This is a genomic window from Actinoplanes sp. NPDC051470 (genome assembly GCF_040682035.1).
GTDB lineage: Bacteria > Actinomycetota > Actinomycetes > Mycobacteriales > Micromonosporaceae > Actinoplanes.
Map to the genome: position 1 here is coordinate 57672 of NZ_JBFBAA010000025.1, position 100929 is coordinate 158600.

The 100929-nt window shown below is 71.7% G+C and carries 102 protein-coding genes and 2 pseudogenes (1 of these 104 cut by a window edge); 53 read left to right on the forward strand and 51 right to left on the reverse strand.

Annotated features, from left to right (window positions below):
• The 4 genes in view from AB0M54_RS34160 to AB0M54_RS34175 are tightly spaced (at most 32 nt apart) and all read left to right on the forward strand, a layout consistent with a single transcriptional unit that may run on beyond the window.
• Positions 1–39, forward strand: partial view of an acyl-CoA dehydrogenase family protein gene (locus tag AB0M54_RS34160; protein WP_364322070.1) — the final stretch only. The gene continues 1107 nt to the left of window position 1, outside the view; only the last 39 of its 1146 coding nucleotides appear in the window; its start codon lies beyond the left edge, outside the window; the stop codon is at positions 37–39.
• Positions 40–71: 32 nt separating this feature from the next.
• Positions 72–518 (forward strand): Lrp/AsnC family transcriptional regulator, encoded by a 447-nt coding sequence (locus AB0M54_RS34165; protein WP_364322068.1) that lies wholly within the window; start codon positions 72–74, stop codon positions 516–518.
• Positions 515–958 carry a MarR family winged helix-turn-helix transcriptional regulator gene (locus AB0M54_RS34170; protein WP_364322066.1) on the forward strand — a complete coding sequence of 148 codons (444 nt, stop codon included), beginning with the start codon at positions 515–517 and terminating at the stop codon, positions 956–958. The genes AB0M54_RS34165 and AB0M54_RS34170 overlap by 4 nt, the downstream gene beginning before the upstream one ends.
• Complete coding sequence (locus tag AB0M54_RS34175) at positions 955–1917, forward strand: zinc-binding dehydrogenase (protein WP_364322065.1); 963 nt, start codon at positions 955–957, stop codon at positions 1915–1917. The genes AB0M54_RS34170 and AB0M54_RS34175 overlap by 4 nt, the downstream gene beginning before the upstream one ends.
• Here the strand turns inward: AB0M54_RS34175 and AB0M54_RS34180 are convergent.
• Genes AB0M54_RS34180 through AB0M54_RS34195 form a run of 4 tightly spaced genes read right to left on the reverse strand, consistent with a single transcriptional unit; the run spans position 1907 to position 4941 of the window.
• A complete protein-coding gene (locus AB0M54_RS34180) occupies positions 1907–2590 on the reverse strand; it encodes a response regulator (protein ID WP_364322063.1) in 684 nt (227 codons plus the stop codon). The genes AB0M54_RS34175 and AB0M54_RS34180 overlap by 11 nt on opposite strands.
• Entirely contained in the window at positions 2583–3629 is a 1047-nt protein-coding gene (locus AB0M54_RS34185) for a DUF4118 domain-containing protein (RefSeq protein WP_364475892.1), read from the reverse strand. Before AB0M54_RS34185 ends, AB0M54_RS34180 begins: the two co-directional genes overlap by 8 nt.
• Before the next feature lie 44 nt (positions 3630–3673).
• Positions 3674–4279 (reverse strand): dihydrofolate reductase family protein, encoded by a 606-nt coding sequence (locus AB0M54_RS34190; RefSeq protein WP_364475894.1) that lies wholly within the window; start codon positions 4277–4279, stop codon positions 3674–3676.
• Positions 4280–4326: 47 nt separating this feature from the next.
• A complete protein-coding gene (locus AB0M54_RS34195) occupies positions 4327–4941 on the reverse strand; it encodes an isochorismatase family protein (protein ID WP_364475896.1) in 615 nt (204 codons plus the stop codon).
• A 348-nt stretch (positions 4942–5289) separates the two neighbouring features.
• On the opposite strand from AB0M54_RS34195, the gene AB0M54_RS34200 reads away from it, so the two are divergent.
• The 4 genes from AB0M54_RS34200 to AB0M54_RS34215 all read left to right on the forward strand — a co-directional run bounded on the left by AB0M54_RS34200 (position 5290) and on the right by AB0M54_RS34215 (position 9501).
• Positions 5290–6513, forward strand: a complete 1224-nt coding sequence (locus tag AB0M54_RS34200; RefSeq protein ID WP_364322057.1) for a peptidoglycan-binding domain-containing protein — start codon at positions 5290–5292, stop codon at positions 6511–6513.
• Positions 6514–6621: 108 nt separating this feature from the next.
• The gene (locus AB0M54_RS34205) at positions 6622–7179 is read left to right on the forward strand and encodes a DUF1697 domain-containing protein (protein ID WP_364475898.1); all 558 of its coding nucleotides are present in this window, start codon (positions 6622–6624) and stop codon (positions 7177–7179) included.
• Between the two features lie 167 nt (positions 7180–7346).
• On the forward strand, positions 7347–8753 hold the full coding sequence (locus AB0M54_RS34210; RefSeq protein ID WP_364475900.1) for an IS1380 family transposase: 1407 nt from the start codon (positions 7347–7349) through the stop codon (positions 8751–8753).
• Positions 8754–8919: 166 nt separating this feature from the next.
• Positions 8920–9501: a GIY-YIG nuclease family protein gene (locus AB0M54_RS34215; RefSeq protein WP_364322053.1), complete on the forward strand. Its 582-nt coding sequence runs from the start codon at positions 8920–8922 to the stop codon at positions 9499–9501.
• Here the strand turns inward: AB0M54_RS34215 and AB0M54_RS34220 are convergent.
• The gene (locus tag AB0M54_RS34220; protein ID WP_364322051.1) at positions 9462–10373 is read right to left on the reverse strand and encodes an alpha/beta fold hydrolase; all 912 of its coding nucleotides are present in this window, start codon (positions 10371–10373) and stop codon (positions 9462–9464) included. The genes AB0M54_RS34215 and AB0M54_RS34220 overlap by 40 nt on opposite strands.
• A 112-nt stretch (positions 10374–10485) precedes the next feature.
• Between AB0M54_RS34220 and AB0M54_RS34225 the strand changes: the two genes are divergently transcribed.
• On the forward strand, positions 10486–11067 hold the full coding sequence (locus AB0M54_RS34225) for a helix-turn-helix domain-containing protein (protein ID WP_364322049.1): 582 nt from the start codon (positions 10486–10488) through the stop codon (positions 11065–11067).
• Between the two features lie 38 nt (positions 11068–11105).
• On the opposite strand, the gene AB0M54_RS34230 is transcribed toward AB0M54_RS34225, so the two are convergent.
• The 3 genes from AB0M54_RS34230 to AB0M54_RS34240 are packed head-to-tail and all read right to left on the reverse strand — an operon-like array spanning position 11106 to position 15526.
• Positions 11106–12071, reverse strand: a complete 966-nt coding sequence (locus AB0M54_RS34230) for a methyltransferase (RefSeq protein WP_364475902.1) — start codon at positions 12069–12071, stop codon at positions 11106–11108.
• Positions 12068–14047 (reverse strand): GDSL-type esterase/lipase family protein, encoded by a 1980-nt coding sequence (locus tag AB0M54_RS34235; RefSeq protein WP_364475904.1) that lies wholly within the window; start codon positions 14045–14047, stop codon positions 12068–12070. Before AB0M54_RS34235 ends, AB0M54_RS34230 begins: the two co-directional genes overlap by 4 nt.
• A gap of 15 nt (positions 14048–14062) precedes the next feature.
• Positions 14063–15526, reverse strand: coding sequence for a GGDEF domain-containing protein (locus AB0M54_RS34240; RefSeq protein WP_364475906.1), 1464 nt, complete (start codon positions 15524–15526; stop codon positions 14063–14065).
• Positions 15527–15605: 79 nt separating this feature from the next.
• Between AB0M54_RS34240 and AB0M54_RS34245 the strand changes: the two genes are divergently transcribed.
• Genes AB0M54_RS34245 through AB0M54_RS34255 form a run of 3 tightly spaced genes read left to right on the forward strand, consistent with a single transcriptional unit; the run spans position 15606 to position 18256 of the window.
• Positions 15606–16499 (forward strand): TrpB-like pyridoxal phosphate-dependent enzyme, encoded by an 894-nt coding sequence (locus AB0M54_RS34245; RefSeq protein WP_364475908.1) that lies wholly within the window; start codon positions 15606–15608, stop codon positions 16497–16499.
• 9 nt (positions 16500–16508) lie between these two features.
• Positions 16509–17192 (forward strand): ThuA domain-containing protein, encoded by a 684-nt coding sequence (locus tag AB0M54_RS34250; RefSeq protein WP_364475910.1) that lies wholly within the window; start codon positions 16509–16511, stop codon positions 17190–17192.
• On the forward strand, positions 17189–18256 hold the full coding sequence (locus tag AB0M54_RS34255; RefSeq protein ID WP_364475912.1) for a Gfo/Idh/MocA family oxidoreductase: 1068 nt from the start codon (positions 17189–17191) through the stop codon (positions 18254–18256). The genes AB0M54_RS34250 and AB0M54_RS34255 overlap by 4 nt, the downstream gene beginning before the upstream one ends.
• A 122-nt stretch (positions 18257–18378) precedes the next feature.
• Here the strand turns inward: AB0M54_RS34255 and AB0M54_RS34260 are convergent, their stop codons facing one another.
• Positions 18379–19086, reverse strand: a complete 708-nt coding sequence (locus tag AB0M54_RS34260; RefSeq protein ID WP_364475914.1) for a DUF998 domain-containing protein — start codon at positions 19084–19086, stop codon at positions 18379–18381.
• Between the two features lie 304 nt (positions 19087–19390).
• Here AB0M54_RS34260 and AB0M54_RS34265 point away from each other — a divergent pair, with 304 nt between their 5' ends.
• Positions 19391–19654: a GlsB/YeaQ/YmgE family stress response membrane protein gene (locus AB0M54_RS34265; RefSeq protein WP_364322023.1), complete on the forward strand. Its 264-nt coding sequence runs from the start codon at positions 19391–19393 to the stop codon at positions 19652–19654.
• A 277-nt stretch (positions 19655–19931) separates the two neighbouring features.
• On the opposite strand, the gene AB0M54_RS34270 is transcribed toward AB0M54_RS34265, so the two are convergent.
• Complete coding sequence (locus AB0M54_RS34270) at positions 19932–21263, reverse strand: hypothetical protein (RefSeq protein ID WP_364475916.1); 1332 nt, start codon at positions 21261–21263, stop codon at positions 19932–19934.
• A 200-nt stretch (positions 21264–21463) separates the two neighbouring features.
• Positions 21464–22317, reverse strand: a pseudogene (locus AB0M54_RS34275) (NAD-dependent epimerase).
• Between AB0M54_RS34275 and AB0M54_RS34280 the strand changes: the two are divergent.
• A complete protein-coding gene (locus AB0M54_RS34280) occupies positions 22289–22870 on the forward strand; it encodes a DUF4240 domain-containing protein (RefSeq protein ID WP_364322011.1) in 582 nt (193 codons plus the stop codon). The pseudogene AB0M54_RS34275 and the gene AB0M54_RS34280 overlap by 29 nt on opposite strands.
• 592 nt (positions 22871–23462) lie before the next feature.
• Here AB0M54_RS34280 and AB0M54_RS34285 read toward each other — a convergent pair.
• Both AB0M54_RS34285 and AB0M54_RS34290 read right to left on the reverse strand, forming a co-directional pair.
• Positions 23463–24272, reverse strand: a complete 810-nt coding sequence (locus AB0M54_RS34285; protein ID WP_364475918.1) for a hypothetical protein — start codon at positions 24270–24272, stop codon at positions 23463–23465.
• On the reverse strand, positions 24272–24760 hold the full coding sequence (locus AB0M54_RS34290; RefSeq protein WP_364322005.1) for a carboxymuconolactone decarboxylase family protein: 489 nt from the start codon (positions 24758–24760) through the stop codon (positions 24272–24274). The genes AB0M54_RS34285 and AB0M54_RS34290 overlap by 1 nt, the downstream gene beginning before the upstream one ends.
• A 94-nt stretch (positions 24761–24854) precedes the next feature.
• Between AB0M54_RS34290 and AB0M54_RS34295 the strand changes: the two genes are divergently transcribed.
• Positions 24855–25760, forward strand: coding sequence for an RNA polymerase sigma-70 factor (locus tag AB0M54_RS34295; RefSeq protein WP_364475920.1), 906 nt, complete (start codon positions 24855–24857; stop codon positions 25758–25760).
• On the opposite strand, the gene AB0M54_RS34300 is transcribed toward AB0M54_RS34295, so the two are convergent.
• Positions 25747–27333 (reverse strand): hypothetical protein, encoded by a 1587-nt coding sequence (locus AB0M54_RS34300; RefSeq protein WP_364475922.1) that lies wholly within the window; start codon positions 27331–27333, stop codon positions 25747–25749. The two genes, AB0M54_RS34295 and AB0M54_RS34300, sit on opposite strands and share 14 nt — an antisense overlap.
• A 119-nt stretch (positions 27334–27452) precedes the next feature.
• Here AB0M54_RS34300 and AB0M54_RS34305 point away from each other — a divergent pair, with 119 nt between their 5' ends.
• The 4 genes from AB0M54_RS34305 (at position 27453) to AB0M54_RS34320 (ending at position 29719) form a co-directional block, all read left to right on the forward strand.
• The gene (locus tag AB0M54_RS34305) at positions 27453–27788 is read left to right on the forward strand and encodes a metalloregulator ArsR/SmtB family transcription factor (RefSeq protein WP_364321997.1); all 336 of its coding nucleotides are present in this window, start codon (positions 27453–27455) and stop codon (positions 27786–27788) included.
• Positions 27785–28252 (forward strand): SRPBCC domain-containing protein, encoded by a 468-nt coding sequence (locus tag AB0M54_RS34310; protein ID WP_364321994.1) that lies wholly within the window; start codon positions 27785–27787, stop codon positions 28250–28252. The genes AB0M54_RS34305 and AB0M54_RS34310 overlap by 4 nt, the downstream gene beginning before the upstream one ends.
• Entirely contained in the window at positions 28239–28820 is a 582-nt protein-coding gene (locus tag AB0M54_RS34315) for a TIGR03086 family metal-binding protein (protein ID WP_364321991.1), read from the forward strand. Before AB0M54_RS34310 ends, AB0M54_RS34315 begins: the two co-directional genes overlap by 14 nt.
• Before the next feature lie 110 nt (positions 28821–28930).
• Entirely contained in the window at positions 28931–29719 is a 789-nt protein-coding gene (locus AB0M54_RS34320) for an AbfB domain-containing protein (protein WP_364321988.1), read from the forward strand.
• Here the strand turns inward: AB0M54_RS34320 and AB0M54_RS34325 are convergent.
• On the reverse strand, positions 29716–30558 hold the full coding sequence (locus tag AB0M54_RS34325) for a helix-turn-helix transcriptional regulator (protein ID WP_364321985.1): 843 nt from the start codon (positions 30556–30558) through the stop codon (positions 29716–29718). The two genes, AB0M54_RS34320 and AB0M54_RS34325, sit on opposite strands and share 4 nt — an antisense overlap.
• A 102-nt stretch (positions 30559–30660) precedes the next feature.
• Between AB0M54_RS34325 and AB0M54_RS34330 the strand changes: the two genes are divergently transcribed.
• On the forward strand, positions 30661–31653 hold the full coding sequence (locus AB0M54_RS34330) for an aldo/keto reductase (protein WP_364475924.1): 993 nt from the start codon (positions 30661–30663) through the stop codon (positions 31651–31653).
• 1 nt (position 31654) lies between these two features.
• Here the strand turns inward: AB0M54_RS34330 and AB0M54_RS34335 are convergent, their stop codons facing one another.
• Both AB0M54_RS34335 and AB0M54_RS34340 read right to left on the reverse strand, forming a co-directional pair.
• A complete protein-coding gene (locus AB0M54_RS34335; protein WP_364321979.1) occupies positions 31655–32596 on the reverse strand; it encodes a hypothetical protein in 942 nt (313 codons plus the stop codon).
• Between the two features lie 101 nt (positions 32597–32697).
• Entirely contained in the window at positions 32698–33570 is an 873-nt protein-coding gene (locus tag AB0M54_RS34340) for an AraC family transcriptional regulator (protein ID WP_364475926.1), read from the reverse strand.
• Between the two features lie 70 nt (positions 33571–33640).
• Between AB0M54_RS34340 and AB0M54_RS34345 the strand changes: the two genes are divergently transcribed.
• Complete coding sequence (locus AB0M54_RS34345; RefSeq protein ID WP_364321973.1) at positions 33641–34270, forward strand: aldo/keto reductase; 630 nt, start codon at positions 33641–33643, stop codon at positions 34268–34270.
• Between the two features lie 21 nt (positions 34271–34291).
• Here AB0M54_RS34345 and AB0M54_RS34350 read toward each other — a convergent pair whose 3' ends face one another.
• Both AB0M54_RS34350 and AB0M54_RS34355 read right to left on the reverse strand, forming a co-directional pair.
• A complete protein-coding gene (locus AB0M54_RS34350; RefSeq protein WP_364321970.1) occupies positions 34292–34720 on the reverse strand; it encodes a TIGR03618 family F420-dependent PPOX class oxidoreductase in 429 nt (142 codons plus the stop codon).
• A 42-nt stretch (positions 34721–34762) separates the two neighbouring features.
• Positions 34763–35062, reverse strand: a complete 300-nt coding sequence (locus AB0M54_RS34355) for a hypothetical protein (protein ID WP_364321967.1) — start codon at positions 35060–35062, stop codon at positions 34763–34765.
• A 94-nt stretch (positions 35063–35156) separates the two neighbouring features.
• On the opposite strand from AB0M54_RS34355, the gene lexA reads away from it, so the two are divergent.
• The 6 genes and pseudogenes from lexA (at position 35157) to AB0M54_RS34385 (ending at position 39599) form a co-directional block, all read left to right on the forward strand.
• Positions 35157–35798, forward strand: a complete 642-nt coding sequence (lexA, locus tag AB0M54_RS34360) for a transcriptional repressor LexA (RefSeq protein WP_364321964.1) — start codon at positions 35157–35159, stop codon at positions 35796–35798.
• Positions 35799–35844: 46 nt separating this feature from the next.
• On the forward strand, positions 35845–37266 hold the full coding sequence (locus AB0M54_RS34365; protein WP_364475928.1) for a serine hydrolase domain-containing protein: 1422 nt from the start codon (positions 35845–35847) through the stop codon (positions 37264–37266).
• Between the two features lie 96 nt (positions 37267–37362).
• A complete protein-coding gene (locus tag AB0M54_RS34370) occupies positions 37363–37971 on the forward strand; it encodes a DUF998 domain-containing protein (RefSeq protein ID WP_364321958.1) in 609 nt (202 codons plus the stop codon).
• Positions 37972–38117: 146 nt separating this feature from the next.
• Complete coding sequence (locus AB0M54_RS34375) at positions 38118–38528, forward strand: MmcQ/YjbR family DNA-binding protein (RefSeq protein ID WP_364475930.1); 411 nt, start codon at positions 38118–38120, stop codon at positions 38526–38528.
• Between the two features lie 24 nt (positions 38529–38552).
• A pseudogene (locus AB0M54_RS34380) lies at positions 38553–38708 on the forward strand (AbfB domain-containing protein); the annotation flags it as partial.
• Between the two features lie 129 nt (positions 38709–38837).
• Complete coding sequence (locus tag AB0M54_RS34385; RefSeq protein ID WP_364476003.1) at positions 38838–39599, forward strand: SigB/SigF/SigG family RNA polymerase sigma factor; 762 nt, start codon at positions 38838–38840, stop codon at positions 39597–39599.
• A gap of 207 nt (positions 39600–39806) precedes the next feature.
• Here AB0M54_RS34385 and AB0M54_RS34390 read toward each other — a convergent pair whose 3' ends face one another.
• The 6 genes from AB0M54_RS34390 to AB0M54_RS34415 all read right to left on the reverse strand — a co-directional run bounded on the left by AB0M54_RS34390 (position 39807) and on the right by AB0M54_RS34415 (position 47562).
• Entirely contained in the window at positions 39807–40967 is a 1161-nt protein-coding gene (locus tag AB0M54_RS34390) for a glycosyltransferase (protein WP_364475932.1), read from the reverse strand.
• 12 nt (positions 40968–40979) lie between these two features.
• Positions 40980–41684 carry a DivIVA domain-containing protein gene (locus tag AB0M54_RS34395; protein WP_364321949.1) on the reverse strand — a complete coding sequence of 235 codons (705 nt, stop codon included), beginning with the start codon at positions 41682–41684 and terminating at the stop codon, positions 40980–40982.
• Between the two features lie 80 nt (positions 41685–41764).
• Entirely contained in the window at positions 41765–42361 is a 597-nt protein-coding gene (locus AB0M54_RS34400; RefSeq protein WP_364321946.1) for a TetR/AcrR family transcriptional regulator, read from the reverse strand.
• Entirely contained in the window at positions 42354–44312 is a 1959-nt protein-coding gene (locus AB0M54_RS34405; RefSeq protein ID WP_364475934.1) for a biotin carboxylase N-terminal domain-containing protein, read from the reverse strand. The genes AB0M54_RS34400 and AB0M54_RS34405 overlap by 8 nt, the downstream gene beginning before the upstream one ends.
• Before the next feature lie 8 nt (positions 44313–44320).
• Positions 44321–45916, reverse strand: a complete 1596-nt coding sequence (locus AB0M54_RS34410) for an acyl-CoA carboxylase subunit beta (protein WP_364475936.1) — start codon at positions 45914–45916, stop codon at positions 44321–44323.
• Positions 45913–47562 carry an acyclic terpene utilization AtuA family protein gene (locus tag AB0M54_RS34415; protein WP_364475938.1) on the reverse strand — a complete coding sequence of 550 codons (1650 nt, stop codon included), beginning with the start codon at positions 47560–47562 and terminating at the stop codon, positions 45913–45915. The genes AB0M54_RS34410 and AB0M54_RS34415 overlap by 4 nt, the downstream gene beginning before the upstream one ends.
• Positions 47563–47638: 76 nt before the next feature.
• Between AB0M54_RS34415 and AB0M54_RS34420 the strand changes: the two genes are divergently transcribed.
• From AB0M54_RS34420 to AB0M54_RS34450, 7 genes are all read left to right on the forward strand, one after another.
• Entirely contained in the window at positions 47639–48784 is a 1146-nt protein-coding gene (locus AB0M54_RS34420; protein WP_364475940.1) for an acyl-CoA dehydrogenase family protein, read from the forward strand.
• Complete coding sequence (locus AB0M54_RS34425; RefSeq protein WP_364475942.1) at positions 48781–49449, forward strand: SDR family NAD(P)-dependent oxidoreductase; 669 nt, start codon at positions 48781–48783, stop codon at positions 49447–49449. Before AB0M54_RS34420 ends, AB0M54_RS34425 begins: the two co-directional genes overlap by 4 nt.
• Positions 49450–49524: 75 nt before the next feature.
• Entirely contained in the window at positions 49525–49764 is a 240-nt protein-coding gene (locus AB0M54_RS34430) for a hypothetical protein (protein ID WP_364475944.1), read from the forward strand.
• An 8-nt stretch (positions 49765–49772) separates the two neighbouring features.
• The gene (locus AB0M54_RS34435; protein WP_364475946.1) at positions 49773–50981 is read left to right on the forward strand and encodes a YcaO-like family protein; all 1209 of its coding nucleotides are present in this window, start codon (positions 49773–49775) and stop codon (positions 50979–50981) included.
• On the forward strand, positions 50978–51586 hold the full coding sequence (locus AB0M54_RS34440; RefSeq protein WP_364321928.1) for a TfuA-like protein: 609 nt from the start codon (positions 50978–50980) through the stop codon (positions 51584–51586). Before AB0M54_RS34435 ends, AB0M54_RS34440 begins: the two co-directional genes overlap by 4 nt.
• The gene (locus tag AB0M54_RS34445; protein ID WP_364475948.1) at positions 51583–52800 is read left to right on the forward strand and encodes an MFS transporter; all 1218 of its coding nucleotides are present in this window, start codon (positions 51583–51585) and stop codon (positions 52798–52800) included. The genes AB0M54_RS34440 and AB0M54_RS34445 overlap by 4 nt, the downstream gene beginning before the upstream one ends.
• Positions 52801–52875: 75 nt before the next feature.
• On the forward strand, positions 52876–53046 hold the full coding sequence (locus AB0M54_RS34450; RefSeq protein WP_364321924.1) for a hypothetical protein: 171 nt from the start codon (positions 52876–52878) through the stop codon (positions 53044–53046).
• Positions 53047–53049: 3 nt separating this feature from the next.
• Here the strand turns inward: AB0M54_RS34450 and AB0M54_RS34455 are convergent, their stop codons facing one another.
• Genes AB0M54_RS34455 through pdhA form a run of 3 tightly spaced genes read right to left on the reverse strand, consistent with a single transcriptional unit; the run spans position 53050 to position 56359 of the window.
• Positions 53050–54291 carry a dihydrolipoamide acetyltransferase family protein gene (locus AB0M54_RS34455; RefSeq protein ID WP_364475950.1) on the reverse strand — a complete coding sequence of 414 codons (1242 nt, stop codon included), beginning with the start codon at positions 54289–54291 and terminating at the stop codon, positions 53050–53052.
• The gene (locus AB0M54_RS34460) at positions 54288–55259 is read right to left on the reverse strand and encodes an alpha-ketoacid dehydrogenase subunit beta (protein ID WP_364322122.1); all 972 of its coding nucleotides are present in this window, start codon (positions 55257–55259) and stop codon (positions 54288–54290) included. Before AB0M54_RS34460 ends, AB0M54_RS34455 begins: the two co-directional genes overlap by 4 nt.
• An 11-nt stretch (positions 55260–55270) precedes the next feature.
• Entirely contained in the window at positions 55271–56359 is a 1089-nt protein-coding gene (gene pdhA / locus AB0M54_RS34465) for a pyruvate dehydrogenase (acetyl-transferring) E1 component subunit alpha (protein WP_364475952.1), read from the reverse strand.
• 130 nt (positions 56360–56489) lie between these two features.
• On the opposite strand from pdhA, the gene AB0M54_RS34470 reads away from it, so the two are divergent.
• The 3 genes from AB0M54_RS34470 (at position 56490) to AB0M54_RS34480 (ending at position 59329) form a co-directional block, all read left to right on the forward strand.
• Complete coding sequence (locus AB0M54_RS34470; RefSeq protein ID WP_364321916.1) at positions 56490–56966, forward strand: Lrp/AsnC family transcriptional regulator; 477 nt, start codon at positions 56490–56492, stop codon at positions 56964–56966.
• A 191-nt stretch (positions 56967–57157) separates the two neighbouring features.
• Positions 57158–58885 (forward strand): hypothetical protein, encoded by a 1728-nt coding sequence (locus AB0M54_RS34475; protein WP_364475954.1) that lies wholly within the window; start codon positions 57158–57160, stop codon positions 58883–58885.
• Between the two features lie 33 nt (positions 58886–58918).
• Positions 58919–59329: a YccF domain-containing protein gene (locus AB0M54_RS34480; protein ID WP_364322120.1), complete on the forward strand. Its 411-nt coding sequence runs from the start codon at positions 58919–58921 to the stop codon at positions 59327–59329.
• Here AB0M54_RS34480 and AB0M54_RS34485 read toward each other — a convergent pair.
• Genes AB0M54_RS34485 through AB0M54_RS34500 form a run of 4 tightly spaced genes read right to left on the reverse strand, consistent with a single transcriptional unit; the run spans position 59316 to position 63684 of the window.
• Entirely contained in the window at positions 59316–60293 is a 978-nt protein-coding gene (locus AB0M54_RS34485) for a hypothetical protein (protein WP_364475956.1), read from the reverse strand. The two genes, AB0M54_RS34480 and AB0M54_RS34485, sit on opposite strands and share 14 nt — an antisense overlap.
• Complete coding sequence (locus tag AB0M54_RS34490) at positions 60277–60795, reverse strand: hypothetical protein (RefSeq protein WP_364321907.1); 519 nt, start codon at positions 60793–60795, stop codon at positions 60277–60279. Before AB0M54_RS34490 ends, AB0M54_RS34485 begins: the two co-directional genes overlap by 17 nt.
• Positions 60728–62926 carry a histidine kinase gene (locus AB0M54_RS34495; RefSeq protein ID WP_364475958.1) on the reverse strand — a complete coding sequence of 733 codons (2199 nt, stop codon included), beginning with the start codon at positions 62924–62926 and terminating at the stop codon, positions 60728–60730. The genes AB0M54_RS34490 and AB0M54_RS34495 overlap by 68 nt, the downstream gene beginning before the upstream one ends.
• Positions 62923–63684, reverse strand: a complete 762-nt coding sequence (locus AB0M54_RS34500) for a response regulator transcription factor (protein ID WP_364475960.1) — start codon at positions 63682–63684, stop codon at positions 62923–62925. Before AB0M54_RS34500 ends, AB0M54_RS34495 begins: the two co-directional genes overlap by 4 nt.
• Before the next feature lie 147 nt (positions 63685–63831).
• Here AB0M54_RS34500 and AB0M54_RS34505 point away from each other — a divergent pair, with 147 nt between their 5' ends.
• Positions 63832–64473, forward strand: a complete 642-nt coding sequence (locus AB0M54_RS34505) for a hypothetical protein (RefSeq protein ID WP_364321898.1) — start codon at positions 63832–63834, stop codon at positions 64471–64473.
• A 64-nt stretch (positions 64474–64537) separates the two neighbouring features.
• On the forward strand, positions 64538–65770 hold the full coding sequence (locus AB0M54_RS34510) for a caspase family protein (RefSeq protein WP_364321895.1): 1233 nt from the start codon (positions 64538–64540) through the stop codon (positions 65768–65770).
• 8 nt (positions 65771–65778) lie between these two features.
• Here the strand turns inward: AB0M54_RS34510 and AB0M54_RS34515 are convergent, their stop codons facing one another.
• Both AB0M54_RS34515 and AB0M54_RS34520 read right to left on the reverse strand, forming a co-directional pair.
• Positions 65779–66957: a LuxR C-terminal-related transcriptional regulator gene (locus AB0M54_RS34515; RefSeq protein WP_364475962.1), complete on the reverse strand. Its 1179-nt coding sequence runs from the start codon at positions 66955–66957 to the stop codon at positions 65779–65781.
• 45 nt (positions 66958–67002) lie between these two features.
• Positions 67003–69849 carry a BTAD domain-containing putative transcriptional regulator gene (locus AB0M54_RS34520; protein ID WP_364475964.1) on the reverse strand — a complete coding sequence of 949 codons (2847 nt, stop codon included), beginning with the start codon at positions 69847–69849 and terminating at the stop codon, positions 67003–67005.
• 270 nt (positions 69850–70119) lie between these two features.
• Here AB0M54_RS34520 and AB0M54_RS34525 point away from each other — a divergent pair, with 270 nt between their 5' ends.
• Entirely contained in the window at positions 70120–70860 is a 741-nt protein-coding gene (locus AB0M54_RS34525) for a M14 family zinc carboxypeptidase (RefSeq protein WP_364475966.1), read from the forward strand.
• A complete protein-coding gene (locus tag AB0M54_RS34530) occupies positions 70839–72947 on the forward strand; it encodes a M14 family zinc carboxypeptidase (RefSeq protein WP_364475968.1) in 2109 nt (702 codons plus the stop codon). The genes AB0M54_RS34525 and AB0M54_RS34530 overlap by 22 nt, the downstream gene beginning before the upstream one ends.
• On the opposite strand, the gene AB0M54_RS34535 is transcribed toward AB0M54_RS34530, so the two are convergent.
• Both AB0M54_RS34535 and AB0M54_RS34540 read right to left on the reverse strand, forming a co-directional pair.
• A complete protein-coding gene (locus tag AB0M54_RS34535; protein ID WP_364321883.1) occupies positions 72860–74296 on the reverse strand; it encodes an NAD(P)/FAD-dependent oxidoreductase in 1437 nt (478 codons plus the stop codon). The genes AB0M54_RS34530 and AB0M54_RS34535 overlap by 88 nt on opposite strands.
• A 98-nt stretch (positions 74297–74394) precedes the next feature.
• Entirely contained in the window at positions 74395–75228 is an 834-nt protein-coding gene (locus tag AB0M54_RS34540; RefSeq protein ID WP_364475970.1) for a DUF72 domain-containing protein, read from the reverse strand.
• A 216-nt stretch (positions 75229–75444) separates the two neighbouring features.
• Between AB0M54_RS34540 and AB0M54_RS34545 the strand changes: the two genes are divergently transcribed.
• Complete coding sequence (locus AB0M54_RS34545; protein ID WP_364475972.1) at positions 75445–75915, forward strand: nuclear transport factor 2 family protein; 471 nt, start codon at positions 75445–75447, stop codon at positions 75913–75915.
• A 138-nt stretch (positions 75916–76053) separates the two neighbouring features.
• Here AB0M54_RS34545 and AB0M54_RS34550 read toward each other — a convergent pair whose 3' ends face one another.
• The 5 genes from AB0M54_RS34550 to AB0M54_RS34570 all read right to left on the reverse strand — a co-directional run bounded on the left by AB0M54_RS34550 (position 76054) and on the right by AB0M54_RS34570 (position 80657).
• Positions 76054–76611 (reverse strand): hypothetical protein, encoded by a 558-nt coding sequence (locus tag AB0M54_RS34550; RefSeq protein WP_364321877.1) that lies wholly within the window; start codon positions 76609–76611, stop codon positions 76054–76056.
• Between the two features lie 114 nt (positions 76612–76725).
• Positions 76726–77559 carry an ABC transporter permease subunit gene (locus AB0M54_RS34555; protein ID WP_364475974.1) on the reverse strand — a complete coding sequence of 278 codons (834 nt, stop codon included), beginning with the start codon at positions 77557–77559 and terminating at the stop codon, positions 76726–76728.
• A gap of 4 nt (positions 77560–77563) precedes the next feature.
• Positions 77564–78424 carry a sugar ABC transporter permease gene (locus tag AB0M54_RS34560; protein ID WP_364321871.1) on the reverse strand — a complete coding sequence of 287 codons (861 nt, stop codon included), beginning with the start codon at positions 78422–78424 and terminating at the stop codon, positions 77564–77566.
• A complete protein-coding gene (locus tag AB0M54_RS34565) occupies positions 78421–79446 on the reverse strand; it encodes an ABC transporter ATP-binding protein (RefSeq protein WP_364321868.1) in 1026 nt (341 codons plus the stop codon). The genes AB0M54_RS34560 and AB0M54_RS34565 overlap by 4 nt, the downstream gene beginning before the upstream one ends.
• On the reverse strand, positions 79443–80657 hold the full coding sequence (locus AB0M54_RS34570) for an extracellular solute-binding protein (RefSeq protein WP_364321865.1): 1215 nt from the start codon (positions 80655–80657) through the stop codon (positions 79443–79445). The genes AB0M54_RS34565 and AB0M54_RS34570 overlap by 4 nt, the downstream gene beginning before the upstream one ends.
• 95 nt (positions 80658–80752) lie before the next feature.
• Between AB0M54_RS34570 and speB the strand changes: the two genes are divergently transcribed.
• Positions 80753–81757 carry an agmatinase gene (gene speB, locus AB0M54_RS34575; protein WP_364321862.1) on the forward strand — a complete coding sequence of 335 codons (1005 nt, stop codon included), beginning with the start codon at positions 80753–80755 and terminating at the stop codon, positions 81755–81757.
• Here the strand turns inward: speB and AB0M54_RS34580 are convergent.
• The 3 genes from AB0M54_RS34580 to ribA are packed head-to-tail and all read right to left on the reverse strand — an operon-like array spanning position 81717 to position 83276.
• On the reverse strand, positions 81717–82190 hold the full coding sequence (locus AB0M54_RS34580; RefSeq protein ID WP_364321860.1) for a MarR family transcriptional regulator: 474 nt from the start codon (positions 82188–82190) through the stop codon (positions 81717–81719). The two genes, speB and AB0M54_RS34580, sit on opposite strands and share 41 nt — an antisense overlap.
• Positions 82168–82635: a deaminase gene (locus AB0M54_RS34585; RefSeq protein WP_364321857.1), complete on the reverse strand. Its 468-nt coding sequence runs from the start codon at positions 82633–82635 to the stop codon at positions 82168–82170. Before AB0M54_RS34585 ends, AB0M54_RS34580 begins: the two co-directional genes overlap by 23 nt.
• A gap of 5 nt (positions 82636–82640) precedes the next feature.
• Positions 82641–83276: a GTP cyclohydrolase II gene (ribA, locus tag AB0M54_RS34590; RefSeq protein ID WP_364321854.1), complete on the reverse strand. Its 636-nt coding sequence runs from the start codon at positions 83274–83276 to the stop codon at positions 82641–82643.
• Positions 83277–83402: 126 nt separating this feature from the next.
• Between ribA and AB0M54_RS34595 the strand changes: the two genes are divergently transcribed.
• A complete protein-coding gene (locus AB0M54_RS34595) occupies positions 83403–83738 on the forward strand; it encodes a PadR family transcriptional regulator (RefSeq protein WP_364321851.1) in 336 nt (111 codons plus the stop codon).
• Positions 83735–84814: a hypothetical protein gene (locus tag AB0M54_RS34600; RefSeq protein ID WP_364475976.1), complete on the forward strand. Its 1080-nt coding sequence runs from the start codon at positions 83735–83737 to the stop codon at positions 84812–84814. The genes AB0M54_RS34595 and AB0M54_RS34600 overlap by 4 nt, the downstream gene beginning before the upstream one ends.
• Here the strand turns inward: AB0M54_RS34600 and AB0M54_RS34605 are convergent.
• The 3 genes from AB0M54_RS34605 to AB0M54_RS34615 form a co-directional block, all read right to left on the reverse strand.
• Positions 84809–86044 (reverse strand): PEP/pyruvate-binding domain-containing protein, encoded by a 1236-nt coding sequence (locus AB0M54_RS34605; protein WP_364475978.1) that lies wholly within the window; start codon positions 86042–86044, stop codon positions 84809–84811. The genes AB0M54_RS34600 and AB0M54_RS34605 overlap by 6 nt on opposite strands.
• A complete protein-coding gene (locus tag AB0M54_RS34610) occupies positions 86041–86265 on the reverse strand; it encodes a hypothetical protein (RefSeq protein ID WP_364475980.1) in 225 nt (74 codons plus the stop codon). Before AB0M54_RS34610 ends, AB0M54_RS34605 begins: the two co-directional genes overlap by 4 nt.
• A 365-nt stretch (positions 86266–86630) precedes the next feature.
• A complete protein-coding gene (locus tag AB0M54_RS34615) occupies positions 86631–87851 on the reverse strand; it encodes a helix-turn-helix domain-containing protein (RefSeq protein WP_364475981.1) in 1221 nt (406 codons plus the stop codon).
• A 191-nt stretch (positions 87852–88042) separates the two neighbouring features.
• On the opposite strand from AB0M54_RS34615, the gene AB0M54_RS34620 reads away from it, so the two are divergent.
• From AB0M54_RS34620 to AB0M54_RS34640, 5 genes are all read left to right on the forward strand, one after another.
• Positions 88043–88384, forward strand: coding sequence for a helix-turn-helix domain-containing protein (locus tag AB0M54_RS34620; protein WP_364475983.1), 342 nt, complete (start codon positions 88043–88045; stop codon positions 88382–88384).
• Between the two features lie 259 nt (positions 88385–88643).
• Entirely contained in the window at positions 88644–89840 is a 1197-nt protein-coding gene (locus tag AB0M54_RS34625; protein ID WP_364321833.1) for a homogentisate 1,2-dioxygenase, read from the forward strand.
• Positions 89837–91054: a fumarylacetoacetase gene (gene fahA / locus AB0M54_RS34630; protein ID WP_364475985.1), complete on the forward strand. Its 1218-nt coding sequence runs from the start codon at positions 89837–89839 to the stop codon at positions 91052–91054. The genes AB0M54_RS34625 and fahA overlap by 4 nt, the downstream gene beginning before the upstream one ends.
• A complete protein-coding gene (locus AB0M54_RS34635; protein WP_364321827.1) occupies positions 91051–91710 on the forward strand; it encodes a helix-turn-helix domain-containing protein in 660 nt (219 codons plus the stop codon). Before fahA ends, AB0M54_RS34635 begins: the two co-directional genes overlap by 4 nt.
• 9 nt (positions 91711–91719) lie before the next feature.
• Positions 91720–93321 carry an amidohydrolase family protein gene (locus AB0M54_RS34640; RefSeq protein WP_364475987.1) on the forward strand — a complete coding sequence of 534 codons (1602 nt, stop codon included), beginning with the start codon at positions 91720–91722 and terminating at the stop codon, positions 93319–93321.
• Between the two features lie 70 nt (positions 93322–93391).
• On the opposite strand, the gene AB0M54_RS34645 is transcribed toward AB0M54_RS34640, so the two are convergent.
• A complete protein-coding gene (locus tag AB0M54_RS34645; RefSeq protein ID WP_364475989.1) occupies positions 93392–94429 on the reverse strand; it encodes an FAD-dependent monooxygenase in 1038 nt (345 codons plus the stop codon).
• 279 nt (positions 94430–94708) lie between these two features.
• Here AB0M54_RS34645 and AB0M54_RS34650 point away from each other — a divergent pair, with 279 nt between their 5' ends.
• Positions 94709–95212, forward strand: a complete 504-nt coding sequence (locus AB0M54_RS34650; protein WP_364475991.1) for an SRPBCC family protein — start codon at positions 94709–94711, stop codon at positions 95210–95212.
• Positions 95213–95232: 20 nt separating this feature from the next.
• The gene (locus tag AB0M54_RS34655; RefSeq protein WP_364475993.1) at positions 95233–95889 is read left to right on the forward strand and encodes an SRPBCC family protein; all 657 of its coding nucleotides are present in this window, start codon (positions 95233–95235) and stop codon (positions 95887–95889) included.
• A 62-nt stretch (positions 95890–95951) separates the two neighbouring features.
• On the opposite strand, the gene AB0M54_RS34660 is transcribed toward AB0M54_RS34655, so the two are convergent.
• Positions 95952–98639 (reverse strand): AAA family ATPase, encoded by a 2688-nt coding sequence (locus AB0M54_RS34660; RefSeq protein ID WP_364475995.1) that lies wholly within the window; start codon positions 98637–98639, stop codon positions 95952–95954.
• Positions 98640–98783: 144 nt separating this feature from the next.
• The gene (locus tag AB0M54_RS34665; RefSeq protein ID WP_364476005.1) at positions 98784–99410 is read right to left on the reverse strand and encodes an AAA family ATPase; all 627 of its coding nucleotides are present in this window, start codon (positions 99408–99410) and stop codon (positions 98784–98786) included.
• A 314-nt stretch (positions 99411–99724) separates the two neighbouring features.
• Here AB0M54_RS34665 and AB0M54_RS34670 point away from each other — a divergent pair, with 314 nt between their 5' ends.
• On the forward strand, positions 99725–100054 hold the full coding sequence (locus AB0M54_RS34670) for a hypothetical protein (protein WP_364475997.1): 330 nt from the start codon (positions 99725–99727) through the stop codon (positions 100052–100054).
• 248 nt (positions 100055–100302) lie between these two features.
• On the opposite strand, the gene AB0M54_RS34675 is transcribed toward AB0M54_RS34670, so the two are convergent.
• On the reverse strand, positions 100303–100779 hold the full coding sequence (locus AB0M54_RS34675) for a hypothetical protein (protein WP_364475999.1): 477 nt from the start codon (positions 100777–100779) through the stop codon (positions 100303–100305).
• Between the last annotated feature and the right edge of the window lie 150 nt (positions 100780–100929).

The following is a 100929-nucleotide window of genomic DNA, read 5'->3' on the forward strand; positions in this document are numbered from 1 at the left end:
CTGGTTATCAGCCGCGCGCTGGCCAAGGGCGAACGCTAGGCCGTGCTTGATGACCCGACTAGGGTGTCGCCGTGGAAGAGATCGACCGGGCGATCGTGGGCGCCCTCACCGCCGACGGCCGATTGTCGTACACCGACCTGGCCGAGCGGGTCGGGCTGAGCGTCTCGGCCGTGCACCAGCGGGTCCGCCGCCTCGAGCAGCGGGGCGTGATCAGCGGCTACACGGCCAAGGTGTCGTACGAGGCGCTGGAGCTGCCGCTGACCGCGTTCGTGGCGATCCGGCCGTTCGACCCCTCCCAGCCCGACGACGCCCCCGAGCGGCTGGCCCATCTCTCCGAGATCGACTCCTGCTACTCGGTGGCCGGTGAAGACTTCTACCTGCTGCTGGTGCGGGTGGCCGGTCCGGCCGACCTGGAGCGTCTGCTGCAACAGATCCGCACGGCGGCCAACGTCACGACCCGCACCACGGTGGTGCTGTCCACCCCGTACGAGAACCGGCCGCCTACGATCGCAGAATGATTCCGTGGAATACATCTCGGCTGGCGGCGTTGTTCGATGACGTGGTCAGGGTGGAGATCGAGCTGTGGGACGCGGTCGATCGGCGGCTGAAGGAGCGCTTCGGGCTGCCCGTGGGGCGGTTCCAGGTGATGCGGGTGATCGCCGGCGGCCAGGGTGTCCGGGTGCAGGACATCGCCGGGACGATGGCGGTCACGGTGGGTGGGATCAGCAAGCTGGTCGACCGGATCGAGGCGGCCGGGCACTGCGTGCGGGTCGCCAAGCCGGGCGATCGGCGTTCCTCGCTCATCGAGATCACGCCGGCCGGCCGGGACCTGGTCGCCGCGGCCGAGGAGGCGCTCGGCGAGGAGCTGAACCGGCTGCTCGAGGGCGTACCGCTGGACGATTTCGCCGGCTCGCTGGCCACTCTGCGAAGCGTGCTCATCGAAAGGAACCCGAGATGAACGACACCATGCGGGCCATCGTGCTGGACGCGCCCGGCCCGCCGTCGGCGCTGGTCGAGCGGCGGCTGCCGATCCCCGAGCCGGAACCGGGCGAGGTGCTGATCAAGGTCAGCGCGTTCGGGCTCAACCGGTCCGAGCTCCATCTGCGGCTCGGCCTGGCCGAGAACGCCACGTTCCCGCGCGTGCCGGGGATCGAGGCGACCGGGGTGGTGGCGGCCGCGCCGGGCGGCGAGTTCGCCGAGGGGCAGCCGGTGATGACGATGATGGGCGGGATGGGCCGGGCCTTCGACGGCGGGTACGCGGAGTACACGCTGGTGCCGGCCGGGCAGGTGATCCCGTTCCGCAGCGACCGCGAGCCGGCCGAGCTGGGCGCGATCCCGGAGACGCTGCAGACCGCGTACGGGTCGCTGACCGTCGGGCTGGACGCGCGGCGCGGGCAGTCGGTACTCATCCGGGGCGGCACGTCGTCGGTCGGCATGACCGCGGCCGTGCTCGCGAAACACTGGGGCCTGACCGTGCTGGCCACCACCCGCAACCCGGCCAAGAAGAGCGCGCTGGAGAACGTCGACCACGTGCTGATCGACGACGGGAACGTGGCCGATCAGGTGCGCGAGATCTTCCCGGACGGGGTCGACGGGGCGATCGAACTGGTCGGCACGCCGACCCTGCCGGACACGTTGCGCGCGGTGCGCGTACACGGGACGGTGTGTTTCTCGGGTCTGCTCTCCGACGAGTGGATCGTGCCGGAGTTCTATCCGATCGGATACCTGCCCGCCGGGGTGCGCCTGACCGGCTACGGGGGCGAGGCCGCGAACCTGCCGGCCGCGGCGCTGCAGGAGTTCCTGGACGCCGGGCTGCGGGTGCCGGTGGCCAAGGTCTATCCGATGGACCGGATCGCCGAGGCGCACGACGACATGGAGCACAACCGGGTGGCCGGCAAGCTCGTCGTCACGGTGTGAAGCGGTAGCCGACGCCCGGCTCGGTGATCAGGTAGCGCGGGCGGGACGGCTCCGGCTCGAGTTTGCGGCGAAGGTTCGCCAGGTGTACGCGCAGGTAGTTGGTCTCGTGCTCGTAGCGCGGGCCCCACACCTCGCGGAGCAGGTCCTTCTGGGTGATCAGCTTGTCCGGGTGACGCACCAGCACCTCGAGCATGTGCCACTCGGTCGGCGTGAGCCGGACCTCGTCCTCGCCGGCCCGGGTCAGCCGCTTGGCGCTGAGGTCGATGGTGAAGTCGGGCGTCGTCACGACGGCGGCGCCCGGCTCGGGGGCGGCCCGGCGCATCGCCGCGCGTACCCGAGCCAGAAGTTCGTCCATCCCGAACGGCTTGGTCACGTAGTCGTCGGCGCCCGCGTCGAGGGCGGCCACCTTCACCGCCTGGGCGTCCCGCGCGGAGAGCACGATGATCGGCGTCGTGGTCCAGCCGCGCAGGCCGCGCACCACCTCGACGCCGTCCAGGTCGGGCAGCCCGAGATCCACGATGACCAGGTCGGGCGGCGATGTGGAGGCGGTTTCGAGCGCGGTACGCCCGTCCGCCGCCGTCGCCACCTGATAGCCGCGGGCGTTCAGGTTGATCCGCAACGCCCGCCGCAGTTGGTCGTCGTCGTCGACCACGAGGATCCGGCCGTCAGCCACCGCCGTCCGCCGCCTCTCCGGCCGCTCTTATCTCGGCCCGCGCCGCCCTCAGGCTGATTCTCATGGTCAGGCCGCCGCCTTCGGTCGGGGTCGCGGTCAGGGTGCCGCCCTGCGCCTCGGTGAAGCCGCGGGCGATGGCCAGCCCGAGGCCGAGCCCGCCGCCGGTGTGGTCGTCGAGCCGCTGGAACGGCGCGAACGCCGCCGCCAGCCGCTCCGGGGCGATGCCCGGCCCATGATCCTCCACGGCCAGGTTGACGTTCACCCCGCCCGTCCACCCGCGGATGGTCACCGGCCCGCCCGCGGCCTGCGCGTTGGCCAGCAGATTGACCAGCACGCGCTCCAGCAGGCCGGCGTCGGCGAGGGCCTCCGGCAGATCGTCGGGTACGTCGACCAGCACGTCCCCGCCGACGTGCAGCACGACCTCGGCCACCACCCAGTCCAGGGCGACCGGGCGCAGGTCGACGGCCAGGGCGCCGGCCTGGAGGCGGCTCACGGCCAGCAGGTTGTCGATGACCGCGGTCAGCCGGTCGGCCGACTCCTCGACCGTTGCCAGCAGCTCGGCCCGATCCTCGGCGCTGAACTCGACGTCGGGCTGCCGCAGACTGCTCACCGAGGCCTTGAGGCCGGCCAGCGGCGTACGCAGATCATGACCCACCGCCCCGAGCAGCGCCGACCGCAACCGATCGGTCTCGGCCAGCCGCGCGGCCTCCGCGGCCCGTGCCGCCGTGGCGTCCACGGCCAGCCCCGCGGCCACCGCCACCAGCAGATACACGGCCAGCGCGACCAGGTTGTCGCCGCCCTGCACGGCCAGCGTCCGGTACGGCGGCACGAAGAACCAGTTGACCAGCAGCTCCGCGGCCACCGCGGCGCCCAGCGCCGGCCACAACCCGCCGAACGCCGCCCCGCCCAGCACCGGCACGAGGAACAGCAGCACGACAACCGGCAGCGACACCTGGTCCCGGAACGGCGCCAGCGCCCCGGTGGCCACCCCGAGCCCCGCCACCGCGGCCACCACTCCCGCCGCCCGCGACCGCCTCACCGGCCGATTCTCGCAAACCCGGTGCGGAATCCGACGTAGGACGGTCAGCCGGCCCGGCGGTAGCGGATGTGGGTGGTCAGCGGCGAGTGAAGCACCTCGACCGGTTCGAAGCCGAACGACTCGACCCCGTCGAAGATGCGCTCGCCCGACCCGAGCAGCACCGGCGCGATGTCGAGGGTGAGCTCGTCGATCACGCCCGCGATCAGGGCCTGCCGAACCGTCGAGGCCCCACCGGCGATGTCCACGCCCTTGTCGCCCGCGACCTCGCGCGCCGCGGCGTAGGCCGCGTCGAAGCCCGCGGTGACGAAATGGAAGGTCGTCCCGCCCTCCATCTCGATCGGGTCATGTTCGTAGTGGGTCAACACGAACACCGGGGCGTGATACGGCGGTTCGGCGCCCCACCACCCGGTCCATTCCTCATCCCAGTCCCCGCGGATCGGCCCGTACATGTTCCGGCCCATCACGTAGGCCCCGCGCGGGCGCATGAGCCACTCGGCGGCGATCTTGTCGGCGTCATTGGCCCGCGGGTCGCCGATGTGCCAGCTGTGCACCTCCCGGCCGCGCTTGCCCAGCGGGTTGTCGCGGCTCTGATCCGGCCCGGCGGCGAAGCCGTCCAGCGAGATCGACATGTGGCACGTGGTGTCCGACATCGCAAACCTCCCAAGCGATTGCAACTTGCAAGCGGTCCTGGCGGACGTTAGCAGGTCGGCGTCGCCCCCCGGCGACCCGCACCAGGTGAGGTATCAGGAGCGACGAAGTCGACCGCCGCAGCACGCGCCACGATGTCGATACCGTCGCCGAGTGCCCACTCCGCGACCCGCGACGCGACCGCCGCGGGGACGACGTCACTGATGTCGGGGGCCGCCGGGATGTCGTAGGTCGCATGCGCGTCGTGTGGCAGCACCACACCAAATCCGAGCCGCAGAGCAGCCCGGGCCGTCGCGCTGACACACATCTCTGACATGACCCCACAGATCGCCAGCCTGCGCACGCCACGACGGTGGAGCAGTCCGCCGAGGTCGGTGTCGTCAAAACCGTCATCGCCGGTCTTGCCGATGACCACCTCGTCGGCGCCCTCGTGGACCGGAAGGTACAGCTCCCACCCCGGCGTGCCCGGCTCGTCCACCTCCCCGGCCGGCCCATCGTTCTGCAGGTGAACGACAACCGCCCCGACCGCCCGCGCCTTCGTCACCAACCCCACGATGGCCTCCGTCAGAGGTGCTGCCGCGGGCACGGCGCCAGCCCCGCAGACGAACGCCACCTGGACGTCCACCACGACCAACGCCTCCGCCAGACGAATCTCCGCAACCACGCCCAACATCATCACGCACGTGACCGGCCAGAAAAAGCCCGACCGCCCGCGCCCTCGTCAAGGTGGAAAGGGCTCAATGATCAATGTGTCCTGGAAAATGACAATCCCAGTGATCATGCCATTGTGTCGTTGAGCCCTTGCATACCGATCACCGTAAAGGTTCGCGACACGGGCGGTCCGCAATGCTCTTGCCTCGAGCCCCGTGAGGCCGGCCGGTATATTTGACCGATCGAGTTTCGGCGGCGGCCCGCTTCGACTGCCGATACGGTCGGTCGGGAACGCAAGGTTACCCTCGTTGCTGCCCGAAGAGGCGCTGCCTTCGATAGCGCTGATTGCGAGCATGACACGATGAGCCTGGGGAGGCCGTCCAAGGAGCAGGGTTCGTCGGCCGAACAAGCGCCTTGTGCCCGAGCCGCTCGGCGCTCCGGCTCGGCCGCGCTGGGTATGTGGGCCTTGCAGCGCGCGGCCGGCAACCGGGCAGTCACACAACTCCTGCACGGGGCGACCGTGCAGCGCCATCCCGCCTTGGAGAGCGAGTTGCTGGGTGGCGAGCCCCGCATGGCGAGTGCGCATGACAACGCACCGCCATTGACGGCGGCGGATGCCAGATCAGATGTAGCGATGATGCAGCAGGGGCTCGCCGCGACTGGTTCTCCGCCGACGCACTCGACGGGAGATTTCGACGGGTTCGATGGCGTCTGGGGTCCCGCAACGACCCGTGCGGTGCGCGATTTCCAGCAGAGGAAGGGCATCGCACCCGGCGGATGGGAGGCGGGCGCCCGGACGCTGTCGGCGCTCGACGGCCTCCTTCCGGCCAGACCGAAGCCGGTGGCCGACGATCTGCCCGAACTGCCGTCCAGCCCGGACGTCCGGCGCGGCGACGAGGATAGCGGGTTGTCCGTAGCCGATCCCGGGACAGGGCCCGTGGCGGAGCCCGTGACCATCGACCAGCAACCTGCGCGGCAACCACCGGCGCCAACACCACCGAGCCCGCAACCGCCTGCACCGAAGCCCAGCAACGACGTAGACAAAGCGGTCGTAGAGGCCGCGTCGAAGTCACCGTCGATCGCGGCGGCGATCGCCCGCGTCAAACGAGAGGGATTCACCTATCACGCGGGAAATCCCGGGCAGTCGGTAACCAACATCGCGCTCAGGCAGATTTTCATCGCGAGCGACGTCTCCCAGTCCGACGCGGTCATACGAGTGATCTACGAGACGGCCAACGCGGAGAACGTAGACCTTTTGAGGGAAGCGGCTAAGTCGAGGACAACGGTCAAGGACGGCACGGCCTGGGCACGCAAGGTGATCGAGGCTGAGACGACGACCGTTCTCACCACGGCCCGTCGGGCCGAGGAGGCCGGGCTGGTGTACAACGCTGCCATTCAGAAAACCATCCGTCCGTTTCTGGTCAAAACCCCGGACGGCCTGTCGTTCAAGCCTGGCGGGTTCGACAAGGCCTTCGCGCTCGTCTTCCGGGACCTGTTCGACAAGGCCAGAACCGATAGCGGCGAGCTCGCCCGTGATGCCTACCGCAAGCAGTGGGAGGAATGGAAGAAGCTTCAAGAACGTTGACCCCGCCCGCGCGGACGGGTTTGAAGTTGACGAGTGTGCGGCGTGTAACCGATTCAGTACCGCCGCTCGGTCGCGTAGCGCACTATCGGTAACGGGTATCATGATCGGGTGAAGACTTTCCTCGTTCTCTTTCGCGGCATCAATGTAGGGGGAAAGAACAAGGTTCCGATGGCGAGCCTGAAGAAGTTCCTCGAAGGGCTCGGGTTCGCCGATGTCTCGACCTACATCGCCAGTGGGAACGCCATTCTGGCGTCGGATCAGGATGCTGACGAGATAGCGTCCCGCATCGAAACGGCGCTGCCCGGACACTTTCTTCTTGACAGCGAGATCATCAAGGTTCTGGTGCTCTCGCGACAGCAATTGCGGTCGGTGGTGGACGACCGGCCGGAAGGCTTCGGTGATCAGCCGGACAAGTTCCACAGCGACGCGATCTTCCTGATGGGTGTCGACGTCGCCGAGGTGATGCCGGTGTTCAATCCGCGCGACGGCGTCGACCGGGTGTGGCCGGGTAATGGCGTCGTCTATTCGCAGCGCCTCAGCGCTCAGCGCACCAAGAGCCGGCTCAGCTCGATCATCACCTCACCGCTCTACAGGTCGATGACCATTCGCAGCTGGGCCACGACGAGGAAATTGTCGGAAATGCTGGTCATGAGAGACGCTCAATAGCGTCGCGGCCCCACCGGTGTGCCGGCCGGCCGGGCACGACGCCTAGCCCTGGCCCTTCAGTAAGGGCTGCTGATGGCGGGCCTCGGGAACGCGAAAGTGCCTTCTGATCTGGAACGATGGGACTTGTCTAGGGCCACATCTGTCCATCATCGGAAGGCACTCTCAAGGTGCAGAGTACCGGCACGCGTCCGAAGGTTGTTGTCACCGGTGGTGCTCGCGGGGTGGTCGGTCATGCCGGCGTCCGCCTGCTCACCGATCTGGCTGATAAGACCGGGTTGACCAGCGGTTTCGTTGAAGCGCTCGGGCTGGACCGGGTGCGCCGCTCGGTGCATGAGCCGGGCCGCGTCGCCGTCGATCTGGCGGTGCTGCTGGCTGATGGTGGTGAGGCGATCAGCGATCTCGCGGTGTTGCGGCAGCAGCCGAGCTTGTTCGGGCCGGTGGCTTCGGACCCGACCGCGTGGCGGGTCCTCGACGCGATCGACACTGCGGCACTGGCCCGGTTGCGGGCGGCTCGCGCCGCCGCGCGGGAACTGGCGTGGGCTCAGCTGATCGAGACCCGCCGCGGATTGCCCGCGACAACGATCCTGGGCCGCAGGTTGCCGGGGTTCGTGCTGGACCTCGACGCGACGATCGTCCTCGCTCATTCGGAGAAGGAATCGGCGACACCCACTTGGAAGGCGTCGTTCGGATTCCACCCGCTGTTGTGTTTCCTCGACGCCACCGGCGAAGCCCTGGCCGGGATGCTGCGCCCGGGTAACGCCGGCAGTAACACCGCCGCCGACCACATCACCGTCCTGGACCAGGCCCTGCAGCAGATCCCCGAACCCTGCCGTTACGGCGTTCCGGTCCTTGTCCGGTCCGACTCGGCGGGCAGCAGCCACGAGTTCCTCGCTCACCTGCGCGGCCTGCGTGAGCAGGGTGTGGCGACCGAGTTCTCCGTCGGTGTCGCGATCACCGAAGGAGTCCGGGCCGCGATCACCGCTGCCGACGATTGGGTGGCGGCGATCGACGGCGACGGCAGCCTGCGTGACGGCGCCGAGATCGTCGAACTCACCGGCCTGACCAGCCCTGGCCTGCTGGCGTCGTTCCCGACCGGCACCCGGCTGATCTGCCGCCGCGAACGTCCGCACCCCGGCGCGCAACTCTCGCTGTTCGACCAGGTCAACGGCAAACGGCATCAGGTCTTTGCCACCGACACACCGCACGGCCAAGGTTCAATCCAGTTCCTCGAAGTCCGGCACCGCGCTCATGCCCGCGTCGAAGACCGCATCCGCACCGGCAAAACCACCGGGTTCGGCCGATTCCCGTCCCGCCAGTTCGCAATCAACCAAGCGTGGCTGGAACTCGCTCTGACCGGCATCGACCTGCTCGCCTGGACTCAAGCGCTGCTCCTGGACGGCGCGATGGCCGCCGCCGAGCCGAAGAAGCTGCGTTACCGGCTGCTGCACGTCGCCGCGAAACTCACCCGCACCGCCCGGACCACCACCCTGCGCGTCGCCGCCGGCTGGCCCTGGACCAACGACCTCGTCCAAGCCTTCCAACGCCTCGCAGCCCTACCCGAACCCGTTACCTGACAACAAAATCCGCCGCCGACCCACAACCAGGACCACGGAGCAACCCGGCCTCCGGCCGGGCGACACCCTCTGCCCGCGGCCACATCACCAAGGCCAAACCCACCACGATCAGCAAACCCGACCAACCCGCACGGCTTACTGAAAGACGGAGGCTAGCATGGGCTCGATGACCACTTCCGGAATGCGACACGACGACGTCCCGACCGACCAGGCCAGGGTGGAGGAGGCGCTGCGGCTGCTGTCCGGCCTGCCCCTCGAGCTCGACGTTGCCGTCAAAGGGCTCAGCCGGGGCAGCGGGGTCTACGCGTGGTGGGCCGACTCCTCGGTCCTTGCCGACCTGCCGGGGCCGCCGAACGAGAACGACCCGTCGCTGCGGCTGCTCTACCTCGGAAGGGCCACCAACCTGCGGGGCCGGATTCTGCGCAACCATCTGAGGCGGTCGGGCAACTCGACCCTGCGCCGCACGCTGGTGGGCCTTCTGGTGTCCGAGGGCTATCGGACGATGTGGACCAACCGGGTGGTCCTGGTTCCCGAGGACGAGCAGCGGCTGTCCGCGTGGATGCACGCTCACCTGCGGTTGACCTGGGCCGAGGACGCGGAGCCGGCGGTGGTCGAGGCCGCGCTGGTCCGGCGCCTGCACCCGCCGCTCAACGTTCACGGCGTCGACCCGGAACACCTTCAGGCGGCCGTGGTCGCGGCCAAGGACGCCTACAACGTCTCGGCCGGCCCGGACGACACCGGCCGGTAGTCGATGCGCCCGGCGGGGCCGGGGGACGCCACGATCTTCGGCCAGGCGGTGTTGTCGATGTCGAGCGCCTTGAGCAGGAAGGCCCACGACGCCCGCCGGACCAGGTCGACGCGGTCGGGGCTCTCGTCGGTGGTGTCGGCCGCCCGGTAGCCGTGGATGCCGCCGAGGGAGTGCTCGCCGCCGAAGATCGTCAGCAGGCTCTCGGCGCCGGGGCTGAGGTCGTACACGTCGGTGAACCAGTCGGGGCCCCGGGTGGACAGCTGTGACTGGTCGTGGTCGCCGGCCACCACCAGGGTGGGTGTGGTCAGCTCGGTGAAGTCGGGGCTCATGAAGGAGAAGTGCTCCCGGGCGAACGGCGAGAGGTCGTCGCCGCCGAGGCCGGTCGTGGCCAGGAGGACGCCGGCCTTGACCCGCTTGTCGGTCGCGCTCGGGCCGGGCCGGCCGTCGGCGTCGAGCACGCGGGCGCCCAGCAGCATCCCGGCCGACTGGCCGCCCCAGGAATGGCCGGCCACCGCGAGCCGTTCCTGGTCGACCCGCCCGGCCAGGCCGGGGATCGCGGTGAGGATCGTGTCGAGGTCGTCGATCACCCGGACGAGGTCGGCGACGCGGGTGCGCCAGATCTCCGGGTAGCGCGGGTCGGCGGGGGTGAGGCCGAGCGTGGCCGAGTCGAGGAAGGTGGGCTGGACCACGACCAGGCCGTTGTCGGCCCAGAAGTCGACGAGCGGGTCGTACGAGTCCATGGCCTGCCCGAACCCGTGCGCGAACACGACGACGGGCAGGTCGCGCCCGGTTGCCGGGGCCGAGACGCGGACCTGAAGGTCGTCGCCGCGGTGAGGCGCCGGCAGGACGACCGGTTTGGCTGACAGGAGCATGAGTGGTCCTCTCGCTAGAATCGGAGCAGCGTTCCGGTTCACTATACGGAGCAATGCTCCGTTTCGACAAGGGAAACCGCGAGCGGACCCGAGAGCGTGGGAGGATGCACGGATGTCTGCGACCCCGAAGCGCCGCGCGGACGTGGAACGCAATGAGCGCGCCCTGCTCGACGCGGCCGCCACGGTGTTCGCCACCTCCGGCGTCGACGCGACCGTGCGCGAGGTCGCGGCGGCGGCCGGCGTGGGCATGGGGACGCTGTACCGGCACTTCCCGACCCGGGCCGATCTTGTGGTCGCCGTCTACCGGCACCAGATCGACGCGTGCGCCGACGCCGGCCCGGCCCTGCTGGCCTCAGCGTCGTCGCCGTTCGCCGCCCTGCTCGACTGGATCCACCTGTTCGTCGACTTCCTCGGCACCAAACACGGCCTGGCCTCGGTGATGCAGGGCGACCCGACCGGTTTCTCGGCGCTGCACACGCTCTTCCTCGACCGGCTGATGCCGGTCCTGTCCGACCTGCTGACCGCGGCCCGGGCCGAGGGCGAGGTCGTCGCCGACATCAGCGCCTACGAACTGCTCCGAGCGGTCGGCGACCTGTGCGCCTGGGCCGTGCCGGACTCGGACTACGACGTCCGCCGGATCGTCACCCTGCTGGTCACCGGCCTCCGCCAGGAACAACCCAAGCCGAACGGCTGACCCCGTCGCGTCGTGGATCAGGTGGTCGGGCCAGCCACCTACCGGTGGTACTCGACGATCAGGCGGTTGCCGCCGGGGGTCACCGACGAGAACGTCAGCCCGGCCGCGGCGGCGACCTCGTTCAGCTGGTCGACGGTGCGGTCGCGGCCGCGCACGTAGCAGAGCATCCGCAGGTCGCCCGAGGTGAACCGGTCGTCGCCGATGTTGTCCTCGATGACCAGGACCTTGCCGGTGTCACCGGCCGCCGCCGCGCACCGCCGCAGGATCCGCACGGCCGACTCGTCGTCCCAGTCGTGGATCACCCCGGAGAGCAGGTAGCCCCCGGCCCCGGCCGGCAGCGGGGCGAAGAAGCTGCCCACCTGGGCGTCGGCGCGGGCCGTGAGCCCGGCCGCCGCGATCGCCGTGGTCGCGCGGGCCACCGGGTCGGCCAGGTCGACGACCGTGCCGCGCAGATCGTCGTGGGCTTGCAGGATGGCGATCAGCAGGGTTCCGTTCCCGCCGCCGACGTCGACCAGACGACCAAGATCGCCCCACGGGTACGCCGAGGCGATCTCCCCGGCGTCGCCGCCCAGCCGCCCGCCCATCAGCGCGTCGAAGGTCGCCGAGAGGGCCGGATCACCGCTCACGTCGTCCCAGAACTCCCGCCCGTACTGCTGTGGGTAGGCCGCCTCACCGGTCCGTACCGAGTGCAGCAGGTGGACGAACGACAACTCGGCCCGCCCGACCGCTCCCGCGATGTCGAGCCAGGCCCGCTGCCCGTCCGGGTGGTCGTCGCGCAGCAGCTCGCCGAGGGCGGTGAGCCCGTACGACGGCGTCAGCACACCCGCGGTCACCAGATGGGCCATCAGCCGGTCGAGCGCATCGGGGTCGGCGCCCACCAACGGGGCCAGGGCCGCGGGCGAGGTCACCCCGGCCGCGATGTGATCGGCCAGCCGCAGCGTGGCCGCCACCCGGACCGCCATCGGCGTCACCAGATCGGCCACGGCCCACAGATCGTCGCTCATGGTGAATCCTCCGTAGATCGACGTCGCCAGGTGAAGAAGCCGACCGCGACGAGCCAGGCGCCCAGCACGGTCGCGAAGAACGCGAGCAGGCCCCACCGGGCCAGGAGCAGGTGGCCGATCTGCTTCAGCGTCCAGTCCGTACCCTGCGGCCGGCAGGTGCCCTGGTCGTCGCCGTACCCGAGCTGGCACAGCGGCGCCTCGGCCCGGGCCTCCTGGGCCGCCTGGGTCAGGGTCTTGGAGGATTGGGCGGTCAGCGCGGCCTGCTGCCGGTCGCGCGCGAGGGCGCTGATCGCCACCCGTGGCGGGAGCGGCGACGGCTGCCGGGCCAGCCAGCCCTGGAACGTGCGGGACATCGCCGCGTGGCCGCGTTCGTTCGGGTGCAGGCTGCTGTGCGACCAGTTCCGCGGGTTGTAGCGCTCCTCGGCGCCGCCCCGCACCGACCGCAGCCCGACGAAGTTGAGGCCGGGCCGCCCGTCGTTCCGCGGGTCGCAGAGCTGGAGGTGCTCGGACCCCAGGGCGCGCTGCATGTCGTCGACGACGTGGAAGCCGAACTCGCCGGCCGTCCGGGTGATCACGCCGTTGAGCTGCCCGACGTAGTCGTGCAGGAACTCCTTCTCGCGGCGGGACAGGGCGAGCTGGTTGCAGCCCCGGGTGAGCTGGATCGGGTCGGGATAGGGCACGATCGCGACGGGTACGCCGGGGAAGCTGTCGTCCACGGCCACATAGGTCGCCCGCAGGTTGCGTTCCACCTGGGCCAGCGACGTGGTCCACAGGTCGGCCTTCTCGTCGCAGGAGCCGGGGGCCAGGCACATCTGCCCGATGGTCGAGAAGCCGGCGTCGTTGCCGCCGACGCTCAGCACCACCATGGCCGGCGTGAAGCCCTTCTGCTGCTGGTACTGCTGAAGCTGCGTCTGCGCGGACCGGTCCGGCACGGCCGCGGGCACGCCCTTGCGGGTGAGCGTCACGTCGGCCGGCGGGTCGGCCGGCGGCTGCGGGAGGACGTTCCAGGTGCGGGCGCCGGAGCAGGCCAGGAAGTCCAGCCCGTCGAACGCGGGGCTCCGCGCGGCGAGCACGGCCCAGGCGGTGGGGGAGCGGCGGCACTGGTCGCCGCGATCCGGGTCGGCCTCGTCCGTACCCTCGTAGTAGATCGACGCCCCTTCACCGGACATGAAGGAGTCGCCCAGCGCGACCAGCACCCGCTGCCGGCCCTGCACCTCGAGGTGGCCGGGCTCGCCGGCCGGGCGCGGGGTCACGCCCATCGCCGCGATCAACGACATGATGAGGACGACGTCCGCCTGTGTCGCCGAGGCCATGGCCACGACCAGCACCGCGATCGCCCCCAGCACCCACAGGACCAGGGAGGAGTGGCTGATCCGGACACCGAGATATCCCGTCGCGCCCAGCAGGAGCAGACCCAGAAAGCCGAGGATCAGCGCGTACGGTGTCCGCACGGTGTTGATCGTCTGTTCCGCCCCGATGGTCAGCGCGAGCGGCAGGAAGAGCAGCACACCGAGGGCGAGCACGATGCCGGCCGCGAGCCGCCACGACGTCAGCCACAGCAGGGCCGACCCGGCCACGGTCAGCAGCACCGCGATGACCGTCAGCCCGAGCCCGAGCCGCCGCGGCAGGCCGGGGCGCTGCCGCCAGGCCGCGACCGCGCTGCCGGCCAGCAGGTAGATCAGGAACAGTCCGCCGAGCAGCGTGCCGCTCCAGTGCTTGACGAACCAGAGCGTGATCAGCCCGGCGGCGGCCAGCAGCCCGAGGCCCCACAGCCAGGCCGGGACGACCTCCTGCCGGCCGCCCAGGCTCTGCGCGTACTGACCGGCGATCCACACCGCGGCGATCGCGACGTAGAGGAAGAAGACGCCGACGACCACGAAGGACGGCATGCCGGGGCGGGCCACCGCGAGCAGGGCGGCGAGAGCGAGCACGAAGAAGGCGGTACGCCGGTAGGCGCCACGACGCGCGATGTCCACGCCGACACCCTAGAGCTAACGGCTCGGCGTCCTGTTCTTCTTGGACTCGTACATCGCCATGTCGGCGCGGGCGACCACGTCGTCGGTGGCGAGTTCCTCCGGCTCGGACAGTGCCACGCCGATGCTGGCGCTGGGCTGGACCAGGGTCTCGCCGACGTCGATCGGCTCGGCCATCGCCGCCCGGATCCGCCGGATGACCGCCTGGGCCTGCGCCTCGTCGGTGAGCTCGGGCAGCACGATGGCGAATTCGTCACCACCCAGCCGGGCCACCAGGTCGGAGCCGAGCACACAGCGGCGCAGCAGGTCGCCGAAGCCGACCAGCAACTGGTCGCCGGCCCGGTGGCCGAGCGTGTCGTTGATCTGCTTGAAGCCGTTCATGTCGATGATCAGCACGCCGACCCGGGTGCCGTTGCGGGCCGCCTTGGCCAGGGCGCGCGGCAGTACCTCGTACAGCTGGAAGCGGTTGGCCAGCCCGGTCAGCCCGTCGGTGACGGCCAGCCGCCGGCTCTCCTGCGCGGCGATCATCTGCCGCGCGAAGACCAGCGACGAGACGATGATCGCCCCGGCGATCAGGCCGCCGGCCGGGTACGGCTCCTTGGCGCCGACCTCGAGCAGCAGCAGGGCGTAGCCGGGGATCACGGTCACGTAGGGCCAGCGCGGCGGGCGCGAGGAGGCGCCGCCCTCGGTGGCCCAGCGGATCCGGTCGGGGCGGCGGCAGTACAAGCGCTGCACGTACGGGGCGAGCATGAACAGGAACATGCCGCCGGTCCACAGCGTGGTCTGCAGGGCGGTCGGCATCACCGGCCCGCCGTGGTTGATCACGTACGCCCGGATCATGTCCCCGGTGAGGATCATGACCACCGCGGCGACCAGCACCAGCAGCGGGCGCTGGGCGGCGGCCGCGCCGGGCCCGCGGAGCAGCACCACGCTGATGCAGAAGAGCAGCGCCGCGCCGAAGAGCGGGTGCACGACGCTGGGCACGATCTCCCGCCACGTCGACGTGGCGTCGTCCCGCAGGGCCGGGCTGACCACGAAGAACCACAGCACCATGGCCGTTCCCACGCCGACCAGGGTGGCGTCGAGACGCAGCTTGGCCCGTTCGGCGCTGCTGCCGGGCAGCCGCGCGAAGGCCAGGATGCCGATCAGCGTGGCCACGGCGATGAGCAGCCGGCCGATGTCCGGCGGGCTGGGGAAGCCCTGCCCCGGGTAGACCGCGTACAGCACGATGGTCACCGGCCACAGCACGTAGACCGGCAGCATCATCCGCCACGCCCGCCTCAGATGTCTCGGCAGCTCGCGGCCCAGGCGGGCGGTGCGGATCGCGAAGGCGAGCCCGAGCACGGCGAAGAACAGCTGGGCGAACCCGGCCACGGCGTTGAACAGCGGCCTGGTCGACGAGCCGGACACCTGGATCGCGACGATCGAGAACGCGCCCAGGGCCAGCAGCACCACCAGCCCAGTCGTGTCCCACCTGCGCATGCCGGTCCCCATGCCCCCTCTGATCGACCTGGTCGTGTCGGACCTGAGGAATCCGGGCCGGATCGCCGATGATGCACCCATGACCGCCACGAAGATCCTGCTCGACGAGTCGGAGATGCCGCGCCGCTGGTACAACCTGGTGCCCGACGTGCCGTCGCCGTCCGACCTGACGGCGGCCGGCCGAGCCGTACTCGAGAAGGACCCTGATTCTCCCGGGTCGCTGGGCATCGCGATCAGCGAGGCGGTCGAGGTGGCGGCCCAGCATCCGGACACCAACTACGCCCTGGGCAGCGTGCTCGACCACGTGCTGCTGCACCAGACGATCATCGGCGAGGAGGCGCTGCTCCAGCTGGCCAAGGCCGGCGACACCCCGGACCTGATCGTGGGCTGCACCGGGGGCGGCTCCAACTTCGGCGGGCTGGCCTTCCCGTTCCTGGGGGAGAAGCTGGCCGGAACCATGTCGCCGATCATCCGCGCGGTGGAGCCGGCCGCCTTCCCGTCGCTGACCAAGGGCACCTACGCGTACGACTTCGGCGACACCGCCGGGATGACCCCGCTGATGAAGATGCACACGCTCGGCCACGACTTCATCCCCGACCCGATCCACGCCGGCGGCCTGCGCTACCACGGCATGAGCCCGCTCATCTCGCACGTCTACGAGCTCGGGCTGATCGAGGCGGTGGCCAAGACCCAGAAGGAGTGCTTCGAGGCGGGCATCCGGTTCGCCCGGTCCGAGGGCATCGTGCCGGCGCCCGAGCCCACGCACGCGCTGGCGGCCTGCGTCGAGGAGGCGCTGCGGTGCAAGGAGACCGGCGAGGAGAAGGTGATCCTCACCGCACTCTGCGGGCACGGCCACCTCGACCTGCCCGCCTACAGCCGGTACCTGGCCGGGGAGATGGTCGACCACGAGCTGTCCGGCCCCGCGCTCGAGGCGGCTCTCGCGGGTCTTCCGGAAGTTCCAGCCACCCGTTAAGAATGGGGCATGCGACAAGCCCTGGTAGTCCGCGGCGGCTGGGAGGGGCATCAGCCCGTCGAGGCCACCGAGTTGTTCATCCCCTTCCTCAAGGACAACGATTTCTCCGTACGCGTCTCCGATGATCCTTCCGTCTACGCCGAAGCCTCGTACATGGCGTCGGTCGATCTGATCGTCCAGAGCGTGACCATGTCGACGATCTCTCCGGAGGCGCTGAAGGGGCTCATCGCGGCGGTGTGCGGGGGCGCGGGGTTCGCGGGCTGGCACGGCGGGATCTGCGACTCCTACCGGGCCAGCTCGGACTACCTCCAACTGGTGGGCGGGCAGTTCGCGACGCACGCCTCACGGCTCGCTCCCGATGACCGCACCGGCGACATGTCGGACAATTACGTCAACCACCGCATCGAGATCGTCGCTGATCATCCCATCACCTCCGGGATTTCCGACTTCGAGCTCCACACCGAGCAGTACTGGGTGCTGACCGACGACTACAACGACGTGCTGGCCACGACCACCACCGCGACCCGGCCGTGGGGCGAGTGGTCGCGGCCGATCACCGCCCCGGCCGTCTGGACCCGCCAGTGGGGTCAGGGCAAGGTCTTCGTGTGTACGCCGGGCCACCGGGTCGAGGTGCTCGAGGACGAGAACGTGCGCACGATCGTCGAGCGTGGCCTGCTGTGGGCGGCCCGATGAGGGTCGGCATCGTCGGCGCCGGCAAGATCAGCGCCCAGTACAGCCAGACCCTGTCCCGGTTCCCGTCCCTGCCGGTCACCGCGGTCGCCGACCTCTCGTCCTCTCGGGCCGAGGCCCTGGCCGCACAGCATCCCGGCGCCCGGGTCCTTACCCTCGACGACCTGTGCGCTTCCCCCGACGTCGACGTGGTCCTCAACCTGACCACGCCGGCCGGTCACGCCCCGGTCGCCCTCGCCGCGATCAAGAACGGCAAGCATGTGTACGGCGAGAAGCCGCTCGCCCCGTCCCTTCTCCTCGCGGAATCTCTTCTCGACGCCGCCTCGTCGGAAGGTGTCCGGCTCGCCTGCGCTCCCGACACGATCCTGGGCGCCGGCCTCCAGACCGCGCTGGGCGTGCTCGACTCCGGCGCCATCGGCGTCCCGCACGCCGCGACCGCCTTCATGACCACCCCCGGCCACGAACGCTGGCACCCCGACCCCGAGTTCTACTACCAGCCCGGCGGCGGTCCCGTCCTCGACATGGGCCCGTACTACCTGACCACCCTGGTGCACCTGCTCGGCCCGGTCCGCCAGGTCAGCGGCTTGTCGGTGCGCCCACAGGACACGAGGCTGATCGGCTCGGGCCCGAAGGAGGGCGCGTCGTTCCCGGTCGCGGTCGACACCCACACGACCGGCTACCTCTCGCATGCCGGCGGCGCGGTCACGACGGTCATGTTCAGCTTCGACACCTGGGCCGCCCGCCTCCCGCACATCGAGGTCTACGGCGCCTCCGGCACGCTGTCCGTCCCCGACCCCAACCGCTTCGACGGCGACGTGGAGATCTTCACCCGCGCCGACCCGGCCTGGACCACCGTCCCGTGGAACGCCGGCTACCAGCCCGGCGGGCGCGGCGTGGGCCTGGCCGACCTGGCCGAGGCCATCGAGGCGGACACCCCGCACCGCACCGGCGCCGACGTGGCCCTGCACGTCCTCGAGATCATGCTGGCCCTGGAGTCGGGCCGGCCCACCGACCTGACCACCACGTGCACGGTCCCGGCCCGCATGCCCCGCCTCACGGACGGATAGCCGCGGCGTCGGCCACCCGTTGACGCCAGCCCCGGCGCAGCGCCTCCAGCTCGCGCCGGTGGCTCCGTTCCCAGCGCACGCGGTCGGCGACGCCCCGCTCAGCGCCCCGCTCAGCGCCCCGCTCAGCGGGTCGCTCGGCGGGTCGCTCGGCGGGCCGCTCGGCGGCGGTTCGTGGCGAGGAGGGCAAGCCACAGCCAGCCGACGGACACGGACAGCCGTTGCCACAGTCCCGCGGTGGAGGTCCACGGGTCGGTGCCGGCGAAGCCGATCAGCGCGAAGGCGAACAGCACGGCGAATGCCGTCCCGCTCAGAGCCGAGTACAGGGCGAACCAGCCCGATCGCCGGCGCGCGAATGCGACGGTCGCGGTCAGCATGGCGAGGGTCAGCGCAGCGAAGGCGGGCAGGGAGAAGGCCAGATCGTGCAGCTGGCCGTGCCAGGTGACCGGGCTGGCCGCGGTCGGATAACCGCCGACCGGGTCGGTGACGAAGATTCCCGCGCCGATCAGCCCGATACCCCAGACGGCCACCAGTAGCGGCACGGCCAGCGCGCCCGGGCCGGTGCGCAGGGTGCGGCGCAGGCCGATCGAGAACAGGACCACCAGCAGTCCGCAGACAACGAAGTTCGCGATCTGTTGCCACCCTTGCGGCCCGAGAGCGAGTGAGCTGACCGGATGGCGGAGCGGGGAGTACCCGTCGCCACGGAGAGCGCCTTCCACCAGGTACGCCGCGGTGAAGAGGGGACCGACGACGAGGCCGGCCACGAGCAGCCGACTCGGGTGGGGAGGAGGCCGCTCAGGCATAGTGGCGGCAATGGCTGTCGAGGTCGTCATCCTGTCAACGGTAGTTGACAGAACGGCAAGCCGTCAACCATGGTTGACAGATCGTGCGGTGGTGGTCTCACGGCTGGGAAGCCGGGAGGGCGCCGATCAGCGATCCGGAAAACCTGCTCATCTAAACCTCGACGCGGGTGTTTGCCGGTCACACGTTGAGGAAACACGGTCATCGTCGATCAGGCACGTCGCAACCGACCCAAGCACCAGCATCTTGCGCGGATCCTCACCGGCAAGCCGACGAATCCCCACGGGTACTTCACGGGCATCTGCAGGACATCGGACACTCACCGAAGGGCGCACAATGTCGTTCATCTGGGCCATCATCGCCGGTTTGATCATCGGTCTCATCGCACGAGCGATTCTGCCGGGCCGACAGAACATCCCCATCTGGTTGACCATCATCCTGGGCGTGATCGGCGCCATCATCGGCAACCTCATCGCTTCTGCTCTGGGCGTCAGGGACACCGGGGGCTTCGACTGGATCCGCCACATCCTTCAGATCGCCGCCGCCATCGCCCTGGTCGCCGTCGTCGCTCCCCTGTGGGTCAAGCGCGTACGCCGGTAACACCACAGCACAAGCACGCCATACATCTGAGGGGCAGGGGCAGAACGATCCCGCCTGCCCCTCACCCCAACCCCCCAGCCGGCCTCGTGGTGCAGCGACAGATTCGGCAGCGACGCCGCGCTGTTCGTTCGTTTGGTCGGACGTGCCGCGGCACCTGCTCAACGAGGTAGCTCACCGGTGAGCGAATGCTGGACCGACGCGCGCGGCGGGCGGATCGAGTTGCCCGACGTTGCGCTGGGAGACCGCTATATAGGCAGCGCGTCCTTCGAGCGACTGATCAACTCGGGCCCTTCGCCCGAGCGTCCGGCTCTCGGGTGAGGTCTGCGAGTCCCGCGCGGAGCTGGTGGCCGAGGACACCACCGAGCAGCCCGGTAACGCCGTTTCCGAGGAAGGCCGCCCCGAGCCCGATAAGGGCGATCGAGGGCAGCGGCTGTCCGGCTACGAGCACGATAGTTCCGAATCCGATGCTCGCCGTCCCGCCCCCGGCAAGGGCCGCCCCGTACAGCAGCTTGTCGCCAGTGAGCTTTGCGATTCCGAAGCAGACAGTGGCGATACCGAACACGATCATCGCAACGACCTGCCCGACTGAGCCGACAGCGAGTGAGGCGACTCCCAGCACAGCGATCGCCAGACCGGCACCGAAAATCGCGACGCTGATCGGCGGCCGGCCACCGACCAGCGTCGCGATCCCGAGCCCGCTTACCGCAGCGCCCACCGCGCTTACCGCGATCCCGAAGGAGGAGTTCTCGAAATTCAAGGCGATGCCGAAACAGATGGCCGACAAGCCGCCGACGAGCAATGCGGTGACGCGCAGCCAGCCGCTGCCGGCCACGATTGCTGTGGCGAACGCGACGGCCGAAACACCGACGCCGGCGAACGCGATACCGGCGAACAGATCACCGTCATTACAGGCACCGACACCGAAGCTGAAGCCTGCTACCCCGCCGCCCGCGCACGCGGCACCGCACAACACCCGCAGGGCCTCCTGAACGCTGGATGTCGCCAGAACAGCCACCGCCCCGAAGACCGCCGCCGCGAAGACCAAGTACGCCCCCGGGCCGCGCGGCATGGCAACCGCGGCAACCGCGGCCGCAAAACTCGCCAGCAGCGCTACCCGGATGCTGATCCGGACGATCGGGGCGCGGACCGGCAGCGCCCGAAGCCGAGATGCCACGATCATCATTGCGGCCATGGCCGCCGCTGCCGCGACGCCCCGGTAGCCCACGTCGGTGCTGACCAGATTGACGCTCATCCCGCCAGCACTGCCCAGCAGCAGGGAGACGGCTCGACCACGCCAGTCGAGGCGACGAGGCGCGTCGTCAGCTGACCCGGTCATGCGGTAGACCATGCCAACGATGACCACACCATCACCGAATCGGATGACGACATCGACGCCGAGGTGATCGCCTTCGACCGTGCGGCGCTCGCGGATCCGGGCCCGTCGCCTGCGGCAGGGACGCGAGCGCGGCAGGTATGTCGTCGGTTGGCGCGTTCCAACTGAGACTTCTGGCAGGTCGATGAGGCCGGCAATCGGCTCGACGCGGTCGAGAACGCGATTGTGATCGTTTTGGACCGTATGACCGCGCGTCGCGGGGCCGATGTCGCCCACGTGTCGCCCGGGGCGACCGGCATCACCCAATCGGGGAGGTGGCGTGCTCTGACAAATGAACCGCGCGCACGCCCGCGCTAACGCGGCTGGCCGCGCCGGCGCCCCAACAGACCGATCCTGTTTGGGGGTAACCCGCCGATACGAGCGATGCGCCGGCCGCCGCCGGCACAGGAGCAGCACCATGGTGGCCACCATCGTTGCTATGAGCCGGTCGTGCCGCGGCCTGGAGCGCCCACGCGCTCCGGTGATCCGACCGCCGCCAACGCCTCGTCCAGGTCCGAAGGCATCAGGCCGAACGTGCGCTCGGTCAGCGATGCGTCCAGCACGAAGGGCCGCGCGACTGATAGTAGGTCGCCCGCAGTTCCCGCGTCATCGGCGAGATCAACCCCGCGCCCCACAGCATCGGGTACGGGATCCGGGCCAGCCGTGGCGCCGGGGCGCCGTGCACGCGGGTGAACCGGTCGGCCAGCTCACGCACGGTCATCGGGGCATGCGACGGCACCAGCCACGCGCGGCCCCATGCCTGCTCTTCGATGGCTGCCGTGGTCAGTGTGCGTGCCACGTCCTTGATCGATGTCCAGGTGTGCGGCGCACCGAGCGCGCCTGGCACCAGCGTGCGACGGCCGGCGAGCAGCGGCCTGGCCTCGATGTAGTCGCTGCCACGCACCTCGGTCACCCGGATCCGGCCGGCGTCGTGCAGTGCGAGGGCGGCCCGCCACATGTCCGCGCGGACGCGCAGTTTCGCGTCGGTGGCGGCCAGCGGGGTGTCGGCGGTGATCGGGCTGTCGACCGGCCCGTAGCCGTAAAGGTTGCTTGTCACGGCGAGCGTCGCGCCGGTGCGCTCGGCGGCGGTCAGCAGGGCGGCGGCCAGCGGCGGCCAGTCAGTGAGCCAGCGGTGATAGAGCGGGCTGGCGCAGTTGTAGGGGGCGGCCGCGCCGGCGGTGAGCTCGGTGAGCCGGTCGCCATCGGTGGCGTCGGCGGCGACCCGCTCGATCGCGGGGTGCTCGGGCCCACCGCCGCTGCGGGTGACGACCCGGACCTGTTCGTCGTTCATCGAGCTATCGCACCGAGCCGGGCCCCAGCCCGGTGACCGCGAGGCCTTTCTGGCTCAGAGGCTCAGCCGGATCTCCCGCTCAGATCTGCTCGACTTCGTCCAGCACCTGTCCGGGACTCGGGAACCGGCCAACACGTATCGCCTATGGCGATCCGCCGACATCCTCATGGAGGGCCGCTGCGGCACCGACGGATTCCACTACTTCCAGATGTGGCTCGTCGGGCTCGGCCGCACAGCTCACGAGCGAGCGATCGCCGACCCCGACAGCCTCGCCACGGTACCGGCCGTACAGAGGCTGGCGTCTCTCCCACGACCCTGGCAGGACGACGACCACCCCACGTGGGAGTCCCTGGAATACGTAGCCTGCGAGGTCGGCGACCAGCGGGCGGACATCGACGGGGACATCCGCGATGTCGTTACCGCAGAACGCGCCGTAACGCTACGCACCGATCCCAACCCCCACGACGGCGACTGGGCCCGGCTGAACACCGACATGGTGGCCCTCCGTTACCCGCGCCTATGGGCGCTGTTCGGCGAGCACTGGACCGAATAGACCCCACCCGTCTCCGCACGCCGCCGCAACCCAAAGGCGTGGACGGTCTTGAGTAGCGCAGCGGGCCGCTGAGCAGTCACAGCGCCCTTGCGGCCGGTCGCGCGGATCGCCCTACCCGGCCGTTTGGGACCTCTTCCAAGATCCAGCTCACCGTTTGTTCGGGCGAGTGCTCGACCGGCGGTTCCCAGATGATTGCTGTGCGCCAGTCCGACGGCTGGCAATGCATACTCTTCTGCCGCAGATAGCGGCCCTCCCTGAATGACGATCAACCTCGTGCTACCCAGGGTGACGGGCATCCGACGTCGTCGGAGCACTCCGGGTGCCAACCACCGCCGGACGCCACGGCGCTGCCCAGTGTGTGGGCCACGTCTGAGTGCCAGCTATTGCCCAGAGTGAAAGCACCAGCCCTCTGGGCAACGTCGTTGTCCTCGCCGCCGTCCGCGCTACCTTTTCCACCCACCCAGTGCCCGAGTGGGGAGGCGGCGGCGCGTCGATCAGCGCAACCCACCTCCTCCGAAGGGGACACCGGGCGGGCGGCCGCTGCCCGCGATCGGTGACGGTGACGGACGTGGCCAGGCTGTGGCGGTGCCGTTCAATCCGGTTCGCTCAGACCCACTTTGTCGGGGTGGCGGGCCATCTCGGCGGCCGTCGCCTCGCGCACGCCGACCGTGCCGGTGGGGAAGACGGCGTGCAGCGTGACCACGTAACCGTCCGGCAGGCAGATCTGGGTCACCTCGGCGTCGGTCCGGGTGGGGCAGCCGGGATAGGCGCGGTCGACGCTCACGTCGAGGGCGCGCCGGTCCTTCTCCAGGCGTTCGATCAGCATCGAGCGGCCCGCGTGGGTGCCGGTCAGGCGGTAGCCGGGCACCTCGGGCACGTAGAGCGGCACGCTCATCGCCTCGAACTCCTGGGCGCGCCAGCGTTCCTGGAGGGCCCAGGTGGCGCCGGCGCCGAGCGTGGTCACCAGGACGACGGCCGGGACCGCCCAGCGCCGGCGGCGGGTCGCCACGAGCAGGTGGATCGCCACGGCGACCGCGCTCCACAGGACCGCGGCCTCCAGGCGGTTGCGTTCCAGGCCCAGGGTCAGCGGGGCCAGCACGCCGGGGACCAGGAACAACGGCACGACGGCGTGGGCCTTGGGACGGCTGTGCACCAGCCGGGTCAGGGCCGCGGCGACCGCCCCGAGGAGGATGCCGCCGAAGACGCCGATCACGGGATCCATGTCGGAGTAGTCGTCGACCTGGTATTCATCGAGGAGACCGAGCGGCACGCAGAGGGCCGCGGCCGTGATGCCGCCGCAGACCAGGCCGCCGCGGACCAGGCCGCCGCGGATCAGGCCGCCGCGGATCAGGCCGCCGCGGATCAGGCCGCCGCGGATCAGGCCGCCGGTGACCGGGCGCATCAGGAGGTGTAGCCGTGCCGGTGGATGCGTTCGGCACCGGGAAGGTAGGCGGCGGGGTCGGTCGGTGCCGCGGTGCCGAGGCCGTCGACGTACCGGTTGAACATGCTGAACGCCGCCGCGATCAGGATGGTGTCGTGGATCTCGACGTCGGTGGCGCCCTCGGCCCGGGCTTGCGACACCAGGTCGTCGGTGACGGCGTGGCCGCTGTCGCGGGTGGCCGCGGCCACCCGCAGCAGCGCCTCCAGCTTGGCCGAGACGGCCGGGTGGTGGAGCGACGCCACGGCCGCGTGCGACAACTCGCAGTAGGTGCAGTCGTTGAGCTTCGACACGTGTGCCGCGATCAGCTCGCGCTCGCCGGGGGTGAGGCCGTCGGACGAGCGCAGCAGCGTGTCGGCCAGCTGCATCAGCGCCCGCCCGGTGTCGGGCCGGTAGGCCAGCAGGCCGCGGATGCCCGGCGCGGGGTTGTCACCCAGATCGATGTGAGCCATCCCGCGACCCTGTCACAGGAGCCGGGCGGGCGGTGTCCTGGGTGACATGACCGACCACGCCGACGGTGACATGACTGACCACACCGACAGTGACATGACTGACCGCACCGACAGTGACATGACCGACCACACCGACGCCTTCGTCGCGTACCGGAACCTGCTCTTCACCGTCGCCTACGAGCTGCTCGGCTCGGCCGCCGACGCCGAGGACGTGCTGCAGGACACCTGGCTGCGGTGGGTCCGCGTCGATCTGGACCAGGTCCGTGACCACCGCAACTATCTGGTCCGGATCGCCACCCGGCTGTCGCTCAACCGGCTGCGCACGCTGGCCCGGCGCAAGGAGAACTACGTCGGCCCGTGGCTGCCCGAACCGTTGCTGACCAGCCCGGACGTGGCCGAGGACGCGGTGCTGGCGGAAAGCCTGTCGATGGCCATGATGCTGGTGCTGGAGACGCTGTCGCCGACCGAGCGGGCCGTGTTCGTGCTGCGGGAGGCGTTCGCCGTCGGGTACGACGAGATCGCCGAGGCGGTCGGCAAGAGCGAGGCCAACGTACGCCAGATCGCCCACCGCGCCCGCCGGCATGTCGACGCCCGCCGGCCGCGCGAGACGGTGTCCGCGGCCGACACCCGGGTCGCGCTGGACTCGTTCCGCCGGGCCCTGGAGACCGGCGACCTGCAGGGCCTGCTCGACGTGCTCGCGCCGGACGTGGTCGCGCTGGCCGACGGCGGTGGCGTCGTGCAGGCCGCGCTGAACCCGATCGTCGGCGCCGACCGGGTGGCCCGGTTCCTCATCCGCGGCACCAGCCGGGTCACCGACCCGGTGACCGTGGCGCCGATTGTGATCAACGGCAACCCGGCCCTGATGATGCGCCTGAACGGCGACCTCGACGGGATCATGACGGCCGCGATGGCCGGCGGCCGGATCACCGGGCTCTACTACGTGCGCAACCCCTCGAAGCTGTCCCGCGCGACGGCGCCGACCCCGCTCAGCCGACTCTGAACGTCGTCGTCGTCCAGTTGCCCAGGTTGTCGATCATGATCTGGTACGAGGGCTCGCGGACCTGGAAGCGCGGGAAGTGCCAGCCGTACGGGCCGCTGGTCGCGCCGCGCAGCACGGCGGCCACCTTGCCGGTCGTGGTGACGGTGAGCCGGCGGCCGCTCGGGTGCTTGAAGACCAGCGCCGGCCCGGGCTGCCGCACCCAGTCCGGGTCGAGGTGCCAGTGCTGGCGCCAGCGGTTGACGCCGGTGAACGCGTCGGACACCACCATCCGGCCGATCGTCGAGTTGGTCGTCACGCCCCGGGTGTGCGCCTTGCCGTACACGGTGTCCTTGACGACGAAGACGTGGCGGGTGGGCTCGAACGTACTCGTGATCGCCGACGTGCCGCCCCGAGCCGTCCCACCGGCCGGCACCGCGACGTTCTGCCCGTCCGGCCGAGTTTGATAGAGGGCGTACGGGACGGTGCGGTCGTAGCTGAACCGCCCCGGCCCGACCAGCACCCGGACGCCCAGGGTGGACCAGGTGACGCCGCCGGCCCGGTCCTCGTGTCCGTGCGCGCGGCGCGCCGGGCCGTACCGGATCGTGTAGTGCGGCGCGTTCCGGTCGGTCCAGCCCCAGCGCCCGATCACCCAGCCCGCCTGGTCGTCGCGCACCGCCCGGTTCGCCTTCAGGTCGCGTGGCCGCCCGGCGGTCTCGTCCGAGTCCCCGATCTGCGAGATCTTCCCGTCCAACTCGGTCATGAAGCTGAAGATCAGGTACGCCCGGTTCACGGTCGTCCGGATCCGCTTCTGCGCCTCGGGGTGGGCGCCGAGCTGGCCGGCCGCCCGCTCCCACAGCGTGGCGTTGGTGAGCTGGTACATCGAGGACTGCTCCAGCGAGACGCCCTGCCGGGAGAAGCCCAGCGGCGCCTCGTGGAGCAGCCGGTCCACCGCGATGCGGGTCCAGGCCGGCCGGGGGATGATCTGGCCCGCGCGGATCATCTGCAGGTTGGCCATCAGACCGTGGTTGTGCACCGCGTAGCGCGGCGGCCCGTAGTAGCGGGGGCCGGTGAGCACGCGCACGTCCGCGGTCATGCCCGGGATCAGCGCCGCCGACCGGGTCAGCGTGAAGAGGCAGTTCTCCGCCTCCAACCGGCGCAGGGCGGTGCCCTCGTCCCACCCGTACCCGTTGGAGCCGGGGTCGGGGTTCTGCCGATGGAAGAGCACGACCTGGCGGACGAGCGCGGCCAGCGACTTCTGCTGGCCGTCGAGGGCGGCGCGGCGGGCCAGCGGGCGCACCCACATCAGGCCCTGGAAGGTGAGCCGCCACGTCGGGTCGGTCACCGGCGGGCGCCGCCACATCGCGGCCGGGATCGCCCCCACGGTGAACGCCTTGGCCGGCGGCATCACCACCCGGATCGGCCTCCCGTCGGGCACCGGCGAAGGCGCGGCCGGTCCGCAGCGGGGGTCGTCGGCGCGCCCGCTCACCCGGTCGGGGATCTCCGCCGCGTCCACGGCCACCACGTGTGGTGCCACCGGTGCCGCCGGGACCGGTGTGGCGGCGGCGAGGAGAACGGCGACCAGCGCGGCGATCATCCCACCAGCACACCCCGCCCGGCCCCGCGCGCGCTGGATCTTCCGCCAACCGGTTGACCGGCTCGTGATCGAGGGCTACGTTGCCTTTTAACCGATTAGTTGAAAGGACGAGGTCGTCGATGCCGAGCGACACGCTGTCCCGGGTCTTCGCGGCCCTGGCCGACCCCACCCGGCGTGACATGGTGGCGCGGTTGTCGGCGGCCGACGCGACCGCCAACCAGCTCGCCGAGCCCTATGCGATGAGCCTCCAGGCGGTCTACAAGCACCTGCGCGTGCTCGAGGAGGCGGGCGTGGTGAGCCGGCCGCCGGGGCGTCAGCCGCGCGCGGTGCATCTCGAGATCGGAGCGCTGGACCGGATGGACGACTGGATCGAGCGGTACCGCCGCCGGGCCGAGGAGCGGTACGAGCGCCTCGACCGGGTGCTGGCCGCCATGGACGAGGAGCCCCCGCGATGACCGTGATCGAGGCCGACCCGGCCGTTCCGATCATCCGGGTCAGCCGGGAGTTCCGGGCCACTCCGGCGGCGTTGCTGCGGGCCCACACCGACCCGGACCTGTTCGCGCGCTGGGTCGGCCCCGATTCCCTGCGGACGCACATCGACCACTGGGACGCCCGTACCGGCGGCAGCTACCGCTACCGGTCGGTCGGGGACGGCGGTGAGTGGGCGTTCCACGGCTGCTTCCACGAGATCCAGCCCGGCCGGATCGTGCAGACATTCACCTACGAGGGCAACCCCGACGGGGTCGCCCTGGAGACGTTGTGGTTCGACGACCTCGGCGACGGCCGGTCCCGGCTCCGCTCACAGTCCCTGGTGGACAGCTTCGCGAGCCGGGATGCCTGGCTGACGAGCGGCATGGAGGCCGGCCTGACCGACGGGCACGCGAAACTCGAGAGGATGCTGACCGATGACCTTGTCTGAGCTCACCCCCGCGGAACGCCACCGTCAGATCGGCGGCGTCTTCGCCGACCGGGTGAACGGGGCCGAGAACTGGGACGCCCCGGCGCCGGTGGCCGGGTGGGCGGCCCGCGACGTGGTCCGCCACCTGGTCGAATGGTTCCCGCCGTTCCTGGCCGGCGGCGCCGGCGTCGACCTGCCGCCCGGCCCCGGCGTCGACGACGACCCGGTCGCGGCCTGGCGGTCCCGGTACGACGCGGTGCAGACGCTGCTCGACGACCCGGCGACGGCCGGGCGAACGCTGTCCAACCCGCACATCGGCGACGTCCCGCTCGACCGGGCGATCGACCAGTTCTACACGACCGACGTGTTCATGCACACCTGGGACCTGGCCCGCGCCACCGGCCAGGACGACCGGCTCGACGCCGGCTACTGCGCGCTGCTGGTGGCCGGCATGGAGCCGATGGAGGAGCTGATCCGCAACTCCGGCCAGTACGGCCCCCGGGTGCCCGTCCCGGCCGACGCCGGCCCGCAGACCCGGCTGCTCGGCTTCATCGGCCGCGACCCGTTCTGGACTCCCGCGCTGACGTAGCTCACCGTAATTCATCAATCAGGACGGACAGTCAGGGCTTGCGTGCGGCGCGTCCATATACGACGATTCCTCTGCTCCCATTCGTGATCCTGCGTGATCCGAGGAATTCGTTGACTTCGTATCGTGATTTCATCCGCGGTGATCGGGACTCGCTCACCTTCTGGGGCCTGTTGATCGCGGCGGTGGTGGCGCTGGCCGTGCTGGTGACGCTCACGCTGGCCCCGCGCGAGGGCGCCGGGCCGCTCGAGGCGCGCGCCACCCCGTACGACTTCGGGTCGATGCCGCCGCTCAACCCGGCGCCGCAGGCGACGATCAGCGTGCCGCCGCTGGAGTCGCCGTCGGCGGCGCCGACCGGAGGGCCGACCGCGGAGTACGTGGCCGCGCCCCGCCGGACCTCGGCCCCGCCGTCGCACCGGCCCCGGCCGCCGGCACCGGCCCCGCCGTCGCGAACGGCCCGGCCGCCGGCCTGGGCGGCCTGGCTGAACAAGCCGGTCGCGCTGGAGATCAACGGGCAGTCCGGCCTGCTGCTGCGGCACCGTGACTTCGTGGCCCGGGCCGACCCGATCGGCGGCTCCAGCCGGGCGCTCGACCGGGCCGATGCCACGTTCGTGGTGCGGCCGGGGCTGGCCGACGACGACTGCCTGTCGTTCGAGGCGACCAACCACGACAACTTCTACCTGCGCCACCGCGACTTCGTGCTGCGCCTGAACCGCCACGACGGCTCCGGCCTGTTCCGGGCCGACGCCACGTTCTGCCCCGAGCCCGCGGCCGGGGACGGGCTGACCCTGCGGGCGGTCAACTACCCGGACCGGCGGCTGGCCCTGCAGTGGTCCCGCGTGGCCTTGTCACCGGTGTCAGCGTCCAGGGCGATGCGCGTCCGCCTCCGCCCGCCGCCCTAGGCCCCGACCGGGAACTCCTCGGTGCCCAGCACCCGCAGCAGGGCCAGGCGCTCGCGGGTCTCGGCGTCGGCGGGCGTGAGCACCAGCAGCTTCTGACCCTGGTCGGGGGTCATCAGCGTCTCGCAGTCCATCACCAGCGGACCGACCCGCGGGTGGATCAGGGTCTTGCGGTCGGCCCGGCGGACCGCCACCTCATGTTCCTCCCACAGGTCGCGGAACCGGGTGCTGGCCGTGAGCAGGCGCTCGATCAGGCCGGTGACGACCGGGTCGCTGGGCCGCCGGCCGGCCGTGGCCCGCAGGTCGGCCACCATCTCGCGGGCGTGGCGGTCGCGGTCCTCGGCCGTGTGCATGTCGCGGACCTCCGGTTCGGTGAACCAGCGGTAGGGAAGGTAGCGCCGGTCGCCGGTCAGCGCGGTGTGGTCGCCGGCCACGAGCATGGAAGTGCGGTTCTGGGCCAGGATCTCGCCCAGGTCGGAGATCACCACGGCCGCGGTGCCGTCGAGCAGGTCGAGCAGGCGGACCAGACCGGCGCGGGCCAGGCGGGCGAGGCCGTCGGCCGGGGGCGGCTGGTGGCCGGCCAGGTGGAACAGGTGGTCGCGCTCGTCGTCGGAGAGTCGCAGGGCCCGGGCCAGCGCGCCGAGCAGCTGGGTCGAGGGCTGGCTGCTGCGGGCCTGCTCCAGGCGTACGACGTAGTCGACCGACATGCCCGCCAGCATCGCCACCTCCTCGCGGCGCAGCCCGGTGGTGCGGCGGCGCGGGCCGTCGGCCAGCCCGACCTCGGCCGGCCGGATCGCCTCGCGGCGGCGGCGCAGGAAGTCGGCTAGCTGCTCACGCTGCATGTCCCCATGATGGCCGGATCCGGCGGCGTGCATCCAGGGAGTGGCTCTCCCACGATGAACGCTCCGCTCCCGGCCGGCCCGGGCCCGGCCCAGGGTGGAGGCATGCGGAAACGAAACTTGGGAACGACCGGGCCGGCCGTCTCGGCGCTCGGGCTGGGCGCGATGGGCATGTCGGGTGAGGCGTACGGCGCGTCCGACCGCGCGGAGAGCATCGCCACCGTGCACGCGGCTCTGGACGCGGGCGTCACGCTGATCGACACCGGCGACTTCTACGCCATGGGTCACAACGAGCTGCTGCTCGGCGAGGCGCTTCGTGGCGTCGACCGGGACAGCTACCAGCTCAGCGTCAAGTTCGGGCAGATGCGCGGGCCGGGCGGGGTGTTCGGCCCGGCCGACTGCCGGCCCGAGGCGGTGCGGAACTTCCTGGCGTACACGCTGAATCGGTTGGGGGTTGATCACGTCGACATCTACCGTCCCGCGAGGCTCGACCCGGACGTGCCGATCGAGGACACGGTCGGTGCGGTCAAGGAGATGATCGAGGCGGGGTACGTGCGCCATGTCGGCCTGTCCGAGGTCGGCGCCGAGACGATCCGCCGCGCGCACGCGGTGCACCCGATCGCCGACCTGCAGATCGAGTACTCGCTGATCTCCCGCGGCGTCGAGGACGAGGTGCTGCCCACGCTGCGCGAGCTGGGGATCGGAATGACCGCGTACGGCGTGCTGAGCCGCGGCCTGATCTCCGGGCACTGGTCGGCCGACAAGGCCGGCGACCCGCGCAGCGCGATCATGCCCCGGTTCGCGGGCGAGAACGTGCGGCACAACCTCGGCCTGGTCGACGGGCTGGCCCGGGTGGCCGAGGCGAAGGGCTGCACGGTGGCCCAGCTCGCGATCGCCTGGGTGGCGGCGCGGGGCGACGACATCGTGCCGGTGGTGGGCGCCCGGACCCGCGTACGGCTGAACGAGGCCCTGCCCGCGCTCGACCTGACACTGACCGCCGACGACCTGGCCGAGATCGAGAAGGCGGTCCCGCTGGGCGCGGCCCGGGGCGACCGCTACCCGGCGCCGATGATGGCGTTCCTTGACGTCGGCAACTGAGTCACTTCGGCTTCTCGACGTTGATCGAGCCCAGCCCCACCCGGACGTCCACGTCGACCTTGTCGTCGGCGCGGCGCCAGGCGCCCGGCTCGAAGACGGTGCCGCGGGCGACGCCGCGGACGAGTTTGCCCTCGATCGTGGCGCTGCCCGCGCCGCCGCGCGCTCGAACCCGGACCGGGGCCGCGCCGCCGGCGGACACCTTCAGCCGGTTGATGTCACCGGTGACGCGAACCGGCAGCGTCTCGCTCGGCTGCGGCAGGCGCAGCAGGACGTCCGCGGCGTCCCCGGCCAGGTCGACCCGATCCACCACCGCCTTGGTGACGTCGATGTCGGCGTTGTTGATCGACGCGTCGACCCGCAGCGTCCAGCGCACCGCGGCCGACAGGATCACGTCGACCGCTTCGGGCCCGGGCTTGCCGGTGGCGACCAGGCTCAGGCTCACGGTGTCGCCGTCCAGCCTGGTGTCCGGGCGGACGCTGCCGCCGTCCGGGCTGCTCACCCGGAACAGGTCGGTCTCGGTGTTGCCGGCCCGGATCCGCACCGCCGACGCGTTGCTGGTCACCACGAACACCGCGGTCGTCCGGTCGCCGGTCGGGGCGGAGACCAGCTGCGGTGCGGCGGCCTTCTCCTCGGTCGGGGTCGCGGTCGGCGTAGCGGTCGCGGTCGGGGCGGGGCGCTGGGTGTAGAAGTACGTCCCCGCGGCGGCGAGCACCACCACGGCCAGCGCCGACAGCACCACCGGCCGGCGGCGTGACCTGGGGCGCGGCGACTTCTTCGGGGGCAGCGGGAGGGTGGGCCGGTTGTCAGCCGGAGGCGCGGGCGGGAACGGGACGGTCGGTTCCTCGGTGTAGTAGTCGGCCTCGGCGATCCGATGCGGCAGGTCCGGCCAATAGTCGGAGATGGACGGCGGTGACTCGCGGCCGTCTGTGGCGGTGACGTCCATGTGTGCTCCCGGTGACAGATGTCGATCACCCTGCGATACGGATCCGGCACCGGCCAGGTTCATCCGCCGGGTGTGTCGTGCTTGTTAAAGGTTGACCGCCGTCACGGAAGGCTCGGTTCGAGGGGGCCGGCGGCCGAGCGCAACCGCGCCGCGTCAGCGCCGGGCGGGGCGCCGAAGAGGCGGCGGTACTCGCGGCTGAACTGTGACGGGCTGTCGTAGCCGACCAGGTGGCCCACGCCGGCCACGTCGTCGGGGCGGGCCAGCAGCAGCAGCGAACGGGCCTCCTGGAGGCGGAGCCGTTTCTGGAACTGGAGCGGGCTCATCGCCGTGACGTCGCGGAAGTGGCGGTGGAACGCGGACGCGCTCATGCCGGCCCGGCGGGCCAGGTCGTCGACCCGCATCGGCTCGGCGTAGTTGGCGCGCAGCCAGCCGATGGCCCGGTTGACGTGTGACAGGTTGCTGTCGGCGAGGGCGATCTGCCGCAGCGACTCGCCGTGCGGGCCGGTCAGCACGCGCCACAGGATCTCCCGCTCGTACAGCGGCGCCAGCACCTCGACGTCGCGCGGCTCGTCGAGCAGCCGGACCAGCCGGGTGACCGCGTCCAGCAGGGCCGGGCCGGCCGGGCCGGTGGCCAGCGCCGACCGGGCGGCGGACGGCCGGGCCGGGGGAGCGGACAGCAGCAGCGGCGTGATCGTCTCCGGACGCAGCGTCAGGCCCAGGCCCAGCGCCGGGGTGTCGAAGAAGTGGCCGCTCACCGGCACACCGGTCGTCACGATCAGGCACTCGCCGGCCCGGTACTCGTACATCCGGTCGCCGAGCAGCAGCCGCTTGCCGCCGCGCGCCATCACCACCAGCAACGGGTCGGTCATCGAGAACTCGTGGTCACTGCCGGTCACGCGCGACAGGAACAGGCCCGGTATGCGCGTGCGCATGTCCGGCCGGGCGTGCCGCTCGATGAGGGTTTCCAGCTCCACGGGGAGGATTGTGCAAGACCGCCGGTGCTCCTGACTACCCCCGCGGCGCTCTCGGGAAGAGGCTTGTGACATGCCTCTGGACCATTACGTGACGCTCGGCCGCTCCGGCCTCCGGGTCAGCCCGTTCGCCCTCGGCGCGATGACCTTCGGGGAGGATCCGCCCGGCGCCGGCAGCAGCGTCGAGGAGTCCGAGAAGATCCTCGCCGGTTACCTCGACCGGGGCGGCAACTTCATCGACACCGCCAATTTCTACACCAACGGCCACTCCGAGAAGATCCTCGGCGACTGGTTCGCCCGTCAGCCCGGCCGCCGCGACCGCGTGGTGCTGGCGACGAAGTTCTTCTTCAACATGTTCCCCGGCGACCCGAACGGCGGCGGCGCCGGCCGAGGCTCGATCACCGCTCAGCTCGACGAGTCGTTGCGCCGGCTGCAGACCGACCACGTCGACCTCTACTGGCTGCACAACTGGGACCGCAACACCCCGATCGAGGAGACCATGCGCGCCCTCGACGACCTGGTCCGGGCGGGCAAGATCCGGTACATCGGCTTCTCGAACACGCCGGCCTGGCTGACCGCGCCGTCTACCCGCCCCTGCTCGCCGGCGACGTCAGATACTGACGGTCAAGAGCTTGATGTCGTGGGCCGGTGGGTGGTTCAGACCGTCGCTCCCGCCGAGGGTCGCTCCGCTCCACGTGGGTGAATGGTCACCCTTCCAAGATCGTCAAGACGCGTTGCTGTAGACGCGCGTAGGGGTCACGAAGACGGCTGTGCGGCGCTGTTCGACCATGGTGCGGTCGTAGGCGTCCCAGTCGTCGTGGGTGCCGCCGGCGGCCGTGAAGATCTCGCGCAGCAGCAGGCGCAGGCCCTCGGCGTCAACGCCGTCGCGCGGGTCGTCGGGCCCGATCAGCTCGGCCCGGCCCTCGACGGCCGCCCACTGCCAGCCGTCGCGGAACGTCACGGTCAGCTGCGGCCGCGCACGGAGATTGGCCAGCTTGACCGGCCCGTACGTGACGAACGCCAGGTCTCCCTTGACGATCCCGGTGTTGACCAGCGACGCCTGAATGGTCTGATCGGCCCGCAGTGTCGACACGATCGCCAGGCCCGAGTCGCCCCGGCTGAGTTCCCACGCCGCTTCCAACGTCATCGTCATGCGCCGAACCCTACGCCGCGACCCCGTCGCCGACCGGCGTCCTCAGGGATGGGTGGCGCGCCAGCGTTGCCAGGAAGGGTTGATCATGAAGGCGTGGACGATGCTCGCGATCCACACGCCGAAGGCCAGGCCCATCGCCCAGCGGTACAGCCGGCCGTCCGGATCGGCGTCCCGCAAGGTGTAGACCGCGGTCCAGCCGAGCGCGAGGTAGACGATCCCGGCGATCCACCAGCCGGCCCGCCGGGTCCGCGCGCCGAGATAGATGAACGCCGCCCCGCCCAGGCAGCTGAACCCCAGAATCGGCAGGAGCAGCCACCACCTGTCCCGGAACCTCCCCGTCATGCCGACACGCTACCGTCCGAAGTGATGAGTTCCGAGAGCCCGGTCTCCGGCGTGCCTCGCGACCTGCGTCGTCACCGTGAGGCAGGATCGGGAGGTGCTACCGGATGAGGACCTCGACACGTCGACCCTGAGTGAGCGGCAACGGCAGGTGCTGACCGTCATCCGGGACTGGGCGATCCGGCACGGCCACTCACCGTCCACCCGCGAGATCGGCGACACGCTCGGCCTCGGCGCGTCCTCGGTCGGCCGGCACCTGCGGGCCCTGGAGGAGTACGGCTTCCTGCGCCGCGGCCGCACGGTGAGCCGCCCGGTCGACATCCGCATGTTCCTGCGGCCGCCCCGCCAGCGCCGGGAGCCGGCCACGGTCAGCGTCCCGGTCGTCGGTGACATCGCCGCCGGCGCCCCGATCCTGGCCGAGCAGAGCGCCGACGACGAGGTGCTGGCGCTGCCCCGCGACCTGGTCGGCCGGGGCACGCTGTTCTGCCTGCGGGTCCGCGGCGACTCGATGGTCGACGCGGCCATCTGCGACGGCGACATCGTGGTGGTGCGCCAGCAGTCCGAGGCCTACAACGGCGACATCGTGGCCGCGATGATCGACGAGGAGGCGACGGTCAAGGTCTACCGCCGCCGCTCCGGCCACGTCGTGCTCGAGGCCCGCAATCCCGCGTACGCCGACATCGACGGCGACCGGGCCACCATCCTCGGCAAGGTCGTCTCGGTCCTCCGCCAGACGTAGCGGTTATTCAGTGGGGCCGGACCGGGCGGTTGGTTACCGTGCCGGGGTGCCCAACCTGTTGCCGCGCGCCACGCCGGCCGCCGCCGGGGTGTCGTCCCGGTCGATCGCCGCGCTGCTGGACCGGCTCGACGCCTTGTCCGTCGAGCTTCATTCGATCATGGTCGTGCGGCACGGCCGGGTCGTGGCCGAAGGCTGGTGGGCGCCCTTCTCGGCCGGGCGTCCTCATCTGCTGTACTCGCTGACGAAGTCGTTCACCTCGGTCGCGGTCGGGCTGACGATCGCCGACGGGCTCCTCTCGCTGGACGACCGGGTGGTGGACGTGTTGCCCGACCACGTCCCGGCCGGCATCCCGGAGCAGGGCCGCCGGATCACCGTCCATCATCTGCTGTCGATGACGAGCGGGCACCGGACGGACAGCCTGGCCGAGGCCTGGCGGCTGGAACCGGGCGACCTGGTCAAGGGCTTCCTGCGCGTGCCGTTCCCCGACCCGGAGGGGACCCGGCACGCCTATGACAACGCGACCACGTTCCTCCTGGCCCGGATGGTGGAACGGGTGACCGGCCGCGGTCTGCCCGAGCTGCTCGACGAGCGCCTGTTCGAGCCGATGGGCGTCGATCACGCCGAGTGGGACCGGGTGGCCGGCGGGGCCGCCTTCGGATTCCACGGGCTGCATCTCACGACCGAGGCGGTGGCCGCGTTCGGCGAGTTGTTGCGGCGCGAGGGCCGGTGGGGCGACCGGCAACTCGTTCCGGGCGCCTGGGTGCGGCTCGCGACCAGCCGGCACGTCGAAACCCTGCCCCCGGAGACGGGTGCGGCCGGCGCCGACTTCCTCCACGGGTACGGGTACCAGTTCTGGATGTCGCGGCACGGCTACTTCGGGAACGGTCACAACGGCCAGCAATGCCTGGTCGTACCCGAACACGATCTCGTGGTTGCCCTGACCTCGGCCACGACCGATGAGCAGCTGGCCTTGGACGCGATCTGGGGCTGCCTGCTGCCCGGTCTGGACCATGGGGACAGCCCCCGGGACGACGAGATCCTGGCCGATCGCCTGCGAGGGCTGTCCCTGCCGCCGGTGCCGGGCGTGGCCGCCCCGGGACGCTCGGCCGAGGCGAAACTCGACGGCTCCGCCGCGGATGCACCGCTGCCCGACGGCACCGCGGTGTCCGTCGAGCCCACGGACGGCGGATGGCTCCTGCGGCTCGGGCCGTCCCTCACCATCGCGGCCGGCCACGGCGAGTGGCGGGAGAGCGTGCCGCTCGGCCGCCCGGTCGTCGCGGCCGGCGCCTGGCAGGGCAACACCTTCGTCGCCGACCTGTACGTCATCACCACCCCGCACCGGGTCCGGCTGGCGGTCGACGCCGACGCCGGAACCGCGGTGGCGACGTGGAACACGGTGCCCCTGACCGGCCCCGGCCTGACGCTCCACCTGCGGTCGCCGCTGATGACCCGGCCCGACGTCGCGTAGTACTCCCGTCGGTGCAGAACGTCTCCGTGCGGCGTATCCGTGGGTGACGTCATTCGGACGACGACCGGGTGGGTCGCCCGCTCCTAGCTTGCTCGCATGACAAGGATGCGATGGGGGATCGTGGCGTTGCTCGGGGTGTCGGCCGCGGCGATCGTGGCGGCGGACGCGGTCAATCCGGAGGTGGACCCGGTCGGTGAGATGGTCAGCCGCTACGTGAACTTCACGGCCGGGTGGCTGATCACCGTGGCGCTGCTGGGGATCGGAGTGGCCTCGGCCGGGGTGACCTGGCTGGTCCGCGCCGGCGTCGGCCGCATCGCGCTCGGGTGCTGGGCGGCTGGGGTGCTGGTGGCCGGGGTGTTTCCGGCGGATCCGCCCGGACGGTGGGATCAGGCGTCCACTTCGGACATGCTGCATGGCGCGGCGGCGTGGACGGCGTTCGCGGTGTTTCCGGTCGCGGCGGTGCTGCTCGGGCGTACGCGGGCGTTGCGGGGGCTGGCCGTCGTGTCGGCGATGACTACTGTGGTGTTGGCCGTGTTCATGATCGACGTCATGGACGGGCCGTCGATGCCCGGGATCGGTGCGGCCGAGCGGGTGCTGATCCTGGTCAACCTGGTGTGGCTGGCGATCGCGGCGGTCCGGGTGGAACGGGGGCAGGACGATGATCGATCCGGGCGTGCCGATCCGGCTGGCGCGGCCGTGCGCTGATCTGGATGCGGCGCGGCGCGGCGTGCTTGGGCGGGCGGCCCCGAGGTGACGCGGGGCGGGGCCGGGCGAGTGGCCCGGAGCTGCGGCGCGGCGCGGCCTGGTGGAGGAAGGCCGGCGCGGGGCTGGATCGGCACTAGGCTGGGCGGATGACCGACGCGGCCACCGTCGAGGATGTGCATGAGATCGCGCTCGGGATGCCGCATGTCAAGGTCGAGTACGGCGGCGGGAAGAACCCGGTCTACCAGGTCGGCGGGAAGTCGTTCGTGTTCTTCCGGAACCCGCGACCGGACGCGGTCGACCCGGCGACCGGGGAACGCTATCCCGACGTGATCGTCTTCTGGGTGGAGTCGGACGCGGACAAGCAGGCCCTGGTGCAGGACGAGACCACGCCGTTCTTCACCACGCCGCATTTCGAGGGCCACCTGTCGGTGCTGGTGCGGGCCGCCCGCCTCGGCGAGATCACGCGCGCCGAGCTGGCCGAGGTGATCCAGGACGCCTGGCTGGCCCGGGCGTCGGAGGCGCGCCGCCGGGCGTGGCTGAAGCGCGACGATTCGTAAATCCGGAACGTACCCAGCGGGTACGTGCGACGCCACCTTCTCCCGCGTGGCGGGCCTGGCCGACGCCGCCTGGTCTCGTTCGGGTCCTATAACTATCCCGGCCGCTACCTGCGTCACTGCGACTTCGTGCTTCGCATCGACCCACTGAGCAGCGCTTCTCCGAGCGGCGACCGGCAGGACGCCACCTTCCGATCACCTCATAAGCCGACGAATCGCCAAGTCCCTCATCCTTTCGGTTGGCGGCGTCTGGCCGTACGGTTATGTTTGCCCGACGGCAAACGTTGCCGACCGGCAAGGGGAGAGGGTCCCGTGAACGCATCCGTGCTCGCCGACACCGCCGCCAGCGACCTCATCACCGAGTTCGCCCTCACGCCGGCCGACGACCCCGCCCGCGCCGCCCGCCGCGCCCGTGCGATCGAGGCCTGGCTGCCCCTGGCGCAACACCTGGCCCGCCGCTACCACGGCCGTGGCGAGCCGCTCGGTGACCTGACCCAGGTCGCCATGGTCGGGCTGATCAAGGCCGTCGACCGGTTCGAGCCCGACCGCGGCGTCGAGTTCTCCGGCTTCGCCGTACCCACGATCGTCGGCGAGATCAAGCGGCACTTCCGCGACCGGACCTGGTTCATCCGGGTCCCGCGGCGCCTGCAGGAGCTGCGGCTGGAGATCACCGCGGCCACCAACGAGCTCACCCACACGCTGGGCCGCTCGCCGACCGCCGCCGACGTCGCCGCCCACCTCGGCATCACCGAGGAGGAGGTGCTGGAGGGTCTCGAGGGCGCCCGCGCGTACGCACCGACCAGCCTGTCGACCCCCGCCGGCGAGGAGGGCAGCGGCGAGCTGGGCGACACCTTCGGCAGCGAGGACAAGGGGTACGAGCTGGCCGAGCTGCGCGTCGCCCTGGGCCCCGCGCTGGCCGCCCTCGACGAGCGCGAGCAGCGCATCCTGTCCATGCGCTTCTACGGCAACCTCACCCAGTCGGAGATCGCCACCCGCATCGGCGTCTCCCAGATGCACGTCTCGCGCCTGCTCACCAAGGCCCTGGCCAAGCTCCGCACCCACCTCGACGGTTGATCCAGGGCGTCTCGTGGATCAGCCAGGGCTGCGACGTGGCTGTGCACACCGAGACCGGCTGGCGCATCTCCCACCGCGTGATCCTGCCGCGGCGCACACCCTTGTCAGCCGGCTGATACCCAGCGCCAGTCGCAGCCCGGCATCGCTTGCTCTGTTGTGGGGCGGCATCCGGCGAGTGGGCACCTGGCAGCGTGAGTTCGGCCGTGATCAGCGTGAGCTGACGTCGCGGTAGGCCTGGGTGAGGAGGGACAGGTAGCGCGCGGGGGTGTGGGCGGCGATGTCGCGGTGGCCGGCCGACACCACGGCGGCGCGCAGCGGGGTGTCGCTGAGCAGGCTGACGATCGCCGCGGCGAAGGATTCGGGGTCGGGCGAGGCGGTCACCCGGGGCGGAAGGGCGGGGTCGATGCGGTGGGCCAGCGCCGCGTCGGCGACCACGACCGGCACCCCGGCCGCCTCCGCCTCGGCCAGCACCAGCCCCTGCGTGTCGGTCAGGGACGGGAAGGCGAACACGTCGGCCCTCGCGTAGAAGTCATCGACCGACGACGGCGGCACCGGCGGGATCAACGAGACGCGGTCGCCCAGCCCGAGGCGGTCGGCGGCCCGCCTGACCGTCGGCCGGCCCTGGTGTGCGCCCACGAAGACCAGCTGGGCGTCGGGGAACGAGCGCAGCACCAGCTGGAACGCGGCGAGCAGCAGCGCCGGATTCTTCTCCGGCGTGACCCGCCCGACGCAGAGGACGACCGGCCCGCCGGAGCGCGGTGCGATGGTGGCCGCGCGAAGGGCAACCGGCGTGGGCAGGACCCGGATCGACGGGGTGTGACCGACGGCGGCCAGCGACGCCGCGGCCTTCCGGGAGGGCGCCAGGATCAGGTGGGTACGGGCGAACAGCCCATGGCCGAGCACGGCGAGCCGGTGGTGCCGCCGCCCGTTCCAGTCGGTGAGTTCCAGGTAGTCGCGGGCCGACCAGCCGAGGCGCATCCGGTGGGCCGACGAGGCGGCCGCGAACGCCAGGTCGGGGTAGTGCCGGACGTAGGCCAGCATGTCGATGTGCCAGGTGACGACGACCGGCAGCCGGTGCCGGGCCGCGTACGCGAACCCGGTCATTCCGGCCGTACCCGTCGTATGGATGTGCACCACGTCGGCCGGAACCGAAGGCCCGGCGCCCCACGGGACCGCCACCCGCATGCGCCGGACCGGGTACGGCACCGAGCGGAGCTCGTCCGGCCGCAGCCGCCCGAGCAGCCGGCCGGGCCGGTGGTCACGGACCAGGTGCCCGGCCGACCGGAGCAGCGCGACCGTGCGGCCGACCGAGGCCGACACCCCGTCCGGCCGGCCCGGGTGGCTGTCACTGAAGTGCGCGATGCGCACCGGCGAACGGCCTCAGTCGTCGCCGGCGGGGACGCTGTTCAGCTCGCGCAGCTGCTGGGTGACGTGGTCGTTGAGTGCCGTCTGGTAGCTGCGGGCCAGCATGCCGAGGCGGTCGATCTCGTCGAGGGTGGCCGACCGCTTGGCGGTCAGCGTGCTCAGCGCCTCGCTGTGGTTGCGCCGCGCGTCGCTCTCGATGGTCGCCGCCTTGATCTCGGCCTCGCTGGTGATCTGCTCGGCCTTGCTGCGGGCGGTGCCCATCACCTGCTCGGCCTCGTGCTCGGCGTCGCGCATGTGGTCGTCCGCGGTGCGCTGCGCCATGGCCAGCACGCGCTGGTTGCGGTCGTCGTCACCGGCGATCGGCGGCGGCGTCGGCGGGGTGGAGCGCCGGGCGCGTTCGAGCTGGTCCTGCGTGTTGCGGGCGCTCTGCTCGGCCCGGGCCCGGGCCTCCTGTGCGCGTTCGAGCTGGGCCGCGATCTCGGCGAACTCGGAGTTGAGCACCATCGTCGACGCGGCCCCGCCGGGTGGCGGGCCGCCGCGCTGGGCCCGGTCGCGGAGGGAGCCGTTCTCTTCGAGCAGCCGGATCAGCTCCTGCTCGACCTCGTCGAGAAACGCGTCCACCTCCTCCTCGTCGTATCCACGCTTGCCCATGGGCGGCTTCTTGAACGCCATGTTGTGGATGTCTGCGGGAGTGAGCGGCATCGTGGGGTCCTCGTTCATACGGCGGCGGATGGTGCGGCAGGCATTTTAAGCAATCCGGGGCTCCTTCGTAGTGTCCATGGTCACGTACGGGCGTTCTTTCAGGGTGCCAAAGCGTGTGCGAGCTGCGTCGACCAGGCCCGGACGACACCCGCCCGTCTTCGCGAATCGTCGGTCAGGACGTCGGCCAGGGCCAGCCCACGGGCCAGATCGAGGGTTGCCTGCACCATCGCCCGCTGGGCCGGGTCGGCATCGTCGACGCCGAGCAGCCGGACCGCCCGTTGGTGCATGGCCCGCGCAAAATGCCTTTCCAGGGGTACGACCGCAGCACGCAGTTCGGGGTCCGCCGCGGCCACCGCCCACACCTGGAGCGCGGCCTGGAACAGTTCGCCCCGCATGCCCTCGACCAGCCCGGCAACGACGCGGTGGATGCGCTGCGGCCCGGCGCCCCGCGGTTCCGGCAGGGTGTCGAGTTGCGCGGCGCGTTCCGCGAACATGTGTTCCAGGGCCCCCAAGATCAAATCTTCCCGGGTACGGAAGTGATGCTGCACCGCACCCCGGCTCATCCCGGCCTCCGCCGCGATGAAACCGACCGTGGAAGCTTCCCATCCATGGGTCGCGAGGCATCGGATGGTGGTCTCCAGGAGCCTTCGGCGTGTCGCGCGGCTGCGGTCCTGTTTCGGCGCCGTCTCAGTCATCCTCGACCACGACCAGCGTGGTGCCCTGGCCCACCTGCTGACCCAGGGTCACCGGAATCTCGCCCACGGTGCCTTCGCCCGGGGCTCGGACCGCGTGCTCCATCTTCATCGCCTCGAGCCAGACCAGCGGCTGTCCCGCCGTGACCGTCTCGCCCACGGCCACGCCCACCCGCACCACCGTCCCGGGCATCGGCGCGACCAGCGCCCCGGCCGCCACCTGGGCCGAGGGGTCGGCGAAGCGCGGCACCACCCGCAGTTCCACCGACCCGTCCGGTCCGTCGACGACGACCCGATCGGCGAAGCGCCCGACCGTCCACCGCCGGCGCACACCGTCCACGTCGAGCACGACCGTGTCCGCGTCCGCCCGCACCAGGGTGGCCGAGGGGTGGTCGGGAGCGTCGAGCCCGTCGCGGGTGAAGCGGTAGCGCACGTCGATCGGGTGGTCGCCCACCGCGTAGGTCCGGCGCCGGTGGCCGACCGGAATGTTCCGGAAGCCGCTCGTCACGCCGGGCAGCAGCGGGCCGCGTCCGGCGGCCGCGTCGGACACCGCCGCCACGAGAGCGAAGAGGCCCGGGTCGGGGGAGTGGATCAGGGTCGCCGGGGGATGGGCGGTGTAGAAGCTGGTGTCGGCCGTGCCGTCCAGGAAGGACGGATGCAGCAGGCTGCCGGCCAGCAGGTCGCGGTTGGTGGTGACGCCGTGGAGGCGAGCGCGGCGGAGCGCGGCCGCGAGGCTCCGGGCCGCCTCGTCACGCGTGGCGGCGTAGGAGATGACCTTGGCCAGCATCGCGTCGTAGTGCGGCCCCACGACCGTGCCCGCCTCGACGCCGGCGTCGACCCGCAGCAGTGGTAGCTCCTCGCGGTATCCGGCGCCCGGATACCGCCCCTGGCTACCACTGATCTCGAAGGCGGCGACCGTGCCGGTCTGGGGGCGCCAGTCGTCGAGCGGGCTCTCGGCGTACAGGCGGGCCTCGATGGCGTGGCCGGTCATCTCGGGCTCGGGGCCGGTCAGCGGCCGGCCGGACGCCACGTCGAGCTGGAGGGCGACCAGGTCGACGCCGGTCACGCATTCGGTGACCGGGTGCTCGACCTGGAGCCGGGTGTTCATCTCGAGGAACCAGAAGTCGCCGTCGGCGGTGGCCAGGAACTCGACCGTCCCGGCGCCGACGTAATCGACCGCGGCGGCCGCGTCCCGGCCCGCCGCCAGCAGCCGTTTGCGCAGGTCGCCGCCGAGCCGCTCGACCAGGGGCGAGGGCGCCTCCTCGATCACCTTCTGGTGCCGGCGCTGCAACGAGCACTCCCGCTCGCCGAGCGCCCAGATCGTCCCGTGCCCGTCCGCGAGGATCTGCACCTCGACGTGGTGCCCGGCCGGCAGGTAGCGCTCGCAGAAGACGGTCGGATCGCCGAACGCGGAGGCCGCTTCCCGGGAGGCGGCCGCCACCGCATCCGACAACTCGGAGAGGTCGGAGACCACGCGCATCCCGCGTCCGCCGCCCCCGGCCGATGCTTTGACCAGCACCGGAAGGTCGGCCGCGGCGATCGACGCGGGGTCGAGTCCGGGGAGCACCGGGACGCCGGCGGAGGCCATCAGGCTCTTCGCCGACACCTTCGAGCCCATCGCCGCGATCGCCGAGGGCGACGGCCCGATCCAGGTCAGCCCGGCGTCCAGCACGGCCTGGGCGAAGCCGGCGTTCTCGGAGAGGAACCCGTACCCGGGGTGGATCGCGTCGGCCCCGGCGCGGCGGGCCGCCTCGATGATCAGATCACCCCGGAGGTACGTGTCGGCCGGGGAAGCGCCGGGGAGGCGTACCCCTGCATCTGCCTCTTGAACGTGGGGACTGCCGGCGTCGGCGTCCGAGAACACCGCGACCGTGCCCAGCCCGCGCCGGCGACACGTACGGAAGATCCGGCTCGCGATCTCGCCCCGGTTGGCGACCAGTACCGACGTGATCATGGGTGCCCTCACATCCGGAAGACGCCGAAGGCGTCGGTGCCGCGGACCGGCGCGCTGTGGATCGCCGAGAGCGCGACCCCGAGCACGTCCCGGGTGTCCCGCGGATCGATGATGCCGTCGTCGTAGACCAGCCCGGACAGGACCATGGGCATCGCCTCCGCGGAGATCTGCTGCTCGATCATCTGCCGGACGACCTGGGCGCCGTCCTCGTCGAAGGGCCGGCCCCGGGACAGCGCGGACGCCTTCGAGACCATGTACTGCACGTCGGCCAGCTGCTGCGCGCCCATCACGGCGGAACGCGCGCTGGGCCAGGCGAAGACGAACCGCGGGTCGTACGCCCGCCCGCACATCCCGTAGTGCCCGGCGCCGTACGAGTTGCCGATCAGCAGCGAGATGTGCGGGACGGTCGAGTTGGCCACCGCGTTGATCATCATGGCGCCGTGTTTGATGATGCCGCCCTGCTCGTACTCCTGACCGACCATGTAGCCGGTGGTGTTGTGCAGGAACAGCAGCGGCGTGTGCGAGCGGTTGGCCAGCTGGATGAACTGGGTGGCCTTCTGCGACTCCTCGCTGAACAGCACGCCCCGCTCGTTGGCCAGGATGCCGACCGGATAGCCGTGCACGGTGGCCCAGCCGGTCACCAGCGAGCTCCCGTACCGCGGCTTGACCTCGTCGAACTCGCTGTCGTCGGCGATCCGGGCGATGATCTCCCGCGGGTCGAACGGGGCCTTGAGGCCTGGCGGCACGATCGACAGCAGATCCTCGCCGGGATATCGCGGCGGCTTGACAGGCCCCGGCGCGGGAGCGGATTTGCGCCAGTTCAGGCGGGCCACGATGCGCCGGCCGATCCGGATCGCGTCCGGCTCGTCCACCGCGAAGTGGTCGGCCAGCCCCGACACCGTCGCGTGCATCTCGGCGCCGCCCAGCGACTCGTCGTCCGACTCCTCGCCGGTGGCCGCCTTGACCAGGGGCGGTCCGGCCAGGAAGACCTTCGACCGCTGCTCGATCATCACCACGTGGTCGCTCATCCCCGGCAGGTACGCGCCACCGGCGGTCGAGTTGCCGAACACCAGCGCGATCGTCGGGATGCCGGCCGCCGACAGCCGGGTCAGATTGCGGAACACCGCGCCGCCCGGGATGAACACGTCCTTCTGGGTCGGCAGGTCGGCCCCGCCCGACTCGACCAGGGAGATCACCGGCAGCCGGTTGGCCAGCGCGATCTCGTGCATGCGGAGCGTCTTGCGCAGCGACCACGGGTTGCTGGCGCCGCCCTTGACCGTGGGGTCGTTGGCGATCAGCAGGCACTCGACGCCGCTGACCACGCCGATCCCGGCCACCACGCTGCCGCCGACGGCGAAGTCCGACCCGTACCCGGCCAGCGCGGCCAGCTCCAGGAACGGCGCGTCCGGGTCGAGCAGCAGCTCGATGCGCTCGCGGGCGGTCAGCTTGCCGCGCCCGTGGTGCCGGTCGACCGCCTTCGGCCCGCCGCCCGCGACCGCCTTGGCCGTCTCGCCCCCGATCTCGTCGAGCGCCGCCAGCATGGAGTCCCGGGCGGCCAGCGCCTCCGGACCGGCGGTGTCCAGGGTGGACCTGATCGTGGTCACGCGTCCTCCAGCAGCCAGGCGGGGATGTCGACATGCCGGGCGCGCAGCCACTCGCCGAGGCCCTTGGCCTGCGGGTCGAACCGCGCGTGATAGGCCACGCCCTGGCCGAGCAGGCCCTCGATCACGACGTTGACGGCGTTGATGCGCGGCAGGCGGGTGATTCGGATCGGCAGCTCCGCCGCCTCGGGGAGCAGGTCTTTCAGGGTGCGCTCGGTGATGAGCGCGCTGAGCCATGGGTACGCTCTCGCGTCGCGTACCCAGAGGCCGATGTTGGCGTCGCCGCCCTTGTCGCCGGAGCGTGCCCCGGCGAGCGTGCCCAGCGGGAGGCGGCGGGCTTGAGAGAACGCCGCGCCGCCCGGCGGCGGGCCGGTCAGCGGCTCCAACGCGCGCGTCACCGGCGGCGGGGCGATCGTCTCGACCGTCCCGTCGGCCAGCACCACCTCGTGCTCGCCCTGCCGGACATATGACGATGTGAACACACCGTAGGGGTGGGCGCGGCCGGGCGGTGAGGTCGCGAAGAAGCCGGGGTACGAGGCCAGCGCCAGCTCGACCGCGCCATCGGCGAACGCCCGGCCCGCCACCTTCTCGTCACGGTCGCGGGCGACCACGGTGAGCAGCGCGGACGCCTGCTGCTGGGTCGGCGCGTCGGGCACGTCGAGGCGGGTCAGCGTCCACGTGACCTCGGCCGGCCGGGTTCGTGCGGCCGCCTCGAACTGGCGGCGGAACAGGGCGGCCTTGGCCTCGATGTCGAGCCCGGTCAGGACCACGGTCAGCTCGTTGCGGAAGCCGCCCACCGACGTGTGGGCCACCTTGAGGTCGGGCGGCGGCGCCTCACCGCGTACACCGGTGATCTCGACCCGGTCGGGGCCGGCCGCCCGCAGCTCGACGGTGTCGAGGCGGGTGGTCACGTCGGGGCCGGCGTAGCGGGCGTCGCCGATCTCGTACACCAGCTGGGCGGTGACCGTGCCGACGGTGACCGCGCCGCCGGTGCCGGGGTGCTTGGTGATGACGCTGGAACCGTCGGGGCGGATCTCGGCGATCGGGAAGCCGGGCCGGTCGAGGTCGTCGATCTCGACGAAGAACGCGTAGTTGCCGCCGGTGGACTGGGTGCCGCACTCCAGGACGTGCCCGGCCACCGTGGCGCCGGCCAGCGCGTCGAGGTCGGTGCGGTTCCAGCCGAAGCGGGCGATGGCCGGGCCGACGACCAGGGACGCGTCGGTGACCCGGCCGGTGACCACGACGTCGGCGCCGGCCTCGATCGCCAGGGCGATGCCGAAGGCGCCCAGGTAGGCGTACCCGTCGTCGTGCCGGACGTTGTTGATCGTGGCGACGCGGGCGGCCGGGTCGAGATCCTTGATCGCGGCGGCGAGCGCGGCGGGGTTCACACCGCCCGCATTGGCCACGATGGTCACACGGCGGTCGAGGGCCAGCCGGAGGCAGTCGCGGAGCTGGGCCAGGAACGTGCGGGCGTAACCGGCGCCGGGGTCGGCCGCCCGGTCGCGCTGGAGGATGAGCATGGTCAGCTCGGCCAGGTAGTCGCCGGTGAGGACGTCGAGGACGCCGTCGGGGCCGCCGCCCTCCAGCATCTCCCGCATCGCCGGGAGCCGGTCCCCGTAGAAGCCGGAGCAGTTGCCGATGCGCAGCACCACGTGACGGTCGCACAACCCGGAAAAACAAGCAAGCGTGCTTGTTTCCGCGGTACGCCGGTGGCATCGTCGGCTCATGCGGTTGAACGAGGACCATCACGCGTTCCGGGAGAGTGTCCGCCGGTTCGTCGAGGCGGAGGTCAATCCGTACGTCGACGGCTGGGAGGCGGCTGGTCGCGTACCTCTGCACGAGCTGTTCCCGAAGGCCGCCAAGCTGGGGCTGCTGGGGCTGGAGTACGACACCGCGTACGGCGGTGAGGGCGCCGACCACAGTTTCCAGATGGTCGCGGCCGAGGAGTACGGCCGGGTGCACGCCAGCGGCGTCGGCATGGCGATCGGCGTGCAGGCGATGATGGCCACGCCGTCCCTGCACGACCTCGGCACCCCCGACCTCAAGGCGCGGTTCCTCGCCCCGGCGATCGCCGGCGCCGCGGTCGCCGCGATCGCGGTCACCGAGCCGGACACCGGATCGGACGTGTCCCGGCTGCGTACCCGGGCGGTCCGCGACGGCGACGACTGGGTGATCACCGGCCGGAAGGTCTACATCACCAACGGCAGCCAGGCCGACTGGGTCTGCCTGCTCGCGCGCACCTCGGACGAGGGCGGCCACCGGGGCATGTCGCAGATCGTGGTGCCGGCCGACTCGCCCGGGTTCAGCGTGGCGCGCACGTTCGCCAAGCTCGGCAACCACTGCTCGGACACGGCCGAGCTGGTGCTCGACGAGGTGCGGGTGCCGGTCGCGAACACGATCGGCACGGTCGGGCGCGGCTTCCAGCAGCAGATGCGGCAGTTCGTCACCGAGCGCATGTTCGCGGCGTACACCACGGTCGGCTCGGCCCAGTACGCGCTGGACCGCACCCGCGACTTCGTCCGCGATCGGACGGTCTTCGGTACCAAGCTCGCCGACCGGCAGTACGTGGCCTTCCGGCTCACCGAGCTCCAGGCCGAGGTCGACCTGCTGCGCAGCCACAACCTGCAGACGTGCGAGGCGCTGATGGCCGGCGAGGACATCACCCGGATGGCGACGGTGGCCAAGCTGAAGGCCGGCCGGCTGATCCGCGAGGTCGCCGACTGGTGCCTGCAGTTCCACGGCGGCATGGGCTACCTCGAGGAGACGTGGACCGCCCGGTTCGCCCGCGACGTCCGCCTCACCGCGATCGGCGCCGGCGCCGACGAGGTCATGCTCTCGGTGCTGGCCCGCATGGACGGGCTTCCCGGATGAGAACAGCACTGGTCACCGGCGGGATGAGTGGTCTCGGCGCGGCCGCCGCGGCCCGCCTCGCGGCCGACGGCATCCGGGTCATTCGGCTCGACATCGCGGCCGGGGCCGACGTGGTGGCCGACGTGACGTCGACCGAGGCCGTCCGGGCCCTGGACGTCGGCCCGGTCGACATCCTGGTCAACTCGGCCGGCATCATCGGGCCGGCCGGGCCGCTGTGGGAACTGCCGCCGGACGGGTGGGACAGGACGTTCGCGGTCAACGTGCGCGGCACCTTCAACCTGTGCCAGGCCTTCGTCCCCGGCATGATCGAGCGCGGCTGGGGCCGGGTGATCAACATGGCCAGCATCAGCGGCAAGGACGGCAACCCGAACATGTCCGCGTACTCGGCCTCGAAGGCGGCCGTGATCGCGCTGACCAAGTCGCTGGGCAAGGAGCTGGCCACCACCGGCGTGCTGGTCAACGCCATCGCGCCGGCGGTGATCGAGACGCCGATGAACGCCTCCACCGACCCGGCCGCGCTGGCCCACATCACCAGCCTGATCCCGATGAAGCGGGTCGGGCAACCGGAAGAGGTGGCCGAGCTGATCGCGTGGCTGGCCTCCGACCGGGTTACCTTCTCTACCGGGGCCGTCTACGACATCAGCGGCGGGCGGGCCACCTATTAGCTCAAGATTGACTCGGTTCGATCCATCTTGGAGACTGCTGTCGGCCCCGACCGGCACCGCCTGGAGGAGACGACCATGACTGACGCACGCAGCTGGACCGACCTCGGCAATCTGACTCCCACAGCCCTGCAGGATCTCCTGACCATCGGGCCGGGCGGCGGCGTCGGCGGCAACTGCCGCGTGAGCGCCACCTGGCCCGGCGACGCCGGCAACTGCCGCGTGAGCGCCACCTGGCCCGGCTCGGCCGGGAACTGCCGGGTCAGCGCTGTCCCGCCCGGCTCGGCCGGGAACTGCCGGGTCGCGCCGATCCGCTGACCGGTCGCGTGGAGCTGCGCCGGAGCGTTCCCAAGATCGCGGGCCGCCACCGCACGGTGCCGGTCGCGGAGACCTGGGAACGCATCCGGCCACATCTCCGTCGCGCCGGAGTGACCCGGCTGGCCGACATCACCGGCCTGGACCGCGTCGGCGTGCCGGTCTACAGCGCCGTCGCGCCGCGGTCCGGCGACCTCTACCACGGCAAAGGGCTCACCCGGCTCGACGCCCGGACCTCGGCCGCCATGGAGGCGATCGAGCGCTTCTCGGCGGTGTTGCCGATGCGCCCGGCGATGGTCGCCTCGTACGCGGAACTCATCGCCGAGGGCCGAGCCGCGTTCGACCCGCGCGACCACAGCTGGACGCTTGCGCCGGGCTATACGGACGACTGGCCGATCTCGTGGGTCGAGGGCTGGGAGCTGATCAGCGCCACGACGGTGCTCGTGCCGTACGCCGCAGCCGGTTTTCACACCGCGCCGCACGAGCCGTCGCCGTTCCGGATCACCACGACCAACGGCCTGGCCTCGGGAAACAGCCTGGAGGAGGCGATCGTCCACGCCCTCTGTGAAATCGTGGAGCGCGATGCCAGCACGCTCGCCGGGCTGGTGGGTGGCGCCTTGGCGGCGGCCATGGGCGACGCGTCCACCCGGCTGGATCACCACCGGCTCGTCGACCCGGGCGCCGTCTCGCCCCTGGCCGGTGCGACGGCCGAACGGTTCGCCGGGGCCGGGGTGCGGCTGCGGCTCCTCGATATCACCTCGGATCTCGGGGTCCCGACGTTCCTGGCCGTGGCAGCCGGCGACGAGTCCCGCGCGAGCGGCGCCGGCACGCACCCGGACGCCGGGACCGCCGCGCTGCGGGCGATCACCGAGTGCGCTCAGGGCCGGGCCGCGCGCTTTCAGGGGCTCCGGGATGACCTCGGTGAGGACGATCCCGCGGGCTGGGTCTGGGACATCACCTCGCCCACGGTGCCGCCACCCACGTCGTACCCTTCCGACGATCTGGCCGCCGACCTGAGCTTTCTGCTCGACCGGGTGCGCGATCGCGGCCTCGGCCGGGCGATCGTCGTCGACCTGTCGCCGCCGGGCATCCCGGCGCACGTGGTGCGGGTGCTCGTGCCGGGCACCGAGTCGTGGCACATCGACCGGTCGAAGCTCGGCCTCCGCGGCGCCGCGGCCTGGAACGACGCCGTCCGCCGGACCGCCGGGCCGACGTCGTGAACGCGATCGTCTTCCTCGGTCCCAGCCTCGACCTGGATGCTGCCCGCGACATCCTGCCCGCCGAGTACCGGCCGCCGATCACCCGCGGCGACCTCGACCGGCTGCTCGCCCGCGATCACCCACCGGATGCGGTCGGGATCGTGGACGGCCGATTCCCGCACGTCCTGGGCGTCACACCCACGGAGGTGCTGCGTGCGCTGGACGCGGGCGTCACGGTCTACGGGTCATCGGGCGTCGGCGCGCTGCGCGCGGCCGAGTGCGCTCCGTTCGGCATGGTGGGGGTCGGTGCGGTCTTCGACGCGTACGCCTCCGGCCGGGTCGAGGCCGACGACGAGGTGGCCGCCGCGCCCGGCAGCGACGGCCGCCTGATCGACTGGCGGCTGGGGCTCGCGGACGGCCCGGCCGGCGCCGCGCGGTTCCTGGAACTGGCGGAACAGACGTACTTCGCGGAGCGCACCCTCGACCGGGTGCTCGTCCTGCTCGCGGCCGAGACCGGCGCCGAGGTCGCCGCCCACCTCGGCGACCTGATCCGGCACAAGATCCCGGACGCCGGCCGCGACGACGCCATCGCCCTGCTGCGGGTGATGGCCGGGGACGCCGGTTGAGGTCGCTGCTCGCGGAGCCACGCTTCCGCCGCTGGTACGCCGCCCGGGAGATCTCCGAGGCCGGCGCGGTGGCCACGGCCGTCGTGCTGCCGCTGCTCACCTACCGGCTCACCGGCTCGGCCGCGCTCACCGCGGTGGTGGCCGGGATGGAGGCCGTTCCCTACCTGCTGTTCGGCCTGTTCGCCGGCGCGGTCGCCGACCGGCACAGCAGCAAACTGATCATGATCGCGGCCGACTGCTTCTGCGCCCTGTCGCTGGCTGTGCCGCTGGCCGGCTACCTTTCCGGGACCGTTCAGACGTGGCATCTCCTGGTCGCCGCGTTCGGCATCAGCACCGGCTTCGCCTGGAACAACGCGGCGGCGTGGGGCGCGCAGGCCCGGATCGCCGGCCGCGACCGTCTGGCCGCCGCGAACCAGCTGGCCTGGTCGACCGACGTGGTCATCGGCATCGCCGTCCCGGTGATCGCCGGCGCGGTGGCCGCGGTGGCCGACCCGGTGCTGCTGCTCGCCTTCGACCTGGCCACCTACCTGGTCTCGGCGGCGCTCATCGCGAGCCTGGCCGGCTTCGACGCCGAGACGCCGCCACGGGACACCCGCATCCGGACCGGGCTCACCTTCCTGTGGGGACACGAGCTGTTACGCCCGCTGACCATCGCCGCCTGCGGGCTGTCCATGTCCTTCGGCGGCGCCGGTGCGCTGCTGGTCGTGCACGCCGAGCGGACGCTGCACGTGATGACCGACGACGCCCGGATCGGCCTGCTCTTCGGGGCTCGCGCGGTGGGCTCACTGGCCGCCACCCTGGCGCTGTCCTTCCTGGTCCGCCGGGCCGGGTACGGCCGCGTCCTCACCGTGGCCTACGCCTCCCTGGCCGCCGCCCTGGTCGCGCTGGCCCTCAACCCGTACTTCGGCCTGGCTCTGGTGCTGTGGTCGCTGTTCGAGCTGTCCCGTTTCTGCTCGACGATGAGCGGCATCACCGTGCGCCAGTTGCTCACCCCCGACGACCTGCAGGGCCGGGTCAACACGGTGGGCCGGATGGTCGCGTGGGGTGGCGCCCCGGTTGGTGCCTTCGCGGGCGGCGCGATCGCCTCGTCCGCGGGCATCACGCCGGCTCTGCTGCTGCTCGCCCTCCCGGCGGTCGCCGCGCTCGTCATCCTGCTGAGGTCGCCGGGTCGCCACCTCGGCGATCTGACCCCGGCCACGCTACCTTCTCCATAGGGGCCGTCCACGACATGAGCGGGCCACCTACTGACCGAGCAGGACCCTCGAGAAGCCCGACCGAAGGGGACGATCATGAAGCGTGAACCGAGCTGGCGCGACCTCGGCCGCAGCGCCGCCGAACTGCTGAAGTCGCTCGACCTCGACCTGCGCGGGTGTTCGGCCGGCACCGACACGACCGGCCCCGCCCGCAAGGTCAGCCCGCCGAAACCACCGCGGCCGGGCTTCCCGCGCGACTGGCGGTGACGCCTACCAGCGGACCATCGCGGCCAGGGGGTTCTCGATGGCGTCGGCCACCGCGCGCATGAAGCCGGCGGCCGTGCCGCCGTCGCACACCCGGTGGTCGAAGACGAAGGACATCTGGGTGATCTTGCGGGGGACGATCTGACCGTCGACCACCCAGGGGCGGTCGATGATGCGGCCGAAGCCGAGGATCGCCACCTGCGGGTGGTTGATGATCGCGGCGCTGCCGTCGACGTTGAAGCCGCCGTAGTTGTTCAGCGTGAACGTGCCCGACTGGTCGATCGGGCGGCCCTCGCGGGCGTCCTCGGTGACCTTGCGGATCGCCTCGTCGAGGCCGGTCACGCTCATCGACCCGGCGCCGGCCACGGCGGGGACGAGCAGGCCACGCGGGGTCTGGGCGGCCAGGCCCAGGTTGATCCGGTCGTGCTGGACGATCTCCTGGCGCTCGGTGTCGAGGCTGCTGTTCAGGACCGGGTACCGCTTGAGCGCCTCGATCGTGAACCGGGCCAGGTAGGCCAGGATGCCGGGGCCGGGGCGGACCGACTCGCGGATGTTCCACAGCTCGGTGGCGTCCACATCGACCCAGACCGTGGCCTCGGGGATCTCGGTGCGGCTGCGGGTGAGGGCCGCCGACACGGCCTTGCGGAAGCCGGTCAGCGGGATGCGCGTCTCCGGCGACGACGCCGGGGGCTTGGCCAGGGCGCGCATGACGTCGGCGCGGAGCACCAGGCCGTCGGGGCCGGTGGCGTCGATGCCGGTCACGTCGACGCCGCCGTCGCGGGCCAGCTTGCGGACGAGCGGGGAGATGACCCGCGCGGCGCGGCCGGGCGCGGCCTTCGGCGTGGTCGCGGCGGTACGGGGTTTCCGGCGCCGGCCGCTCCCGGCGGACGAAGCCGTGCCGTAGCCGACCAGGACGTTGCCGGAGCCGGCCTTCTCCTCCTCGCGGTAGGCCTCGGCGGCCGCCGACGAGGGCTCGGTCTCGGCGGCCGCCGGCGCGGGCTCGGCCGCCACCGGGGCGGGCTCGACCGAGAACAGCGGCTTGCCGACGTCCAGGGTCTGGCCCTCGGCGCCGTGCAGGGTGCAGACCCGGCCGGCGTACGGGCTGGGCAGCTCGATCACCGACTTGGCCGTCTCCACCTCGACCACCGCCTGGTCCACGGCCACCACGTCGCCCTCGGCGACCAGCCAGCGCACGATCTCGGCCTCGGTCAGACCCTCGCCGAGGTCGGGCAGCAGGAACGTGTTCACACCGGCTCCCACTGGAGGTCGTCGACGGAGTCCAGGACGCGGTCGACGCCGGGCAGCTGGAACTGCTCCAGCTTCGGCGGCGGGAACGGGATGTCGAAGCCGGTCACCCGGCGGATCGGCGCGGCCAGCGAGTGGAAGCACCGCTCGGTCACCCGGGCCACGATCTCCGAGGCGACGCTCGCGAACCCGCTCGACTCGGCCACCACGACGGCCCGGCCGGTCTTCCGGACCGAGGCGCACACGGTCTCATCGTCGAACGGCACGATCGAGCGCAGGTCGACCACCTCGAGGTCGCGGCCCTCCTGCGCCGCCACCGCGGCGGCTTCGAGCGCGACCGGAACGGACGGCCCGTACGCGATCAAGGTCGCGTCCGTGCCCTCGCGCCGGACCACCGCCGTGCCGATCGGCGGGCGGGCGTCCGTGAGCCTGACCTCGTCCTTGACGAAGTACAGCTTCTTGGGCTCCAGGAAGACCACCGGGTCGGGCGAGGCGATCGCGTCACGCAGCAGGGCGTACGCGTCGGCGGGGTTGGAGGGAGCGACCACGTGCAGGCCGGGGGTGTGCGCGTAGTACGCCTCGGACGAGTCGCAGTGGTGCTCGACCCCGCCGATCCCGCCCGCGTACGGCACCCGGATCACCATCGGCAGCGCGACCCGCCCCCGCGTCCGGTTGCGCATCTTCGCCACGTGCGAGATCACCTGCTCGAAAGCGGGGTACGCGAACGCGTCGAACTGCATCTCGACGACCGGCCGCATCCCGTTCATGGCCAGCCCGACCGCCATCCCGACGATGCCCGCCTCGGCCAGCGGGGTGTCGAAGCACCGCTGCTCGCCGAACGCCGCGGTGAGCCCGTCGGTGATCCGGAAGACGCCACCGAGCGGCCCGACGTCCTCGCCGAACATCAGCACCGCCGGGTCGTCGGCCATCGCGTCGTGCAGCGCCCGGTTCAGCGCCTGCGCCATGGACAGCTTCTCGTGCGTCATGACGCCTCCCGGGCCAGTTCGTCGGCCAGCAACGCGCGTTGTTCACGAAGTTGTGGCGTCGGGGTCGCGTACACATGGGCGAAAAGATCGTCGGGGTCGGGGGTCACGTCCTGGTTGATGCCGTTCCGGGTGACCGCGGCGAGCCGCTCGGCCGCCTCGTCGATCTCCTGCCGCCGCTCGGCGGGAAGAAGACCACGATCGCTCAGGTACGCCGAGAGCCGCGTGATCGGGTCACGGCCGGTCCACGCCGTCACCTCGTCGTCGGAGCGGTACCGGGCGGCGTCGTCGGCGTTGGTGTGCGCCTGCATCCGGTAGGTGTGCGCCTCGACGAGCTGGGGCCCCTCGCCGTTGCGGGCCCGGGTGACCGCGGCGCTGAGCACGGCCAGCAGCGCCGCCATGTCGTTGCCGTCCACCCGCTCGCCGGGCAGGCCGTACCCGACGCCCTTGTGCGCCAGCGACGGCGCGGCGGACTGGCGGGACAGCGGCACCGAGATCGCGTACTCGTTGTTCTGGATGAAGAACACCACGGGCGCCTTGAACACGGCGGCGAAGTTGAGCGCCTCGTGGAAGTCGCCCTCGCTGGTGGCGCCGTCGCCGCAGAGCGCCATCGCCACGGTCGGCTCGCCGCGCAGCGTGGCCGCGTGGGCGACGCCGACCGCGTGGGGCAACTGGGTCGCGAGCGGGGTGGCCTGCGGGGCGACGTGGTGCTCGTAGGGGTCGTAGCCGGAGTGCCAGTCGCCCTTGAGCAGCGTGAGCACCTCGACCGGGTCGACGCCCCGGGTCACCGCGGCCACCGTGTCGCGGTAGGTCGGGAAGAGCCAGTCGCCGTCAGCGAGCACCTGGGCGGCGGCCACCTGGCAGGCCTCCTGCCCGTGCGAGGAGGGGTAGACGGCGAGGCGGCCCTGGCGGACCAGCGCGTACGCCTGGTCGTTGAGCCGGCGCCCGGCCACCAGCGCGGCGTACGCCCGCACCAGCGCCTCGTCCGGCGGCATCGCGACGGTCGGGAGCCCGGTCGGCTTGCCCGCCTCGGTCAACAGCCGCACCGGATCCCTCGTGGGGAGCAGGTGGTCCGCGTCACGTGTCATGACTCATGCTCTCGCCGGCGCCATATGAACTCCAGAGCTGGGAGAAACGCGAGAACATGTCGCTCGTACCCTCGGGTAGTGTTGCCGATCGTCTACCTGAACGGACATTCGGGAAGGGGTGCTGAGACGGATGGCTGATCTTGACGACACCGACCGGCGGATCCTCGACGAGCTGACCGCCGACGGGCGGATGTCCATGCGTACGCTGGCCGAACGCCTGCACATCTCCCGGGCGAACGCGTACGCCCGGGTCGAGCGTCTGCAGCAGTCCGGGGTGATCCGCGGCTTCACGGTCGACGTCGACCCGGCCGCCGCCGGCCTCGGCACCTCGGCCTACGTCACGGTCAACCTGCGTCAGCACGACTGGCGCGAGGTCCGGGCCCAGCTCCTGAAGCTTCAGGGGGTCGCGCACATCGGGCTGCTCGGCGGGGAGTTCGACGTCATCCTGCTGGTGCGGGCGCGCGACAACGCCGACCTCCGCCGCCTGGTGCTCGACGAGATCCAGAGCATGCCGGGCGTGCTCAACACCCGTACCCATCTGGTCTTCGAAGAGCCGCGCCCGGCTATGGGATACGCACGGTCACGGACCTCCCCGACCGGAGCGTGACCGGTCGGCGGAAGGCGCCGGCGCCCTTTGACCTCGCCGTGCTCGGCCCAACGATCCTTCGAGAATGTCAACGATCGATGTCTGGTAGACATCCGACCTTTGTCGGCCGAGTCGCCACCCGCGGATGAAGACGGCCGGTCCTGGCCGAACGGACCCTCAACCTGGGACGGCAGCGGACGATAATCCGGCCTGTGGAGCTCATCACGACCGCGGACCAGGCGGCGGCGCTGGCCGGGCGGCTCACCCTGCCCGGGCGGCGCACCCGTCCCGTCGTGGTGCTCACGATCGCCGGTGGGCAGGAGGAGCCGTTCGGGTCGCCCGACGAGATCGAGTCGCAGGTCGGTGACCTGGCCGACGTGGTGCTCATGCCGACCAGCGACGTGTCCTGGGCGTTCACCGGGGCGATGCCACCGCAGACCCAGGTGTACGGCGGCGCCGGACGCGTCTATCCGGTCGACCACGCGTGGGTGGCCCGGCCGTCGCTCAGCCGGCTGCGGTTCGCGTACTCGATGGCCGACCGGAAGCGGATCACCGAACATCTGATCAACGACGCGCTGGCCGCGGCCCTCGCGGCCGGGCTGCTCACGCCCCAGGCGCGGCCGGGGCTCAGCGAACGGTCGGCCAAGGTGATCGGGCTGATCGGCTCGCGGGCGCTGGTGAAGCTCGACGACGGCATGCCCGCCTCGGTGTGGGAGGAACTCACGCTGCCCGGCGTGGGGCTCGATCGGGTGCTGGTCGAGAAGCAGGTGGTACGCGGGGTGTACGACCCGGCCGCGAAACGCCTCGACGTGCGGGGCAGCCTGCCGGCCGAGGCGCCGGTCGACTACGCCGTGGGTGATGTCGTGCTGGCCGATGTGGCCGGCGTGTCGGAAGAGGCCGTGCGGCTCCGGCTGGTGCCGGGCCGGGTCGTCGAGGCCGAGCGGGCCGCGGTCACCTCCAACCCCAACGACACGCTGTGCGAGCTGTTCACGATCGGCGAGGTGGTGGTCTGCCGGGTCGTCGGCGTCGAACCGTACGCGCTGCGGCTCGACGACATCGACGACGACGAGGAGCCGGTGCGTGCGCCCGCGCTGCTGGACGGCGGCCCGCCCTGGCTGCGCCCACCGCCGCCGGCGCCGCTCGCGCTCCCGCCCATCGAGCCACCGCCGGACCCGGCGCCCCCGGCCGTGGCTCTCGCTCCGGTCGCCCCGGCGCCCAGACGTCCGTCGCCCTTGGACATCGCCCCCTGGAACCGCCCACCCCGATCGGAGGCGGCCTCCGCGCCCGGCGCCCTCGACCGGGAGCGGGCCCGCGTCACCGAGCTGACCAACGAGCTGGCGGCCGAGCGTTCCACCCGCTCCGCCCTCGCCATCGACCTGGCCGGCCTGCGTGCCCGCGCCGCCGAGCTCGAGGCACAGCTCGGCCGCGAGACGCAGGCCCGCGAGGCCTGGCAGACGCGCTACCGCAACGCCGACCGGCTGCGCCAGATCGCCGTCAAGAACGCCAAGTCGTCGCACATCCGGCCGGAACCGGCCCCCGGCGGCGAGGACGCCGAGGTGGCGTTCCGATGCGAGGTGGTGCAGGAGTGGGCACGGCGCATCCCGGCCGCCGAGCGGGACGACAAGGCGCTGGCCGCGTACACCCTGGGACCTGATTTTCTCGCCTCGCTGGATCGGATCGAAGGGGTCAGCCGGGCCAAGGTGGTCGCCGTCGTGGTCGAGGTGCTGGCCGGGCAGGCGCCCCACCTGGCCGGACGCGAGCCGCATCAGCTGCGGGAGGGCGGCGCGGGCAGCCCCTACCGGCGGCGGGACGACGGCGCGACCTGTTGGCGGGTGGCTCTGCAACGGGACACCCCGGCGGCGCGGCGGATGCACTACTGGCGGCTGGGGGAGCGGTACGAGCTGTCGCGCGTGGTGCTGCACGACGACTACCGACCCTGAGACGACCCTGATGCGCGGTCCGGTCATGCTGGGCTGGTGCGATTCCTTCTGAACGTTCTGTGGTTCATCTTCGGCAGCGGCTTCCTGCTGGGCATCGCGTACGGCATCGCCGCACTGATCTGCTTCCTGCTCGTGGTGACCATCCCGTTCGGGGTGGCCGCGGGCCGGCTGGCCGTCTACTCGCTGTGGCCGTTCGGGCGGACCGTGGTGCCCAAGCCCGGCGCCGGCGTCGCCTCCGGGCTCGCCAACATCCTGTGGGTGGTGCTGGCCGGGTGGTGGCTGGCCCTCACGCACATCGTCACCGGCGTCGCCCAGTGCGTCACGATCATCGGGATCCCGTTCGGCATCGCCAACTTCAAGCTGGTGCCGGTCGCCTTCTGGCCGCTCGGCCAGCAGGTCGTCGACGTCGACGACCTCGACCGCCGGATGGTCAAGGCAGCCTGATCCGCAGCGCGGCGAGCACGGCGCCGATCGGGTTGGCCAGCACGAACGCGTCCGTGCCGGCGAACAGCAGCCCGACCGGCGCCCGGTCCGGCGTCACGACCAGGCTGCCCGAGTCGCCGGGCCTCGCGGCCAGGTCGAGCACCAGCTGCCCGGTGAACCGGATCGGCCGCCCGCGCACCTCGACGACGATGTCGGCGTCCAGGTCCTGGACCCGCCCCTCGGTGATTCCGGTGCTACTGCCGTTCTTGCGTACGCGCTGAGCAAGCGTCGCCTCGCTCACCGGCCCGAATTCGGGCGTCTCGACCTCGACATCCGGCGCCAGCCGGGCGAGCGCCGCGTCCACCCGGTTCGGGCCGTCCGGGCGCAGGGGCGCGGCGCGGGCCAGCCGGCCCACCACGTCATCCGGCGACGGCGGCCGGACGAGCCGGTTGCGCAGCCTGGTCCCCGGCGCCATCACGAGCACGTGGTGGTTGGAGAGCAGAAGTGGCCGCCCGATCCGTCCTTTCCCCTCGGTCGGCCCGGTCCGTCCCGTCCGTCCGATCCGCTCGGGTCTCGCGTCGAAGCAGACCGTCGCGATCGTGCCGCCCTCGTCGCCCGGGAAGCCGACCCGGTCGCCGCCTCCCAGCACGTCTTTTCCGCCGCCTCTTCCGCCGCTTTGCCTGCCGCCTTCTTCGCTGCCTTGACCGTCGCCCTGTTCTTCGCCGCCGGCCGGTAGCGCCCGGGCCGGGCCGGTCTCGATGACGTCGGTCGGCACGCCGTCCACCAGGCGCGGAACCGCCGCGGGCGCGACCAGCCCGGGAACCTTGCGTTCCACGTACACCTTGACCGCGAGATCCCCGGTCGGCCGCCCGCCGGTCAGCTGGGGTCCGGCAGCCGTACCGATCACGTTCGGATGGGCGAGCAACGCCGGCGAGTGGCGCCGCCGGGCCCGCGCCACCGCGTGCAGCTCAGCCGAATGCGGCATGCCACGCCGTGTGCAGCCAGCCACCCCGGTTCAACGCGACCGCGGTATCCGCCACCTCCTCGTCCAGCAGCGCCAGAATCTGCTCGGCCTGATCGGCGACGCTGCCCTGGGTACGCGGAACCCGCCGCCGATCCCGCCCCGCCACCAGCCGCGCCTCAGCCTCCGGCAGCCCCTCGGCCACCAGCGCGCCCACGGTGTGCCGCCGGTCGATCCGCTCGGCCGTGCGCAGGGCGGACTCCATACGCACGAGCAGATCCCGCTCCGCCACCCGCTGACCCGCCGGCGCGAAGCCATCCACCGTCCAGTGCGGCCCAACGGTCGGCTGGAGCCGCTGCCCGTCGACCCCGAAGAACTCCAGCGCCGTATGTCGCCCGCTCAACGGAGCCAGCCCACCGGCCAGATCGGCGGCAATGTGCTCGCGCAGCCCCGCGGCGTCACGGCAGACGTGCAGGAACCGGTCGTTCGACGACAGCACCACGACCGGCCAGCTGACTTTCGGCATCGCTTTTCCCTTCCTCGTAAGCCGAATCCCGCGCGACGAAGCCCCGATCTCGTGCATTGGGGCCCGGGTCGCGGGCGGTGGAACGCGGACCACGCGCGGTGGACGCCGGGTCGCGGGCGATCGGCAGGCGCGCGACCACTCGCGTGCCGCGCGGTGACGCCGGACCGATCTCGCAGGTCCCGTTCAGTTCCTCGGCGCGCTCCCGCATCGACCCGAGGCCAACGCCGCCGGCGCTTTGCCCTGAGCACCCATACGCATCGCCGCGCCGGGCTTCATCGCGCTGCGCATCGCACTGCCGCAGGCCGACGCCGTCGTCGACGATGATCAACTCGAGTTCGCCGCCACCGCCGCCTCCCCCACCCTTGTGGGTGGGCAGGAATGTAGCGCCTGGGCCCGACAACTCCGCCGAGTTATCCACAGGCGGGTGGCGGCGGACCACAACCGAGCACGTCGTCCCGCCCGAGTGCTTGACCGCGTTGGTGATCGCCTCGGCCACGATCCGCAGCGCCGACACCTCGACCGCGGCGGGCAGCAAGCCCAGCGAAGCGGGACAGTCCACAGTGACGGTGAGTGGCCCCGACGACAGCCTCGACGCCGAGAGCCGCAACGCGTCCGGGAGGCCGCCGTCCAGGGCCGGCGGGTGCAGGGCGTCGACCAGGTGGCGCAGTTCGGCGCTGCACGAGGAGAGGTCGCTGACCAGCCGGTCGAGCAGGTCCTGGCCGGTCGGGTCGGCGTGCCGGCGGGCGGCGCGCACCTGCATGGCGATGCCGGCCAGGCCGGGGCCGAGGCCGTCGTGCAGGTCGGTGCGCAGGCGGCGGCGTTCCTCCTCGCGGGCGAGGACGATCCGTTCCCGGGAGCGCTGGAGGTCGAGGGTGAGCCGGTGCGCGTCGACGGCCACGGCTGCCTGCCGGGCCAGGGCGCGGAGCAGGCGCCGTTCGGAGCGGGTGAAGCCGCCGCCGGTCTGGCGTGGTGACACCAGCAGGGCGCCGACCTCCTGCCGGTGGGTGATCAGCGGGAACGAGATCGGTGGCACAGCCGGGCGACCGTGTTCGACCAGGGCGGAGGCGTGGCCGGTGATGCGGACGGCGGCGTATGGGACGCGCAGTTCGTCGGTGATCGCGGCGACCAGCCGGGGCAGCGCGGCGGCGGGAGCGACCACCTCCTCGAGGTGCCGGCCGAGGCGGGAGAGCACGGCGTACGGGTCGTCGCGATGCCCGTAGAGCAGGCGGTCGACGGCCCGCTGGAGCAGCCGCCGGACCGGTTCGAAGCCGGTCGCCACGAGGGCGGTCAGGGCCAGCACGGGAAGGCTGATTCCCTGGCCGAGGACCACACCGACGATCAGGATGTACGCGGCGGTGACGCCGGCCGACATGACCAGCCAGACGAGTGCCCGGTTGACGTGCACGTCCAGGTCCCACAGGCCGAGCCGGAGGATCGCCACGGTCAGGGCGAGCGGTAGCGCCACCCCTTCGGCCACCCACGCCACGGGCACGCCGGCCGTGTCGAGGAGTTCGCCCAGCAGCACCGTGACGCCGGCCGCGCCCGCGCAGAGCAGCTGGCGGCGGACCGGGAGCGCGGCCCGGCGGAACCGGGCGACGAGGGCGCCCAGCACGACGATCATCCCGATTGCCGTTGCCGCGATGCCCAGCCAGGCGACCCGCAGCATGATCAGGGCGGGGCCGGTGAGGGCCGCGCCGGCGAGCAGCGGCCGGCCGCCGGGCAGGGCGGCCAGGGCGAGCGCGACCGCGGGGAGGAACGCCGTCACGGTCAGGGCGATGGCCGGCCCGCGCCGGAGTCCGCCGGTCGGGAAGGCCAGCAGCAGCAGCGGGATCAGCCCGATCGGCGGCCACCAGGCCCACTGCGCGACCCAGGCCGCGACCCCCAGCGAGGGCCAGCTGACCGCGAGCACGGCCAGGGTGGCGAGGGCGCCGATCGTGGTCATCAGCCGGCCGACCCGGTGGCCGGGCCGATGGGCCAGGATCAGCGCGCCCAGCGACGAGTAGGACAGGGCCATCGACGCGGGCAGCGCGAGCTGGGACAGGGTCGGCACCAGGCCGCCGCCGGTCCACTGGTGGACGAGCCCGGCCCCGACCACGGTCGCGGCGGCGGCCGGCACCGCGTACCCCCTCATCGGTGTTGACCTCGGGCGTCGAGAACCGGGCCGAAGGGGTGGTGACCTCGGGCGTCGAGAACCGGGCCGAAGGGGTGGTGACCTCGGGCGTCGGGAGCCGGGCCGAAGGGGTGTTGATCTTCGTGGGTAGGGATCAGGCCGACGTCGCGGGCGAGCAGCGCCACCGCGAGCCGGTCGGGCACGGCCAGCTTGGCCAGCACCGCGGAGACCGCGTTGCGGACGGTCTTCTCGCTCACGCCGAGGACCCGGGCGATCTGACCGTTGGTCCGGCCGCCGGCCAGGTGCTCGGCGAGTTGCCGCTCGCGCGCGGTGAGCCGGTCGAACGGGGCGGGCGGACCCGTCGCGGCCGGGGCCGTCAGCACCGTAGCGGGAACGCGCGGGCCGAGCACCAGCCCGCCCTGGCCGACCGTACGCAGGGCGTCCACCACCGCGTCCGGATCGGTGTCCTTGAGCAGGTAGCCCCGGGCGCCCGCGGCCAGCCCGCGGCGCACGATCCGCTCGTCGCCGACCATCGTCAGCAGCAGGACCGCGGTCTCCGGGCGGTGGGCCAGGATCCGGGCGGTGGCGTCGATGCCGTCGCCGTCGGGCAGGCGGACGTCCATCGCCACGACGTCGGCCTCCCTGGCGGCCGGCACCGCCGCCGCCACCGTGTCCGCCTCGCCGACCTCGGCCACCCACGGCTCGTCGGCGAGCAGCGACCGCAGCCCGCGCCGGAACACCGGGTGGTCGTCCACGACGAGGGCCCGTACCGCCTGCACGGGCTTGACCGTAACCCCGCACGGTTGCCGCCGGTCCCGAATCGCCGCCGGATCGTCCCGTCGGCCGGGGGACGGATGACACGTACGGCCGGGACCGGATCGGTAGTTGCCTGAGATCGACCGCAACACCGACCCGAGGGGGACGAGATGACCACCACGTACGCCTACAGCAGCACCACCCGCACCAACGCCGAGGAGGTGATCCAGCGGCTCGGCGAGCTGCTGGCCGCCTCGGCCGGCTCCAGCCGCGACCTGGGCACCGACGTGCCGGCCACGACACCCGCCACGACTCCGGCCTCGGCGCCGGTCCCGGTGGCGGGTCAGCAGCCGCGCTGGCTGGTCCCGCTGATCGGCCAGCTGGCCCAGGTGGTCGCGCAGGCCGCGCCGGCCATCATCGACAGCATCGTCGAGAACAACCGCGACATCTTCGCCGAGGACACCCGCGACCCGAAGGTGCAGGAGCGGTTCTTCGGTGAGCTGTTCTCGGCCGTCATGCCGGTCGTGGCCCAGGCCGCCCCGGTCCTCGGCCAGCTCTTCGCCGGCATCCGCAGCGTGCCGGCCAACGACGAGGAGCTCCAGACGCGCTGGCTGATGCCGCTGCTGAGCACGGTGGTGCCGCAGCTCGTGCAGGCCGCGCCGTCGATCATCGAGGCGCTGACCGGCGGCCGGCGCTCGGTGGCGCTGACCGACCCGAACGAGGCCACCCGCTTCCTCGGGCCGCTGCTGGGCATGGCGATCCCGGCCCTGGTGTCGGCCGTGCCGGACATCATCTCGCTGTTCACCGACTGACCGCTGCGTCAACGCGGGCGGCGCTGCCCCGGGTGGCGCCGCCCCAACGGAAAGGAGAACGATCATGGCTCGAACACTTCTCCGCGGTCATCAGGGCGACGACGTGCGGAGGCTTCAGGAGCTGCTCCGGCAGGCCGGGTTCGATCCCGGTCCGATCGACGGCATTTTCGGTACGCGTACGGATGCCGCGGTCCGCGGTTTCCAGCGCGCGAAGGGTCTGGTGGTGGACGGGGCGGCCGGCCCGATCACGATGGCCGCGTTTTCCCCGAGAACCGCGAGGTCCCTGCACGTCGGGGTGAACGTCGTCGACCCGGGCGCGTACCCGATCCGGGTGCCCGAGCTGAAGGGGTGTGTGAATGATGCGAACGACATGCGGCAACTGGCCGTCGAGCGCGGGTTCGCGCCGGCCGTGCTGGTCGACGGACAGGCCACCGCCCAGGCCGTGGTGGCCGGGATCGGAGCCGCGGCGGACGAGTTGCGGGCGGGGGATTTCTTCTTCCTGACCTATTCGGGGCACGGCTCGCAGATGCCCGACCCGACCGGCGAGGAGCCGGACGGGCAGGACGAGACGCTGGTGCTCTACGACCGGCAGCTGCTGGACGACGAGCTGAGCGCGGTGTGGGCCCGGTTCCGGCCGGGTGTGCGCGTGCTGTTCCTGTCGGACAGCTGTCACAGCGGCACCGTGGCCCGGTCGGTGGACCTGGCCTACCGGGCGTATTCGGCGGCGACCGAGGAGACGGCCGACGGACAGCGAGAAAGAACGTTCGTTCTCGCTTCGGCGGCCGGGCTGCGTGACGCGGTCGACGCCGTTCTGGGGCCGGTCGCCGACGAGCTGTACGGGACGCGAGCATTCGGCGCCGAGGCGGCCGAGCGGCAGACCCGGCTGGCCGAACTGGTCCTGCCGGCGCTGCGGTCGACCGTGGTGGAGCCGGAGCGCGTCGACCTGTCCCGGGTGCCGACCACCCGCAACCTGCCGGCCGAGGTGCTCGCGGCCGACGCGGCCGGGCGGCGCGACGTCTACCGGGCGGCGAAACAGGCCGCCCGCGCGGTTCCGGCCGGCCCGGCGAGCGTGCTGCTCATGTCCGGCTGCCAGGACAACCAGCTGTCCCTGGACGGCACCCGCAACGGCCTGTTCACGCAGCGGTTCCGCGAGGTCTGGGCCAGTGGCGCGGCCACGACGTACCCGGACCTGCACCGCCGGATCGTCGCCCTGATGCCGCCGCAGCAGACCCCGAACCTGTTCTGGGCCCAGGGCCGCACCGACGAGTTCGAGAACCAGCGCCCGCTCACCCTCTGAGAGAAGTCTCAGGTCAACTGCCGCCGCATGGCCAGGCGGGTCAGCTGGACGCGGGAGTTGATGGCCAGCTTGGCGAAGACCGCGCGCAGGTGGGTGCTGACCGTGCTGGGGGAGAGGTGCAGGGTCGCGGCGGCCGAGCGGTTCGTGTGGCCGTCCGAGATCAGGGTGGCCACACGCTGCTCCATCGCCGTCAGGGTGGCCCAGGCGTTGTCCGGCCGGGGCGCCTCGGCCTCGAGCAGCCGGTTGAGCTCCTCGTCCATGGTGGACATCTCGGTGCCGGCGCCGAGGTCGATCGCGCTGGTCTGCAGGGTGCGGCGGGCCGACGGGGTGAGGTCGTCGAGGACGGCGCGGCGCAGCCACGGGTGCCGGAACGCCGCGCCGTCCTCGCCGTCGGACAGCAGGCCCAGGGCGACCGCCTCGCCGAACGGGCCGATCAGGTCGAGCGGCTGCTCGTCCATCAGCATGGCGATGTCGTCGAGCCGGATCGCCTCGCTCAGCACGGCCGCGGCGGTCACCAGGGCCCGGCACCGATCGGTGGCGTGGGCGAGCCGCCGCCGGACGTCGGCGCGCAGCCCGGCCGGGTCGTCCTCGATGATCCGGACGGCCAGGTAGGGGAGCCCGTCCGTCTCGGCCAGGCGGGCCCGCAACCCGGCGTCCGGCCGGTGCCCGAGCCGGTCGGCGGCGATCTCGGCCAGCGCCTCGGCGCTCACCGGGCCCAGGTCGAGCCGGCGGACGTCGGCGCCGGCGGGGAGCGAGCCGGCCAGCAGCCACCGCACCGGCGCCCCGGCCAGCCGGGCGGGCAGGGCCCGCAGCAGGAAGGCGCTCAGCGGGTCGGCGTGCTGCACGTCGTCCACCGCGATGAGCGCGGGCGCCTTGGCCGCCAGCACCGAGGCCAGCCGTTCGGCCAGCCACAGTGGCTTGTCCTGCAGATCGGCGAGGGCGTGGAAGCCGTCCGTGGACAGCAGCGGGCGCAGGGCCGGGGCCAGCGTGGCGAGCGGGGCGACCGCGTCGCCGGGGCGGGCGGTGGCCAGGGCGGCGTACCCGTCACCGGCGGCGTGGGCCACTTCGGCCCGCAGCAGGGCGGTTTTTCCGATGCCGGGCTCGCCGCCGACGATGACCACGCCGCGACCGGAGCGGCGGAGGGCGGCCTGTTCGGCGGAACGTCCACGAAGCTGAATGCGTGTCACTGCGCTTACTACGTAACAGGATTCGTACGGTTCAATCCCGGCCGTTCAGGCCACGTGCCGGAGGCGGTGGCGCAGGGCCTGGGCCACCGCGGTCTGCGCGTCCGTGGTCAGGTCGAGCGCCTCCCGCCAGGACCGCTCGGCGCCGGCCCGGTCGCCCGCGTCGCTCAGCGAGTCGCCGATCCGGGTGAGCACCTCGGCGGTCAGCGCCGGCGCCGACGCCTTCTTGAAACAGGTGACCGCCTTGCGCCACGCGCGTACCGCCTCGTCGTGCTTGCGCCGCGCCGCGTGCACCGAGCCGATCACCATCCACACGTCGCCGAGCCCGAACACGTCGTCGTGCCGGGCCAGGTCCCAGCGGGCGCGCTCGGCCAGATCGAGCGCCTCGTCCAACCGGCCCAACGCCACGCAGCTGTCCGCCCGCGTGGTCAGGCAGTCGGCCACCTGGAGACGTTCGCCCGCCGCCTCGGCCTCGGCGGTGCTCGCCTCCAGCACCCGCAGCGCCTCCTCGTGGCGGCCGCAGCCGCGCAGCACCATGCCCTGGTTGATGCCCACCCGGGACAGCTCGGCCGGCGAGCCGTGCCGGGCCAGCAGCTCGCGGGCCCGGCCGAGCAGGCGCAGGGCCTGGTCGTACTCCTGGAGGAAGTGGTGCGCGCCGGCCAGGCTGCGGCACATGCGCGCCTCGCCCAGCGCGTCACCGGCCCGGATCGCGGCGTCCAGCGCGACCCGGGCGGCGGCGGCCCAGTCCAGCGCCCGGCCGCTGCGGTCGAAGTACGGCTGGAGGCCGACCACGACCAGCCACGCCGGTCCGTGCCGGTCGTCCGCGGCGGCCAGCCCGACCAGCGACCCCAGCACGTCGCGTTCGGCGTCGAACCAGGCCCGCGCGGCGTCCCGGCCGGCGCCGTCCAGCGGGGTCGGGCCGGGCTCGGGCAGGACCAGCGGCTCGAGCAGGAAGGCCCGCCGGGCCAGCAGCAGCCGGTGTCCGGCCAGGATGGTGTCGCGGTAGAACGCGACGATGCGGTCCCGCGCCGCGAGCCGCTGGTCGGGGGAGTCGACGGCCCGGAAGAGCTCCCTCGCGTACGCCCACAGCAGCTCGTGCAGCCGGAACCGTCCCGGCCGGTGCTCGACCACCAGCCGGGCCCGTTCCAGCTCGCCGACCAGCGCCCGCCCCTCGCGCGGCGGCACCCCGGCCAGCGCCGCCGCCGCGGTCGTCGAGAAATCCGGGCCGGGGTGGCCCGGCAGCATCCGGAACAGCCGGGCCGCCGGCGCCGGCAACGCCCGGTACGACCACGAGAACACCGCGCGCAGGTCGGTGTGCGGGTCTTCGGCGCCGAAGCCACCGAACCCGTCCAGCCCGCCCTGCGCCTCGGTCAGCTCGGCCGCGATCGCGGCCAGCGGCGTCTCCGGCCGGCTCACCGCCCGCGCGCAGACCACCGCCAGCGCCAGCGGCAGCCGCCCGCACGCGGCGATGATCGCGTCCACCGCCTCGGGCTCCCGGTCGGCCCGCGCGCCCAGCCGGTGCCGGATGCCGTCCCGGGCCTCGGCCACGCACGGCGGGTCGATCCGCATCGGGTGGGCGCCGGCGCCGGTCAGCAGGCCGGTGAGCCGGTTGCGGCTGTTGGCCACCACCAGGCAGCCGGGGGTACCGGGCAGCAGGTGCCGCACCTGTTCGGCGTCCCGGCAGTTGTCCAGCACGATCAGCAGCCGCCGGCCGGCCACCGTGCTCCGGAACATGCCGGCCTGGGCGTGCAGCTCGGCCGGCACCCGATCTTGTGGCACCCCGAGCGCGCCGAGGAAGCCGCGCAGCGCCTCGGCCGGGGTCATCGCCGGGCCCTGCTCGTCGTAGCCGCGCAGGTCGACGTAGAGCTGACCGTCCGGGTAGTTCGCGGCCACCTCGTGCGCCAGGTGCACCGCGAAGGTGGTCTTGCCGACGCCGGGCATCCCGTCGATGGCCAGCACGCCGCCGCCGGGCCGTTCGGCGATCGCCCGGCCCTCGGCCAGCAGCGCGGTGCGGCCGGTGAAGAACGGCTGGCCGGGCGGCAGCTGAGCCGGTCGTGGCGGGCCGTTCCGATCAAGATCAAGAGCCGGGGGCCGGGGTACGGCCGGAGCACGCGACTCGAAGCGCTGGTGCAGCAGCCGGTCGTACGCCTCGCGCAGCTCAGGGCCGGGGTCGACGCCGAGCTCGTCGGCCAGCCGGGCCCGGATCTCCCGGTACCGGTCCACCGCCTCGGCCTGCCGCCCGGTCGCGGCCAGGGCCACCAGCAACCGGCTCTGCAACCCCTCGTCCAGCGGGTGCCGGTCGGCCGCCTGCCGCAACGGGACCAGCACCGCCCCGGTGTCGCCACCGGCCGCCGCCGCGTCCGCCGCGGTCCGTACGGCCTGGATGTGTTCCGCCTCGAGCGCGGTGAACGCCGGGTGGTCCAGCGACACCGGTTCGAGCCCGGCCGCGACCCGCCCGCGCCACTCCCGCAGCGCCTCCTGCGACCGGCGCACCGCCTCGGCCGCATCGCCCCCGGCCAGCGCCGCCGCGGCCCGCGCGGCGGCCCGGCGGAAGGCCAGCAGGTCGAGCGTGTCCGGGTCGGCCCGCAGCCGGTAGCCGCCCGCCTCCCGGTGCAGGTAGGCGCCGGTGGACCGGGGCGGCAGGCCGGGCTCGAGGATGCGCCGGAGCGCCCCGATCTGCCGGTGGACCGCGTTGGCGGCGCTGGGCGGGGCGTCGGCCGGCCACAGCAGCTCGATCAGCTCGGTCATCGTGACCAGGCCGCCGGCCCGGGACAGCAGCAGGGCCAGCACCAGGCGCTGCTGCCGCGGCCCGAGACTCAGCTCCAGGTCGCCACGGGTGACGCGGACGGGTCCGAGCAGCGAGAAGCGGATCGCCGGGGCGTCGTCGGGGGCCATGCCTCCACGCTAATCCGATGCAGGTTCAACCAATAAGTTCCGAGCTATGAACTGCCCCGATGTCACGTGATCTTGGCGCGCCCGGCCATTCACCGCGTCCGGAGGTATTTGTCGGGAATCGTCCGTGCCGGTCGCCGGCCGGATCTTGCGGCGGCGACCATTCGGGCAGGAACGCGGGGACTGTCGGGACTGGACGGAACGCGGACTGAAGTTCCGGCGTGGCGGCCCGTTGCAGTCGAAGGACACATACCGACGTCACCAGGAGTCATTGTGAGACGTACGATCGTGGCCCTCGCGGCCGCGCTCCTCCCGCTCGCCGGGGCGACCGCCGCCCAGGCCGCACCCGGAACCGGCGACGACCGGCTCCGCGTCTGGTCCGCCCAGGTCACCCCGGCCCAGGTCGACGACCTGGCCAAGGCCGGCGCGGACACCACCGAAATCGATCTGCCCGAGGACGGCCGGTCCGGACCGGTCGAGCTGGTGCTCACCGGCAAGCAGGCCGACGGGCTGCGGGACCACGGCGTCCGGCTCACCGAGCGGCGGGCCGCCGCCCCGGCCGGCCAAGGCGTGTTCCGGCCGTACAGCGGTAGCGGCGGCATCGCCGAGGAGCTGCGCGCGGTGGCCGCCGCGCATCCCGGTATCGCCAAGGTCGAGTCGATCGGCAAGACCCTGCGCGGCCAGGACATCCTCGCGGTCAAGGTGACCAGGGACGCCGCCGCCACGCCGGACGGCGCCCGCCCGGGCAGCTTCTTCTTCGGCGCCCAGCACGCCCGCGAGTGGATCACCCCGGAGGTCACCCGGCGGCTGATGCACCACGTCATCGACCAGTACGGCGCCGACCCGCGGATCACCGGCCTGGTCGACACCACCGAGATGTGGTTCCTGCCGGTCGCCAACCCGGATGGTTACGACTTCACCTTCACCGACGCGCCCGGCGCCGGCTGTGGCGCAAGAACCTGCGCGACAACGACGGCGACGGCAAGCTCACCGTGGCCGACGGTGTCGACCTGAACCGCAACTTCGGCTTCCGCTGGGCCTGGGACGACGAGGGCTCCTCGCCGGATCCCGGCAGCGAGGGCTATCGCGGCCCCGGGCCGGGCTCCGAGCCGGAGAACGTCGCCTTCAACGCCTTCGAGCGCCGGGTCAAGCCCGAGCTCGCGCTCAACATGCACTCGGCCCAGCAGGTTCTGATGTACGGCGTCAGCTTCCAGACGGCCACGCCGTCGCCCGACGACGTGCTCTACCGCAGCCTGGTCGGGGTGCCCGGCAACCCGGCGGTGCCCGGCTTCCGGCCCCAGGTGCTCTCCGACATCTACACCTCGAACGGCGACTCGCTGAGCAACTCGGTCAACGTCAACGGCGTACCCATGATCGCCGCCGAGCTGACCACCTGCCAGGCCGCGGCCGCCTCGGACCCGGCCGACGAGTGGACGCCGGACACCTGCCCGAGCATCTTCCACTTCCCGGACGACGAGAAGCTGATCCAGGCCGAGTTCACCAGGAACCTGCCGTTCATGCTCTCGGTGGCCGCGTCCACCGCCGACCCGGCCAACCCGAAGTCGTCGGTCGGCATCGCCGCCACCCCGCTCGCCGCCCACCCGTTCACCACCTCCTACGCCGCCGGCGCCCCGCAGACCGTCGCGGTGACCGCGGCCAGGTCGCTGACCGGCCGGAAGCTGCACTGGCGGGTGAACGGTGGCGCCGAGCGCACCGCCGCGGTCACCGCCTGGCGTGGTGGCGAGGTCTACGGCGGCACCGACAACCTCTACTACGACGAGTACCGCGGCGCCGTCACCGGCGCTCCGGGCGGCGCCACGGTCGAGGTGTGGTTCACCGGGACGGCGCACGGCAAGCGGGTGGCCAGCGACCGGTTCACCTACACGGTCGTGAAGCCCAAGCGTGGTGACGTGCTGATCCTGGCCGACGAGGGCGCGCCCGCGACCCGCGCCAAGCTCTACGCGGATGCGGTCGGCGGGGCGCCGGTCTGGGACGTGGCCACCCAGGGCTCGCCGGACGACCTGGGCGTGCTGAGCCATTACCGGGCGGTCGTCTGGGAGGTGGCGGCCGCGGCGGCGGCCCCGGGCACCACGCTGGCCGTGCGGGACTACCTCAACGAGGGCGGCAAGGTGGTCAAGGCCGGGCGGGCCGCCGCGGCGCACGAGCCGCTCAACTTCACCCGGGTCAACGCCGACGACTTCGCCCAGTACTGGCTCGGCGTGGACGCCCCGGTCACCTCGGCCGGCGCGACCGGCTTCACCGGCAGCGGCGTGCTCCAGGGCGCGTCGGCGACGCTGAAGGACCCGGCCGGCCCGGTCACCATGTTCAGCGCGACCGGCGACATCCTGCCCGGGATCCCGCGCGTCGCCTCCGCCTCGGCGGGCGTCTACCAGGGGCTGCGCGGGCCGTTCGAGCCGTTCGCCGGCAACGGGCAGGCCGCGATCGCGCACCGCGACAACGCGTCCGCGCGGCTCACCCGCACGGTCGACCTGACCGGCGTGTCGGCGGCGCAGGACCCGGCGCTGACCATGGCGCTCTCCTACGACACCGAGCCCGGCTGGGACCACCTGGTGATCGAGGCGCGCACCGCCGGCGGCGACGACTGGACGACGCTGCCGTTCACCGGTTCCGGCACCGCCGTACCCGAGGATTGTGCCGTTCTGGTCGACCGCCACCCGCACCTGGCGCACTACCTGACGCCCGACGGCCCGACCTGCGCCGCGACCGGCACCACCGGCGCGTGGCACTCGGTCAGCGGGAGCAGCAACGGCTGGCAGCAGGTCAGCGTCGACCTGTCCGCCTACGCCGGGAAGCCGGTCGAGCTGTCCGTGACCTACCTCAGTGACGGCGGCACCGGCGGGCGCGGCGTCTTCGTCGACGACACCAAGGTGGTGATCGGCGGGACGGCCACCGCCACCGACGGCTTCGAGGCGGACCTCGGCGGCTGGTCGGCGGCGGCGGGCGAGTGGGGCCGGGCGGGCGCGGTCCTGCGCTCGTACGCGGCGGTCTCCACTCAGCGCACGGTCACGCTGGGCTTCGGGCTGGACGACGTCGCCTCCGGACCGGCCGCGCTGCGGTCGGCACTCGCCAAGCTCGGCTGAGGTGCGAGGGGCCGCGGTGCGAACGGGTCGCCGTACTCGCGCATCGCGGCCCTGGAGTGCACCTGCTGAAGCGTGCTCACCCGCTCGGACCGGCCGCGACCGAGGAAACTGACCGCCCAGTGCAGCACCGCGGTCACCCGGTTCTTGAAACCGACCAGGTAGAACAGGTGCACGCCGAGCCAGACCAGCCAGGCCGGGAAGCCGGACAGCCGCACGCCGCCGATGTCGGCGACCGCGTTGAACCGCGAGATCACCGCCATGTTGCCCTTGTCGAAGTAGTGGAACGGCTGCCCGTCCGGCTTGCCCGCGAGGCGGCGCAGAACCTGCTTCGCCGCGTGCCGGCCGCTCTGGATCGCCACCTGGGCCACGCCGGGCAGCTGCCGGCCGTCCTTGCCGGGCAACGCCATCAGGTCGCCGACCACGAAGATCTCCGGGTGACCGGGCAGCGTCGCGTCCGGCTCGACGTGCACCCGCCCGGCCCGGTCGGTGGTCGCGCCGACCGCCTCGGCCAGCCGCCCGACCAGCGGGGACGCGGCCACCCCGGCCGCCCACACCTTGGTCATCGCCTCGAAGCGCTCGGGGCCGCGAACCGTCACCACGTCTACGCCGGTCTCGTCCACCCCGACCACCTTGGTGTCCAGCTCGACCTCGACGCCGAGCAGGTGCAGGCGGCGCAGGGTGGCCGTGGACAGCCGCTCGTCGAAGGTGGTGAGCACCCGGTCGACCGCGTCCACCAGCACGATGCGGGCCTGGTGGGGGTCGATGTGCCGGTACTGGCCGGGCAGCGTCCGGTGGGCCAGCTCGGCGATCTGGCCGGCCATCTCGGTGCCGGTGGCGCCCGCGCCGACGACCACGAAGGTCATCCAGCGTTCCCGGGCCGCGTCATCGGTCTGCACGTCGGCGATCTCGAACGCGTTGAAGATCCGCGCCCGCAGCTCCAGGGCGTCGTCCACGCTCTTCATGCCCGGGGCGTGCAGGGCGAACCCGTCGTGCCCGAAGTACGACTGGGACGACCCGGCGGCCACGATCAGGGTGTCGTACGGAACCGTGTAGCTGACGCCCGGCCCGTTCACCAGGACCTGTTTGGCGTCCACGTCGATGTCCTCGACCCAGCCCAGCCGTACGTCGACGTTGTCCTGGCTCTTGAGCACCTCGCGAATCGGGGGCGCCACCTCGCCCTCGCTCAGGATGCCGGTCGCCACCTGATAGAGCAGGGGCTGGAACAGGTGGTAGGTGGTGCCGTTGATGAGGGTCACGTGCACGTCGGCCCGGCGCAGCGTCCTGGCCGCGAACAGACCCCCGAAACCCGCGCCGATGATGACAACCCGGTGCTGTCCCACTGCGATCACTTCCTCGTCCGTATGTCTCAACACCATCAGGACGAGCGGGCATCTGCCGTCGTGACGAGACCTGCGTCACGGCCTTTGTCACCGCTGGCTTCACCGTGTCAGAAGAGGGTCAGGGGCTCGTCCATCGGCTCGGGATCGGGCAGCGGCTCCAGCTGCGGCACGCGCTTGCGCACCGCCTCGTGGAACCGACGCGCGAGGGCCGGGGCGTCGACGTTGTCCGGCGTGTGGATGAAGACCGTGGGGGAGCGGCCCTCACGCAGCCACGCCTCGACCGCGTCGACCCAGCGCCGCCACCCCTGTTCCGTCCGGGCCGGGTCGTCCCGCCCCAGGTAGCGGACGATCGGGCCGGCGGTCAGAGCTCGGGTACGCAGCGGGGTACGCGGCTTCTTCGTCCACGCGTCCCGCTCGGCGTCACTGGTCGGCGGCGTCCGGAACAACTCGGTGGTGTCGAACGGAACCCACTCCGCGCCGCCCAGGGTTCGCTCCAGGTCCCGTTCGGGCTGCCCGTCGAAGAACGCCGGGTCACGCACCTCCACCGCGTACCGATGGTCGGCCGGCAGCCCCCGCAGAAAGCGATCGAGGACCGGCAGATCACCCGGCGCGAACGAGGCCGGCAACTGGATCCAGAGCGCGTGCAGCCGCGGTCCCAGCGGCTCGATCGCCCGCAGAAAGGCCCGCAGCTCCCCCTCGGCGTGCTGAAGCCGCCGATCATGCGTGATGGTCCGCGGCAACTTCACCACGAACCGGAACCCCGCCCCGGTCTGCTCCGCCCACGAGGCAACGGTGTCCCGCCCCGGCGTGGCATAGAACGTGGTGTTCCCCTCGACGGCATTGCACCAGCTCGCGTACGACCGCAGCTTGTCGCCGTCCGGCATGATCCGCCCCTGCCAGGCCTTGTGGGTCCACTGGGCACACCCCACATGCAGTCGCATCCGCCCAGGTTAGGCAGCGAGGATCCGGCCCGGTCGCGCGGCCTCGGTCCGGAGCCGGCTGGTGCCGCGCCGCCCGGCGGCCTCGGCCCGGCCCGGCAGGTGGTCGCGCGCCCCGGTCGCGGCGCCACGGGCCTGGTCCGTTTGCGTCTCCTCTTGGGTCCGGGGTGGGACCCGCCGCACGTGCTCACGGGCGCGGGCGGCGGGTACTCTCGCGCCATGGCTGAGGATGCCCGCCCGCCGGTGCCGCCCTTCGACGAGACGACCGCGCTGCTCAAGGTGCAGGCCGCCGAGGATGGCTGGAACTCCCGTGATCCCCAGCGGGTCGCTCTGGCGTACACGGAGGATTCGGTCTGGCGTAACCGCGACCTGTTCCTGACCGGCCGGGCCGAGATCGTCACGTTCCTGACCGCGAAGTGGGAGCGCGAACTCGACTACGTGCTGCGCAAGAGCCTGTGGGCCTTCCACGGCAACCGCATCGCGGTCCGCTTCCAGTACGAGTGGCACGACGCCGCGGGCCAGTGGTTCCGCAGCCACGGCAACGAGAACTGGGAGTTCGCCGACAACGGCCTGATGCGCCGGCGTGAGGCGTCCATCAACGACGTGGCGATCGCCGAGTCCGACCGCCGCCTGCACGGCCCGCGCCCGGAGGACGAGCGCGGCCCGGGACACGAGATCCCGCTCCGCTGACCCGGAGCTCCACGATGCCGTCACGCCGCCTTCTCGCCGTCCTGATCCCTCTGCTGCTCATCACCGCCTGCGACAGCGATTCTGTGGAGAAGGCGACAGCACCCACGCCGCGCGAGGCGGCCGGCTGATCAGAACGGCTCATTCCAAGCAGTACTTGTTGTTCCGGTCGGTGACGGTGAAAGTGTATGACCCCGTGACCGCGTTGGATGTCTCCTTGACGCAGGTGTCCTTCTCCGCCGCCTCGCGATACTTCCGCTTCGAGAATTCCTTCAGGAGCGCGATCTCGAAGGCCGCCCCGGCGCACCAGTAGGCCGTCCCGGAGAATTTCAGCTTCGTCGCGATCTTGTCGCACGCAATACTCGCACCGGCGTCCTTGAGCAGATCCCAGAAGCTGGTGTCTTCATTGGCCTCGTTGATGATCTTCACCGCGTGTCGTGAGTAGTAACTCGAACACGACACGATGCCGCAGTTGTTCTTGAACCAGGGCTTCGGCTTCAACGGCTTGCAACCGATGTAGAGCGCGACGGCGTAGTCCTGCTTCTCCTGCGAGGAGGCGAATTCGCCGGGCTTCGGAGGGCACGACGGAAGGTCAGCCCTCGCGAGAACGCCGGCCGACGCGGAAGCGGGGCTCGCCGCGGCAAGGCTCGACATGCCGATCAGAATGACCCCGAAAAGCGCCACGATCGTCCGACGCATACATTCCTCCGTGACCAATTGCCGGGGCATATTCTCCCGGAAACGCTAACGCGGCCGGGGCGCCCTTTTCCAGATCGGGTCCGGAAGAATACCCGTCCGAGGTGCTTGTCGCGGTCATTCGGTGTCGTCCTTGACCCGGGCCACGAGCTGGGTCGGGTTGACGAAGCGCAGGGCGATGACCAGCAGGACCAGCATCATCGAGGTGTAGATGACGGCCATCGCGTCGACCGACTGCTGGGCTCGGATTCCGGCCGCGGACATCGTGTAGTACAAGGCGACGACCAGGGTCTGCGAGTCGGGGCCGGCGGTCAGGAAGGTCAGTTCGAACATGCCGACCGTGCGGACCAGGACCAGGATCGAGGCGGCCAGGATGCCGGGCACGAGCAGGGGGGCGAGGATCCGGGTGAAGACCTGACGGGTACGCGCGCCGCACATGCGCGCCGCGCGTTCGATGGCCGGGTCGACCTGCTCGATGAACGGGGTCATGGTCAGGATGACGAACGGGATCGACGGGACCAGGTTGGCCAGGACGACGCCGGAGAGGTGGCCGGCGAAGCCGTACTTGTAGAGGACCGTGGCCAGCGGGATGCCGTAGGTGATCGGCGGCATCAGGATCGGCAGCAGGAACAGCAGGTAGAGCAGCCGGCGGCCGGGGAAGGCGCGGCGGGCCAGCACGTACGAGGCGGGCAGCCCGACCAGCACCGAGATCGCCACCACCAGCAGCGACACCTCCAGCGTCACGGTCAGCACGTCGAACAGGCCGAACTCGCGCCAGGCCTGGCCGTACCAGTCGGTGGTGAAGCTCTGCGGCAGCCAGCTGTCGAACCATTGCCGGCCGAACGAGCTGACCAGCACCGACAGGATCACGCCGGCCAGGTTGACGAAGAAGAACGCGACCACACCCCAGACCAGCCACGCGCCGGGGGAGGCGATGATGCGCCGCTTCAAAGGATCACCCCTTGCCGGCGGAGGAAGTGCCGGTGTAGAAGCGGGACCGCAGCCCGAGCACCACGCCGACCACGGCCAGCTCGACCACTCCCATGATCACCGCGATGGCGCTGGCCAGCGGATAGTCGTACACCTCGTAGCCGGCGTGGTAGGCCGCGATGGATATCACGCGGGTGCTGCCGGCCGGGTCGCCGACCAGGATCGCGGACGGGAACACGCTGAACGCCAGCACGAAGGTGAGGCAGAAGGTGGTGGCCAGGCCGGGCGCGAGCAGCGGCAGGGTGATCCGACTGAAGCGCTGCCACGAACGGGCGCCGAGGGTGGCGGCGGCCTTCTCCAGGCTCGGGTCGATGCCGCTCAGGTAGGACAGGATCAGCAGGAAGGCGAACGGGAAACCGGTGATGACGAGGGAGAAGAACACGCCCCAGAAGTTGTTGGTGAGGCGGACCGGATCGCCGGGGAGGATCCGGTTGAACCAGCCGGTCGGCCCGAGGAAGTTGAGCAGCCCCTCGGCCGTGAGCACCGTCCCCAGCGTGATCGGCACGACCAGCACCGTGGTCATCAGGCGCTTGCCGCGGAAGCGACCCCTCATCCGGTATGCAATCGGCACCGACGCCGCGACGTTGAGCAGCGCGGCGGGCAGGGCCAGGCCGAGCGTGGTCGCGATGGTGTCCCGCTGATAAGGATCATCGAAGAAGCTCCGGTACGCCCCGAGCACGCCACCCCGGTCGGGTTGGAACGACAGGCCCACGCCGTACGCGAATGGGTAGACGAAGAGCGCGAGAACGCACAGCAGAGCCGGCAGCAGGAGCGCGAGTTGCCGGTCGATCCCGCGTTCCGCGAGCCGGTGCCGCAGGGCCGTCATGCCGGGAACACCAGCACACGCGCCGGGTCGGCCACCACGGTCACCTGGTCGCCCGGCGCCGGCCGGTGGGCCGCCCGCAGGTGCAGCGGCACTCCGGCCAGGGTCCGCGCCTCGACGGCGACCTCGCGTCCCTGGTATTCGACGACCTCGACGGTGACCGGCACCCCGCCGGGGCCGACCGCGAGGTCTTCGGGCCGGATGGCCACCATGACGCTGGATCCCACCGGCAGCGAGGAGGCCGCCCGGAACGTGAGACCGGATCCTTCCACGGTCCCCTCGGCCGACACCTTCATCGGGAGCAGGTTGCGGTAGCCCATGAAGTCGGCGACGTGCGCGTTGGCCGGGAGGTCGTGCAGTTCGGCCGGGGTGCCGATCTGGTCGACGCGGCCGGACCGCAGGACCACGAGCCGGTCGGCCAGGGACAGCGCCTCCTCCTGGTCGTGGGTCACGTACACGGTGGTCAGCCCGAGCGTCTGGTGCAGCCGCCGGATCTCGGTCCGCATCTCCAGCCGCAGCTTGGCGTCCAGGTTGGACAGTGGTTCGTCCATCAGCACCAGGGACGGCTCCAGCACCACCGCGCGGGCGATGGCGACGCGCTGCTGCTGGCCGCCGGAGAGCTGCCCCGGCAGTTTCGAGGCGTGCTCCTCCAGGCGTACCAGACTGATCGCCTCGTCCGTGCGCCGGCGGACCTCGGCCCGCGGCACCCGCCGCATCTGCAGCCCGAACGCGATGTTCCGCCGGACCGTGAGGTGCGGGAAGAGCGCGTAGTTCTGGAACACCATGCCGAAGCCGCGGCGTTCCGGCGGCAGCGTGTCGAGGCGCTGGTCGTCCTGCCAGATGCTGCCCTCGGTGAGCGGGAGCAGCCCGGCCAGGCAGTTGAGCGCGGTCGACTTGCCGCAGCCGGACGGCCCGAGCAGCGCGATGAACTCGCCGCGCTGGATGGTCAGGGTCAGGTCGGTCAGCGCGTCCTTGCCGCCGAAGCGGCGCGTGACCCCGTCGATCCGGAGCGAGGAGAAGGTCACTTCTTCACCTTGGCGCCGCCGATCTCCCGGTCCCAGCGGTCGAACGCGGCGACCAGCGCCTTCGCGTCCAGCGGCACCTCGAGCGGGTTGGCGGCGATGAGCTGCTCGTACTCCGGCCGCCCGTAGTCGGCGAGCGCCTGCCGGCTCTCCTCCGGCGCCATGGTCAGCGGCACGTCCTTGACCGCCGGGCCCGGGTAGAAGTAGCCCTTGTCGTACGCCTTGGCCTGCTGTTGCGGGGTGAGCATGTCGGCGAGCAGGTTGAGGACCGCGGCCTGCTTGTCGACCGGCACGCCGCGCGGGATGACCGCGTAGTGCGCGTCGGTGACCCAGTGGAAGCCCTGGAGGGTGCCGACCGCGGCCTCCTTGGGCACGGTGCCGAGCACGCGCGGGTTGATGTCCCAGCCGGTGGTGCTGACGATGATCTTGGCCGAGCCGTTGGCCAGGTTCTTCATCGTCTCCGAGGTGGCCGACGGGTAGAGCGTGATGTGCTTGTTCAGCTCGGCCAGGTAGGCCCAGGTCTTCGACCAGCCGTTCACCGGGTCCTTGGGGTCGCTGTCCTCGAGCAGGTAGGGCAGGCCCATCAGGAAGGTACGGCCCGGGCCCGAGTTGGACGGCCGCGCGTACTGGACGGCGCCGGGGTTCGCCTTGGCGTACGCGAGCAGCTCCTCGGCGGTCTTCGGCGGGTTGGGCACCTTGGCCGGCAGGTACTCGATGAGCGGCCCGGACGGGTAGTAGGTGACCGTGACACCCTCGTCGCCGGCGAGCTTCTGCATGGCCGCGGCCCCGGGCAGGTAGGTGGCCATGCCGGGCAGCCGGGCCGCGCGGTCGGGCACCTTCAGCCACAGGCCCTGGTCGATCCCCGCGGCCAGCCCGTCCACGCCGGTCAGCACCAGGTCGATGTCGACGCGGTCGGCGTTCTGCTGCGCCTTGACCTTGCCGACCAGCTCGGGGGCGGTGGCCTTGGAGTAGGTGACCCGGGCGATCTGGTCGCTGTTGCGCTTGGCGAAGTCGTCGATCATGCCCTGGGTGAGCTGGAGGTTCCCGGCCACGTCGAGGATGTTCAGGGTGATCGCTTTCGACGGTTTGGCGGGCACCGGCCCGTCGGTGCTCCCGGACGTTCCGCCGGGCGCGTCGGGGGCGCCGCACCCCGCGGCGACCAGGAGAGCGGCGAGAACTGTGGTCCGGGTTGCCTTGCGGATGTCCACGGCCATGCGCAGAGTCTTCAGTCCATTTCGGAAAGATGTCAAGAGATCGACTACGGTGATTCTCCGGCGTATGGGAGCGCTCCCGGCCGTAGGGTGATGGCGTGACGGACGGACTGCCGACCTTCGGCGAACGTGACTGGGTGCCCTCGGCCGACGCGCTGCGGGAACGGCGACCCGACGCGGCCGTGGTCGGCGCTCCGTTCGACATCTCCACCACCTACCGGCCGGGCGCCCGCTTCGGCCCGCGGGCGCTGCGGGCGGCCGCCTACCACCCCGGCACCTACCACCTCGACCTCGGCGTCGAGCTGTTCGACTTCATCGACCTGGTCGACGCGGGCGACGCGCACTGCCCCCACGGCCAGACCGAGGCGTCCCACCGGAACATCGAGGCCAAGGTGGCCGGCGTCGTCGACCAGGGGATCTTCCCGATCGTCATCGGCGGCGACCACTCGATCACCTGGCCGTCGGCCACCGCCGTGGCCCGGAAGCACGGCTGGGGGCGGCTCGGGCTGATCCACTTCGACGCGCACGCCGACACTGCCGACCAGATCGACGGCAACCTGGCCTCGCACGGCGCCCCGATGCGGCGGCTGATCGAGTCGGGCGCGGTCCGCGGGCGGAACTTCGTGCAGATCGGGCTGCGCGGCTACTGGCCGCCGCCCGAGGTCTTCGACTGGATGCTCGAGCAGGAGATGACCTGGCACCTCATGCACGAGGTGTGGGAACGGGGCATCACCGCGGTGCTGGCCGACGCGATCGCCCGGGCCGGCGACGGCTGCGACGCCATCTACCTGTCGGTCGACATCGACGTGCTCGACCCGGGGACCGCGCCCGGCACCGGGACGCCCGAGCCGGGCGGGATGACCGCGGCCGACCTGCTGCGCGCCGTACGGCAGGTCGCCCTGGAGACGCCCTTGGTCGCGATGGACGTGGTCGAGGTGTCCCCGCCGTACGATCACGCCGATCTGACCGTCAACAACGCTCATCGGGTGGTCTTCGAGGTGCTCGGCGGCCTGGCCTACAAGACGCGGGCGCGGCAGGGCGGGTCACCGACCCGCCCGGGGATCACGCCGGACGCCTCGCGCCTGCGCTACCCGCCTGATTGATCTTGCCCGCGATCGTGCCCAGCCGCTCGACGTCGTCCGGCGTGAGCGCGTCGAACACCCGGCGGCGCACCTCGGCCACGTGACCGGGCGCCGCCGCCTCCAGGGTGGACAGGCCCAGGTCGGTCAGCTTGGCGATCTGCCCGCGCCGGTCGGTCGAGCACGCCTGCCGGCACACCCAGCCCTTCTGCTCCAGCGCGGCCACCGCGTGGGACAGCCGGCTGCTGGTGGTGCCGGTGTGGCGGGCCAGGTCGGTCATCCGCATGGCCCGGCCCGGCCGGTCGCTCAGCATCGCCAGGATCTGGTAGTACGCGTGCGGGATCCCGGTCTCCTCGCGCAGCTGCCGGTCGAGCGCGGCCGGCAGGAGCATCAACATCTGCACGAGCTCGAGCCAGGTCGCCTGTTCGGCCGGGTCAAGCCAGCGCGGCTCGTTCATCACACTCCCGCTTCAGCAGGTGCGCGTTCACCGCGGCCACCCGGTCGCTCAGGTCGGACCGCTCGACCACGTCGATCCCGTTGGCCCGCAACGTCTCCAGCCCCGTGCAGTCGGCGAAGAGCTCCGGCTCGCGCATCGCGAAGACCACCCGTCTGAGGCCGACGTTCACGATCAAGTTCGTGCAGGGGTACGGTCGGGAGCGCCGCATCGTGCACGGTTCGAGCGAGCTGTAGATCGTGGCGCCGGCCAGGTCACCCTCGGCCTTGGCCAGCGCGACCTCCTCGGCGTGGTTGTGGTCGTCGCCCTCGCCGGTGTAGCCGGTGGCGATCACCCGGCCGTCGGCGCCGACGATGATCGCCCCGACGGCGTAGTGGGCCGGGGAGGGCGGGGAGAGGCGCGACAGGTCGATCGCGGCGCTCAGCCAGTGGTGGTCGTCGTGGCGCATGGTGGTCAGCCGGCCAGGTCGAGCGTGTGGTGGGTGTGGTCGCGCTTGGCGGTCAGGTAGCGCACGTTCGAGGCCGACACGTGCACGCCGGTCGGCACCTGCTCGTCGACCGTGAGCCCGAGCGCGCCGAGCTGGGCCGCCTTGTCCGGGTTGTTGCTGAGCAGCCGGAGGTTCGTCACGCCGAGCGCCGTCAGCATCTGGGCCGCCGCGGTGTAGTCCCGTTCGTCCTCGCCGTGGCCGAGCGCCAGGTTGGCCTGGTAGGTGTCCAGGCCGGTGTCCTGCAGCGCGTACGCGTCGAGCTTGGCGTAGAGCCCGATGCCGCGGCCCTCCTGACGCAGGTAGAGCAGGAAGCCGCCGGCCTCGGTGATCCGCTCGGCCGCCTCGCGCAGCTGCGGACCGCAGTCGCAGCGCCGGCTGCCGAAGACGTCGCCGGTGAGGCACTCGCTGTGCGGCCGGACGAGCGGGTGGCCGGCAAGCGCGCCACGCCAGTCGCCCAGCCCGAGCGCGAGGTGTTCCTTGCCGTCGACCAGGCCGGTGAAGGTGAAGACGTCGGCGCTGGTGGCGTACCCGTCGGGGAATTCCAGCGGCACCACGACGCGGGTGCGCACCGCGGCGGCGGGAACGGTCAGCACGTCCGTCATCGTGACTCCCAGGTTGTTGACGTATCAGCGACAACACTCGACCTATCTTGCTGAAACTTCAACAACACCGTCGGTGTCGCTGATCACAGGTTGACCCATAGTCAACTGATCTTTATATTGCCTGGCATGGGGAAGCCGATGCGTGAGCCGACCTTCTGGATCCTCACCGCGCTGGCCGAGCGGGCCCGACATGGGTACGGCGTGATCCAAGAGGTCGCCCGCCTGTCCGACGGCCAGGTCACCCTGCTGGCCGGCACGCTCTACGCGGCGCTCGACCGGCTGGCCGCCGAGGGCCTGGTCGAGGTCGACCATGACGAGGTCGTCGACGGGCGGACCCGCCGCTACTACCGCCTCGCCGACGCCGGGGCGTCCGCGCTGGCCGCCGAGTCGTCCCGATTGCAGAAGAACGCCCAGACCGCGGTGGCCCAGTTGCGGACGCGGCCTCAGCTGGGTACGGCGTGAGCGGGCTCGAGCGGCGGTACCGGCGGCTGCTCCGGGCGTACCCGAAAGGGCCGCGCCGCGACGAACTGCTCGACACCCTCCTGGCCGCGGCCCCACCCGGCCGGCCGCGGCCCACCCCGGCCGAAACCCTCGACCTCGTCCGGCACGGCGCCCGCGCCCGGCTCGGCCGCCCGGCCGGCCGCTGGGTGGTGGTCACGGCGGTGCTGGTCGCGCTGACCATCGGGTACGCCGGAGCCGCCTTCGCCGCGCGGATCACCTGGACCGCCGTCCCCGGCTACCCGACCGGCGCCCGCCTGGCCGAGATCACCGGAACCGTGTTCCCCGGCGCGCCGATCGACGGCTACCGCAGCGACGACGGCCTGTTCCTGGGCATCTCCGAGCAGAGCTTCACCGAGCAGCTCTTCCTCGGTCGCGACGAAGACTTCGAATACGCCACGTACGACTTCGGCCCGGTCGGCGGCAACTACGTGCCCGGCGAATACCACCGGTTCACCGACGAGGCGGTCGTCCGGCTGGAGCGGGCCGGCTGGACCGTGCACGACGTGTGGCCGACCGGCAACACCTGGATCGCCACCGGCGAACTCGACGAGAGCGGCCGCGCCTTCTGGGCCACCCGCGACGGCCTGAGCATGGAGTTCGAGGCCAGCACCATCATCAACACCGACCGCAAACCGCCCGGCACGTTCTACGCCTCGGCCACCCTGACCCGCCTGCCGCCCTGGTACGTCACCGCCGCGGCGGCCGTGGGCCTGCTGCTCGGCGCGATCGTCGGCTGGCTGCTGACCGGCTGGGTGAGGCGCCACACCGAACGCTCCACCCCCGGCGCCCGCGCGGTCAGCCACACCACCGCCGGCCTCGCGCTGATCATCACCCTGCCCCAGACCGTGTTCGGCGTGGTCGCCATGGTGGCCGAGCCGCTGGCGACGAGCCCGCCCTTCCAGCCGTTCTGGTCGCTGAGCCTCACCTACGGCTACGGCTGCGTCCTGCTCGGGTTCGTCCTGAGTCTGATCGCGGTGGTGACCGCCGCGCTGGGCGCCCGCGCGGCCGGCGATCCGGTGCACGAGACGTTCTCATAGGCCCGTTGCCCACGCGCGCAGGCGGGTCTCGGCCGGGTCGGCGCCCGGGATGCGCGGCGGGTGCTCGCCGGCGGCGACCACCCCGGTCGAGCCGTCGACCGTGATCACCGTGCCCTCGGCGAGGGCTTCGAGCGGGGCGCCGACGACGGCCGGTTTGCCCATCGAGCGGGCCACCACGGCGGCGTGGCTGGCCGGTCCGCCGCGGGCGGTGACCACGCCCGCCGCGGCGGCGAGGCCGTGCAGGTCGAGCGGGGAGGTGGTCGGGCGGACCAGGATGACCGGTCCCGTCATCCGGACCGCGGCGTCCGCGGTGGTGGCGACCCGCCCGGTGGCCACGCCCGGGGAGGCGCCCAGCCCCCGGGCCAGCGGCGGCACCTCCGCCGGCAGGCGCGGCACGCGGGGGAGCCGGTCCAGGTCGACCCGGGCGACCGCCTCGGCCCGGGTGATCAGCCCCTCCTCGGCCAGGTCGACCGCGACCCGCGCCGCCGCGTGTCCGGCCACGCCACCCGGCCGCACCTGGAGCAGCCACAGCCGTCCCGACTCGACGGTGAACTCCACGTGGCACACATCGCGATAGTGCCGTTCCACCCGTTCCAGTGCGGCTCGCAGGGAGGCCCAGACATCCGGCAGACGGGACGCCAGCTCGCCGACCGGCAGCGTCCGCTCCTCGCCGGCGACCACGGCGTCACCGCGCCGCCCCGGCAGGAACTCGCCGTACGGCCCGGGATCGCCGGTGTTGGGGTCCCGGCTGAACGCCACGCCTGAGCCGCTGCGCCCGTCCCGGTCGCCGTACACCATGGCCTGCACGATCACCGCCGTGCCGGCCTCGTCCGCGATGTCGTGCAGCCGCCGGTAGGTGATCGCCCGCGGCGTGTTCCACGACTCGAACACGGCCGCCACCGCATCACCGAGCGGCGGCCGCACATCCAGCAGCGTGCTCATCATCCCCGGCATCGACACCGCCGCCCCCGACCGCACCGACACGGCCCCACCACCCGCCGACCCGGCCCCGCCACCCGCCGACCCGGCCCCGCCACCCAGCACCGCGGCCGCCTCATCCAGCCCTTCCGGCCGCCGCCCCGTGGCGAGATATTCCCGGCAGTTCGCCGTGCCGACCACAAACCCGTCCGGCACCGCCAGCCCGAGCCGCAGCAGCCGCACAAGCCCAACCGCCTTCCCCCCGATCACCTCCGCGCTCGCGTCGAGCCCCGCCTCCAGCCGCGCGATCACCGCGGAATCCCCAACGTCACCAGCAGATCTTCATGCAGCTGAAACCACACCCCGTGGTACGACTCGAGCTCCTCCGACACATACGCCCCGTCGCCCGCCCGCACCCGCCCCAACGCCACCCCGAGCCGGTCCCGATACCGCCCGAACCGCCCCGCCACCCCGCTCATCTCCCCGAGCAGCACCCCCGCCCGCCCGTCAACCTCAACCAGCCCGTCAAGCACCCGCCCGTCATATCCCCCGTCCCCGTGGTCATTGACGGCCCCGCTGCGCATCTGCCAAGCCGTGCAGAGATCCAAAACCTCAGAATTCAACCCCTCAAACCTCCGGTACGCCTCCGTGAGCAAGCCCCGAGCCCCCATCGAATCCAACTCCCGAGCCACCCACTCAGCATCCGCAACCTTGCCCGCCGCGCTGATTCCCCACCCCCCGAACGGACCCCTTTGATGCGTGACAAGCCCAGCAACCGCCAGCCCGAGCAATTCGCCCTCAGCCAGGTCCACATCGATCCCCGCGGCCTCAGCCACCCGCCCCACCGAGCTGAACCCCATACACCGCAACGTGTGCAGCACTTCCCACCGCCCGCCGGTCACCGCCGCCCGTCCGCTCTGTAGTCGGCAACGGCCAGAGCGGCACCCCGCCCTTCAGCCCGCGCGACCATTTGTCGCCCCCGCACCCGCACCGCAACCTCGGTCTGTTCCGCCACCCCCACCCGAAGCGCTCCCGCAACCGCGCCATCGTCATCCACCACCACCCGCAACGCCGCCGGACCGCCCTTCGCCGCACCAGCCCTCACGGTCGCGTCGCGATCCGCTGAACCTCCTGGTCCCGCGCTGCGTCCCGTCGCGCTCCCGCCCGCCTCTATGCCGCCGCCTGCCTCTGTGCCGTGGCCTGCCTCTGTGCTGAGGCCTTCCGCTGTGCCGCCGCCCGTCTGCGTCTCGCCGCCGGGCTCGGCGGCGTTGGTCGGCGCGATCCGTCGCAGGCAGCGCGCCATGTCCGCGACCCGGAGGCGCACCAGGGCGCCCAGCTCGGCCGACCGCTCACTGACCATGACCAGCGTGACCGCCTCACCCGACCGCACGGCCTCCTCGGCCGCCCCCAGCCGCCCGGTGCCGAGCACCACGATCAGCCCGTCCCATCGCCAGAGATCAACCTGGTCCCCGCCGACCAGATCGGTGAACGGCTCGGGCGGATCCCAGGCCCGGCCATCCCGCTCCGCCGGCGCCACGAACGCCCGATGCGGCGGCTCCCACGCCTCACCGAGGTCGAGCGAGGCCAGATGCCGGCCGGCCCGCACCACATCGAACGGATCACCCACCCCCGGCGCCACCTCGGCCTGATGACAAACCCCGTCGAGCAGCGACCGCACCACCTCGGCCAGCCGCACCAGCCGCCGCCCCGGCGCCCGCTCCTCCAGCGCCCGCCCCTCCAGCGCCAGTGCCAGCAACAGCCCTTCCAGCCGGGCCACCCCAGCCATCGCCGCGCGCTCCGCGCCCCCCGTCTCGAAGACGCCGGTCAGCGAGCGGAGGCGCAACCGCCCGTCGGCCGGCGGATCCGAGGTGAGGGGGAGACGTTCGAGCCAGATCCGCGCGAAGGCCTCAACCGCGTCCGCCAGATCACGCCCACTCTCCATCGGCGCGCTTTCCTCAGCGCCCTCGAGGTCGAGCAGAACGGCCAGGTAGAGCGCGCGCTTACCAGGGAAGTTGGCATAGATCGCGCCGCGCGTCAGCCCCGCGCTCTCGGCGATCCGATCGACCCGCGACTCGGCATACCCGTGCTCCGAGAACTCCGCCCGCGCCGCCGCCAGCACCGCCGCCCGCGTTCGCACCTGCTGTTCCGCCCGGCTCAACCGTGCCACCCGCCGCCCCTTTGCTCTGCGCACCTATACGCACCAGCAAGATACCGACGACATCTGAATACCGGCAACATCTGAAATCAGTCATGATCCTAGGATGCTCAAGAGGCTGTGAAGCCTGCGGCATTCCATCCGTTCGAGAGGGTGTGAAGGTCGAGGTCCAGATTCCGCTCGCGCCCGTCGTCGAGATCGTCTTCCCGCGGTGGAAGGCGCAGGTGCTGTGGGCGCTGCTCACCCGGGGCCGGCTGCGCTTCGGGGAGATCGCCCGTGAGCTGCCCAGGATCGCGCCCAGCATGCTCACGCTGCGGGTGAAGGAGCTGGAGGCCGACGGCTTCATCGTGCGGAACTACTTCGCCGAGTCGCCGCCGCGGGTCGAGTACGCCGTCACCGACCTGGGTCGCTCGCTGAAGCCGATCTTTGACGACCTGCTGGCCTGGTCGGCCCGCCACCTACCGGAGGTCGAGGCCAGTCGCTCACGGCGGAAATGAGCACAAGCTGGATGGAACTGCGCGGCCGGAGCCGCACACGCCGAGGTGAGCGAGCGGCCGGGCGGAGGTGAGCGAGCGGCCGGGCCGAGGTGAGCGAGCGGCCGGGCCGAGGTGAAGGAGCGGCCGGGCGGAGGGCAGAGGTGAGGAACGGCTCGGCGGAGGGCGGAGGTCGCGCGGATTGCTCACGGCGTACCTCGGAATCGGGTTGAAAGAGCTGGAAGGGCTGGATCGATATGCGGGCTTGGTGTTCGATTATCGGATGGCTTACTACCGGCAGGTGGGTAGCGTCCCGCCCAAGCGGCACACCCAGCACCGCCGCCCGGACGGCGGGCTCTACTCCGAGGAACTGGTCGGCGAGGAAGGGTTCTCGTCCGACTCGTCGCTGCTCTATCACCGTGGCATCCCGTCGTCGCTGGTCGGCGCGCGGGCTTGGGAGTTGCCCGACCAGTCGCTGACGCCCAATCAGCCGTTGCTGCCGCGGCACCTCAAGTTGCATGACCTGTTCCCCAAGCCGGATGGGGACGCGGTGACGGGGCGCCGGCTTGTGCTGGGCAACGCGGACGTGCGGATCTCGTACTCGATCAGTGACCGTCCCTCGCCCTACTACCGCAACGCGACCGGGGACGAGTGTGTGTTCGTCGAGCGGGGGGCCGCGACCGTGGAGACCGTGTTCGGGGCGCTGGACGTGGTCAAGAACGACTACATCGTCATTCCGCGCAACACGACCCACCGCTGGCTGCCCAAGGACGAGGAGCCGCTGCGTACGTACGCGATCGAAGCGAACTCACACATCGCACCGCCCAAGCGCTACCTCTCCCGTTACGGCCAGTTCCTGGAGCACTCGCCCTACTGCGAGCGGGACCTGCGCGCCCCGGCCGAGCCGCTGCTGGCCGAGGGGAGCGACGTGGAGATCTACGTCAAGCACCGTGGCGACGGGCCGGGCGGGCTGGCCGGCACCGTCCACGTCGTGCCGGAGCACCCGTTCGACGTGGTCGGCTGGGACGGCTGCCTGTACCCGTACACCTTCAATCTCGCCGATTTCGAACCGATCACCGGGCGCGTGCACCAGCCGCCGCCGGTGCACCAGGTGTTCGAGGGCGCCAACTTCGTGATCTGCAACTTCCTGCCGCGCAAGGTCGACTACCACCCGCTGGCGATCCCGGTGCCGTACTACCACTCGAACGTCGACTCGGACGAGGTGATGTTCTACGTGGACGGGGACTACGAGGCGCGCAAGGGCTCCGGCATCGGTCAGGGGTCGATCTCGCTGCATCCGGGCGGGCACTCGCACGGGCCGCAGCCGGGGGCGGTCGAGAACTCGCTGGGCGCGGAGTTCTTCGACGAGACCGCCGTCATGGTTGACACATTTCGGCCGCTCAGCCTGGGCGAGGGCGGCACGGCGTCGGACGACGGCAAGTACGCGTGGTCCTGGTCGGGGCGGGGGCCGTCGGCATGAGCAGCTGGCTCGATCTGCCCGGGGACACCGGGTTCGGCCTGGCCAACCTGCCGCTGGGCGTGTTCTCCGGCGACGACACGCCCGGGATGCAGGGTGGTGCGTATGAGTGCGCAGAGCAAAGGGGGCGCACGGGGGTGGCGGTGGGGGACCGGGTGCTCGATCTGGCCGCGCTCACCGGGGACCCCGTCCACGCGACGGGCAGCCTCAACGCGTTCCTGGCCAAAGGCCCGGACGAGTGGCGGCGGCTGCGCCGGCAGCTGGTCGAGTGGCTCACCGATCCGGCGCGCCGGGGCGAGGTGGAGCCACATCTGGTTCCGCGCGCGAGCGTCCGGATGCACCTGCCGGTCGAGGTGGGCGACTACGTCGACTTCTACAGCTCGCGGCACCACGCCGAGAATCTGGGCCGGCTGTTCCGCCCGGGCCAGCCGCCGCTCACGCCCAACTGGGCCCATCTGCCGATCGGCTATCACGGCCGGTCCGGCACGGTGCAGGTCTCGGGTACGCCGGTCCGCCGGCCCCGTGGCCAGCAGAAGGACGGCGCGTTCGGCCCGTCGCGGCGGCTGGACATCGAGGCCGAGGTCGGGTTCGTCGTGGGGGCGCCGTCGCGGCTGGGCGAGCCGGTGCCGGTCGGCGCGTTCCCGGAGCACGTCTTCGGGGTGTGCCTGGTCAACGACTGGTCGGCCCGGGACATCCAGGCCTGGGAGTACGTGCCGCTCGGCCCGTTCCTCGGCAAGTCCTTCCTCACCTCGGTGTCGCCCTGGGTGGTGCCGCTGGAGGCGCTGGCCGCGGCCCGCGTGGCGCCGCCCGAGCGTGATGTGGCCGTGCTGCCCTATCTCGACGACGCGGCCGAGCCGTGGGGCCTGGACCTGACCCTCGAGGTGTGGCTCAACGGCGAACGGCTCTCGCGGCCACCGTTCGGGCCGATGTACTGGACGGCCGCCCAGCAACTGGCCCACATGACGATCAACGGCGCTTCGGTGCGTACGGGTGACCTGTTCGCCTCGGGCACGGTCAGCGGGCCCGACCGTGACCAGCGCGGCTCGCTGATCGAGCTGTCCTGGAACGGCGCCGAGCCGATCAAGCTGGCCGACGGCACCACCCGCGCGTTCCTGGAGGACGGCGACGTCGTCACGATCACCGCCTCCGCGCCCGGCCCGGACGGCGAGCGCATCGGCTTCGGTGAGGTGACCGGCCGGGTCGAGGCAACATCTTGAGTGATGAGGCGCCGCAGTCCCAGACGCTGGACCGTGGGATCCGGATCCTGGAACATCTCGCGGCCGCGAACGACGCGCGGACGGCCACGGCGATCGCGCACGGGCTGGGCATGCACCGGTCGATCACCTATCGGCTGCTGCGCACCCTGGAGGACCACCGCCTGGTCGAGCGTGATCCGGCCGGGCGGTACGGTCTCGGTCTCGGGCTGGCCGCGCTGGCCCGCGGCGTACGGACGGATCTGCAGTCGGCCGTGACCCCGCACCTGGCCGCGCTGGCCGCCGAGCTCGGGATGACCGCCTTCCTCGTGGTCCGGGCGGGCGCCGAGGCGGTGACCGTGACCAGCGTCGAACCGCAGGACACGCAGGCGCACGTGGTCTACCGGCCGGGGATCCGCCACCCGGTCGACCGCGGCGCGCCCGGCCTGGCGCTGCTCATGGCCGACCCGCCGGGCGAGACCGACCGGCCCGAGCTGGTCGAGGCCCGGCGGGCCGGGTTCGCGACCTCGCTGGGCGAGGTGATCGCCGGGCTGCGCTCGGTCGCCGCGCCCCTCGCGGTGGCCGGCGCCGCGCTGGCCGTGGTGTACGTGGAGTCGGAGTTCAGCCCGGAGCGGATCGGCCGGGCGGTGGTGGCGGCCGCCGGCAAGATCATCGAATAGGTTGGGGTCATGCCCGCCGCCGACCTGATCCTGATGGCCGACACGATCCACGCCGCCGGGCCTCCGGCGGGCGCGATCGCGATCAGGGGCGGCGTGATCACCGCGGTCGGCGACCGGTCCGACGCCCGGGACTGGCGTGGCCCGGGCACCGAGGTGATCGATCTCGGGCCGGCCACGATCACCGCCGGGCTGGTCGACGGGCACTTCCACCCGGTGATGGGCATCGGCATGACGCGGGGCGCCGACCTGACCCGCGTACGCACGCTGGACGATCTTGTCGTTGCTCTGAAGCGGGCCGGCGAATCCGTGGCGCGGGGCGGCTGGGTGGAGGGCTGGGGGCTCGACCCGAACGTGTTCGGCGACGTGCCGGTCACCCACGCGCCGATCGTCGAGGCGCTCGGGCCGGACGTGCTCGGCGCGATCCAGATGTTCGACGCGCACTCGGCCATCGCCAGCCCGCGGGCGCTGGAACTGGCCGGGATCGACGGGCCGCGCGACTTCGCGTCCGGGGCGAGCGTCGTGTGCGACCCGGCCGGCCGGCCCACCGGGCACCTGCTCGAGATGGAGGCCACCGCGCTGCTCGACGAGGTGATGCCGGCCGACGAGCCTTCCGAGCGCCGCGATCGGCTCCGCGCGCTGTTGCGGTCGATGGCCGCGAGCGGGCTGACCGGGGCGAACGCGATGGATTTCGAGGACGACTCGGCCGCGCTGTTCGACGCCCTGGAGGACGAGGGTGAGCTGCCGATCCGCTGGCGGTGCGCGCCGTTCGTCAACCCCGGCGTGGACGCGGACGGGCTGGCCGCGGTGGTCGACCTGCAACGCGCGGGCGGTCGGCGGTGGCGGGTCGACGGCGCCAAGTTCATGATCGACGGGGTCATCGACGTGGGCACCGCGTGGCTCGACGAACCCGACTCCCACGGCGAGTGCACGTCGTCGCTCTGGCCCGACCCGTCGGCGTACCGCGCCGCCGTCCGGCAGCTCGCCTCGCACTCCGTTCCCATCGTCACCCATGCCATCGGTGACGCGGGCATCCGGTACGTGCTGGACACCTACTCGTCGGTGCCTCGTGTCTCGCCGGTTCCGTACCGCATGGAACACCTGGAGACCATGCCGTCCGACCTGGTCGCCCGGTTCGCGGCGCTGGACGTGACGGCGAGCATGCAGCCCAACCACTGCAGCCACTTCACCCGGGCCGACGGGCAGGACAACTGGTCCAAGCGGCTCGGCGAGACCCGGGCCGGCCGCGCCTATCGGATCCGGGACGTCCGCGACGGCGGTGGCCGCGTCGCCCTCGGCTCGGACTGGCCGATCGCCCCGTACGACCCGCGCGGCATCATCGCCTCGGCCCGCCTGCGCCGCCCGGCCGGTTCGCCGGACGTCGAGCCGATCGTCCCGTCCCAGGCGCTGACCGCGCGGATGGCCCTGGACGGCTACACCTCGGCCGCCGCGGCCGCGGCCGGGCTGGCCGACCGCGCCGGCCGGATCGCCCCCAGTTTCCAGGCCGACCTGTCGGCGTTCACCCTCGACCCGCTGACCGCCGGCCCGGACGAGTTCGCCGAGTCGCCGGTCCCGCTGACCGTGGTCGACGGGACGGTCACACACCGCGCCTGACGGTCGTCGGCTGGGCTTGGCGGTGCGCCTCTTCTACCGCAGGTCGTACGCGGTGCCCGACGTGGCCGGCTCATCGGGAACTCAGCTTGGCGCTCACGGCGACCGTCTCCTCCGTCTCGGCACGGCGGCGGCCCTCGTAAGCGGCGAAGGCGATCATCGGGTCGTGGTGGTCGTGTAGTGCCGTGGCCAGGGCCACGGCGTCCTCGAGGGCCATCGAGGCGCCTTGGGCCGCGGCCGGGACCGCGGCATGCGCGGCGTCGCCGGTCAGGACCATGCGGGCGTTGTGCCAGTGCGGGGTGGTCGGGATGTCGTAGGAATCGCTGCCTACGACGTCCGTGCCGGAGGCGGCGATGAGCGCATGGACGCCAGTGGCGTCGTCGCGGCACATCTGCAGGGCCAGGTCGCGCCACTGATCCGGGCTGAGCCCCGCTGCCGGTTGGTCGCCGTGGACGCGGGCGAACCACCAGGTCCGGCCGTCGCCGCCGGGCGCGGTGAGGCCGAAGAACGCCCGGCTGCCGCGGACCATGTAGTACTCGTCCAGGTCGAGGCCGGCCGGGTTGCCGGGCGCGTAGCCGTACACCACATGCTGCCCGGAATAGCGGGGCTCGGGGGCGTGGGGATCGATGAGCCGGCGGGCCCGGGAATGGACACCGTCCGCGCCGACGAGTACGTCACCGTTGGCTCGGCTGCCGTCGGCGAACCTGACCTCGACACCATCGGGACTGCTCGAGGCCCCGGTCATCCGCTTGCCGTGGTGCACCGGGATGCCTCGCGTGGTCGCAAGCTCTTGCAGCGCCCGGTAGAGCGCGGCGCGCGTGAGGGAGCGGGCAGGGCCTTCGATCGGCCGGTGTCCGAGCCGCCGGCCCTGGGCGTCGAGCAACGCCACCGCTCGCGCCGGGAACGACACCGCGTCCACCGCCTCGGCGGCGCCGATCTCCGCGAGCGCGGCCATGCCGTTGCGCATCACGGTGAGGAACGCGCCGGCATCCTCGCCGGCGGACGCGTGCGCCTCGTACACCTCGGCCTCGATGCCGGCTTCGAGCAAGGCGAGCGCGGTCGCGGTCCCCGCGACACCCCCACCGGCGATGATCACTTTGCGTACGGCCATGCACGCCATCCTGCCGCACCATCCACTGCCCACACCGCCCCGCACATACCGCCCTCGCACACACCGCCAGAGCCACCGGGTGACCGGGTGGTCGGGCGGGTCGGGCGGGTCGCGGAAGCTGGCCACCCGCGCCGGGCGGAGAGCGGCCACGACGAGTAGGTAATTCTCGCCGATGCGGGCGAGACGGGTGCCTTGGCAAGATCGTCTGCGGTGTGCGGGGTCAGCCCCGCGACACGGTGGCGGCCAGCCGGCCGCCGCTCACCGCGGAGAGGTAGCGCGATGGAGAACGAGCAGCTCACCGGCGCGGCGACCGAAGGTCTGGGGATCGACGAGACGGCGCCGGTGATCAGTCGCCACAGCGTCACGGTGCACGCGGCGGCCGAGACCGTGTGGCTCTTTCTGACCGACATTGACGCGTGGACGACGTGGCTGCCGGAGCTTTCGTACGCGCGTGTGGAAACCCCGGGCCCGATCGGGCCGGGATCGGTGTTCCGATGGTCCGTGTCCGGGCTGGACATTGTCTCGACCATCGCCGAGGTACGGCCGTACGAGCGCCTGGTCTGGTCCGGGCACGCCAACGGACCGGACGGCATTCTGGGCGTACACGTCTGGAACCTTGCTCCCGGTGACGGCGGGCTGCTCGTGTCCACCGAGGAGTCCTTCGCGGGCCCGCCGGTCGATGCCGATCCTGATTCCGTCCAGGCCGCACTGGACGAGAGTCTGGGCACCTGGCTGCAACGGCTGAAGGACACCGCGGAGACCGACGCGCCTTCATCGCGATGAGAACCAATGAGAGGGAATTTATGACCGTCATCCGTCCAGCACCTGGGTCGGGCATCAAACGCATGCTGGTGGTCTCGCTCGCCCTGACCGGCGTTCTGGGGTTCCTGGCCACGCCGGCGCACGCCTCCGTTCAGGGCGGCGGCGCCAACTCCGGAGCACCGAGTTGCGCGGGACAGGGCATCGACCCGAAGGCGAAGATCCGCTACCGGTCCGAGGTCGTCATCGACGCACCGCTTCGGACCGTCTGGAATCTGCAAACCGACGTGGAGCGTTGGCCGTCCTGGCAACCACCGGTCCTGACCAGCAGGCGTCTCGACGCCGGTCCGCTTCGCGCCGGCTCGTCGTTCCGGTGGACGACTCCGGTGCCGGAGACGCCCCTCAATCCCGCTACCACTCTCGTGGTCACCTCCACCGTTCACCAGCTTCAGCGGCACAAGTGCCTGCGGTGGAGCGGCCCAGCGGTGGGCGAAGGACTGCTGATCGACGAGGGAGTCCACGTCTGGACCTTCACCGAGGTCAGGGGCCGGGTTCTCGTGCGTACCGAGGAAACCTGGAGCGGCCCCCAGGTCGATGCGAACGTCGAAATCGGCACCGCCGCTCTCGGAGCGGGTCTCGAGGCTTGGCTGGCAAACCTGAAGACCGCGGCTGAAAGCGAGTGCGGACGGCACCGCCGCTGACAACGCTGAACCCCCGACGCCCCGCCACCGACCCCCGCCGGTGGCGGGGCCGGCCGTCTCTTCTACAGCTGGAGCTCACGGAGCTGGCGCCGCGACGTTATCCCCAGCTTCCGATAGATGTTGCGCAGGTGGGCGTCGACCGTGCGAGGACTGACGAACAGCAGCGCGGCCACCTCCTTGGTGCCCATCCCCGAAGCGGCCCTGCGAGCGACAAGCAGCTCCCGCTCGGTCAGCGCGTTGAGCGGATCGGTCTCGTCGGCACCGGGATGCTCGTCGACGGCCGCCAGCTCCCGCGCGGCCCGGTCGCAGAAGGCCCGCGCGCCGACCGTCTTCAGCAACTCGTGCGCGGCACGTAGCTCCATCCGCGCCTCGGCACGGCGGCCCACACTGCGTAGCCACTCCCCATACAGCAAGCGAGCACGCGCGTAGTGCCCGCGTAGCCGGGTGTGGGCGAACCGATCGATCGCGCCGATGTACAGCTCGTGAGCGCCCAGGCCCGGCTCGAGCAGCGCTTGCGCGAGCAGGTTCGCGCCGACCGCCCACGACGTGGGGCTGACCCGGGCGAGATCCTCGAGCCAGGCGGCTGAGAGCTTGCCCTCCTCCGGCCGGCGGGTACGCACGGCCGCCTCGACGAGTTCACTGTGGAACCCGGAGACGACGTACGAACCCTGCTGCTGCCGATCTCGGGCGACCAGCAACGCGTCGAGCGCGGCCTGGTAGTCGCCGAGCCCGTTACACAGCACCCCGGTCGCGTGGAAGACGGCCGTGTACTCCACGCCGTCCCAATGGCGCAGCACCTCCCGCACCTCACCGAACCGTTCGGTGTCACCACGCCAGGCGGCGAGGGTCAGGTCCGAGCCGAGGAGATTGGTCGTGCCCGCCGCCTCGTCGACCGCGCGTGCCTCGATGATGCTGGCGGCCGCATCGTCGAACCGGCCGACCATCGTCCTGGCGGCCGCCTGAAAACGCAGCGCATGCGGCAGAATCGCGTAGGCTCCCTGTGCCCGGGCCAGTTCGACCTGACGGTCGGTCAGCTGCTCCATCGCGACCTCGTCGCAGAGGTCGGCGCTCAGCACGCAGGCGCGCTCCATCCACCAAGGATTCGCATCGGACGCCCGGGCCTGATCCTGAAACGCCTCGATCGCGCGGCGCATCTCGGGTGCCGCCTGGTCGACGGGCAACAGGTTCTGGGCAAGCAGGGCGTCGAGGAGAAGATCGACGACGCGGGGCGGACGCCGTCGCGGTACCCGCTCCTGGATGCGTAGGGCGAGACGGCGCAGCCGGCCAGGCTCATCGATGCTGAACATCAGGGAGGCGAAGGCCTCCAGGTAGATCTCGCGGGCCTGGTCGGGCTCGAGGCCATCGGCCGCGTCGGCAAGGGCGAGCGTCGCCGGGATACTGCGCGCCACGTGGTAGTCGATCATCGCGTCCAGGAGGCGCAGCTCAGCACGGTCGGCCGTTCCAGGCGGACCCTGCCGAGCCTGATTGACCAGTTCCCGCGCGGCTTCGGGCGCCCCGGACTTCAACCGGGCTCGGGCGGCGGACAGCAACCGACCTGTCCGCCGCGAAGCGTCCGGCGTCAACTGGACGGAGCGTTCCAGAAATGCCGATGCCGCGGCGAAGCCCCCACGTTCGCGCGCGCGGCAAGCCGACCTTTCCAACTCCGCCGCGATCGACTCGTCAGGAACGGCGACCGCGTTGGCTCGGTGCCACGTGCGGCGGTCCGCAGCCGTATCGGCACTGGTCGCCTCGGCCAGCGCCGCGTGTACCTGCCGGCGTGTCCGGGCATCCGCCGACCGGTACGCCGCGGAACGAGCCAATGGATGCCGGAAGTGCAAGCAGGGACCGGCCACCAGCAGGCCATCCTCCTCGGCCGGGGTGAGATCGGCGGCGTCCAGACCGAGAACTGTCATGGCCCGGCGTAGCAGCATGATGTCGCCCAAGGGCTCCGCCGCGGCGAGCACCATGACCAACCGGGTGCCCGCCGGCAACCGCAGGATCCGACGTGTGAACTGCGCCTCCAACGCGCCTTGCACACCACCCGTCACCACGTTCGGCAGGCCCAACGGATCCGCGTCCCGCGCGAACTCCACCAGCGCGAGGGGATTGCCGTCCGCCTCGGCGACAATTCGTTCCAGGACCGGGGCGTCGTGATTGGCCAGCGCTGACATGCGGAGCAGGTCAAGGGCTTCGCTGGCCGCGAGCCCGGCAACGGCGAGCCGGGGGAGGCGATCGAGCTCAGGAACAGCGTCGACTTCCCGGGCGGTGAACACCATCACGACCCGATCGGCGCCGATACGGCGTGCGACGAATGCCAGCGCCTGCCGTGACGCTCTGTCACTCCACTGCGCGTCGTCGAGCACGCAACACACCGCGACGTCCTGCGCCGCAGCGCCCAGAAGGCTCAGCACCGCCAGGCCGACCAGCATGGGATCCGGTGCGGCACCGGCGCCGAGCCCGAACACCGTATCCAGTGCGAGCCGCTGAGTTGCCGGGAGCTCGCGGCGGTACTCCAGTACCGGAGCGCAGAGCTGGTGCAGCGCCGCATAGGGCAGCTCGCTTTCGAACTCGACGCCGCTCGCGCGCAGCACCCGCCAGCCGTCGAGCGACTCAACCGCGGCCCCGACGAGAGTCGACTTGCCGATGCCCGCCCCGCCGACGACAAGCATCGCGCCTCCACGCCCGCCCGCCGCGGCCGCCGCGAGCGCGCCGAGCTCGCGCAACTCCGACCGCCGCGCGACCAAACGCATCCACACACCCCGTCCCGATGTCGTCTTCGTCGCAACCTTAACGTCGGCCACGCCCGTCAGCGATTGGCGCGGGCGGCATGACCACCCCCCATATCGTGGCACTGTCGGCAGCTACGCTGCGTCATGATCGGGACTTCGGGCGAATCATGATCTCTTGGTTCCGGTACCGAGGCAGCCGGTCGCGCTGCCAGAGGTCAGCAGGCCAACGACCGCCGCCTCGATTATCCGGACCCTCGGTTCCTCCCCGGCCGAGGTGTCGGCCTCGATAACGGCGTCGGCCCCTCGTGGCGGGTGGAAGATCGAGGGATCCATCTCACCTCGCTCGAACTGGGCGGCCAGCTGCTCATCCACCGTCCAACCCTTCGACGCCCGCGCCCGGAGCCGTTCGCGGACGACTGCCTGGTCAGCGACCACGTGAACCGCCAGCACCCGAGCGCCGCACGCGTGCAGCGCATCGACCAGATCCCCGGAGATCAGCGACGACTCCACCACAAAACTCACCCCGGATGACGCCAGAAGCCGCGCGGTATTGACCATCACCCTCTCGGCTCGGCGCCCGAAGGGACCGCCGGCAAGGTGGACGTCCGGGTCGAGCCGGACGCTCCCATCCTCGGCCGCGCGAGCCGACGACAGCCCAAGACCGGTCTTGATCTCGTCCCGGGTCAGGAACAGCACACCAAGATGGCGTGCGGTCGCAGCGGCGACAGTGGTCTTCCCGGCCGCTGGCGACCCACACACGGCAATCACGACGGGCCTGTCGTCAGTCGGTATGCGGCGATCGTGCCAGACCGTCGCGTAACCGGCGGCCGGGCGGTAATCATCAGCCCTGTTGGGGTCCCGTTCAACGACAGCGCGCGGTCAGCGCCGAGATGAGGGCGCTGCTTCGTCAACCTCAATCGTCACACGGTGTCGATTCCGCCGCTCCCGTTTCACCGCTTCCACCGGTCGTGCACCTACATCAAGCGGTTTGTCGGCCTCATAGCGGCCGTGCGGTCAGCTGAATATACCTGGGTGAACCGCAACGACAGAAATGGCCGAGCGACGCCCGGCGACGTTCACCAACATCAACCCGGAACGAGGCATGAGTGTTGCGACCCGGACTCATCGCCGTTGCCTTGGCCGCCGCCCTGTGCGGTGCCTTGGGCAGTCCCGAGCCTGCCGCCGACGGGCGAGATGAAGCGCCGGTCGGTCCGGCCACACCGATCAACATCAGGGCAACCAGCGGAGGCGGAACCGACCTGTCCGACGACGAGATCGCCGAAATCATCAAGCAGGCCAACCGGCCGCTTACCTCAGCCGAGGCCGAAGCGGCGATCGACCGAACCAGGAAAAACTCCGCCCCGTCGCACTACTACCCGGGTGACGCACCGGACCCGAACCAAGAACCGCCCCCACTGGCCGGCAATGGGCCGTGACAGGGGGCTAAATCAGCGCCTAACACTTTCGTCCTTCTCGCATTGCATTCATCTGCCGCCGATAAGGCGCGGCGTCGTGCAGCTCTTCGCTCACGGTGGTTGGTCGTTCGTGCTGGCTAGCGGTGATTGGCCGCGGCGACGGCTCGTCATGGAGGGTAGGGAGCGGCCCGTTGCGGCGTCGGCTGAGCCCTCCAGTAGGCCCGCCGACTCGTGTCGATGAAGCTAGCGGTTGGCCCATCGGCGGGTATCTATCCCTCGCAGGAGGCAGCCAACTCGGTTCCCAAACCCCTGAAGTAGGGCCACCCGGGCGTGCCGCCACCTAACCCGGCCAATCGCACCTCAAGGAATGGCTGAGCTGCGATCCAGGCTCGACCATAAGCAGATCCCCACTCTGCCACGAAATCGTCCTTGTTGATGTAGTTCTTGGCCACGTACATACCGGCGATGTCCAACATTGCCACAGCGCGATTGATCTGGTCGAAGACTTCGGGCTCCTCCGCACGAAGCCTATTGACATCTGCCACGCTCTGAGCGCGGGTGAACAGTAGTCTCCTACCGCGTTGCAGGTCGGAGTCGACCATGCGCTCATGAAGTTTCAAGAAGAGGTCGCGGCGATCCTGCTTGCGCCGATCGCGGTAGGTTAATCCGGCGATGGTGAGAGCGGTGAGCGATATAAATACCGAGATCAAGGAGCTGACCTGCGAAGCAGTTCCAACGTCTTTCACGAGGCAAAGTTTAGCGGCAAGGAGCGGCTACGTTGTTGTCAGCGTTGCACTTTCATGCCGTTGCGACACGAGGTCGCACTTTGCGAGTGGACTCGCAGTTAGGAGGGTCGACATGGTGTCGGCTGTGTAGTTCCGGGCGCGTGCTCGATG

Bases quoted from the DNA above. Each gene is read 5' to 3' on its own strand.
- AB0M54_RS34505 (WP_364321898.1), top strand. From the start codon at position 63,832: ATGACCACCACGTACGCCTACAGCAGCACCACCCGCACCAACGCCGAG.
- AB0M54_RS34400 (WP_364321946.1), bottom strand. From the start codon at position 42,361: ATGACTGAGACGGCGCCGAAACAGGACCGCAGCCGCGCGACACGCCGA.
- AB0M54_RS34300 (WP_364475922.1), bottom strand. From the start codon at position 27,333: ATGATCGCCGCGCTGGTCGCCGTTCTCCTCGCCGCCGCCACACCGGTC.
- AB0M54_RS34215 (WP_364322053.1), top strand. From the start codon at position 8,920: ATGACCACTTCCGGAATGCGACACGACGACGTCCCGACCGACCAGGCC.
- AB0M54_RS34625 (WP_364321833.1), top strand. From the start codon at position 88,644: ATGGCTTACTACCGGCAGGTGGGTAGCGTCCCGCCCAAGCGGCACACC.
- AB0M54_RS34485 (WP_364475956.1), bottom strand. From the start codon at position 60,293: ATGCCGCATTCGGCTGAGCTGCACGCGGTGGCGCGGGCCCGGCGGCGC.
- AB0M54_RS34430 (WP_364475944.1), top strand. From the start codon at position 49,525: ATGACTGACGCACGCAGCTGGACCGACCTCGGCAATCTGACTCCCACA.
- AB0M54_RS34295 (WP_364475920.1), top strand. From the start codon at position 24,855: ATGACTGACCGCACCGACAGTGACATGACCGACCACACCGACGCCTTC.
- AB0M54_RS34260 (WP_364475914.1), bottom strand. From the start codon at position 19,086: ATGACGACCTCGACAGCCATTGCCGCCACTATGCCTGAGCGGCCTCCT.
- AB0M54_RS34585 (WP_364321857.1), bottom strand. From the start codon at position 82,635: ATGCGCCACGACGACCACCACTGGCTGAGCGCCGCGATCGACCTGTCG.
- AB0M54_RS34170 (WP_364322066.1), top strand. From the start codon at position 515: ATGATTCCGTGGAATACATCTCGGCTGGCGGCGTTGTTCGATGACGTG.
- AB0M54_RS34490 (WP_364321907.1), bottom strand. From the start codon at position 60,795: ATGCCGAAAGTCAGCTGGCCGGTCGTGGTGCTGTCGTCGAACGACCGG.
- AB0M54_RS34345 (WP_364321973.1), top strand. From the start codon at position 33,641: ATGCCTCTGGACCATTACGTGACGCTCGGCCGCTCCGGCCTCCGGGTC.
- AB0M54_RS34560 (WP_364321871.1), bottom strand. From the start codon at position 78,424: ATGACGGCCCTGCGGCACCGGCTCGCGGAACGCGGGATCGACCGGCAA.
- AB0M54_RS34255 (WP_364475912.1), top strand. From the start codon at position 17,189: ATGAGGGTCGGCATCGTCGGCGCCGGCAAGATCAGCGCCCAGTACAGC.
- AB0M54_RS34240 (WP_364475906.1), bottom strand. From the start codon at position 15,526: ATGCGCAGGTGGGACACGACTGGGCTGGTGGTGCTGCTGGCCCTGGGC.
- AB0M54_RS34250 (WP_364475910.1), top strand. From the start codon at position 16,509: ATGCGACAAGCCCTGGTAGTCCGCGGCGGCTGGGAGGGGCATCAGCCC.
- AB0M54_RS34245 (WP_364475908.1), top strand. From the start codon at position 15,606: ATGACCGCCACGAAGATCCTGCTCGACGAGTCGGAGATGCCGCGCCGC.
- AB0M54_RS34290 (WP_364322005.1), bottom strand. From the start codon at position 24,760: ATGGCTCACATCGATCTGGGTGACAACCCCGCGCCGGGCATCCGCGGC.
- AB0M54_RS34425 (WP_364475942.1), top strand. From the start codon at position 48,781: ATGAGAACAGCACTGGTCACCGGCGGGATGAGTGGTCTCGGCGCGGCC.
- AB0M54_RS34450 (WP_364321924.1), top strand. From the start codon at position 52,876: ATGAAGCGTGAACCGAGCTGGCGCGACCTCGGCCGCAGCGCCGCCGAA.
- AB0M54_RS34285 (WP_364475918.1), bottom strand. From the start codon at position 24,272: ATGCGCCCGGTCACCGGCGGCCTGATCCGCGGCGGCCTGATCCGCGGC.
- AB0M54_RS34650 (WP_364475991.1), top strand. From the start codon at position 94,709: ATGGAGAACGAGCAGCTCACCGGCGCGGCGACCGAAGGTCTGGGGATC.
- AB0M54_RS34200 (WP_364322057.1), top strand. From the start codon at position 5,290: ATGAGCCTGGGGAGGCCGTCCAAGGAGCAGGGTTCGTCGGCCGAACAA.
- AB0M54_RS34405 (WP_364475934.1), bottom strand. From the start codon at position 44,312: ATGATCACGTCGGTACTGGTCGCCAACCGGGGCGAGATCGCGAGCCGG.
- AB0M54_RS34225 (WP_364322049.1), top strand. From the start codon at position 10,486: ATGTCTGCGACCCCGAAGCGCCGCGCGGACGTGGAACGCAATGAGCGC.
- AB0M54_RS34640 (WP_364475987.1), top strand. From the start codon at position 91,720: ATGCCCGCCGCCGACCTGATCCTGATGGCCGACACGATCCACGCCGCC.
- AB0M54_RS34265 (WP_364322023.1), top strand. From the start codon at position 19,391: ATGTCGTTCATCTGGGCCATCATCGCCGGTTTGATCATCGGTCTCATC.
- AB0M54_RS34540 (WP_364475970.1), bottom strand. From the start codon at position 75,228: ATGCGACTGCATGTGGGGTGTGCCCAGTGGACCCACAAGGCCTGGCAG.
- AB0M54_RS34645 (WP_364475989.1), bottom strand. From the start codon at position 94,429: ATGGCCGTACGCAAAGTGATCATCGCCGGTGGGGGTGTCGCGGGGACC.
- AB0M54_RS34330 (WP_364475924.1), top strand. From the start codon at position 30,661: ATGCGGAAACGAAACTTGGGAACGACCGGGCCGGCCGTCTCGGCGCTC.
- pdhA (WP_364475952.1), bottom strand. From the start codon at position 56,359: ATGACACGTGACGCGGACCACCTGCTCCCCACGAGGGATCCGGTGCGG.
- AB0M54_RS34655 (WP_364475993.1), top strand. From the start codon at position 95,233: ATGACCGTCATCCGTCCAGCACCTGGGTCGGGCATCAAACGCATGCTG.
- AB0M54_RS34470 (WP_364321916.1), top strand. From the start codon at position 56,490: ATGGCTGATCTTGACGACACCGACCGGCGGATCCTCGACGAGCTGACC.
- AB0M54_RS34220 (WP_364322051.1), bottom strand. From the start codon at position 10,373: ATGCTCCTGTCAGCCAAACCGGTCGTCCTGCCGGCGCCTCACCGCGGC.
- AB0M54_RS34315 (WP_364321991.1), top strand. From the start codon at position 28,239: ATGACCTTGTCTGAGCTCACCCCCGCGGAACGCCACCGTCAGATCGGC.
- AB0M54_RS34305 (WP_364321997.1), top strand. From the start codon at position 27,453: ATGCCGAGCGACACGCTGTCCCGGGTCTTCGCGGCCCTGGCCGACCCC.
- AB0M54_RS34550 (WP_364321877.1), bottom strand. From the start codon at position 76,611: ATGCGTCGGACGATCGTGGCGCTTTTCGGGGTCATTCTGATCGGCATG.
- AB0M54_RS34355 (WP_364321967.1), bottom strand. From the start codon at position 35,062: ATGACGGGGAGGTTCCGGGACAGGTGGTGGCTGCTCCTGCCGATTCTG.
- AB0M54_RS34375 (WP_364475930.1), top strand. From the start codon at position 38,118: ATGACCGACGCGGCCACCGTCGAGGATGTGCATGAGATCGCGCTCGGG.
- AB0M54_RS34510 (WP_364321895.1), top strand. From the start codon at position 64,538: ATGGCTCGAACACTTCTCCGCGGTCATCAGGGCGACGACGTGCGGAGG.
- AB0M54_RS34395 (WP_364321949.1), bottom strand. From the start codon at position 41,684: ATGAACGAGGACCCCACGATGCCGCTCACTCCCGCAGACATCCACAAC.
- ribA (WP_364321854.1), bottom strand. From the start codon at position 83,276: ATGACGGACGTGCTGACCGTTCCCGCCGCCGCGGTGCGCACCCGCGTC.
- AB0M54_RS34495 (WP_364475958.1), bottom strand. From the start codon at position 62,926: ATGAGGGGGTACGCGGTGCCGGCCGCCGCCGCGACCGTGGTCGGGGCC.
- AB0M54_RS34660 (WP_364475995.1), bottom strand. From the start codon at position 98,639: ATGCGTTTGGTCGCGCGGCGGTCGGAGTTGCGCGAGCTCGGCGCGCTC.
- AB0M54_RS34570 (WP_364321865.1), bottom strand. From the start codon at position 80,657: ATGGCCGTGGACATCCGCAAGGCAACCCGGACCACAGTTCTCGCCGCT.
- AB0M54_RS34310 (WP_364321994.1), top strand. From the start codon at position 27,785: ATGACCGTGATCGAGGCCGACCCGGCCGTTCCGATCATCCGGGTCAGC.
- AB0M54_RS34230 (WP_364475902.1), bottom strand. From the start codon at position 12,071: ATGAGCGACGATCTGTGGGCCGTGGCCGATCTGGTGACGCCGATGGCG.
- AB0M54_RS34175 (WP_364322065.1), top strand. From the start codon at position 955: ATGAACGACACCATGCGGGCCATCGTGCTGGACGCGCCCGGCCCGCCG.
- AB0M54_RS34420 (WP_364475940.1), top strand. From the start codon at position 47,639: ATGCGGTTGAACGAGGACCATCACGCGTTCCGGGAGAGTGTCCGCCGG.
- AB0M54_RS34335 (WP_364321979.1), bottom strand. From the start codon at position 32,596: ATGGACGTCACCGCCACAGACGGCCGCGAGTCACCGCCGTCCATCTCC.
- AB0M54_RS34520 (WP_364475964.1), bottom strand. From the start codon at position 69,849: ATGGCCCCCGACGACGCCCCGGCGATCCGCTTCTCGCTGCTCGGACCC.
- AB0M54_RS34580 (WP_364321860.1), bottom strand. From the start codon at position 82,190: ATGAACGAGCCGCGCTGGCTTGACCCGGCCGAACAGGCGACCTGGCTC.
- AB0M54_RS34350 (WP_364321970.1), bottom strand. From the start codon at position 34,720: ATGACGATGACGTTGGAAGCGGCGTGGGAACTCAGCCGGGGCGACTCG.
- AB0M54_RS34595 (WP_364321851.1), top strand. From the start codon at position 83,403: ATGGGGAAGCCGATGCGTGAGCCGACCTTCTGGATCCTCACCGCGCTG.
- AB0M54_RS34190 (WP_364475894.1), bottom strand. From the start codon at position 4,279: ATGTCGGACACCACGTGCCACATGTCGATCTCGCTGGACGGCTTCGCC.
- AB0M54_RS34370 (WP_364321958.1), top strand. From the start codon at position 37,363: ATGACAAGGATGCGATGGGGGATCGTGGCGTTGCTCGGGGTGTCGGCC.
- AB0M54_RS34545 (WP_364475972.1), top strand. From the start codon at position 75,445: ATGGCTGAGGATGCCCGCCCGCCGGTGCCGCCCTTCGACGAGACGACC.
- AB0M54_RS34325 (WP_364321985.1), bottom strand. From the start codon at position 30,558: ATGCAGCGTGAGCAGCTAGCCGACTTCCTGCGCCGCCGCCGCGAGGCG.
- fahA (WP_364475985.1), top strand. From the start codon at position 89,837: ATGAGCAGCTGGCTCGATCTGCCCGGGGACACCGGGTTCGGCCTGGCC.